Origin of the sequence: Aeromicrobium panaciterrae (assembly GCF_031457275.1) — a bacterium.
GTDB lineage: Bacteria > Actinomycetota > Actinomycetes > Propionibacteriales > Nocardioidaceae > Aeromicrobium > Aeromicrobium panaciterrae_A.
The window spans coordinates 2373928-2485475 of sequence record NZ_JAVDWH010000001.1 but is presented as its reverse complement, the minus strand read 5'-3'; the positions used below and the strand labels follow the sequence as shown (position 1 = coordinate 2485475).

Sequence of the window (111548 nt, the reverse complement as noted above, 5' to 3'; positions counted from 1 at the left end):
GGTCAGAACCTCCACCGCTACTTCTTCTACGCTGCCGCGCTCATCTCGGTCATCAATACGTATGACGCGGTCAAGGCGTTCCAGACCGCCGACCACGAGTTCGGTTTCGGTCTCGGCAACATCATCCTGATTGTCAACGTGATCGCCCTCTGGGCCTACACCGCGTCGTGCCACTCGTGCCGCAGCCTTATCGGCGGCCGTTTGAACCACTTCTCCAAGCACCCGATCCGCTACAAGCTCTGGGGCTGGGTTTCCAAGCTCAACGGTCGCCACATGGGACTCGCCTGGCTGACGCTCGGCACCCTCGCGCTGACCGACTTCTACATCATGGCCGTCTCTGCCGGCTGGATCGACGACCTTCGCTTCATCAACTGACGGACTGAAATTTCATGACTGCTGATATCGAGACACACACATACGACGTCGTCATCATCGGCGCCGGTGGCGCCGGTCTGCGCGCTGCGATCGAGGCCCGCGTGTCGGGCAAGAAGACCGCGATCATCTCCAAGTCGCTGTTCGGCAAGGCCCACACGGTCATGGCCGAGGGCGGCTGCGCGGCTGCGATGGGCAACGCCAACTCCAACGACAACTGGATGGTGCACTTCGGTGACACCATGCGAGGCGGCAAGTTCCTCAACAACTGGCGCATGGCCGAGTTGCACGCGAAGGAAGCTCCGGACCGTGTCTGGGAGCTCGAGACGTACGGCGCGCTCTTCGACCGCACGGCCGACGGCCGCATCAGCCAGCGCAACTTCGGTGGCCACAGCTACCCGCGCCTCGCCCACGTCGGCGACCGCACGGGCCTGGAGCTGATCCGCACGCTTCAGCAGAAGATCGTCTCGCTGCAGCAGGAAGACTTCCGCAACACCGGCGACTACGAAGCCAACATCAAGGTCTATGACGAGACCACGATCGTCGACCTGCTCAAGGACGGCGACAAGATCTCCGGCGCCGTTGCCTACCAGCGTGAGTCCGGACGCCACCTGCTGTTCGAGGCGCCCGCGATCGTCATGGCCACCGGCGGCATCGGCAAGTCCTACAAGGTCACCAGCAACTCCTGGGAGTACACCGGCGACGGTCACGCGCTCGCACTTCGCGCCGGCGCCTCGCTGATCAACATGGAGTTCTTGCAGTTCCACCCGACCGGCATGGTCTGGCCGCCTTCGGTCAAGGGCATCCTCGTCACCGAGTCTGTACGCGGTGACGGTGGAATCCTGACCAACTCCGAGGGCAAGCGCTTCATGTTCGACTACATCGCGGACGTGTTCAAGGATCTCTACGCCACGACGCCCGAAGAAGGCGACCGCTGGTACACCGACCCCGACAACAACCGGCGTCCCCCCGAGCTGCTGCCGCGCGATGAGGTGGCTCGGGCCATCAACTCCGAGGTCAAGGCTGGCCGAGGAACCCCGCACGGCGGGGTGTATCTGACCGTCGCCGGACGTACCGAGGTGGGCCTGACCACCGAAGCGATCCTCAAGAAGCTGCCGTCGATGCACCACCAGTTCAAGGAGCTCGCCGACGTCGACATCACGAAGGAAGCGATGGAAGTCGGCCCGACGTGTCACTACGTCATGGGCGGCATCGAGGTCGATCCTGACACCGGTGCGGCTTCGGTCCCCGGTCTTTTCGCCGCAGGCGAGTGCTCCGGCGGTATGCACGGCTCCAACCGCCTCGGCGGCAACTCGCTCTCGGACCTTCTGGTCTTCGGCAAGCGTGCCGGTGCTGGTGCTGCGGAGTACGTCGACAAGCTCGGCAAGGATCGCCCCGTGGTGTCTGACGCCGCCGTCAAGGAAGCCCGCGATCGTTCGGTTGCTCCGTTCGGTGATGGTGGCCAGGAAGGCGCCGAGAACCCGTACACGATCCACCAGGAACTCCAGCAGTCGATGAACGACCTGGTCGGCATCATCCGCAAGGCCGAAGAGGTCGAAGAGGCTCAGGGCAAGATCGACGAGCTCCGCGAGCGGGCCAAGCACATGGTCGTTGAGGGACACCGCCAGTTCAACCCGGGCTGGCACCTCGCTCTCGACCTGCGCAACATGCTCCTGGTCAGCGAGTGCGTCGCCAAGGCGGCACTCATCCGTACCGAGAGCCGCGGCGGTCACACCCGCGAAGACCACCCCGTCATGAATGCTGAGTGGCGTCACAAGCTGCTCGTCTGCAACATCAAGGACGACGGTTCGGTCGACGTTCAGGAGAAGGAGCAGATCCCGCTCCGCGAAGACCTGCTCGACCTGTTCGAGATGAGCGAACTGAAGAAGTACTTCACCGAAGCTGAGCTGGCCGGAAGGAATTCCTGATGAGCTACGAGCAGAACTTTCGTGTCTGGCGCGGCGACGCTGAGGGTGGCGACTTCGAGAACTACGACGTCGAGGTCAACGAGGGCGAAGTCGTCCTCGATGTGATCCACCGCCTGCAGGCCACGCAGACGCCCGACCTGGCCGTTCGCTGGAACTGCAAGGCCGGCAAGTGTGGCTCGTGCAGTGCCGAGATCAACGGTCGCCCGCGACTGCTCTGCATGACGCGTATGTCGACGCTGCCGCAGGAAAGCACCGTCACGATCACTCCGATGCGTACGTTCCCTGTCATCCGCGACCTCGTCACAGACGTCTCGTTCAACTACGAGAAGGCTCGCGAAGTTCGCGCGTTCGTACCGCCGGAGGGTCTCAAGCCGGGCGAGTACCGCATGCAGCAGGTCGACGTCGAGCGCTCGCAGGAGTTCCGCAAGTGCATCGAGTGCTTCCTGTGCCAGGACACGTGCCACGTGCTGCGTGACCACGAGGAGAACAAGCCGGCCTTCTCAGGCCCGCGTTTCCTCATGCGCGTTGCCGAGCTCGACATGCACCCGTTGGATGCCGCCGCAGAGCAGGGCGTCAACCGCAAGGCGGCTGCACAGGACGAGCACGGTCTCGGCTTCTGCAACATCACGAAGTGCTGCACCGAGGTCTGCCCCGAGCACATCAAGATCACGGACAACGCACTCATCCCGCTCAAGGAACGTGTCGTCGACCTGAAGTTCGACCCGATGATCCGTCGCAAGAAGAAGGCCAAGGCCTGACTCTCACCTCTTCGTGAGGACATGCCCGCACTCGTTTCGAGTTGCGGGCATGTTTGTGTTCCCTAGCGTGGAGACATGCATGTCGAGCGCACGTTTGTCGTGTCAACGCCGATCGAGGAGACCTTCGCGTACCTCAGCGACTTCGAGAACACCGAAGAGTGGGATCCCGGCACCATCTCCACACGACGCACGAGCGGCGACGGTGAGCTCGGCACGACGTACGAGAACACCTCGGAGTTCATGGGTCGCAAGACACAGCTGATGTACGAGACGATCGGCCACGACGATCCGACGTTCTTCTCGTGCCGGGGCCGCAACAAGACTGCTACCGCGACCGACACCATGACATTTACGCGGGACGGTAGCTGGACCCAGATCCATTACCGCGCGGACTTCGAGTTCCACGGCCTGGTGAGGTTCGTGGCCCCGTTGGTGGTCAAGCCCAAGCTCGACTCACTCGCGGACGAGACGATCGAGCAGATCCAGAAGGTGCTGGACGCGCGCTAGCCGCCAGCCTCAATCGCAGCCTTGAGCTTGGCGAGTTTGTCTGCGTCGATGCCGCCTTGCGCGTGCAACTCCTCGAGCACCTTGATCCGGTCAGCCGGTTCGGCGGGAGTTTCGGTGAGCTGACCGAGCTGACCGTTCATGATCTGCCGCAACGTGATCGAGCCGTCCGTTGGTGTTGTCGTCAGTGTCGCCGCGGAGATCGGTTTGTCGAGCACGAACCTGGACAGGCCGCCGAACAGTCCGCCGATCACGCGACCCAGGACGATGCGAGCGACGACTGAAAGCAGAAATCCGCCGATCGGTATGAGGACGGCAAGGATGCCGAATCCCTTGGCGCTGTCGAACAGATCGAGGATCGCGTCCATGGCGGGATGCTACTGCGCGTCTACGGGTTCTTGAGCGCCTCGGCGCGCGCCGCGGCGAGCTCCGCAGCACTGATCGTGCCCTTGGCGTGAAGTGCGTCGAGCTCTGCCAGGCGTTCCTCGAGCGACTTCTCCGGCGAGAGCGCCTTGCTTTTGATCAAGGTCGTCATCGCCTCGGTCTCCATCGTGAGGGGATTGATCCCCGCGTCAGCAGCCTTCTTCCAGTTCAAGATCAGGAGGATTCCGCCAACGATCAGAATGCCGACGAAGAACGCAATGAACTCGGTGGGAGCGCCGCTGAGAAGCGAGTCGTTGCCGTACGGATCATCCATGCAGGCACTCTAGGTCGAGACAGGGCCGGGCATCACCAGAAACAGCGATATCCTGAGCGGATGCGTCTTGCAGAATCACTTACCCGCTCGATTGAGGTCGTCACCCCCGACCTCATCGAACTGCGCCGTGATCTGCACGCTTTTCCGGAGCTGTCGTGGCACGAAGAACGTACGACCGACGTCGTCGCGTCGTGGATGGACAAGCTCGGAATTCCGTACGAACGATTCGATGGCACCGGACTGATGGCCGAGGTTGGGCCTGATGAAGGGCCGATTGTCGCCCTGCGCGCCGACCTTGATGCTCTGCCGGTTGAAGACACTTCGCAAGACCCCTGGAAGTCGAGTGTCCCCGGCGTCTCGCACTCGTGCGGTCATGACGTTCACGTCGCATCGCTGCTCGGCGCGGGTGTCGCGCTGTCCGAGGCCAACGCCATCCAGCCGCTGCCCGTACGCGTCCGACTGATCTTCCAGCCAGCTGAAGAAATCATGCCGGGCGGCGCTCTCAAGGTGCTGGCCGCTGGCGCACTCAAGGGCGTGAGTCGTGTCTTCGCCCTGCACTGCGATCCGTCGCTCGATGTCGGGCAGGTTGGCCTCCGCGAAGGTCCGATCACCGGAGCCTCCGACCGCATCCATGTGGTCCTGAGCGGCCGTGGCGGTCACACCTCGCGACCTCACCTCACCGAAGACCTCACCTACGCGCTCGGCAGCCTCGTCACCCAGCTCCCAGCCGTACTCTCGCGTCGTTTCGATCCTCGAGCTGGCGCCAGCATGGTGTGGGGCAGCATCCACTCTGGCAACGCCTCCAACGTCATCCCGTCGACGGGCGAGCTCAGCGGCACGCTGCGCATGCTCGACGCGGCCGCGTGGCATCAGGCTGAGCATCTCGTCCGCGGTCTGATCAGCGACATCATCGAACCGTTCGGCGTGAGCGCAGATGTCACCTACGTACGCGGCGTCCCGCCCGTCGTCAACGACTTCCGGGCTACCGAAGTACTGCGCCAGGCAGTGACCGAAGCCGTGGGTCCGAGTGCAGTCGCAACGACAACGCAGAGCCTTGGCGGCGAGGACTTCGCCTGGTATGTCGAGGCTGTGCCGGGTGCGATGGGACGGCTTGGCACGCGTACGCCCGACGGTCCGACGTACGACTTGCACCAGGGCAATCTTCGTGTCGACGAGAGAGCCATCGCGATCGGCGCCAAGGTTCTTGCCTGCGCTGCCGTCACCTGAGCACCAGCGGCAACATCGTCTCCTCTATTACAAATCGGTATCAGCCTGCGCAATATCGCTGAGCGACTCCCATGTGGCCAGATCGCGCACTAGGGTCGAACGGTGCCGGGGTCCCGGCTCTCGTACCAAGGAGGAATTTTGCGTCGATTGACGAAGGCCACCGCTATTGCCGGTGTCGCCGCGCTCGTGCTCGCAGGAGCCGGTTGCGGAAAGAACAGTGACGGCGACGATGACTCGTCGTCGAAGGGCGACTGCGTCAAGGTCGATCCCACCAAGAAGGTCGGACTCGCATTCGACATCGGTGGACGCGGCGACCAGTCGTTCAACGACTCCGCTGCCAAGGGCCTCGACAAGGCCGCTTGTGACCTCGGATTCTCCGCCAAGACGGCTGAAGCTCAGGACGGCGAGGCCGAGTCGGCTCGCGAAGGTCGCCTGCAGCAGCTCGTTGACGCTGGCTACAACCCCGTGATCGCCGTGGGCTTCGCCTACTCCGCATCCGTGGGCAAGGTCGCCAAGGCCAACCCGGACGTCAACTTCGCCATCGTCGATGACGGCGTAGAGGGCAAGAACATCGCCAACCTGCTGTTCGCAGAAGAGCAGGGCTCGTTCCTGGTCGGTGCAGCTGCAGCGCTCAAGTCCGAGTCGGGCACGATCGGCTTCATTGGTGGTGTCGAGGTACCGCTGATCCAGAAGTTTGAAGCGGGCTACGTCGCGGGCGCCAAGGCCGTGAACCCTGACATCGACGTCAAGTCGCGCTACCTCACTCAGCCGCCGGACTTCAGCGGCTTCGGTGACCCGGCGAAGGGCAAGACTGCTGCCGAGGGCATGTACGACGACGGCGCAGACATCGTCTACGCAGCTGCCGGTGGTTCAGGTGGCGGCGTGTTCGAGGCTGCTTCGGCCGCCAAGACCAAGGCGATCGGTGTTGACTCCGACCAGGCGCTCACCGCCGACCCGGCAGTCAAGGACGTCATCATGACGTCGATGCTCAAGAACGTCGATGTGGCCGTGTTCAACTTCCTGAAGGCAGTTGACGAAGGCAACGTCCCGACTGGTCCGACGACGTTCGACCTCAAGGTCGATGGCGTTGGCTACTCCACCACAGGTGGTCAGGTCGACGACATCAAGGAAAAGCTCGAGGAGTACAAGGCACAGATCATTGACGGAACCATCAAGGTTCCGACAGCACCCTGATCAACTGCTGACGTGGCCCGGGTCTCGCGATAGCGTGGGCCCGGGCCACACCCGTCCCCGACGAGAGGTGAACCGTGAACAGCACCACCACCGGCAATGACGTCGTGGTCCGGCTGCGCGACATCGGAAAAACGTTCCCTGGCGTGGTCGCCAACCACGACGTCAACATCGATGTGAAGCGCGGAACCGTGCACGCGATCGTCGGCGAGAACGGCGCGGGCAAATCCACGCTCATGAAGATCCTGTACGGCGTGCAAAAGCCTGACTCAGGCACGATCGAGGTCAACGGCAAGCACGTCGCCCTCTCGTCGCCAGCTGATGCGATCGCCGCCGGCGTCGGCATGGTGTTCCAACACTTCATGCTTGCCGACAACCTCAGTGTTCTTGAGAATGTCGTCCTGGGTGCGGAGAAGCTGCACGGCATCGGCGATGCGGCTCGCAAACGTATTGCCGAGATCTCGGACTCGTACGGTCTCGACATCGACCCCGAGGTGTTGGTCGAAGACCTCGGCGTCGGCGCCCGCCAACGCGTCGAGATCCTCAAGGTTCTCTACCGCGGCGCCAAAATCATCATTCTCGACGAGCCGACGTCGGTGCTGGTTCCGCAAGAGGTCGACGAGCTGTTCGACAACCTGCGCGAGCTCAAGGCCGAGGGGCTGGCCGTCATCTTCATTTCGCACAAGCTCGACGAGGTCCTGTCCGTAGCCGATGAGGTGACCGTCATTCGCCGCGGCGCGACAATCGACACGGTTGATGCCAAGTCGGTCAACTCTCGGCAGCTCGCCGAGATGATGGTTGGTTCTGAGCTGCCCAACCCGAGCACCGAGACGTCAACCGTCACGGATCGCGTCATCCTCGAGGTCAAGGACCTCAACCTTCCCGGCCCGAGTCGCGCTTTGCTGACCGACATCGACCTGGCAATTCATGCGGGCGAGATTCTCGGTATTGCCGGGGTCGAGGGCAACGGTCAGGCAGAGCTCGTCGAATCGATCATGGGCGTACGCCCGGGTTCCACCGGCGCGGTTGTGCTGGCGGGGCAGGACCTCACCCACGCATCAACCCGCGATCGTCGCGAGGCGGGCATCGGCTACATACCCGAAGACCGGCACCGCCACGCTCTTCTGCTCGACTCGCCGCTGTGGGAGAACCGCATCCTGGGTCACCAGACGCGCAAGCCCAACGTCAACGGCCCACTGATCGATCGCGCCGGGGCCCGCAAGGACACCCAGCGCATCGTCGAGGAGTACGACGTACGTACGCCCGGCATCGACGTCTTGGCCCGTGCGCTTTCAGGCGGCAACCAGCAGAAGCTCATTGTCGGCCGCGAGATGGCGGGCAACCCGGTGCTGCTGATCGCTTCCCACCCGACTCGCGGTGTCGACGTCGGCGCACAGGCCGCCATCTGGGACCACATCAAGCGAGCACGTCGCGAGGGACTCGCAGTCCTCCTCATCTCTGCAGACCTCGACGAGTTGATCGGCTTGTCTGACACGATCCGGGTGATCCTCCGTGGCAAGTTGGTCGGCAAGTTCGATCCGGCGACGGTGACCCCCGCCCAGCTGGGCGCGGCCATGACGGGAGCGGACGAATGACCCCCAGAATGACCAAGATCGCGCTTGCGATCGGCGCGCCGATCCTGGCGCTGTTCGCGGCGTTCCTGATCACCAGCCTCGTGTTGGTGCTGGCCGGTGACGATGTCGCGGGCGTGTGGGGTCAGATCCTGAGCTTCCCGACGCATCGCGGCTACGTCAACATCATCAACGCGGCCACGGTCTACTACCTGTCGGCGATCGCTGTGGCGATCGGCTTCCGGATGAACCTCTTCAACATCGGGGTCGACGGCCAATACCGTGTCGCGGCTTTCGCGGCAGCAGTCGTGGCCGGTGAAGGCTGGCTGCCGGGCTACTTCAACACGGCGCTCGCGATGGTTGCTGCCGTACTCGTCGGCGCGGCCTGGGCCGGGCTTGCTGGTCTGCTGCGCGTCACCCGTGGCGTCAGCGAGGTCATTTCGACGATCATGCTCAACGCGATTGCCACAGCCTTGGTCGCCTACCTGCTGCGCAAGGTCGCCGTCGACAACCCTGGCAGCAACATCACCGCGACCAAGGAAGTGCCCGAGGGCAGCCGCATTGGCGGCTTCACGCTGTTCGGCGACGTACCAGCCAAGGTCTTCGGCTTGCTGATCCTCGCGGTCCTCGTCGGCTTTGCCTATTGGTTCATCATCAACAAGACCCGCTTCGGCTTTGACCTCCGTGCGACCGGTGCATCCGAGACGGCGGCCGTCTCAAGCGGCATCAACGTCAAGAAGATGATCGTCATCTCGATGCTGCTCTCGGGTGGCGCAGCTGGCCTCGTCGGCATGCCGTTGCTGTTCGGCAACGATTACGCCTACGGCTCGACGTTCCAGTCGGGCCTTGGCTTCGCGGGCATCGCGATCGCATTGCTGGGGCGCAACCACCCAGTCGGCATTGCCATCGGCGCTTTGCTGTTCGCGTTCCTCGACGAGCAGTCCAACCCGTTGCAGATCCTGCTCGACGTCTCGCCTGACATCGTCAAGATCACTCAGGGCACCATCGTGCTCACCGTCGTGATTGCGTACGAGGTGGTGCGCCGCTACGGCATACGCATCGAGCAGAGCCGGGTGGCGAGTGCCTTAGATGACGAGCCCGCAACGGAAGGAGCCACGGCATGACTGTTGTAACTGACGCCATCGCTGCAGCTCCCGCAGCAGCCAGGAAGCTGAGCTACGGCTGGATCATGATCGGTCTCGCCGGCCTGCTGGTCCTGGTCTCAGCCCTCCGCATCATCACGGGTGCTGACGACCTCGACTCATCCGGCACCCTGCGCGCGACCCTCGTGGCCGCGATCCCCATCGGCCTTGCTGGTCTCGGTGGTCTGTGGTCAGAACGCGCGGGCATCGTCAACATCGGCCTCGAGGGCATGATGATCCTCGGTACGTTCGGTGCTGGCTATTTCGGCTACTTCTACGGTCCGTGGCAGGGCGTCCTCGGCGCGATCCTGCTCGGTGCCGCTGGCGGACTTCTTCACGCCATCGCAACGGTGACGTTCGGTGTCGACCACATCGTCTCGGGTGTTGCGATCAACATCATCGCTATCGGTGCCGTGCAATATCTTGCGGCGATCGCGTTCACGGGTGTCCAGGGTGGTGGTCAGACGCAGTCCCCGCGCATCGACGATCTACCGCGGATCACGATTTCGGCGATCTCCGACCCTCTCGGTGACCTTGAGGCGAAGCATTGGTTCTTGATCTCCGACGTCGCCGCAGTGCTTCGAGCGTTTGTCTCCAACCTGTCGATCCTCACGATCATCTGTCTGGGACTGTTCGTGCTGACCTACTACGTCCTGTGGCGCACCTCGTTCGGCCTGCGTCTGCGTTCCTGCGGTGAAAGTCCCGCGGCAGCAGAGTCGCTCGGCATCAACGTGATCCGCTACAAGTTCACGGCCGTGATGATCTCCGGAGGCTTCGCGGGTCTTGCTGGTGGCTTCCTGGCGTTGGTCGCCGCGAACGGTTTCCGTGACGGCCAGACGGGTGGTCGTGGCTACATCGGCCTTGCCGCGATGATCTTCGGCAACTGGCGTCCTGGCGGCTTGCTGGCAGGTGCCGGCCTCTTCGGCTACACCGACACGTTGCGCCTGCGGGGTGGCGGCGAGACAATCCATGGCCTGCTGTTGCTCGTCGCCGTGGGACTTGTCCTGCTCGCCGTCTGGCAGCTGCGCAAGGGCCGCAAAGTCGCTGGCTCGGTCACCCTCGGCATCGGCATCGTGATCGGTCTCTGGTACTTCTTCAGTGACTCGATCCCCGAGGACCTGACCGGTATGACGCCGTACGTCACGACGCTGATGGTTCTGGCGCTCGCATCACAACGGCTACGAATGCCCGCGGCCGACGGCAAGCCCTATCGCAAGGGCAGTGCCGGATAGTGGCTCTCGGAATCAGGGGCGCGGACGACCCGGTCGACTGGGACGCCCTCACGCGCTATGCCACCGAGGTGATGGGTCGGGCCTATGCGCCCTACTCCAACTTCAAGGTCGGTGTGGCGGGGCTCGTTGACGACGGTCGAGTCGTGCTGGGCTGCAACGTCGAGAATGCTGCTTACGGCGTCGCGCTGTGCGCTGAGTGCGGGATGGTTTCAGCGCTGCACGCCACAGGCGGCGGTCGCCTGATCGCGGTTGCATGTGTCGACTCCCACGGCAAGCCGTTGATGCCCTGCGGTCGCTGCCGTCAGCTCCTATGGGAGAACGGTGGCCCCGACATGCAGTTGCTGACCGCGAGCGGCGTCAAGACCATGACTGAAGTGCTCCCGGATGCCTTCGGTGCGGACGACCTGGCAAAGAATTGACGCGTTACGCAGTACAGCTGGACCCCGGGGAGCCGTCGTTCGTACGTGATCCCTATCCGGTGCTGGCCTCACTGAGAGCCAACGGTCCCGTGCTGTGGCACGAGCCGATGGGCATGTGGCTCGCGACGACGCACAAGTCCGTGAGGGCGGTGCTCCGCAGTCGCTCATTCGGGCGAATCTGGTCCGACTGGGAGCCGGTCGACGAGCTCGAGCCGTTCAACGCACTGCACCGCAACCAGATGATGGAGAACGAGCCGCCGGCACACACGCGACTTCGCAAGCTCGTGGCCGGCGCCTTCGGACGTGGCCACGTGGAGCGTATGCGTCCGCGTATCGAAGCGCTCGCCGCCGAGATGGTCGAGCAACTCGACAACCGGTTCGATGTACTTGCCGACTATGCCGAGCCGATGCCGGTCTACGTCATCGCGGATCTGCTGGGCGTACCTCGTGAGGACCACCAGCTCCTTCGAGCGTGGTCTCAGGCCATCGTGCACATGTACGAGCCCCGGCCCAGTGCGGAGGTCAAGGCCGCTGCCGTTGAGGCCAGCACCGCGTTTTCGGACTACGTACGCGCAATCGTCACTGATCGGCGCGAAAATCAAGGCGAAGACCTCATCAGCGATCTGATTCGTGAGGGTCGACGGGGTACGCCGCTCACCGATGACGAGCTCGTGGCCTCCGTTGTGCTGCTGCTCAATGCTGGACATGAGGCGTCGGTCAACGCCTTCGGCAACGGGATGTACGCACTGATGTCCCATCCCGATCAGCTCGCCCGCATTACGTCGGGGAAGGTGCCGATCGAGGTCGCTCTGGAAGAGCTGCTCCGCTTTGACGCACCGCTGCAGTTGTTCGAACGTACGGCCACCGCCGACGTCGACATCTCCGGCCAGACCATCAAGGCTGGCCAAAAGATCGCCTGCCTGATGGGGTCGGCCAACCGCGATTCTGATGCATTCGCCGACGCTGACGCCTTCGACGTTGGCCGTGATCCCAATCCGCATGTCGGCTTCGGTATGGGCCGGCACTTCTGCTTGGGAGCGCCACTGGCGCGGCTTGAGCTTCAGATTTCGATGACACACCTGCTCAGGCGCTTCCCCCGCCTCGAGCTCGTCGGAGAGGCGCCACGGCGACCGACCTGGGTCTTGAGGGGATTCGAGAGCATTCAAGTGGAGGGCTCATGACCGAACCATTCGACGCCGTGGAGGTCATTGCGACCAAGCGAGACAAGGCTGAGCTGAGCGATGCTCAGATCGACTGGGTTGTCGACGCCTACACGCGAGGGGTCGTCGCCAACGAGCAGATGTCATCCCTAGCCATGGCGATCCTGCTCAACGGAATGAACCGCCGGGAGATCAGCCGCTGGACCAACGCGATGATCGCCAGCGGCGAGCGCATGGATTTCTCCAGCCTGTCGTGGAAGACCGCGGACAAGCACTCGACCGGCGGCGTCGGCGACAAGATCACCCTGCCGCTTGCTCCGCTCGTTGCGGCCTGCGGCGTCGCCGTGCCGCAACTCTCGGGCCGGGGACTCGGCCATACGGGAGGCACGCTCGACAAGCTCGAGTCGATCCCGGGGTGGCGCGCTGAGCTCAGCAACGACGAGATGATGTCGCAGCTCGAGGACGTCGGGGCTGTGATCTGCGCTGCCGGCGCGGGTCTGGCTCCGGCCGACAAGAAGCTGTACGCGTTGCGCGACGTCACCGGAACGGTAGAGGCCATCCCGTTGATCGCCAGCTCGATCATGAGCAAGAAGATCGCCGAAGGCACCGGCGCATTGGTGCTCGACGTCAAAGTCGGCACGGGTGCCTTCATGAAGTCGCTCGACCAGGCCCGCGAGCTTGCCGAGACGATGGTGGCGCTCGGCACCGACGCAGGCGTGAAGACTGTGGCGCTGCTGACCGACATGTCGACACCACTCGGGCTGACCGCCGGCAACGCCGTCGAGGTCGCCGAATCCGTCGAGGTACTGGCCGGTGGGGGACCGGCCGACGTCGTCGAGCTCACAATCGCGCTTGCTCGCGAGATGCTCGCTGCGGCGGGCAAGGACGATGTCGATCCCGCCGAGAAGCTCGCCTCGGGTGAAGCGATGGACGTGTGGAAGCGGATGATCTCGGCGCAGGGCGGCGATCCTGATGCATCGCTGCCAACGCCCAAAGAGACTCATACGGTCAACGCCGACACGAGTGGCACGCTGACCAGACTCGACGCTCTTGCAGTCGGTGTTGCGGCATGGCGATTGGGCGCTGGACGTTCGCGTCCGGGCGAGCAGGTTCAGGCCGCTGCCGGCATCGTGTTGCACGCCAAGCCAGGAGACACCATCACCGCAGGTCAGCCGCTGTTGACCCTGCACACCGACACCGCCGAGCGGTTTGAACGTGCGATCGCTGCCCTTGAAGGCGGCTATGACATCGGCACCGGTAGCGCTGAGGTGCCCTCCGTTGTGATCGACCGGGTTGAGTAGGTTGGACTGATGCGCATCTTGAACAACCGCAAGGAGATCGCTGACGCCGCCGGCGAGGAGCTGGGCGTCAGCGAGTGGGTCGCCGTGACGCAGGAACGCATCGATCTCTTCGCCGATGCGTCGGGTGACCGCCAGTGGATCCACGTCGATGCCGAGCGTGCCGCGGATGGCCCATTCGGTGCCACCGTCGCGCACGGCTATCTCACGCTGTCGATGCTCCCGTTCCTCGGAGCGCAGGTCTACGCCTTCGCCGGTGACGTTGCCCGGGTCAACTACGGGCTCAACAAGGTGCGCTTCGTTGCACCGGTCAAGGTCAATTCCAAGATCCGCGATCGAGTCGAACTCCTCACTGTCGAGGACATCGACAAGGGACAGCGCGCGACCCTTCAGCACACAGTCGAGATCAAGGGCAGCGACAAGCCGGCGTGTGTCGCCGAGACCGTCGTTCTGCTGATGGGCACCTGATGACCGCCGCAACAGCAGAGCAGATTGCCAAGGCGCCGAAGGCTGCGCTGCACGAGCACCTGGATGGCGGCGTACGTCCTGCGACGATCGTCGAGATCGCCAAGGAGATCGGTCACGAGCTCCCGGCGCCTGATGCTGAATCGCTCGGTGCGTGGTTCGAGGAGTCCTCGAGCTCAGGATCCCTTCCGCGTTACCTCGAGACGTTCATCCATACGGTTGCCGTGATGCAGCGCCCGCAGGACCTCGCCCGGGTGGCACGCGAGTCAGTGATCGACCTGGCCGCAGACGGCGTCGTGTACGCCGAGCTCCGCTGGGCACCTGAACAGCACCTGTCGGCCGGTCTGACGCTGCAGGAGACTGTCGAGGCAGTCCAGGCGGGCATCGAAGAAGGGCGGGCTGAGGCGGCTGCCCAGGGCAACCCGATCGTCGTCGGCCAACTGCTTACTGCGATGCGTCACGCTCTGCGGGGTCTCGAGATCGCCGAGATCGTTGTCGAGTACCGCGACAAGGGCGTTGCCGGCTTCGACATTGCGGGCGCAGAGGACGGCTACCCGCCGATCCTGCACCTTGAGGCGTTCGACTTCCTGCGTCGCGAGAACGCTCACTTCACGATCCACGCCGGCGAGGCTTTCGGCCTGCCGTCGATCTGGCAGGCCATCCAGCGCTGTGGCACCGAGCGGCTGGGCCACGGCGTGCGCATCGTCGACGACATCGACTTCGATGCGCCCGGCGGACCCAAGCTCGGTCGACTCGCTGCGTACATCCGTGATCGCCGTATCCCGCTCGAGATGTGTCCGTCCTCCAACATGCAGACGAACGCAGTGCCCAACATGAAGTCGATCGCCGATCACCCGATCGGCAAGCTCAAAGAGCTCGGCTTCCGCGTCACGGTCAACTGCGACAACCGGCTGATGAGCAACACCTCGATGAGCAAAGAGATGCAGCTGCTCGTCGACGCGTTCGGCTACTCCACGGATGACCTGCGGTGGTTCACGATCAATGCGATGAAGAGCGCGTTCCTCCCGTTCGACGAGAGGCTCGCGATCATCAACGACATCATCAAGCCGGCTTACGCCGCGCTCTGACCCACCTGCTCGACCGGCTCCAGGGCCAGTGCGAGGATCTCGGCAACGTCCGCAACGGGGCGTACGTCCAGCTCAGCCAACACCTCTTCAGGTACGTCGACCAGGTCGACCTCGTTGCGAGCCGGGATGAAGATCGTCTTCAGTCCAGCGCGCTGAGCGGCCATCAGCTTCTGCTTCACGCCGCCGATCGGCAGCACGCGACCGTTCAGAGTGACCTCACCGGTCATGCCCACGTCGGCACGTACCTTGCGGCCAAGTGCCAGTGACGTGAGCGCGGTGACCATCGTGACGCCCGCGGACGGCCCGTCCTTCGGCACGGCCCCGGCAGGAACGTGCAGGTGGATTGAGCGCTCGAGCGTCTCCAGATCGATGCCGATCTCGGTAGCGTGCGAGCGTACGTATGACAGGGCAATCTGCGCCGACTCCTTCATCACGTCACCGAGCTGTCCGGTGATCGCGAGTCCGCGGTCACCGTCGTACGCGCTCGCCTCGATGAAGAGCACGTCGCCGCCGAGACCGGTGACTGCCAGTCCCGTTGCGACGCCCGGTACGGCGGTGCGCTCCTCGGACTCGGGGATGAAGCGTGGACGACCGATGTAGTCGACCAGCGTCTTCTCATCCACGACAACAGGTGACTCGACGTCCGGTTCGGTCAGCTTGGTCGTGACCTTGCGGAACACCTTGGCGAGCAGTCGCTCCATCTGACGTACGCCAGCCTCGCGGGTGTACGACGCTGCGATCTCACGCAACGCCTCATCGGTGATCTCGACCTCGTCGTCCGTCAGCGCCGCCCGCTCCAGTTGTCGCGGAGCGAGGTAGCGACGGGCGATCTGCACCTTGTCGTCTTCGGTGTAGCCGTCGAGCTGGACGAGCTCCATACGGTCAAGCAGCGGCTGCGGGATCGACTCAATGACATTGGCCGTCGCCAGGAACAGCACGTCGGACAGGTCGAGGTCGAGGTCGAGGTAGTGGTCGCGGAACGTGTGGTTCTGCGCCGGATCCAGTACCTCGAGCAGGGCTGCGGCCGGATCGCCACGGTAGTCAGCGCCCACCTTGTCGATCTCGTCGAGCAGGATGACGGGGTTCATCGATCCGGCTTCGCCGATCGCGCGCACGAGCCTTCCGGGCAGTGCGCCAACGTACGTACGACGGTGGCCACGGATCTCAGCCTCATCGCGCACGCCACCGAGAGCGACGCGTACGAAGTTGCGACCCAGTGCCCGAGCGACGCTCTCGCCGAGCGACGTCTTGCCGACGCCGGGAGGGCCCACGAGCGCCATCACAGCGCCGGAGCCTCGTCCGCCGACGACCTCGAGGCCGCGGTCCTTGCGCCGAGCACGTACGGCGAGGTACTCGACGATGCGGTCCTTCACGTCGTCCAGGCCGTGGTGATCGGCGTCCAACACCTCACGGGCGGCGCCGATGTCGGTCTTGTCGTCAGTCTTCACGTTCCACGGAAGCTCGAGAACTGTGTCGAGCCACGTACGGATGTAGCCCGCCTCGGGGTTCTGGTCGCTGCCGCGCTCGAGCTTGCCGACCTCGCGGAGGGCAGCCTTACGTACGTCGTCGGGCAGGTCAGCCTCTTCGACGCGCTCGCGGTAGTCCTTGGTGTCCTCGGGCTCGTCGTCGCCGAGCTCTTTACGGATCGCAGCGAGCTGCTGGCGCAGCACGAACTCGCGCTGGTTCTTGTCGATGCTCTCCTGGACCGACTCAGAGATCTTCTCGTTGACGTCAGCCTCGGCGAGGTATTCGCGCGCCCAGCCGATGAGGACGGTCAGGCGTTCCTCGACGTCGGAGGTCTCGAGGAGTTGGCGCTTCTGTTCCAGCTCAAGGTACGACGCGTAGCCCGCGGTGTCGGCGAGCTGGCCGGGGTTGGTGATGCGCTGGACGGAGTCGATGACCTGCCAGGCGTTGCGCTTCTGCAGGATCGTCACCAGCAGGCCCTTGTAGGTCTGCGCAAGGCCGCGCACGACCTCGGTGGGCTCCGGGTCCTCGACGAGCTCAGCCTCGACCCACAGGGCCGCACCGGGACCAGTGACTCCGCCCTGGATGTGTGCACGCTGCTCGGCCTGGATCACTGCGCCCGGCCCGCCACCGGGGAGGCGCCCAACCTGCTGGATGGTGGCAACGACGCCGTACATGGCGTAGCGGTCCTCGAGTCGCGGTGCGACGAGGAGGCGGTCGTCATTGCTCGTACGTGCAGCATCGACGGCGGCGCGAGCGGCATCGTCGAGCTCGATCGGGACGACCATTCCGGGCAGAACGACGACATCTTCGAGTGCCAGAACGGGGAACTTGTGCAGCGTGCTCATGCGATCTCCTGAAGTTGAGTCTGATGGGCTCAACTACAGATGCGAGTCGCTTGTTCCGGCTGGAGCCCCGTGTTCGCTGAGGGCGGACGAGTCAGATGGGGCCGGCTCATCGCTTGAGCCGGCCCCGCTCCATCAGACCGAGACGGCCTCGCGCAGGCCGTCGAGGAGCGGCGTTGTTGGGCGACCGATCAGGGCGCTGAGGTCACCGCTCGTGTCGCTGAGCAAGCCGTCGCGAGTGTTGCCATCGAGAGCAACCAGGAAGCCGGCCGTTGATTCATCGACACCGGCACTGACGAGAGCGCTGTGGTGCTCTTCAGGACTGACTTGTGCCACCGCGACATCGCTGCCGACTGCTGTGCTGATCGCCTCCGCAAGCTCCTGCTGGTTCCACGCGTAGTCACCGGAGAGCTCGTACACCCTGCCGGTAGTCGAGGCGTCGGTAAGCACGATAGCTGCGGCGTCGGCGTAGTCCCGTCGGCTCGCGCTGGAGACTCGACCTTCGCCCGCGCTGGTCAGGAGCGTGCCAGTCTCCCGGGCCTGCTCGACAGCCGGGACGTAGTTTTCGGAGTACCAACCGTTGCGCAGGATGGTTGCCGGCAGCCCGGAAGCCGCGATGAGCTCTTCGGTGGCCTTGTGCTCTGGAGCGACAACCAGTGCGGATGTCGATGCCTTCGGCGCGCTTGTGTAGACGATCCGCTGGACGCCTGCGGCCTTGGCGGCGTCGATGGCGTTGCCGTGCTGAGCGACTCGCTGGCCGATCTCGCTGCCCGAGATCAACAGAACGGTGTCCTCGGCGGAGAACAGTCCTTCAAGGCTTGACCGCTCGGATAGGTCGATCCGCTGGGTACGGATGCCACGCTCTGCGAATTTCGCGAGCTTCTCGGTGTTGCGGCCGGCGGCAACGACCTGATTTGGCGCGATACCGCGAGCGAGCAGTGAGTCGACCGTGAGCGAGCCGAGCTGACCGGTGGCGCCGATGACGATGTAGGACATGGATTTCCCTTTCATTGGAAGCTTTCACATGTCACAACGGGCCGCCGCACGGCATACTTCCCAATCCGCAGTACGCACTTTCAGGTAAGGTACTGGTATGAAGGTTAGTGAGCGCAAACGAATCGACATCCCGGGACTGGCGGATGGCGTCTTCCCGGCGCAGTGTCCGAGCCGGACGCTTCTGGATCACGTCACCAGCAAGTGGGGCGTGCTTGTGCTCCTGGCGCTCGGGATCGACACGATGCGCTGGAGCGAGCTACGCCGTTGCATCGAAGGCATCAGCGAAAAGATGTTGGCGCAGACCCTCAAGACGCTCGAGGCCGACGGACTTGTACGACGTGTCGCTCAGCCGGTCGTACCGCCTCACGTTGAGTACAACCTGACGGCCGAAGGCCGCGAACTCCATGACCGGCTTCGTCCGCTCATGGAATGGGTCGCCGCCAACGCCGACCGCATCATTGAGGGCTAGTCGCGCAGCTGTTTCCTCGCCTGACGCGGGGTCATCGGCATGCATCCGTGAGCCACGGCATCGGCGATGATGCGGGGTTCGTCCTTCATCAGGCGCCAACCTCGGCGCACGAGCACCAGCGGCGACTTGCGACCTTCGCGCAGATCGCGAGCAAGGCGTAGGGCGAACGTGACCATGCGGTTGCGGCGCAAGCAGATGGCGGCGTCGAGTATTCCCGCAGCCCGGCAGGCGTCGACGATCGCTGGAGCAAACAGGCCCTCGGCGATGAAGCGAGTGCCATCCAGCGTGAGTGAGTGCGCACCCGTACGTGCGCTGACCGCGATGTCGTAGACGGGTACGTCGGCGGAGCCGGTCTCGCAGAGCGACTTGATCGCGTCGACAGCAGCGGCAGCATTCCAAGACCCGACGTCGTCCCAGTCGACGATGCCGAGGCTTGATCGCGGCATGTCCGGCTCGTCAGCGTCGCGGTAGAAGTCGTCGAGTCGGAGCACTGTCCAGCCCAAACGCGCAGCAAGGTGCGACTTGCCGGACCCCGAAGGCCCAGCCAGGATCACAACGCCCATCAGACGCCGATGGGGTGCCAGACCGTCTTGGTCTCGATGAGCGCCTCGAGCCGGGCGAGGCTCGGCTCAGCGAGCCAATCGACCTCGGCAGCAGGTGCACGCAGCACCCGCTTGAGGTTCTCAGCAGACGCGACCTCGAGCTCAGCAGCGAGCTTGGCATCATCAACGCCGGCCAAGTCGAGGGCGTTGACGTCCATGTGCGACGCCAGCCACGGAGCGATCTCTGCGGCCGAGCCGGTGAGGATGTTCACGACTCCACCTGGAACGTCCGATGCTGCCATGACCTCAGACAGTGTCACCGCAGGTACGGGGTACTTTTCGCTCGCGATCACCACGACGGTGTTGCCGGTTGCGATTGCCGGAGCGATGACCGACACCAGACCGAGCAACGGTCCCGCGGGAGCGACGACTGCGACGACACCCGTCGGCTCTGGAGTCGAGAGGTTGAAGAACGGACCCGACACGGCGTTGGCGTTGCCGAGGACCTGGACGTACTTGTCGGCCCAGCCGGCGTACCAAACGACGCGGTCGATCGCGGCGTCGACGTACGTGGCCGCCTTCTTCTCCGTCACACCCTCGGATGCGCGGAGGTCGTCGATGAACTGCTCGCGGCGACCTTCCATGACTTCGGCGATGCGGTAGATCACCTGGCCACGGTTGTAGGGCGTACGGGTCGACCAGCCACCGAATGCCTTGCGGGCAGCGACGACCGCGTCGCGGGCGTCCTTGCGCGAAGCCTTGGCCATGTTGGCGAGGAACTCGCCCTTGGAATCGACAGCCTCGTACGTACGACCGGACTCCGAGCGGGGGAACGCGCCACCGATGTAGAGCTTGTGCGTCTTGCGCACTTCGACGCGTGCCATCAGACGGCTCCCTTGAGGTATGCAGCGAGACCGTGCTTGCCGCCTTCGCGGCCATAGCCCGACTCTTTGTAGCCACCGAACGGCGACGAAGGATCGAACTTGTTAAACGTGTTGGCCCAGACGACGCCAGCTCGCAGCTGGTTGGCCATCGACAGGATCCGCGAACCCTTCTCGGTCCAGACACCCGCAGAGAGTCCGTACGGCGTGTTGTTGGCCTTCTCGACTGCCTCGGACGGCGTTCGGAACGTCAACACCGAGAGCACCGGGCCGAAGATTTCCTCGCGAGCGATGCGATGCGCCTGGGTGACGCCGGTGAAGATCGTCGGCGGGAACCAGAAGCCGCTGTCCGGGATCTCGCACGGGGCGGACCAGCGCTCGGCACCTTCGGCGTCGCCGATGTCTGAGAGCTCCTTGATGCGGGCGAGCTGCTCAGCGGAGTTGATGGCACCGATGTCGGTGTTCTTGTCGAGAGGATCGCCGAGGCGCAGCGTCGACATACGACGCTTGAGCCGCTCAAGGACATCGTCGTAGATGTTCTCCTGCACCAGCAGGCGCGATCCTGCGCAGCAGACGTGGCCTTGATTGAAGAAGATGCCGCCAACGATGCCTTCGATGGCCTGGTCGAGTGGCGCATCGTCGAAGACGATGTTGGCGGCCTTGCCGCCGAGCTCGAGGGTGACCTTCTTGTTGGTGCCGGCGACAGAGCGGGCGATGGCCTTGCCGACGGCGGTCGAGCCGGTGAACGCAACCTTGTCGACATCGGGATGGGTGACGAGCGCTTCGCCCGTCGCTCCTGCTCCGGTGATGATGTTGACGACACCGGGCGGCAGGTCGGCTTGCTGGCACACCTCGGCGAACAGCAGCGCTGTCAGGGGAGTGGTCTCGGCCGGCTTGAGGACGACCGTGTTGCCGGCCGCGAGCGCCGGGGCGATCTTCCAGGCCAGCATCATGATCGGGAAGTTCCATGGGATGACCTGACCCGCGACGCCCAGCGCCTTCGGGTCGGGACCGAGTCCGGCGTAGCCGAGCTTGTCGGCCCAGCCCGCGTAGTAGAAGAACCACTGCGACACCAGCGGCAGGTCGACGTCGCGCGACTCCTTGATCGGCTTGCCATTGTCGAGCGACTCGAGCACCGCGAACTCGCGCGAACGCTCGGCCATGATGCGGGCGATCCGGTAGAGGTACTTGGCGCGCTCGCTGCCGGGCAGCTTGGACCAGACGGTCTCGTACGCCTTGCGGGCCGCCTTGACCGCGAGGTCGACGTCAGACGCAGTTGCCTCGGTGATCTCGGCGAGCACTTCCTCCGACGAGGGGCTGATCGACTTGAACGATCCGCCCTTGCCGTCGACGAACTCGCCATTGATGAACAGCCCGTACGAGCTCTTGATGTCGACGATCGCCCGCGACTCGAGGGCCGGTGCGTACTCGAAGGTCTTCTTCTTGGCAGCCATGATCAGTCCAGGGTGACGTAGTCGGGGCCGGAGTAGTGGCCGGTGGCCAGCTTCTGGCGTTGCATGAGCAGGTCGTTCAAAAGCGTGGAGGCGCCGAATCGGAACCAGTCAGGGTCGAGCCAGTCCTCACCGACGATCTCGTTGACCATGACGAGGTACTTGATCGCATCCTTCGACGTACGGATGCCGCCGGCAGGCTTCACACCGACCTGGCGGCCAGTCTCTGCACGGAAGTCGCGTACGGCTTCGAGCATCACCAGGGTGACGGGAAGGGTCGCGGCGGGCTGAACCTTGCCGGTGCTGGTCTTGATGAAATCGGCGCCGGCCTGCATCGCGAGCCATGAAGCCTTGCGGACGTTGTCGTATGTCTGAAGTTCGCCGGTTTCGAAGATCACCTTGAGGTGCGCGTGCGATCCGTCGGGGCGGGCACAGGCTTCGCGGGTGGCGACGATCTCGTCGTACACGAGGTCGTAGTTGCCGGCGAGGAACGCGCCACGGTCGATGACCATGTCAATCTCGTCAGCACCGGCCTCGACGGCGTCGCGGGTGTCGGCAAGCTTGATGTCGAGGGCAGCGCGGCCCGAAGGGAACGCGGTGGCGACGCTGGCGACGTTGAGTCCTGAGTCGCCGAGAGCTTCCTTGGCGATGGCGACCATGTCGGGATAGACGCACACCGCGGCGGCCGCGGGGCAGGTCGGATCGGTCGGATCGGGTCGCATCGCCTTGTTGGCCAGCGCCCGAACCTTGCCCGGAGTGTCAGATCCTTCGAGCGTTGTCAGATCGACCATCGAGATGGCGAGGTCGATCGCCCACGCCTTGGAGGTGGTCTTGATCGAGCGGGTACCGAGTCCGGCAGCGCGCGCTTCCACGCCGACCTGATCGACGCCGGGAAGGCCGTCGAGGGTCTTGCGCAGGGATGCAGTCGCAGTCACCCATCAAGGTTAGTTGCTATGGGCGTATGCGGGAAACGTCAGAGGCCGAGCGCTGCGGCCAGGTCCTTCTTGATCGCAGCCAGCGCGACATCAGCCTTCGTACGCGCCGCCTCGATCGAGTCATCGACCGGCACCACGATCTCGAGATAGCACTTGAGCTTGGGCTCGGTGCCCGACGGGCGACAGATGATGCGGGCGCCGCCGTCGAGCTGGAGCCGGATGCCGTCGGTGGGAGGAAGTCCTCGGTAGCCATCGGCGAGATCATCGACGGCCGTGACGTTCTGGCCGCCGAGAGTCGACGGAGGATTGGTCCTCAGTGTCTCCATCGCTCGCGTGATGATCGAAAGGTCCTCCACGCGCACGGACAGCTGCGTCGTCGCGTGCAGTCCGTGCTCCCGGTAGATGTCATCGAGCCGGTCGACGAGGCTCCTACCCTCGGCCTTGAGGCCAGCTGCCAGTTCGAGCACGGTGATGATCGCCGAGACGCCGTCCTTGTCGCGGGCGATGTCAGGGGCGACGGAGTAGCCGAGTGCTTCTTCGTAGCCGTACGCGAGATCCGGGATCTTGCCGATCCACTTGAAGCCGGTCAGCGTCTGCTGCCATGGCTGGTTGTAGGCGGCGGAGATGCGGCCCAGAAGGTCAGAAGACACGATCGACGACGCGTACGTGCCAGTGACACCCCGGCGCAGCAGGAAGTCGGCCAACAGAGCGCCGACCTGGTCGCCACTGAACATTCGGTAGGACTCGCCGTCGCGTACGCCAACCGCGCAGCGATCGGCATCGGGGTCGTTCGCCACGATGATGTCGGCAGCAACTTCCGAGGCGAGTTTGAGCGACAGGTCCATCGCGCCTGGCTCTTCGGGGTTCGGGAACGCGACGGTGGGGAAATCTGGATCGGGATCGCCCTGCTGACGTACGACGTGCAGCGCCGGGAAGCCCGCCCGCGCGACGGTCTCGACCAGCGTGTCCCGACCGACACCGTGCATCGGCGTGTAGACGGCGACGATGTCGCGGGCGCCCCCTTCCGGCAGCGCGACGACGGCTTCGATGTACGCCTCCGCGACCTCAGGTCCGAGCAACTCGTACGCATCGCTGCGGGGGAGCTCATCCACGCGGCCGACGCGATCGATGGCGTCGGAGATGTCGGTGTCTTCGGGTGGAACGATCTGGCTCGAGTCGGAGAGGTAGACCTTGTAGCCGTTGTCCTGCGGCGGATTGTGCGAAGCAGTAACCATCACGCCAGAGCTGCAGCCGAGGTGCCGGATCGCGAATGCCAGCACCGGAGTCGGCAGGTGAGTCGGCAACAGATGAGCGTGTACGCCTGCGCCTTCCATGATCTCCGCGGTGTCGCGGGCAAAGACATCGGAGTTGTGGCGGGCGTCGTAGCCGACCACGACGGACGGCTTCACCTCTCGCTCGACGAGGTACGCGGCCAGTCCTGCGGCGGCCTGGGCGACGATGACCCGGTTCATCCGGTTCGGACCGGCACCGAGCGCTCCGCGCAAGCCAGCGGTACCGAACTGAAGTCGACCGGCGAACCGGTCCTCCAGCTCAGCCGTGTCGTTCGCGTCTATCAGGGCCTGGAGCTCGTCGCGGGTGACGGGATCGGGATCCTGGCTCAGCCATTCGCGAGCCTGCTCGATGAGGCCCATCAGATCCTCGGCAGCACGTCAGCGAGCAACGTACCCATCCGTGATGCCGCGGCCTTGCCGGCTTCGAGCACCTCTTCATGGTTGAGAGGTTCGCCGGAGATGCCAGCAGCGAGGTTGGTGACGAGCGAGAGTCCGAGGACCTCCATACCGGCCTCGCGGGCAGCGATCGCCTCGAGCACGGTGGACATGCCGACGAGGTCGCCACCGATCGCGCGCACCATGTTGATCTCGGCAGGCGTCTCGTAGTGAGGCCCAGGGAACTGGACGTAGACGCCCTCTTCGAGTGTCGGATCGACTTCCTGGAACATCGCGCGGAGGCGAGGCGAGTAGAGGTCGGTCAGGTCGACGAAATTCGCGCCCTCGATCGGTGAGGTCGCGGTGAGGTTGATGTGGTCCTTGATGAGCACCGGCGTACCGGGCACCCAACTCGGGTTGAGTCCGCCGCAGCCGTTGGTCAGGACCATGGTCTTCACGCCAGCAGCAGCGGCCGTACGTACGCCATGCACGACAGATGCGACGCCGCGACCTTCGTAGAAGTGAGTGCGGCCCAGGAAGATCAGCAGGCGCTTGTCGCCGAGTGGGACCGAGCGGATCGTGCCGCCGTGGCCGACCACCGCAGGAGCACTGAATCCGGGCAGCTCGGCAACGGGGATCTCGAACTCGGGCGTGCCCAGTGCGTCAGCGGCCGGAAGCCAGCCGGATCCCATGACGAGTGCTGTGTCGTGGTGGGCTCCACCTGTTCGATCTTTGATCGCGTCGGCGGCCTGCTGGGCACTCTGTTGAACGGTGCTGGCTGAGGTGGTCACCTGCCGTACGTTATCCGCTCGCCTCTCTCAATGGGAGGATGGTGCCGTGACTCATGTGACGATCATTGGCGGGGGACCGGGTGGCTACGAGGCTGCTCTTGTTGCGTCGCGTCTTGGCGCTGACGTGACGCTGATCGAGCGCGATGGTGTGGGCGGCTCGACCGTGCTCACCGACTGTGTCCCCAGCAAAACTTTGATCGCGACGTCGGACCTGTTGACCGACGTCAGCGGTGCCGCAGAACTGGGCATCGAAGTACCCAACGCCGTACGCGCTGATCTCGCGGCAGTCGACAAGCGCGTGCTCGCTCTGGCACAGGCCCAGTCCGCCGATATCGCTGAGCGGCTCGTTGCGAGCGGAGTGAAGATCATCTCGGGCACCGCAACGATCGAGTCAGCCCAGCTGGTTGTCGTTGACGGCACTCAGCGCGTCGACACGGACGCGATCTTGCTTGCCACCGGTGCTCACCCGCGGGTCAGCCCAGACGCACAGCCAGATGGTGAGCGAATCCTGACCTGGGAGCAGATCTACGCGCTGCAGGTCCTTCCCGAGCACATGATCGTCGTCGGCTCAGGCGTGACAGGTGCCGAATTCGCCAGCGCCTACAACGGTCTCGGTGCAACAGTCACCCTTGTCTCGAGCCGCGATCGAGTGCTGCCCGGCGAAGACGCCGACGCTGCCACCGTCATCGAAGACGTCTTCAAGCGACGCGGAATGACGGTCCTCGGCAACTCCCGTATGGAGAAGGTCGAGCGCACGGATGACGGCGTACGCGTCACGCTGACTGACGGACGTACGGTCGACGGCTCACACTGCCTGCTCGCGTTGGGCTCAATCCCCAACACGGAGGGTCTCGGCCTCGACACGATCGGAGTCGAGCTCAACGAGGGCGGCTTCATCGAGGTCGACAAGGTCTCGCGGACGAACGTACGAGGTGTCTACGCGGCTGGCGACTGCACTGGCGTGCTGATGCTCGCCTCGGTGGCAGCGCAGCAGGGCCGCATCGCGATGTCGCACCTGCTGGGCGACGCCGTGCACCCGCTCGACCTCGGCAAGGTCTCGAGCAACGTCTTTACCTCGCCCGAGATCGCCACTGTTGGGCTGTCACAGAAGCAGGTTGACGAGTCAGACATGCAGGTGATCGCGGCGACTCTTCCTCTCGCATCCAACCCTCGCGCCAAGATGCAGGGCGTTCACGACGGTTTCGTGAAGATCTTCGCCCGCCGGGGGATGGGCATTGTCGTCGGTGGCGTGGTGGTCGGTCCCAAGGCCAGCGAGCTGATCCACGTCATCTCGTTGGCGGTGTCAGCGTCGCTCACGGTCGACCAGGTTGCCGACGCGTTCACCATCTATCCGTCGCTCTCCGGCTCGGTTGCCGAGGCTGCACGGCGCCTCCACGGCACGCCCTAGCGCGTTCCAGTCGCGAAAATCCCTGCAAAATCACACCGTTGTAGTTCGCCGCCAGTCGTGTCGTCCGTGGATTCTGGCGTGCAAGTGTGCGCATAATCGTTGGGCAACTCAACTGCAACTCTCGTAACACCAGCCACAGGAACGGACTTCCCCCATGCTTTCCTGGCGCTCGATTCGCCGACTCGTGACCGCATTTCTTGCGGTCGCTCTCGTGCTGTCTGGCCTGATGCTCAGTCGCGCCCAGGACCCGATCGCTGCCAATGCGCCGATTGCGGGTCTTGACGAGGCCGCGCCGACCCCTGCGCCGGAGGCCGAGGATGCGGCACCGGAGCCCAAGGGTCCCAAGCCTGTCGTGCGTACGAAGGAAACCGTCGTACCCAAGGTTCAGGCCGGTTCGCCGAAGAATGTGGTCGCCGAGCTGCCTCAGACGCGCACCACCTCGTACGGGATGGTCGGCGTCACCTGGAGTGCCAAGACCACGGACAAAGACATCAGTGTCGCGATCCGGTCGCTGACAAACGGCAAGTGGACGTCATGGGAGACCCTCGAGAACGATGATGATGCTCCCGGCGACGCGGGACGCCCGGGAACTGAACCGGTATGGGTCGGCAAGGCAGAAGGTGTCGCCGTACGCGTGTCGTCGAAGTCCGGCACGCGGCCCGATGACATCAAGGTGCTCACCATCGATCCGGGCGGCGTGGACGAAGCCGCCAAATCCACGGTGACCTCGGCCGCGTACACGCCGGGCGGTGTCATGAACGGCACTGCACGCGTGACGACGGCAGCAGAGGTGACACCGACCGATGGCAGCCCGACTTACACGCCGAAGCCGACGATCATCATGCGTTCGGCCTGGGGCGCTTCGGCCGGTGGCTCGTGCTCAGCCCCGCTGACCGGAAGCAGCACCCGCGGAATCGTCGTGCACCACACGGCAGGAAACAACTCGTACGCGAAGTCTGATTCAGCCAAGATCGTGCGCGGTATTCAGGCGTATCACGTCAAGGGCCACGACTGGTGCGACATTGGCTACAACTTCCTGGTCGACAAGTACGGCCAGATCTTCGAGGGTCGCAAGGGCGGCATCGACCGCCAGGTGCGTGCAGCCCACTCCGGCAACGGCGAGGTCAACACCTACGCCATGGGTGTCTCGATGATGGGCAACTACGACGAGGTCGTGCCCCCGGAAGCGCTCAAGGCAGCCATGGTCAAGCTGATCGGCTGGCGCATGGGCACGACGTACATGAAGGCCAAGGGCACCTGGAAGGTCAGCGAGAAGAACCTCACCCTCAACATGATTGCGGGGCATCGCAACGTCGTCGGTACGGCGTGCCCCGGGAAGTACGCGTACGCGTGGTTGTCCGCTGAGGGTGGTCTGCGCGATCGCGTCGAGAAGTACATCAGCGACTACAGCTCCGACATCAAGACCCGAGCTGCTGAGCTCGGCAAAACCGTGACCGGACCCGTGTTCATCGGAGAGGCGCCCGTGACCGATGGTCGCGCGACGCGCTTCGGCAAGGGCTACATGTATTCGACGCCGGACGTTGGCGCCAAGTTCGTGACCTTCGCGTCTGGCTTCTATGACAAGTACAAGGCTCTGGGTGCTCAGGGCTCCGCGCTCGGATTCCCGAAGGGCGACAGCCCGACGGTCAGCTCGAGCGGCACCTTCGCGCAGCGCTTCGAGCACGGCTCGATCTTTGCGGTGCGCACCAGCACCAAGACCACGAACTACGCCGTGTGGGGCGCGATCGCCGCGACGTACACAAAGCTGAAAGAGATGTCAGGCCAACTCGGCGCTCCGACGTCCTCGGTGATCACCGAGTCCACGGGTTCGCGCGCCAACTTTGCCAAGGGTTACATCCGCTACTTCTCCGAATCGAAGAAGACCGTCGCATACGACTCGTCCGGCAAGGTGATCTCCACCAGTACGGCGACAAGCACCAACAGTGTGACGATCCCGGAGAGTCGCACCATCACGGTCAAGGGTCACGGATTCGGGCACGGCATCGGCATGAGCCAGTACGGCGCGCAGGGCGCGGCAAAGGCCGGCGAGAAGTTCGACTCGATCCTGTCGACGTACTACCCCGGAACCGCGCTCGGGACGAAGACCGGCAACATCCGCGTACTGATCACCAAGGACACCACCGCCTCGGTCATCATCAAGGCGCGTTCCGCACTGACGTTCCGCAAGGGATCCGGTGGGACAGCCGTGACGTTGCCGGCCACGATCGCCGACGTGGCGGTCACGAAGTGGATGATCACTCCACTGTCGTCCGACAAGACGAAGTCGGTCCTCCAGTACGTGACCAACGGAGCCTGGACGACGTACGAAAACAAGATCTGGACGGGTGACGCGCAGTTCGAGGCGTCGGCGATCCGGCTCATCCTGCCCGGCGGCAGCGACGTCAAGTACCGCGGCATTCTGCGCTCGGCGCTTCCGAAGGCCGGCTCGACAGATCGCAACACCGTCAACGTGCTGTCGATCGAGTCGTACGTTCGCGGTGTTGTCGCCGCCGAGATGCCGTCTTCCTGGCACCCCGAGGCACTCAAGGCGCAGGCCGTCGCGGCTCGTACGTACGGTGTGCGCGGCATCGTGCCCTCGCACTACTACGACATGTGCGACACCACGAGCTGCCAGGTCTATCGCGGCTACTCGGCCGAGACCGAAGCCACGGACGCGGCAATAGCGGCGACGAAGTCGAAGATCCTCACGTACGAAGACAAGCCCGCGTTCACCCAGTTCTCGTCCTCGTCGGGCGGCTACACCGCACCGGGTAGCCAGCCGTACCTCAAGGCCGTTCCTGACCCGCATGACGACTGGTCCGGCAATGCCAACCACGAGTGGACCAAGTCGGTCTCTGCAGCCACTATCGAGAAGGCTCACAAGTCGCTCGGCACGCTCAAATCGATCACGATCACGAAGCGAAACGGGTACGGCGATTGGAATGGTCGCGTCATCTCGCTAAAGCTGGTGGGGACCAAGGAGACCATCACGATCACGGGCAATACCGCTCGTACGTCGTTCGGCCTCAAGTCCAACTGGTTCCGCTTCTAACTAGCCCGCTCCCGCCGTTCACGTACGATGGCGTCATGCATCTCGGGGGAAAGTTCGTTTTGGCGATCGTCCTGACAGGACTCTTCCTGTCTGGATGCACCTCAGTCTCCAAGTCACCCCAGGCAGCGCCTGAGCACTCGGCTCCCGCACCGAAGACCCCTGAGAGCGCGCCGGCTCCGGCCAAGAGTCGCTCGATCGCTGTGCCTGCACCGGTCCGAACGTCAGACGGTCTCGTCGCCGAGCTCGCACCGACCAAGACCGCGAACTTCGCCCTGCTCGGCGTGACATGGGACCGAACTGAGAACGACTTGGACGTCACAGTCGAGGTGCGCGTGCGTACGGACGCGGGTTGGTCCGACTGGGAGCCTCTCGAAGTCGATCACGACGGTGGCGAAGCCGGCCGTGGTGGCACCGAGCCCTGGTGGGTCGAGAGTGCTGACGAGGTTCGCGCACGAGTCACGACTGCCAGCGCCGCATCGCCCACTGGCGTCAAGGTGATCACGGTCGATCCGGGCGAGGTCGACGCACCTGCGGCCGCGAACGTACCGGCCTTCTATTCGTCAAACAGCTCGTCGTCGGTCGTGAGTGTCGCCGATGGCCAGCCAACCTTCACCCCGAAGCCCACGATCAAGTCGCGATCCTCTTGGAACGCTCGCGCGGCCGATGGCTGCGACGAAGACGGCTATGAGGCCTATGGCCTCACGACCTTGGGCGTCAACCTGCACCACACAGCAGGCTCCAACTCCTACTCCAAGAGCCAGTCCGCTTCGATCGTCAAGGGCATCCAGAAGTTCCACCAGTCCGGTCGTGGATGGTGCGACATCGCCTACAACTTCCTCGTGGACAAGTACGGTCAGATCTTCGAGGGCCGCGCCGGTGGTGTCGACAAGCCGGTGCGTGGATCGCATTCCGGCAACAACACCGTCAACGAGCGGACCATGGGTATCGCGTTGATGGGCAACCTCGACAAGGCCAGGCCGACGTCGGACATGAAGACCGCCACTGTGAAGCTCGCGGGCTGGCGTCTCGCGACCTACTACAAGCCGGCCACGGGTTCGGTGAGCATCGGCGGCAAGACGCTGCAGCGCATCTCCGGCCACCGCAATGTCGTGAGCACCGCGTGTCCGGGCAAGTACGGCTACGCGTGGCTCAAGGCTGATGGCGGCCTTCGTGACCGGGTGGCCTCCTACATCTCGAAGTACCAGTCGAAGATCAAGTCGGCCGCGCAGAGCCTCGATGGCCTCACCGGATCAGTGACCGGTCCGGTCAAGCAGGGCGAGCTCGGTGGGGACACTCGACGTCGCACGATGTTCGGCAACATGAACATCTTCTGGCTCGCTCCCAGCGCGAGCGCGTATGTCGTCTCCGGCGCTGCGAAGACGGTCCACGAGAAGCTCGGCATGCAGACCGGCGTGCTGGGATTCCCGACTGCCAACATGGCGGCTTCCTCGATCTCGGGTCTGAGCATTCAGCCCTTCGAGACCGGTGCGATCTACCAAACGTCGTCTGGCACGTACGGGATCTACGGCGACATCTACACGAAGTACGTGTCGCCGAGCGTGGGCGGACCGGGCGGCCAGCTTGGTGTTCCGAAGTCGAGCGTCGTGGTGAACGGCACGACCAAGACGGTCACTTTCGAGCACGGCACGATCACGCAAAATGGCACGGCCGAGCCAGTTGTCGCGCTCAGCGCACCGGCCGAAGATGCACCAAGTGAGCAGGCACCTGAGTCGACGGAGCCTGCGCCCAGCGCCAGCGAAGAGGGTGTAGAGCCCGTTTCGCAGGCCTTCCCAGTCCTGTGGTTACGCAGGTCTGGGATGATCTCTGCATGACAGCGCTTCTCAAGTCGATCGCGATCTCGCTGACCGTCAATGCTCTCTCGCTGGCCTTCGCAGCCTGGATCTTCCGCAGCTTCAACATTCGGTTCGGCTGGTTCGTCCTGGCCGTCGTATTGGTGACCCTGTTGACCGTGACATTGCGTGAGATCGTCATCGGCACCGTCAACCGTTTCGCACGTGGTTACACGATCGCGGGCGGCCTGGTGCTGACCGCCTTGGTGCTGTTGCTGACAGAGCTTGTCGTCCCGGAGACCGGGTTCTACATCGACGGCTGGGGCACCTGGATCGGTGTTGTCCTCATCGTCTGGGCAGCCGGCATCGCCTACGGCGAGGTCGACAAGAAGGCTCCCGCGCCCCGCAAGTGAGCTGGAAGCGTTACTCCGCGTCCTTGATCTCGGCGATGACCTGACCCGAAGTCACCGTTGCGCCAACCTCGATCGAGAGGCCGGTGACGACACCGTCGCGGTGTGCGTTGATCGGCTGCTCCATCTTCATGGCCTCGACGACGACGATCTGATCGCCAGCTGCGACGGTCTGACCTTCTTCGACGGCGATCTTGACGACGGTGCCCTGCATGGGCGCGGTGAGCGAGTCACCGCTGGCAGCAGCGCCGGCAGCCTTGCCACCCTTGCGCTTGGGCTTCTTGGGACCAGCGGCAGCAGCAGTTGCTCCGAGCCCGCCGGGCAGGACGACCTCGACACGCTTGCCGCCGACCTCGACGACAACGCGCTCGCGCTCAGCAGGCTCGTCGCCGTCAGCGGCGTCGCCACCGTACGGCTCGAGATCGTTGACGTAGTCGGTCTCGATCCAGGTCGTGTAGACCGTGAACTTGCCGTCGGGAGCGGCGAAGGCCGGATCGTTGACGACTGATCGGTGGAACGGGATCGCCGTCGGCATACCGTCGACTTCGAACTCGTCGAGGGCACGTCGAGAGCGCTCGAGCGCCTGGGTGCGGTCCGTGCCGCGAATGATCAGCTTGGCGATCAGGGAGTCGAATGCGCCGGGGACGGTCTCGCCGTTTTCGTAGCCACCGTCGACGCGGACGCCCGGGCCCTGCGGCGGGTTCCACTTGGTCAGCGTGCCGGGAGCCGGCATGAAGTTGTTGCCGCCGTCTTCGGCGTTGATCCGGTATTCGATCGCGTGACCGATGATTGCCGGGTCGCCGTAGCCGAGCTCTTCGCCCGCCGCGATGCGGAACATCTCGCGGACCAGGTCGATCCCGGTGACCTCTTCGGTGACGCAGTGTTCGACCTGCAGACGGGTATTGACCTCAAGGAAGGAGATGGTGCCGTCGGCGGCTACGAGGAACTCACACGTTCCGGCGCCGACGTAGCCGGCCTCCTTGAGGATGGCCTTCGAGGAGCTGTAGAGGCGGTCGATCTGGTCGTCAGTCAGGAACGGCGCGGGCGCCTCCTCGACCAGCTTCTGGTGGCGACGCTGCAGCGAGCAGTCGCGTGTCGACACGACGACGACGTTGCCGTGGCTGTCGGCGAGGCACTGGGTCTCGACGTGGCGCGGCTTGTCGAGGAACTTCTCGACCAGACACTCACCACGACCGAAGGCGCTGATCGCCTCGCGAGTTGCTGACTCAAACAGCTCGGGGATTTCTTCGATCGTGCGGGCGACCTTGAGGCCACGGCCACCGCCGCCGAACACGGCCTTGATGGCGACCGGGAGGCCGTGCTCCTGGGCGAAGGCGACGATCTCGTCGGGACCCTTGACCGCGTCCTTGAGGCCGGGCGCGAGCGGCGCTCCTGCGGCGAGGGCGATCTGCTTGGCCTTGGCCTTGTCGCCGAGACCCTCGATGGCGTCAGGGGAGGGGCCGATCCAGATCAGGTCGGCATCGATGACTGCCTGAGCGAAGAGGGCGTTCTCGGCGAGGAAGCCGTAGCCGGGGTGCACGCTGTCGGCGCCGGAGCGCTTCGCGACGTCGATGATCTTCTCGATCGAGAGGTATGAATCGGCGGGCGTCGAGCCCTCGAGGGAGTAGGCCTCGTCGGCGAGACGTACGAACAATGCGTCACGATCGGGCTCGGCGTAAACGGCGACGCTTCCGATGCCGGAGTCCTTGCAGGCGCGAATCACGCGAACGGCGATTTCGCCGCGGTTGGCAATCAGAACCTTGGACAGGGGCTTGCTCACGAAATGCTCTCCTCGACACGGGACAGGGCTGCCTCGTGAGTCTAGGGGTTCCGGGTTGTGCGCTGCGTATGAGGTTGGTTACCCAGACGTAGGGTTTCGGCGACTCGCAGCGAAGGCGTTCCGGTGAGATTGTGCAGTTTGGTTAACGGTTGTTAACATCGACGTATGAATTTCGCCTTGTCCAAAGAACACGAGACCTTCCGCGGGATCGTCCGTGAGTTCGCCGAGGCGGAGATCGCTCCGCACGTTGCGAAGTGGGACAAGGACCATCATTTCCCCGTCGACGTGATCCAGAAGATGGGCAATCTCGGGCTGTTCGGTCTGACGTCGCCCGAGGAGTACGGCGGTGCTGATGGTGACTTCACCAGCCTTTGCGTCGCGATCGAGGAGCTCGGCCGTGTCGACCAGTCGATCGGCATCACACTCGAAGGCGCTGTGGGTCTCGGCATCAACCCGATCTTGACGTTCGGCACGCCGGAGCAGAAGGAGAAGTGGCTCCCCGACCTCGTGACGGGGCAGGCGCTCGCAGGTTTCGGACTTACCGAGCCTGGAGCCGGCTCTGACGCTGGAGCGACCAAGACCAAGGCTGAGCTCGACGGCGACGAGTGGATCATCAACGGCGCCAAACAGTTCATCACCAACTCGGGGTCCGACATCACCTCGCTCGTCACCGTGACCGCGCGTACGGGCACTCGCGAGGACGGACGGCCTGAGCTCTCGACCATCATCGTCCCGTCTGGGACTCCAGGGTTCATCGTCGAGCCGGCGTACGACAAGCTCGGCTGGCACATCTCAGACACACATCCGCTGTCGTTCGTTGACGCGCGCGTTCCGGCTGATCACTTGCTGGGCCAGCGAGGTCGTGGCTACGCCCAGTTCCTCGCGACGCTGGACGACGGTCGCGTCGCGATCGCCGCCCTGGCCGTCGGCTGCATCGAAGCCTGCCTCGAGCTTTGCGTTCAGTACGCGGGGGAGCGCACCACATTCGGTGTGCCGATCGGTGCGAAGCAGGGTGTCGCATTCCAGATCGCAGACCTCGCTGTCATGGCTCAGGCCGGTCGCGCGCTCGTCTACCAGGCAGCAGCCATGAAGGACGCCGGCGCGGACGGCAAGGAGTTCCGTCGCGCCGCTTCGATCGCGAAGCTCTACACGTCGGAGTCAGCCGTCACGGCCACGCGCATCGCGACGCAGGTGTTCGGCGGCTACGGCTTCATGGAGGAGTACCCCGTCGCCCGCTTCTATCGCGACTCCAAGATCCTCGAGATCGGCGAAGGCACCTCAGAGGTCCAGCGCATGCTCATCGCACGCGGCCTCGGCCTGCCCGTCGAGTAGGCCTAGCTGGTCAGACGCCAGCCTGCGATGTCGATGAGGAAGTGCGACAGCACGAGCGCGCCGAGATAGAACGTGGATACCGCCAGGGCGGCGCCGATTCGGGTGACCACGGAGCTGTGCCGGACCTTGGCGAACGCCGTGGCAGCAGCCCAGCCGAGCGCCATCTCGGCGGGGATGACATAGACAGCCACGCCCAACCATCGCTGCGTGTCTCCAGTGGGCTCCCAGAGGCCGAGCGTCGGAGCGAGGAGCTCGGTGCCGAGGAAGATCAGCCCGGCGAGCACGGCTGCGTGTGCAGGCCTTCCGCTGCTGAGGGCCACCGCTGCGAACAGTGGAGCGACCCACATTGCGGCCATCGCCAGCGGGATGACGTCGTCCACGCGTGGTCCGCCGTTATCGGGGAACCGCAAGGTGCCGACGAGATCTGCCAGCACCCAGTCCGGGAGCACCTGGAAGATCGAGACAAATGTGAGGAAGCCCGCGAGCGCAAGCAGGTCCGTGCGACCTGTCGACCGGCACGCCCAGAGCAAAGCCGCGACGTACGCCACGGCTGTCGCGAGGACGCCCCAGCCCTGGGCGGGTGCATCGAGCGAGAGAGCGATGGCAGCGCCAACAAGCAGCACAGCGTGGGCACCGAGGATCGGGCCGAGGCCCTTGCGGGACGTGGAAAGGGTCGCGGTCACGCGTACAACGTAGCGACCCTGCGGCCGCTGCGGTCGCCGATGTCCGAGGTCGCGGGTTAACTGTTGGAATGAGCCCTTCCACCCTTGCCACAGGCCTCGACCAGGCCGTCTCTCTCGTCGCCAGCATCTCGGCCGACCAGCTCGATCTCCCGACACCATGCACCAAGTGGAACGTGGGGGAGTTGGCTGACCATCTCACCAACAGTGCTGCCCAGATGGCGGTCATGGCTCAAGGTGGCAAGCCCGACTGGAGCTCCTTGGCGGATCATCACGCCGATCCTGCACCGGTGTTGCGTCAGGCTGCCGACGACATCGTGGCGGCGTTCGAGGCGGGCACCGAGGCGCCTGAGGGCATGGTTGTCTCCGAGTTGGCCGTGCATACGTGGGATCTCGCCACAGCGCTCGGCCGCGACACCAACGAGCTCGAGCCAGCGGTCGCAGAAGCGGGCTATGCGTTCATGACGAAGTCGCTCACCGACGAGAATCGGGGCAACGCGTTCGACCCAGAGAAGGCAGCGCCTGAGGGTGCCAATGCCTACGAGCGCATTGCTGCGTTCGCGGGCCGATCAGTTCAGGACTGAACCGTCAGAGGTTGGTCATCTTGGCGCAGGGAAGCGGGATGTGCTTTGCGCCATCGCCGAAGTCGACCTGAACCGAGGTGGTGCCCTGCATGCTGACGATGCGGCCGAGACCGTAGGTGTCGTGTGAGACGCGAGCGCCTACTTCGTACACCTCCGCCACAACCTCCGGGCCTGCCTGGAAGGGACTGGATGCGTGGTAGCGGCGTCGCCGCGGTGAGGTTGCCATCGTTTGACCATTGTCCCACTTTTCAGTGAACAAATGCCAACTGGCTCAGGGAGCCGGACGCTGCCAGAGCTCGGGCCAGGCGATTCCGAGATCGCCCACGAGCTCACGGAGCAACGGCAGGGACAACCCGATGACGTTGTGGTGATCACCCTCAACGCCGGTCACGAACGCACCTCCGAGGCCGTCAATCGTGAACGCGCCGGCCACGTTCATCGGTTCGCCAGTCGCTACGTACGCATCGATCTCGGCATCGCTGATGTCGGCGAAGTGCACGATTGTGGACGCCGTCTCGACGAATTCCTCGTTGCCTCGGCGTACGCAATGGCCGGTATGGAGCACTCCACTCTTGCCGCGCATCCGACGCCAGCGACCGGCCGCTTCGACGGGGCCGGCGGGCTTGCCGAAGATCTCGCCCTCGAATGCCAAGACTGAGTCGCAGCCGATGACCAGCGCCTCCGGCTCGACCTGCGGAGCGACAGCCCGGCACTTCATCTGGGCCAACGCCGCTGCGAGATTGGCGGCATCGGTCGTGGTGATCTGGTCCTCGTTGACGCCCGACACGATGACGTCCGGATGGATGCCTGCCGAGCGCAGTAGCGCGAGGCGAGCCGGCGAAGCCGAGGCGAGGACAACTCTCATCAGAGGCTCGCCACGTCGTAGCGCTGTCGGACAGCCTCGAGTCGAGGGTCTGCCAAAAGTGTGGCGATGAGTTCATCGGAACCGCCGATGCCAGTCCACGTGTTGTCGATGTTGGTCATGGCGAACCAGGCACGGTCGGAAGGCCACATCAGGTTGGGGCTGTTGATCTTGCGTGGCACTCCTGGGCCGGGGGGAGTGGCGCCCCAGTGGCCTGCCTGGACGAGTGGGCCGCCGAACATGAAGTACTTGTGGTCCACCTCGAGAAGCGGTCCGTTCATAACCTGCGGAGGGAAGGCGGGCGGAACCGGCGGCGGTGGCTTGGGCTTGGAGAAGATCCGGCCCGGCCAGACAGGAGAGCCCGAGAACCTGGTCAGGAAATTCATGGCATCTCCGCCGTGTATGTCACCAAAGCCCTCCCAAAGGCCGAAGTAACAGTCGTCTGGCGTAGACGTATGTCGACCGAGCACGTCGACCAGTGCCGCGAGCAGGTCGTCGTCGAGATGTCCTTCCGACCTCTCGTCGTCTGTTCCCGTCTCGTCTAGACCCCAACCGTGAAGCACGCGCGCGTATGCAGCGAAATGCGATGGTCCGAGGCTGGCTCGAACCCTCATCGAGGCGTTGTCAGAAACAACCCAGTCTGCTGCCGAGAGGTCAAACAACGGGCGAAGCGGCATGGTTAGCCGCCGAGCGCCGAGCTGCGCCACTGGCCGGGGCCGAAGCGGTGCGGGGTGCGGGCCACGCGTGACGGGTGGCCCCACTGCGAGCGCGGAGCGACCTTCGTACGTGATGCAGCGTGAGCAGCAGCGGCATTGCGTGCCGCGATGACGGCGACCAGTGCAGCGAGCTCTTCGGGCGTCAGGTCACCCTTGACGACCCGAAGCACCGGCTTCGCAACCGGTGTCTCCTCAACCGACTCGTCCGTCACAGCGGGATGTTTCCGTGCTTCTTGGGCGGCAGCGTCTCGCGCTTGGTCTTGAGCAGGCGGAGTGCCTTGACGACCTCGGCGCGGGTCTGCGACGGCGCGATCACGGCGTCGATGTATCCGCGCTCAGCGGCGAGGTACGGGTTGCAGAGCGTGTCTTCGTACTCCGTCATCAGCTCGGCGCGCTTGGCTTCCGGATCGTCCGCCGCTGCGATTTCCTTGCGGTAGAGGATGCCGACGGCACCGGACGCGCCAACGACGGCGATCTGGGCGGAGGGCCAGGCGATGTTGACGTCAGCACCGAGGTGCTTGGAGCCCATGACGTCGTATGCGCCGCCGTAGGCCTTGCGGGTGATGACGGTGACGAGCGGGACGGTGGCCTCGGCGTACGCGTAGATGAGCTTGGCGCCGCGACGGATGATGCCGTTCCACTCCTGATCGGTGCCGGGCAGGAAGCCGGGCACGTCGACGAAGGTCAGGACGGGGATGTTGAACGCGTCGCACGTACGTACGAAGCGGGCAGCCTTCTCGGAGGCATCGATGTCGAGGCAGCCAGCGAACTGCATCGGCTGGTTGGCGACGATGCCGACGCTGCGACCTTCGACGCGGCCATAACCGATCAGCAGGTTGGGCGCGAACAGCGGCATGACCTCGAGGAAATCGCCGTCGTCAACGATCGACTCGATCACGGTGTGCATGTCGTACGGCTGGTTGGCCGAGTCGGGGATCAGGGTGTCGAGCGCGAGGTCAACATCGGTGAGCTCGAGGTCGGCGACCGTGTCGTACGGCTCGGGCTCTTCCATGTTGTTCTGCGGGAGGTAGGAGATGAGCGCCTTGACGTATTCGATGGCGTCTTCTTCATCGGCACCCATGTAGTGGGCGTTGCCGCTCTTGGTGTTGTGCGTACGAGCGCCGCCGAGGTCTTCCATCGTGACGTCTTCGCCGGTGACCGTCTTGATGATGTCGGGACCGGTGATGAACATGTTGGACGTCTTGTCGACCATCACGACGAAGTCGGTGACGGCGGGGGAGTAGACGTGGCCGCCGGCGTTGGTGCCCATGATCAGCGAGATCTGGGGGATGACGCCTGACGCGTGAACGTTGCGCTTGAAGATCTCGCCGTACAGGCCGAGCGAGACGACGCCCTCCTGGATACGAGCACCGGCACCTTCGTTGATGCCGATGATCGGGCAGCCGGACTTGATCGCGAGGTCCATGACCTTGGTGATCTTCTCGCCGTAGACCTGGCCGAGTGATCCACCGAAGATCGAGAAGTCCTGGCTGAAGACGCAGACCTGACGGCCGTCGATCGTGCCGTAGCCGGTGACGACGCCGTCGCCGAGCGGACGGTTCTTCTCGAGTCCGAACGATGTGCTGCGGTGGCGGGCAAAGGCATCGAGCTCGACGAACGATCCTTCGTCGAGAAGCTGGGCGATGCGCTCGCGGGCACTGCCGCGCCCCTTGGCGTGCTGCTTCTCGGCTGCACGGTCGGCGAGCTCGTTGAGGAGCTCGTCCTGACGGCGCTCGAAGTCGGCGAGCTTGCCTGCTGTGGTGTGCAGCTCGGGGTGCTCTTCGAGCACGTCGGGCGTGGGGTTATTTGCCTTGGTCACGGGCCACAGCGTAACGAGTCGACTCGTTGAGGGATATGTGAGTCTGTTCTCATGCCCTTTGACGACCTCGATCGACCGCCGCTCGATGCCGGTGCACTGCGCACAGCCCTGACGGGTCCGGGACGGTTCTGGACCGACATCGTGATCACTGAGCAGACCGGCAGCACGAACGCCGATGTCGCCGAAGCTGCCCGTGCCGGTGCACCCGAGGGGACCGTGCATGCGACCGATCTGCAGGTCGCTGGCCGCGGAAGGCTCGACCGTACGTGGGAGTCCCCGGCCGGATCTGGCATAGCCGTGTCCGTGCTGCTCCGCCCAGACGAGATTCCCGCCGCCAGATGGGTGTGGTTGCCGCTGCTGGTTGGACTGGCTGTCGATGCCACGGTGCGCGAGTTCGGTATTGACTGCGGACTCAAATGGCCCAATGACGTGCTCGTAGACGACCGCAAGCTCGCAGGCATCCTGCTTGAACGCGTCGACACCCCGCAGGGCGCTGCGGCGATCATCGGCGTCGGCCTCAACGTCACGCTGCGCGAGGACGAGCTGCCCGTCGAGACCGCGACCTCGCTGCTGCTTGAGGGCTCGACCGAGACCGACCGCACGATCGTTCTCCGTGCGCTGCTGCGCAACCTCGAGGCGCTCTACCGGGCGTGGAAGGAAGCCGACGGCAATCCGGCAGCTGGCATCCGCGACTCGTACGAACGTCGCTGCGTCACGATCGGAACCCGCGTACGTGTGGCGCTCCCGAACGACGCATCACTGGAGGGCGAGGCCACCGCGATCGACGAACTGGGGCGACTTGTGGTCGATGGCCAGGCCATCAGCGCAGGCGATATCACCCATGTCCGCCCAGCGACGTGACAAAATCCCCCCATGGCACTTCCCCGCAAGCTCATGGTCGACGGCGAACACACCGTGGCGACGACTCGTACGCACATCAAGGTGTTGTTCATCCCCTTCGTGATCCTGCTGCTGGTCGCGCTGCTTGAGGGATTCGTACAAGCCAAAGTCGACGGCGAAGCCAATGCCACGGTGCGCTGGATTCTCGTAGGTATCGCAGTCGTACTGGTCTTCTTCGGCACGCTGCTGCCGTTCTTCAAGTGGCTGGCGTGGACCTACACGCTGACCAACAAGCGCATCGTCGAGCAAAAGGGCCTGCTCACGCGAACGGGCCGGGTCATCCCGCTCAACCGCATCAACGACGTGGCCTTCGAGAAGAACCTCACGGACCGCATCCTCGGCTGCGGAACGCTGATCATCCACGACGCGAGCGATCAGGCGGGCCTCCCGCTGAAGGACATTCCGCGCATCGAGGCATTCCACCGCACCGTCACCAACCTCGTCTTCGAACAACAGAGCAGGACGGATGAATCGGTCTGAGCTGCGCGATCAGCTTGCCAGCCAGATCCTGGGTGGCGAGCTGGATCTGACGAGCGCTGAGGTCGTCGAAAAGGGTGGTCTGACCCTCGATGCCGGCGAGCGTCTCTGGCGCGCGCTCGGCTTCCCCGACACCGGCGACAGCGTCGCGTACGGCGATGCCGATGTGCGTGCGGTGAAGATCGTGGCTGCTTCCATCGAACACGGTGTGCTCGATGAGCTGACGGCCTTCCGTATGACGCGGGCGTTGGGCCACACCATGTCGCGACTCGCTGACTGGCAGGTCTCCACGCTCGTTGAGCAGGTCGAGCACGACGTCGAAGGCGGCAAGTCGGGAAGTCGCCTTGAGGCCGCAATCGAACTGGCCACCAACGCTGCCCCCGGTTTCGAGGAACTCATCCTCTACGTATGGAGACGCCACCTGGCCGCTGCAGCTTCGCGCATCGAAGCACTCGGAGCTGCCGATGAAGAGCTGCTCTCGACCGTGATGACGGTCGGATTCGCCGACCTCTCCCGCTTCACGTCGCTGGCCAACGGACTTGACGACGCCGCGCTCGCCACGTTGGTTGAGGACTTCGAGACGCGTTGCGCCGACATCGTCACCGCTCACGGCGGCCGTGTCATCAAGACGCTCGGCGATGCGGTCCTGTTTGTCTGCGACGACGCAGTCGAGGGCACGCGCACCTCGCTCGATCTCGTACGGCAGATCGGTACGCGCTCGGAGCTCCCCGACATCCGCGTCGGCCTCGCCACGGGATCGGTGATCAGCCGACTTGGCGATGTCTTCGGCCCGCCCGTCAACCTCGCTGCACGCCTCTCGCACGTCGCCCGCAGCAACCGCGTACTCATCGATGAAGGCACTGCGCTGTACCTCGACGACGAGTTCGACATGCGTACGTTGCCGCCCCGCCCGTTGCGCGGGTTCGGCAACCTCTCGCCCATCACGGTGAGTGAGCGCAGAGGCTTCTTCCGAACCGACTAGTCTTGACCCGTGACGCCCCCCGAGCTCGCGATCATCGGCGGAGGCCAGCTGGCACGCATGATGCAGCAGGCGGCCGTGGGACTCGGCATACACATTCGGCTCCTGGCCGAGGCGCCTGACGTGTCCGCGGCGCAGGTCATTCCCGATCACATCGTCGGCGACTACACCGACCTCGCCACGCTCCGCGAGGCTGTTGCCGACGCGCCTGTCGTGACGTTCGACCACGAACACGTACCTCCTGAGCACCTCAACGCCCTCGCCTCCGAGGGTCACGCGTGTCGTCCAGGTCCGCATGCGCTGCTGTTCGCGCAGGACAAAGGCTCCATGCGTGAGCGTCTCGGCGCGATGGGCGTCCCGTGCCCGCGCAACGCGTCCGTGACCACGCTCGATGACCTTGAGGCGTTCGGCTATCCGGCGGTCGTCAAGACGACTCGCGGCGGCTATGACGGCAAGGGTGTGTGGGTCGTACGCGCGGCTGCTGACGCCGACGAGGCATTCGCCTCGGGTCGTGACCTGCTGGCTGAGGAGCTTGTCGACTTCCGACGAGAACTATCCGCACTGGTCGCCCGGTCCCCGTCCGGCGAGGTGCGCTCCTATCCAGTCGTCGAGTCGCGGCAGGTTGACGGCGTGTGTTCTGAAGTCATCGCCCCTGCGCCTGACCTCGATCCGGCGCTGGACGCCGAGGCGCGAGCGATCGCTGAACGGATCGCAACCGAGCTCGATGTCACGGGCATCCTCGCGGTCGAGCTGTTCGAGACGACCGACGGGCGACTGCTCGTCAACGAGCTGGCGATGCGGCCGCACAACACTGGCCACTGGACGATCGACGGTGCGCACACGAGCCAGTTCGAGAACCACCTTCGCGCAGTTCTTGATCTGCCTCTCGGGCCGACTGAGTCGCGCGACACATGGTCCGTCATGGTCAACGTGCTGGGTGGATCGGTCGACGACCTGGTCGCTCAGCGCGCAGTTGTGGAAGCCGCGGAGCCTGGCGTCAAGATCCATCTCTACGGCAAGACCGTCAAGGCGGGCCGCAAGGTCGGCCACGTGACGGCGTACGGACCCCAACTCGACGAGGTGCTCTCCAGCGCTCGCCGAGCAGCGAAAATCTTCGGAGGGTAGCGCGCGGCTCGTCCCTCGCCTCGCCAGCGACTTCGTCGCTGCGGGCTTCGCCCGTGCTACTTGCCTCGCTCCGCTCGGCCCTTCGTCTGGCGTTAGTCTTGGGTCCATGACCGTACGCGTAGGCATCGTGATGGGCTCGGACTCCGATTGGCCGACGATGGAGGCCGCAGCGACCGCGCTCGGCGAGTTTGGCATCGCGTACGAGGCAGATGTCGTCTCCGCGCACCGCATGCCCGACGAGATGCTCGCTTACGGCCGCGACGCGCACAGCCGCGGTATCGAGGTCATCATCGCCGGCGCCGGGGGAGCAGCACACCTGCCCGGAATGCTCGCGGCCGTCACTCCGCTGCCGGTGATCGGCGTACCCGTCGCGCTCAAGCACCTCGACGGCATGGACTCGCTTCTGTCGATTGTGCAGATGCCTGCGGGAGTGCCCGTCGCGACCGTCTCGATTGGCAACGCCCGCAACGCAGGGCTGCTGGCCGTACGTATTCTCGCCACGGGCGACGACCTGCTGACGCAGAAGATGCTCGACTTCCAAGGTGATCTGGCCGACCAGGCACGCGCCAAGGGCGAGAAGATCCGCAAACCCGCCAAGAAGGCCGGCTTCCGCTAAGGACGCGCCCTAATTCTTGTAGAGCCCCTCGGCGTACTTGGCTGAGGAGTAGTAGGCCTCGAGCTCTTCCATCGAGTCCTCGGGTCGTTCGAGGCTCTTGGCGATGGCAGCACGGCTCGGCACCGCCTCTGGTGCCCACGTCTCGGGCTTCCACAGCGACGACCTCAGGAACGCCTTCGAGCAGTGGAAGAAGATCTGCTCGACATCGACTTCGAGGATCACGACCGGCTTGTGACCCTTCACGACCATCTGATCGGCGTACGGTGCATCGGCGAGCAGCTTCGCTCGCCCGTTGACGCGAAGCGTGTCTCCGCGACCGGGGATGAAGAAGATCAGGCCCACGTACGGGTTCTGCAGGATGTTGGCGAACCCGTCAGCGCGCTTGTTGCCGGGTCGCTCGGGGATCGCGAGGGTCGTGTCGTCGACGACCAGCCCGAACCCGGCCGGGTCACCCTTGGGCGACACATCGCAGCGGCCGCTGGCATCTGACGTGGCCACCAGGCAGAACGGTGACGCGGCGAGCCAGGCTCGATGCTCGGGGGAGAACGACGCGCGGTCCTTCTCGAGGACGCGCTGCATGGGCTCGCCGAGCAGTTCGCGGAGCTCGGCCTCGGTCGTGATCGTCATATTTCGCAGGCTACGCCTGGGCTTCGCCACCGAGTACAGGGTGTGTCTGATGCCACGTCTGCTCAGTTTGGTTGCGGGCGACTACGGAAATAGGATTACTAGGTCGTCCTACTAATTCTGGAGTCCCCGTGTCAGACATGTTTGTCCTCTCCGAAGAGCACCAGGCCATCCGCGAAGCCGTACGCGCTGTCGCTGAGGCCAAGATCGCGCCGTTCGCGGCAGAGGTCGACGAAGAGGCTCGCTGGCCCAAGGAGGCGGCTGCAGCCCTGCTCGCTGCCGACTTCCACGCGCCGCACGTGCCGGAGGAGTTCGGCGGAGCTGGTGCCGACGCGCTCGCGACCGTCCTGGTCATCGAGGAAATCGCCCGCGTCTGTGTCTCGAGCTCGCTGATTCCCGCGGTCAACAAGCTTGGATCGCTGCCCGTCATGATCTCGGGCGACGAGGACATCAAGAAGAAGTACCTCTCGCGACTCGCGGCCGGCGAAGGCTTCTCGTACTGCCTCTCCGAGCCGGATGCAGGCAGCGACGCGGCCAACCAGAAGACCAAGGCCGTGCGCGATGGTGACGACTGGATCCTCAACGGCGTGAAGCGCTGGATCTCCAACGCTGGAGAGTCCGAGTTCTACACCGTGCTCGCCGTGACCGACCCCGACAAGCGCACCAAGGGCATCTCGGCGTTCGTCGTCGAGAAGTCTGACGAAGGTGTGTCCTTCGGCGCTCCGGAGAAAAAGCTCGGCATCAAGGGCTCACCGACACTCGAGGTCTACCTCGACAACGTACGTATCCCCGGTGACCGCATGATCGGCGCCGAAGGCACCGGCTTCGCCACAGCGATGAAGACCCTCGACCACACCCGCGTGACGATTGCAGCTCAGGCTGTGGGCGTCGCACAGGGTGCTCTGGACTATGCGCTCGGCTACGTGCAGGAGCGCACTCAGTTCGGCAAGAAGATCTCGGAGTTCCAGGGCATCGAGTTCATGCTCGCTGACATGGGTATGAAGGTCGAAGCCGCTCGACAGCTCACCTACGCTGCCGCCGGTCGTTCGGAGCGCGGCGACAAGGACCTGACGTTCTTCGGCGCTGCCGCCAAGGCGTTCGCGTCAGACACCGCAATGCAGGTCACGACGGACGCGGTCCAGCTGCTCGGTGGCTACGGCTTCACCAAGGACTACCCGGTGGAGCGGATGATGCGCGACGCCAAGATCACCCAGATCTACGAAGGCACCAACCAGGTTCAGCGGATCGTGATGGCCCGCCAACTCCTCAGCGGGATTCAGTCCACTCTCTGAACTGAATCCCCGCCGAGGTCTGGTTAGAGCTTCTCCATCCCGTAAGCAACTTCTTCGCGGAGCGAAGCGATGATCGCCTTCGCGACCTCGGGCTCGATCTTCCTGCCGATGAACGGGATCGACACCTTGACGTCTCCGTCGAGGGTGAACTCCGTTCCTCCGCTCGAGCCCGTGAGCTTCGCGACGCCAACCATCTCTGCCGGCTGACCGATGATGCTGACCTTGACGTTGGCCGTACGGTTGCCGTCGCTGTCAGGACCACTCCACACCTCGGTCTGCTTGACCTTGACGGTGCTGCCGGTGAGCTTCTTCACGAAGTCAGGCATGTCGGCTTCCTGCGTACGGAGCAGCGTGACGGTGGCACCGTCGCCGTTTGCCTCAACTGACACGTCGTACTCGGTTGCCTCCTGGTTGGCACACGACTCCGTACGGAATGCCTGATCAGAGATCAGGGCATACACGCTCTCAACATCCGCGCCTTCATAGCTGAAGGACTCCTTGATCTTCACCGGATCACTCGCTCGGCGGCGAGATGGCTGCTGCGCCGCCGCTCTTGAGCTCGGACAGACGGGCTTCGATCTCGGCGCTGCTGCTGTCGCCCTCGAGCTCCTCGAACTGTGCGTCGAGGCTGGATGCGGCGAGCTCGGACTTGCCCGCGACCTTGGCCTCTTCGCGACGTACCTTCTCCTCGAAGCGCGAGACTTCGCTGGTCGGGTCGAGAACGTCGATCGACTTGATTGCGTCGTGGACGGTGTTCTGGGCCTCGGCAGTCTTGGAGCGAGCGACGAGCTGGTCACGCTTGGTCTGCAGCTCTTCGAGCTTGCCCTTCATGGTGATCAGGCCAGTCTTGAGCTTTTCCACGACCTCGTTCTGCGAGGCGATCTGGGGAGCGGCGGTCTTGGCCTCGTTCTCGTAGCCAATCTGCTTGCTCAGTGCGATCTTGGCGAGCGCATCGAACTTGTCGGCCTCGGCAGCGGTGCCGGAAGAACGCAGGGAGTCAGCCTTCTGCGAAGCAGCGAGGGCCTTGTTGCCCCATTCCTGAGCAGCGCTGATGTCCTCTGCGTGATCGGCCTCGGCAAGCCGGAGGTTGCCGATGGTCTGAGCGACGGCCTCTTCGGCTTCGGCGATCGAGCTCGTGTAGTCGCGTACGAGCTGGTCAAGCATCTTCTCGGGGTCTTCGGCCTTGTCGAGGAGCGAGTTGATGTTGGCGCGGGTCAGCTGGCCGATTCGGCCGAGGATGGACTGTTTCTTTGCCATGGTTTCGTCAACTTTCTGTAGGGATTGCCCGTGCTGTTGAACTGTGCTGATTCGGGTGCTGCTGCTGGTCTAGAACCTTCCACCTCCACCGCGACGTGCACGTGTCCCGCCGCCGCCGAAGCTGCCGGGGCCGCGTCCTCCGCCGCCACCGCCTGCGCCACTGCTGCCGCCGGTGAGGATGCCGCCGAGACCTCCGCCGCCACTTCCACCACGTCCGAGTGCGTCAATCAAGATGCCGCCGAGGACCATCGAGTTGAGCCCTCCGCCCGCGCCGCCTGAGCTCTGACGCTGGCTGCGTTCCCAGTTGCCCACATCGTTCTGCGCCAGTTGCTCGGCTTCGTTGACGAAGGCCTCCGCCTTCTGGAGTGCTTCGAGAGATGCCGCCGGGTCTGCCGTGAGGGCCTGTGAGGCGCGATCGAGGTGGCGCTCTGCTTCGGAGAGCCGCGTCCGCGCCTCGGCGCCAACAGCTCCTCGACGGGTCTCGATGAAGTCGCTGACTGCCTTGACCCGTGACGTGACCCGACCGAGCGACTCCGACAATGCGACGCGAGCCTTCTCGGCTTCTGCGGCAGCAGCGCGTACGGGTGCCAGGAGGTCGTCGAGCGTTGCCTCGGCGGTCTCGAGTCCCGCCGCTGCCGCGAGCGGATCGTGACCGGTCTGCTGGGAGTACGAGATGGCTGCTGTTGCGTCCGACGCTGCGCGGGAGATGTCGGGGTCGTTGGCGGCAAGGCGTGTGGCGTCATTGACGTCGAGCCGAAGGGACGCGAGCCGCTCAGCGATCTTGGCCGGTGCGGCTTTGAGGTCTGTGTCGGCGTCGGCCACAGCATCGAGCAGCTTCGAGGCCTGGCCCACGGCATCCTCGGCAGCACGAGCATGTGTCACCGCGGTGGCCCGATCGTCGGTCTGGAGGGCAGTGGTTCCATGCGCGATCTGTTCCCGGGCAGCCGTGATCAGCGCTTCAGCCTGGTCGGCGTTCTTGTCGACCGATGCGAGGGATGTGGCGGGGTAGGTCGCGGCGAGCTGGGTGATGACGGCGCGTGCTCCGGGGATGCGTTCGAGGATCTCGCCTGCGCGCTGCTCCATGTCCTCGAGAACCTGCGGCGCCTTGGCCTGCAGGTCGCGGAGCCCGTCGAACTTCTCGACCTGCTCATCGAGCGACTCGCTGACCGCGATGCAGAGCCGGATGATCTCGCTGGTCATGTGGCGCTTCTCCAGCTCGGTCTCCGGCTCGGAGTCGTCCAGCTTCTGGCGGAGCCCGAACGCCTCTTTGATCGTCACGTGCCCAGCTTTGACGACCTCGGCAAACTCGCGAGTCGCGTCCTTGCCGAACTGCGCCTCGGCGAACCCGAGCTCCTGCTCGGAAGTCTTGATGGCGTCATCGATGCCGACCAGTGCGGCGCTCGATTGCTTGTTGAGCTCATCGGTGGACAGCTGCGACAACGGATCGATCGGCTGGCCGTGCTCGTCGAGCACAACGTGCGTGTCGTCGTACTTGCGGCGCATGCGGCGTACGAGCAGCGCGCCGCCACCCGCTACGACCGCGCCACCGACGACGATCGCGCCCCACGGAACGCTGGAGCCGTCGTCGGCTTCGGTGTAGGCCTCGGCCGCCGCGATCGCGGCCCCATCCCAGTCGCCAGCCCTCAGGGCAGGTTCGATGTCTTCGCGCTGGATCCGGTCGAATTCCTCGTTGGACAGCGGGTGCTCAGGCGGAATGGAGGTGCCAAACCGTCGATCCTCGGTGGCAACGGCGAGGAGGATCTCGGTAGTACCAAGACCGGACTCCTCTTTCGTCGCGTCCGCCCAGTCGTCACCGCTCATACCGTCGAAACTCTTCACATAGACGACGAAGAGTTGGTAGCCGGTGTCCTTGTTGAACGTGTCGAGAGCCTTTTGGACCCGGCCCTCTTCGCCAGAACTGAGGACGCCGGCGTTGTCGGTGATCTCGCCAGCAAGGTCGAGCGGTGGATCAGCATGCGCTGCGACGCCACCGAAACCGAATATGGCCGATGCCAGCAGAACCAACACGGCCCATACACGTGTTTTGGTGATCACCCTTGTGATCTTGCTGCATCCCACCAAGCGAAACAACCAATTTCTGACTATCGCTTCCCGCCGTTCACCTGCCGTGATTCAGGCAGAGATCGGCATGCGCAAGGCGAACGTCGTATTGCCGGGCTCGCTTGTGACGCTCGCGGTGCCGCCGTGGCCGTGCATGATCGCCTCCACGAGAGACATCCCGAGTCCAGCTCCGCCAGATGCGCGCGTACGAGACGAGTCGCCGCGGGTGAACCGGTCGAACAGGGTGGGCAGCAAATCTGGTGCAATCCCGGGCCCGTTGTCGTGAATCTCGATGACGACTTCGGCGGCCTCGACCCGCATCCGTACGGTCACAACAGTCTTGGGCGGGGTGTGGCGGCTCGCGTTGGTCAGCAAGTTGGTCACAGCCTGATGGAGACGCTGCTCGTCGCCGGACACGATGATCGGCTCGTCCGGTACGTCGAAGGTCCACTTGCGTTTCGGATCCACCACTCGGGCGTCGTTGACTGCTTCGACGACGAGGCGCGTGAGATCGACGTCGTGGCGCTCCAGCTCGCGGCCGGCATCGAGGCGGGCGAGGAGCAACATGTCCTCGACCAGGCTCGACATACGGCCTGCCTCCGATTCGACCTTCGCGAGGATCTCGTCGGGGTCGGCGCGTCCCGTACGTCGGCTGAGCTCGGCGTACCCCTTGATGGTCGACAGAGGAGTGCGGAGCTCATGTGAGGCATCGGCGAGGAACGTACGTGCCTGCTGCTCGCTCTCGTGGCGTGCGTCGAGGGCGTGTTCCATGTGCTCGAGCAGTTTGTTGAGGGCTTCGCCGACCTGACCGACCTCGGTCGTCGGATCCGTCAGTTCTGCGGGCACGCGGACCGTGGTGCCGACGGCACCAGTCGACAGTGGCATGGCCGAGACCTCGTTGGCGGTGGTGGCGACCTTGCGCAGGGGCTCGAGCTGGCGACCTACAAGGATGCGCCCGGCGATCGCAGCAAGGAGTACGCCGAGCATGCCGAGACCGGCTTCCCACCAGATCAGGGTGCGAATCGTGTCGTCGACGTCTTTGGTCGGAATACCTTGCACGAGCACCCGGCCGGATGGTGTTTCCTCCGCAGCGACGCGGTACGAGCCAAGGCCGGAGACCGTGAGGGTGACGGGCTTTCGGTTGGGCGTGAGGTCGTCGAGTGCATCGAGCTGTGTGTCGGTCAGTTCCTTCAGGTCGCCGGACGCTGTGATGGTGGTGCCGAGTCCCACGTTCGTGTCGAAAACGGCAGTGATGCTGCCGACTCGGGTTCCGCGGGGGTCGGGAGGCGTCGGGCCATTCGTCTGCCCGCCTGGCGGCTGACCGTTCGTATCGAGCCGAACCTGGCCTTGGACGACCATGCCGCCTCGGTTGAGCGCCCCAGTGACCTGGCTGTCGAGCTGGTTGATCAAGTACGCGCGCATCACGATCGTGGCGACGGCCGCGACAAGAAGACTGATGACGGCGACGAGGGCGACCGTCGTGACGATGAGCCGGCTGGTCAGGGAGGTGGGGAACATGGGCTAGCCCACCGGCTTGAGGACATACCCAGCACCGCGCTTGGTGTGGATCATCGGTTCGCGACCTGCATCGACCTTCTTGCGGAGGTAGGAAATGTAGATCTCGACGACATTGGCCTGGCCGCCGAAGTCGTAGTCCCACACGCGGTCGAGGATCTGCGCCTTCGACAGCACGCGCTTGGGATTGCGCATCAGGAAGCGCAAGAGCTCGAATTCAGTGGCGGTGAGTTCGATCGGCTCGCCGGCGCGTTCGACGTCGCGGCTCTCTTCGTCGAGGCTCAGGTCGCCGACCGTGATGACGGCTTCGGGCCGAGCCTCTGTCGCGCCGCTTCGTCGCATGAGCCCGCGGAGGCGAGCCACGACCTCTTCGAGGCTGAACGGCTTGGTCACGTAGTCGTCGCCACCCGCGGTGAGTCCGGCAACGCGGTCCTCGACGGCATCGCGGGCGGTCAGGAAAAGCACGGGGACATCGGGGGAGTGTGCACGTACCTTGCGCAGCACCTCCATGCCATCGAAGTCGGGAAGCATCATGTCGAGCACGATCGCGTCGGGCGCGAAGTCCTTGGCCGCTGCGACGGCGGTACGACCGGTGTACGCAGCCTCGATGTCCCAGCCTTCGTATCGCAGCGCCATCTGCAGCAGTTCGGCGATGTTGACCTCGTCATCGACGACGAGCACGCGCAGGGGTGAGCCGTCAGCCCGGGTCAGTGCAGGAGTCATCTGCCCAGTTTCGCCCCGGTACCTGAGGCATGGGGTGTGAACAGCCTGTGAGGTTCCTGTGAGTTGCTCAGGGCGTATCTGCAATGCGAACGAGACCGCCGAGGGTGCCGACGTACGCTGCACCGTCCCGGCCGAGGCTGATCGGCGCATAGTTGTTGTTGAACGCCAATCCGCTGCCAACGAGCTGCGACCACACCTGCTTGCCAGTACGGATGTCGAACGCGGTGAAGAACCACGAGTCGGGTGCCAGCGCTTCGGGCAACGCCGCGACCTTCCATGGGAGTTCGGCCGACGATGGATGTGTGTAGCCGTAAATCAGCCCGGTCTTGAGATTGGCCTTGCTTACGCTGCTGGGGATGCGCGTGGTGGTGTTGCTCCACGCGATCTTGCAGCCGCCACTCTTGTAGTTGACGTTGACGCGCACGAGTCCGGGAGTTGTCGTGGGGGAGCGCAGCGTGGCGCCTGCAGGTAGCGGTCCGGTGTAGCCGTAGTTGTTCTCGGCGATGAGGCCGCCGGGCACGGAGATCAGGCTGTTCTCGTCGCTGCTCTGACCGGACTGGAAGATCGGCTGCTTGCACAGTGGCTTGGACCCAGGACCGGCTTTGCCGCGACGGAACACCACGATGTTCATCTTCGGATCGGCGTTGTCTGTGATGGCGATCGAGCCGCCGCCCTTGGACTTGGCTGAGTCGATCAAAGTCGGCGTCGTGCCGCTGCCCTGGCTGACCTGCCCGGGCTTCACCACACTGCCTCGGTCGTACGTCTTACGCCACGTCACCTTCGGCTTGCCCTTGGAAACGTCGAATCGGTAGAGCGCCTTGTCGGAGACGACAAATACGCCACCGGACTCGTCGATCGCGAAGCTGTTGGCGATGACCTCCCCGGGCAACTGATGAGGATGCACCTTGCCCTTGGAGTCGACCATGCCGACAAGGCCATCGGTCGTCACGAACCAGAGGCGTCCTGCCCAGTCAGGCAGCGCCGATTGGATGCCTGCCCCGGCTGTCACTGCGCTGACGCCGATGTCGCGAACCTTCGTCAGGGTGTCGCCCTTGACAGCGATCACGAAGATGTGGCCGGTCGATGTTGAGACGACCGCACGGTCGAGGTGATCAAGATAGAAGTAGCCGCCGCCGGAGAAGTTGGTGAACGAAAACGTTCCGGGCTTGCGTGGTGGCAGCGAGAAGGAGGCGATCTCTTTGAGGGTCGTCGGGTCCAGCACCTTGAGCGATGCGCCGGTCAGGCCGACGCACACCGTCACGATGCGCCCGGCGCGATCGAAGGTGACCGATGCGCACTCATTGGCGTACATCGTGCTCGCGATCTTCGGATTCTGGCCGAGCGGTCCGGGGCCGTAGTACGCGTCGCTTTGGTAGGCGTCGTTGTGGATGTTGTTGGCGCCGTTGCGTGCCATGTACGGGTGCTGGGGAAGCGTGAGCTTGGGCAGTGGCTTGGCGACGGCAGGCGTGCCGACGTATGGGTTAAGCAGCAGGTCACGCGGATCTGGCGGCGCTGGGACTGCCGAAGCGGACTGAGCTGCCCCAGGGAGAACCAGCACAGCGCCGATCAGGACGGCACCCGTACGTCGGAGGAGAGTCACAGCCCTTCAACGAGGCTCGTCAGCCCCGAGTCACGACATGGGTGGCGGCTAAACCCGTGCGGCGTACGTGTCCCAGACGTCCTGGCACTGCACGTAGTCCGGATCCCACGGCATCTGCGAGCCGGTCCAGGTGATGACCTTGGCGTCGTGCACGACTTCGACGTGCGGCAGCTGGTTCCACTGTGGGTCGAGGTGCGCCCGGTCGCCGCCCGCGTAGGCGTTGAGGACTTCCTGGACGTTGAGCTTGTATCGCTCCACCCAGGGCAGGAAGTGCCGGCAGAACTCGTCGCTGCGCATCCGGTCGAGGTCGAGGACCGCGACTGAGGTGTCGAAAGCCAGGAAGTCGTACGAGTGCAGCGTGTGGCTGCGGAGGATGAGCTCGCGAGCCAGGGCGTTCTCGTCCTTCATCCGCTTGGAGGCGTTGATGGCGTGCATGAAACCGCTGTCGATGTCTGGCGAAGTGCGCGCGGCGAGCGGGCTTCCGGCCAGGTCCGTCGCAAACAGCTCAGCGATGTCGCCGACGACCACGGAGTGGATGTCGAGGTGGACGATCTTGGACACGTCAGGCAGGAGTTCCGGCAGGAGCATCTGGTCGAGTGTGGCGATACGCGACGACGGGTTGGAGCCGTAGTCGACTCCGTCGGCAGGCAGCCAGGTGAACGTGACTGACGGGAAGGCGCCGGCAACCCGCTTGAAGTCGCTGTCGTCGAAGCCCCGAGTCAGGACGTACGCATGGATCGGCCGGCTCGCGTTGGAGACGATCGACCCGAGGACCACGGTGAGCTGGTGTTTGAGGTCGGCGTCGAGCGTGAGCTCGACTGCGACGGGGTCGCCGGCAGGCGCATCCGCGGTGCGCTCGATGGTCACCGAACGCTCCTGAATCGAGCGGCAGGCTGCAGCGATGTCGAACGACACCTCGCCAATGTCGTCGACGCTGTGCCGCAGGGCCTCAGCCGCTGCGACCTTCGGGGCGGTGAGTTCGCGCCACAGCGTGTAGACCTCGTCCTCGGACTTTCCGGCTCCGATCGCGCCAATGATGGGCTCGAGCAGGGCGAGCATTCCGTTGCGGATGTTCTCGTATGCCTCGTCGGTGATGTTGACCAGACCGTCGAAACGTACGTCCGAGGGGTTCTTGGCGCGGAACTCGACTTCGGCGCCGAGCGATCGAGCCGGAAGGTAGCAGTGCAGTCGTGACGTCACGACGTTCTTGTACTGAACCTGGTAACTCGTGAGCACCTTCATGGCGTCGTCGACGTTGTCGGCGAAGTCGGTACGACGTACCTCCGGGGCGGTTTGCTTCCAGGCCACCCCTGGACCTGTGGGGGCGGTGTCGACGTAGAACGTGCCGCTCGGCTCCGCTCCCGGGACGGCCGGGAAGACAGTGTCGACCGTCGTGGTGAGGCAGCCGGAGAAGAAGGCAGGGACGCCAGCGGCCTGGAGCAGATGCACGGAGTTCCAGTCGCGGCAGCCGATCGGTGCGTACTTCTTGAGGTAGTCGATGACGCCGTCGGTCAGGAACGCAGGTGCGTTGACGTGGAATGAGACGAAGATCGGACGCAGGCGCGGATTGAACGGCATGTCGAACTTGCCGCCGAACATGCGGTGCATGTACCAACCGAAGGCCAGCATCCAGGTGCCGTCGGGTACGAGGTCGTGGTTGGTCGCGTCGCGCTGCACGCGGTAGAGGGTGATCTCGGCGTCGTCGCCGTCGATGACCCGCTCGGGTTTGATCCGCTTCTGCAGCATGTGTGCCGAGCGGACTGCGTCGGCCTCGCCGCTGAATCGGAAGCCGCTGCGGCGTACGAGGTGACCCATCGACGCGATGGTCTGTACGTGGTCGCCGAGGTTCTTTGAAGCGAAGGCCTCGTCGGGCTGCTTGTAGTCGAGGATCGCGAACGGGATCGTGCCCGCAGGAACGCTGATCTCTTGCTTGGCCTTCTCGGCTGTGCCGTACCAGTCTTCAAGCCACCCGATCTTGGTGACGAGGCGGTCGTTGCCGTCGGCCTCCGCGCTGGCGCGGCCACGAGCCAGTGCCTCTCGCGACTCGGTCTCAAACTCGGCCTGGAAGCTCGTCGACGCGATGTCGAACCACTGCGCTGCCGTGGCCTTGATGGTCTCGTCGCGCAGCCCGTCAGCGAGTGCCTTGCCAGCGACGGCAGGCTCGATGGTGAAGCCGGCGCGGAAGTACTCCGCCGCGGCGAGGCGCAGCACCTGCGTACGGTCTCCGCCGGCCAGCAGTTCCCACGTCATCGTGGACAGGTGGTCGTGGGCCGCGACCAAGCCAGCAACGATGTCGCCGACGGCGGCGTGCTCAGGCTTGCTTCGCAGTACGTACGCCAGCGAACGGGCCTGGTCGACTGAACCGGTCTTGATCATGCGTCGCGCGGCGCGCACGAGTGCTCGGTCAGAGGGGTCGTCCTGGATCAGCTTCGTGTAGAAGGGATCGTCGGTGCTCGACTTCGGGGCTTCCACGGGACTGCTCGGCTGACGCTTGAGCAGTCGCTTGGCCCGCCGTGCTGCCTTGCCCAGGAAGTTCTGGGGGCTGCGTGAGGAGCCTGGTGCCGATGGAGTTGCCACTGATGATCACCTATCCGCCGACAGCCTGGTCCGGCCTCTTGAGCCGAGGGCGTTCAGCCTTCGCAGCAACCGTACAGAGGCCCGGGCCGAGGCCCCGAATCGCGTCTGCCGTAGCAGGGGATCAAGTGGACGCATGCGCGACGCGCCGGGTACGGTCTCCCTGTCAATGTACGTCGGGAGGGGCCGCTCAAACGGTCAGTCAGCCAGGCGTCGTCACGCCTTGCAACAACGCCTTCGACGGACATCCCCCATGTCATCGCGGCAGATTCGGACCTGTAGTGCTCGCCTTCATCACGACTCTGCGTCACCCCAGCAACTCCAATGACTACTACCGCGTTGAGCAGCTCCTGAAGGAGACGCTCCGCTCGGTCACGAACCAGACCTCCGATGACTTCGTCGTGATCGTCGTCGGCAACCAGCGGCCCGAATTCAAGCTGCCGAAGAACACCCACTTCGTACCGGTGAACTTCAAGGCTCCCGCTCCGGCTGCGGTTCGAGTCAGCCGCAAGCCGTTCATCCGTGACAAGGGCACCAAGCTCGGTATCGCACTCATCAAGGCTCGCGAGTTCAACCCGGACTACGTGATGATCTTTGACGCCGACGACTTCGTGCACCGCGACCTCACCGAGTTCGTCGGCCAGAACCCCGGCCACCCGGGATGGGTCATCGACGAGGGCTGGATGTACTCCCGAGCACGCCGCGCCTTCCGCGAGCAGCTGACCTTCAACCGCACCTGTGGAACCTCCTTCATCATTCCGTTCGAGGCGTACGAGGTGCCCGCAAACCTGGGTGTCGACGCCAGCTGGTCTGAGATACGCGATGCATACGGCGAGCGTCTCCCGAAGATCATCGGCGCGCACAAGCGAGCGGTGGAGTGGTACGCGGACCACGGCCGGATCGTCGAACCGCTGCCATTCAAGGGCGCCGTCTACCACGTCGACACTGGCGAGAACCACTCCTTCAACCAACTCGACGGCGACGCTCAGCCGCTCACTCGCCAGATGGCGAAGGAGTTCGGCATCCCCAAGGTCAACTACTTGCGGACCCTCTGGGCTTGCTACTGCTCCGAGACGATGTGGCGCTGGCTGAAGCCTCTGGACCCGGCCTTCGAGCAGTACCGCCGTGGCAAGCGCTTCTCGAAGCGCGCCTTCCGAGCGATCCGTCGCAGGATCCGCCGAGTGCTCTAGGCAGGACGATGTAGTCAACATTGCAACTCTGGGCGGGATCCTGTTGGAAGTATCGTCGAGTAGTTGTTAGCGTTTGAGACCATCCGACGGTAGATCTGTAGAGGTGGCCAGCATGAGCAAGTTGATCCCAGCGGATCAGGCTTGGTTCTGGTCCGAGCCTTGGCAGCGTGGCGAACGCGAGGCTTCAGACGACTTGGCCGCCGGTCGAGTGGAGTCGTTCAAGAACTCTGAGTCATTCTTGGATTCACTAAGCTGAAACCGCTAGCCGGGCTCGTGTTGGAGCTCGTCGCGGATCTTTGTTGCATATTGCTCGGCTTCGCCGTCGGTGTACTTCGTACGCGGCCAGAAGAAACCGCGCAGACCGTCGCCCTTGGTACGCGGGACAACATGCACGTGCAGGTGAGCGACGCTCTGCGAGACGACGTTGTTCATCGCGACGAACGTTCCTTGGGCGCCGATCCCTGAGGTGATGGCGTTGCCGACGCGCTTGGCCGCATCGAACAACGGCACCATCAGGTCCTCAGGCAGATCCGCGAGGGTGACGAGGTGCTGGCGGGGGACCAAAAGCACGTGACCCTTGAACACTGGTCGTACGTCTAGGAAGCCGACAACGCGCTCCTCTTCGAGCACGCGATGCGCGTCGACCGAGCCGGCGATGATGCCGCAGAACAGGCAGCCGTCTGTCATACGTCGATCAGACCACATAGTGTGGAGTCATGGCTTCCAAGAAGAACGCGAAGAAGAGTGCACCCGGCAAGAAGGCCGCTCCCGCGAGGAAGTCTGCTCCCAGCGCACAGGGCGGCGAGTCCGACCTGAAGGCGAAGTTCCGCGAGGCGTTGGAGAAGAAGAACGCCAGCAAGCACGCCTCAGCCGAGGGTGCCGAGCACGATGGCAGCGAGAAGTCACACGGAGCAACCGGGCCCACAATGGCGCCCGAGTTCCGCCGCAAGAGCATCTGACCTCTCCCTGTAACCTCGACGGGTGGCAACACCTGATTTCGCAGAACAGCTCAAGGCCCTCGACGCGACCCTGACGTCGATCGAGAAGGTCCTCGACCTCGACTCCATTCGGACGGAAATCGCGTCCCTGCAAGAAGAGGTCGGCGATCCCGGACTCTGGGACGACCAAGCCAACGCGCAGCGAGTCACGAGCCGACTCTCAGGCCTCCAGGCCGAGGTCGAGCGAGTCACAGGACTTCGCGGACGCCTCGACGATGTCGAGATCATGCAGGAGATGGCCGCCGAAGAAGGCGATGCCGCCGCGGAAGCTGAGGTCACCAGCGAGCTGGTCAAGATCCAGAAGGCGATCGATGCCCTCGAAGTACGCACGCTGCTGTCGGGGGAGTACGACATGCGCGACGCTCTCGTCTCCATCCGCTCCGGCGCCGGCGGCGTGGACGCTGCCGACTTCGCGCTGATGCTGCAGCGCATGTACATCCGCTGGGCCGAGCGCCACGGCTACACCGTCGAGGTCTACGACACCTCGTACGCCGAAGAAGCGGGCCTGAAGTCGACCACGTTCGCGATCAAGGCGCCGTACGCGTACGGGACGCTCTCGGTTGAGGCCGGCACACACCGCCTCGTACGCATCTCGCCGTTCGACAACCAGGGTCGACGCCAGACCTCGTTCGCAGCTGTCGAGGTCGTGCCCGTGCTCGAGCAGACCGACGAGATCGACATCCCTGACGAGGAGATCCGGGTCGATGTCTACCGGTCGTCCGGACCTGGCGGTCAGAGCGTCAACACGACTGACTCCGCCGTACGCCTGACCCACATCCCGACCGGCACGGTCGTCAGCTGCCAGAACGAGAAGAGCCAACTGCAGAACAAGGCCAGCGCGATGGTGATCCTCAAGGCCAAGCTGCTCGCCCTCAAGAAGGCCGAAGAGCGAGCGCAACTCGACGAGATGCGCGGGGACGTTCAAGCGTCCTGGGGTGACCAGATGCGCAACTACGTCCTCAACCCGTACCAAATGGTCAAGGACCTGCGGACCGAGCACGAGTCGGGCAACACGCAGGCTGTGCTCGACGGCGAGATCGACGACTTCATCGAAGCCGGCATTCGCTGGCGCCGCGGCCAGGCCGCTTAGCCAGCAATCACCTGATGCGTTGCCCCGTCTCCGGAGCTCGCTTCGATCGCGCCGAGGACCCGTTGAACGGCAAGACCGTCAGCGAATGATGGCGTCGGGTCCACCCCTCCGGCAATGGAGGTGAGCAGGTCGACGACCTGGTGGGTGAATCCGTGCTCGTATCCGAGGCCGTGCCCGGGCGGCCACCATGCGGAGATGTACGGATGGCTTTCCTGCGTGACATTGATGCGGCGGAAACCGGCGACCGCAGGGTCCTCGGTCGCATCGAAGTATTCGAGATAGTTCATGTCCTCGAAGTCGAACGCAAGCGATCCCTTGGTGCCATTGATCTCAAGGCGGAGGGCATTGCGTCGGCCGGTGGCCATTCGTGTTGCCTCGAATACGCCGAGCGATCCGTTGTCGAATCCAGCAGTGAAGGCGACGGCATCGTCGACCGTCACCGGCCCACGCTCGCTGCTTCCAGCGCTGAGGGGGCGGCTGTCCACGAAAGTCTTGAGTACCCCGCTGACGGACGTGATTGCAGATCCGGTGACGAACTGCGCCATGTCGAGTACGTGGGCGCCGATGTCTCCAAGCGCGCCAGATCCTGCTTTGGCTTTGTCCATGCGCCAGGTCAGCGGTGCGTCCTCGTCCGAGAGCCAGTCCTGAAGGTATTGGCCGCGTACGTGTCGGATCGTGCCGATCCTTCCGGCGTTGACGAGTTCACGCGCGAACGACACAGCGGGCGTACGTCGGTAGGTGAAGCCGACCATCGCGCGTACGCCATGCTTCGCAGCGTCGGCCGCTGCCGCCGCCATCCGCTCGGCCTCTTCCACCGTGTTGGCCAGCGGCTTCTCGCAGAGGACGTGCTTGCCTGCCTCGAGCGCAGCGATCGCGATCTCCGCGTGCGTGTCGCCGGGTGTGCAGATGTCGATGAGGTCGATGTCGTCACGCTCGATCAGCTTTTGCCAGTCGGTCTCGACCGATTCCCATCCGAACTTGTCCGCCACGGCGCTCGCAGCCTCATGATCGCGACCGCAAATGGCGGTGAGTCGTGGATGCAGCGAAAGATCGAAGAAAGTGGGGGCTGTGCGCCAGGCATGGGAGTGGGCCGCGCCCATGAACGCGTAGCCGACCATTCCCACGCCCAGCTGGTTGTTTGCCATCGGGCCATTGTGGTCTATGCGGTGTACGCGCGGCAGACGATCATGTCGCCCAGCGCATCGCCTGAGCCGGGCTCCACTGTCTGAGAGCGGCCTGCCCTGCGAGCCAGGAGAACAGCGCTGTACCGGTGTCATCGTTGAAGCCGCCCACCCCACTCAGCTCGGGATGCCACTGCACACCGAGTGCGGGCCAGTCGCTGCTGGCGGGCTCGATCGCTTCGATTGTGCCGTCGGACCAAGCTGTCGGCTGCCAGTACGAACTCGGGTCGTCGATTGCTTGAGCGTGTAGTGCTGTGGTCGTGGCAGCTGGACCGATCAAATCGGCGATCAGCGATCCCGGCTGCGTGCTGACCTCGTGCCCGGGGCCGGGTTGGATGTGATCGTCCACGGTTCGGAGAGTCCCGCCGAACGCGACAGCCAGAACCTGGAGGCCGCGGCAGCAGCCGAGAATCGGGACACCTTGTTCCGCAGCTGCGAGAACCAAGGAGATCTCTGCGTTGTCGCGGGCTCGGTCGATGTCGTGGGTTTCGTCAGGGATGACGCCAGACAGTTCAGCGTCCAAGTCGCCTCCGCCGGTGAGCACCAGCGCATCGACGACGTCGAGGAGGTCGATTGCGTGCTCGCCCGGGACCAGGAGGGGTCGCATCCCTACGCGGGATAGTTGGTCGACATATGGCTGAGGGGTTCCGGTGATCGGCAGGTCCCCGAACGGACGCCGCACAATGTGCCCGTGGCTGACCACGCCAACTACTGGTCTGCGCGCTCCGTGGGACATCCTCAAACAGTAGTAAAGTCACCTTACCAATGTCAATGGATCGCCTCGGCCAGGCGCAATCCGCGAGCCTTCCCAGCCTCGTGGGGCAGTCTGCCTAGACTCGATCGAGTGATTCGATTCGACAAGGTCACCAAGACCTACCCAGGCCAGAAGCGCCCTGCGCTCGACGCCCTCGATCTCGAGATCGAAAAGGGTGAGTTCGTCTTCCTGGTCGGCGCCTCGGGTTCGGGCAAGTCAACGTTCCTTCGCCTGATTCTTCGCGAGACGACGCCAACGACTGGCCGTGTGTACGTCGCCGGCAAGGAGATCAACAAGCTCTCCAGCTGGAAGGTCCCCAAGCTCCGCCGCCAGGTCGGCACTGTGTTCCAGGACTTCCGACTGCTGCCCAACAAGACGGTCTCGGAGAACGTTGCGTTCGCCCTTCAGGTCATCGGCAAGTCACGCAGCGAAATCGCCAAGGTCGTACCCGAGACGCTCGAGATGGTGGGCCTCGAAGGCAAGGGGCACCGTATGCCCGACGAGCTCTCCGGTGGTGAGCAGCAGCGAGTCGCCGTTGCCCGCGCGTTCGTCAACCGACCGATGATCCTGATCGCGGATGAGCCGACCGGAAACCTCGACCCCGCGACAAGCGTCGGCATCATGAAGTTGCTCGACCGGATCAACCGCACCGACACCACGGTCGTGATGGCAACCCACGACTCCACGATCGTTGACCAGATGCGCAAGCGCGTGATCGAGCTTGAAGGCGGGCTCATCGTCCGCGATGAGGCCCGCGGCATCTACGGCTACCAGAACTAGGAGGTGTCATGAGAGCCACACTGAGCGAACTCGGCGCGAGCCTGTCGCGCAACAAGTCCATGACCATCTCATTGGTCGTCACGATGACTGTGTCGTTGCTGCTGGCAGCGCTCGGTCTGTTGATCCAGGGTCAGGCCGACCGTACGGAGAAGTACTTCGGGGATCGCCTTCAGCTGCAGATCAACCTCTGTACCAAGAACTCCCCGAGCACCAACTGCATCGGCGGTGTCGCCACCGATGACCAGAAGGCAGCCGTTCAGGCAGCGCTTCGCGAGAACCCGCAGGTCAAGACCTTCGACATCCGCTCTCCGGCGGAGAACTACAGCCAGGCGCGTGAGCTCCTCGGCCAGACCGACACCGGCAAGGCGCAACTCGAGACTCTCGGTCCGGATGCCTTCCCGGAGTCGTACTTCGTGACGCTCAAGAACCCGCAGAAGTTCGACGGCGTGGTCAGTCAGGTCTCGGGCATGGATGGCGTCGGCAATGTCAACTCGCTCCGCGAACTGCTCGGCCCGCTCTTCGAGATCTTGTCCAAGATGCGTTGGGCCGCGCTGGCGACTTCGCTACTCCTGATCGTCGCGGCGATTCTGCAGGTGTCCAACACCATCCGGATGACGGCGTACGCGCGCCGGCGCGAGATCGGCATCATGCGACTCGTCGGTGCCTCGAGTTGGCACATCCAGTTGCCGTTCATTCTCGAGTCGATGCTGGCCGCATTGATCTCTGCCGCATTGGCTGCCGCAGGGCTCGCAGCGTTCATGTACTTCGTCGTCTACGGCTATCTGCGTGACACGCTCGGCGAGATCACGACGTGGGTCCGCTGGCAGGAAGCCGGAGTCGTCATGGGCTACACGACGGTGCTCGCGCTGCTCCTGGCGCTGGTTCCGACTCTCGTGATGACGCGCAAATACCTCGACGTGTGAGTTCGCATGACAACGGCCGATGGTTGGACCCGCTGTGGCCGAGGCCACCAGCACTGGGGACGTGTCGGTGCCGCAGGTCTACTGCTGATTCACACTGACGACGAGGGCACTGATCGCTACCTGCTTCAGCATCGATCTCGAATGGTGCAAAAGGGACTGACCTGGGGGATCCCTGGTGGCGCGTTGGGCCATGGCGAGACGCCGATCGAGGGGGCCAGCAGGGAGGCCGCCGAGGAGATGCGTCCCGTACCAACAGGGCTCGAGCACCGGTTCACGTTCACCGATGACCATGAGGGCTGGGCGTATCACACGGTCGCGATGAGCTCGCCCGAGATGCCGCAGCCCTCCGGTGGTTGGGAAACCGGAAATGACGGCTACCGGTGGGTCACGGCCTCGGAGATCGAGCAAGAGTTGAAGCTGCATCCGGGCTTCGCGGCTACGTGGCCCGACCTGCTCAGACTGATGTGAACGTACGCGGAGATGGCCACACGCGGAGGCGCGCAAATCCCTCGACATGCGAGCAGAATGGCCTAAAGTCGCTCCTGTCACTTCTTTCACAGGGGTAACACCACGACAGTCTCGTACGCGAGAAACTTCCCCAAGGTCGAGGTCATGATCAAGTCCAGGCGCAAATCCGTTCTAGCCATACTTCTGGCTGCCGCGATGACTTTTGCTGTCTCCAGTCCGTCTGTCGCGGACCGCAAGAGTGACCTGGAAGCACAGCAGAGGGCTGCCAAGAACGCCGCCAAGGACGCCAAGAAGGCGCTCGACGGTTCGACCAAGGAGTACGCCGCAGCCGTATCGGCGCTCCGTGGTGCTCAGGCCATGCTCGACACCGCCCAGAACCAGTTGGGCAAGACGCGCGGACAACTCGCCGTCGCCAAGCAGCGTGATGCGCAGATGCAAGCCAAGCTCCTCGTCAGCGAAGCCAATCTCGACACCGCCATGGCCAAGCTCAAGAAGGGCGAACTGGAGCTCGAGGAATCGGAAGCCATCGTCGAGCAGTTCACTGTCCAGAACCTCCAGCAGGGCAACCGTGGCCTCCGGGCGTTCGGTGATCTGCTCCGCGGTGAGGACCCTGCGGACTTCACCGACCAGATGAACCTCAACGACTCCGTTGGCGATGCCCAGCTCGCGACGATGCAGGGTCTCGCAGCGACGAAGGTCCTGCTCGAGGTCAAGCGCGACGAGGTTCAGAAGCTCCGCGACATCATCAAGAAGCAGCGAGCCGAGGCTGCCGCCAACCTCAAGCGCATGGCAAAGCTTGAGAAGAAGGCCGAGCAGCAGCGTGACTCGATCTCGGGTCTCGTCGACGCGCGCGAGGGCGCACGCCACACCGCTGCTGTATCCAAGGCGGAGGACGAAAAGCGCTACCGCGAGGAAGTCCAGGAGCGCAATCGACTTGAGGCCGAGCTTCAGGCGCTGATCAACAAGGGCGGCGGATCCAACCCAGGCGGCGACGGCGGCGGCGCCTTGTCCCGACCGGTCAATGGCCCGATCACTTCGCCGTACGGGATGCGCGTGCACCCGATCACTCACGTCTACAAGCTGCACGACGGCACCGACTTCGGCGCCAGCTGTGGCACCCCGATCAAGGCAGCAGCCAGCGGCACAATCATCAGCCAGTACTACAACGGCGCATACGGCAACCGCATCATCCTCAACAACGGCACGATGCGTGGCGTCAACGTCGTGACGACGTACAACCACCTGAGCCGATTCGCCAAGAGCTCCGGCTCGCACGTCAGTCGCGGCGAGGTCATCGGGTACGTCGGCTCGACCGGATACTCGACCGGCTGCCACCTGCACTTCATGGTGCTCGCCAACGGCAAGACGACCAACCCCGCCGGTTGGCTGTAAGTCCAGCTCACCCCTCGCGTGAGAGAATTGGACCGTGGCTAAAGAGGTTGGGCGCAAGGTTGTTGCGCAGAACAAGAAAGCGCGCCACGACTATCACATCGAAGACACCTTTGAGGCCGGTCTGGTCCTCACTGGAACCGAGGTGAAGTCGTTGCGTGCTGGTCGCGCATCCCTCGTGGACGGATTCGGCGAAGTCGAGCGTGGCGAGGCCTGGCTGCTGCACGTTCACATCCCCGAATACACGCAAGGCACGTGGACCAACCACGAGACGCGCCGCCGCCGCAAGATGCTGCTGCACCGTACGGAGATCGAGCGCATTGAGCGCCGTACGACCGAGAAGGGCCTGACGATCGTCCCGCTCTCGCTCTACTTCAAGGACGGCCGTGCCAAGGTAGAAATCGCTCTGGCGCGAGGCAAGAAGACGTACGACAAGCGCCACGCCATCGCCGAACGTACGGCCACCCGCGAGGCGGAGCGCGACCTCGGTCGCCGCCTCAAGGGCATCCACTAGTGCAGGACGACCAGCTCCCTGAGCTGGCGGCTGGGCTGGGGATTCCCGGCCTGTTCGACGTCCATGCGCATTTCATGCCTCCGGCGATCCTGGCGAAGGTCTGGGCCTATTTCGACTCGGCGGGACCTTTGCTCGGACGGACGTGGCCGATCACGTATCGCGGCACCGACGAAGAACGCGTCGAGCAGCTGCGCGCCATGGGCGTCAAGAAGTTCTCGTCGATGTCGTACGCGCACAAGCCGGGCATCGCGGGCTACATGAACGACTGGACACGTGGCTTCGCCGAGCGCACTCCCGACACGTTGTGGTCGGCGACCTTCTATCCCGAGCCTGAGGCTGCCTCGTACGTGACTCAGTTGATCGACGATGGAGTCGAGCTCTTCAAGGCGCACCTGCAGGTCGGAGACTTCGCCGCGAACGATCCGCTGCTCGAGCCTGTATGGGGTGCGATCGCCGACAGCAGCACGCCGCTTGTGCTGCATGCAGGCTCCGGCCCGGCTCCCGGCACTCACACCGGACCTGCGGGCATCGCTGACGTCCTGAGCCGCCACCCCTCACTGAAGGTGATCATCGCCCACATGGGTATGCCGGAGTACTCGGAATTCCTCGACCTGGCCGACCGTTACGACAACGTGCACCTCGACACCACGATGGCCTTCGTCGACTTCTGGGATGGCCCTTCACCTGCGGAGATAGCGCCACGGCTCGTTGATCTGCAGGACCGGATCCTGTTCGGAACGGACTTTCCCAACATCCCGTATGCGTACGCTCATCAGGTCGAGGCTCTACAACGGCTCGACCTGGGCGATGAATGGATGGCTGACGTGCTCTGGAACAACGGGGTCAAGCTGTTCGGTGCACCATGAGGCTCGCCAGCGCGCAGGGCAAATGGTTGCTCGCCGCGATGATCCTCGGGTCCGGGATGGCGTTCCTCGACGGCTCGATCGTCGGTCTCGCGCTGCCCGCAATGGGCCGCGACCTCGACGCCGGTGTCACTGGTCTGCAGTGGACAGTCAACGCCTACACGCTCACGCTGGCGGCACTGATCCTCGTCGGTGGATCACTGGGTGACCGGCTCGGTCGCCGGAGGGTGTACGTCGTCGGCGTCGCGTGGTTCGCGCTCGCCTCCGTGATGTGCGCGATTGCGCCGACGATCGAGGTGCTGGTCGCCGCTCGCGGCCTGCAGGGCATCGGCGCAGCGCTGCTCACACCCGGCAGCCTCGCGATCATCTCGGCGTCCTTCGTGGAGGAGGACCGCGGCAAGGCGATCGGCGCCTGGTCCGGCTTGGCCGGAGTCACGACCGCGATCGGACCGCTTGCCGGTGGGTGGATGGTCGACGCGATCGGTTGGCGTTCGATCTTCTGGCTCAACGTGCCACTCGCGGCCGTCGTCATCTGGCTCTCGGTCAGGCACGTACCGGAGACCAGGGGTGAGCAGGGCAAGCTCGACCTGACGGGTGCCGCCCTGGCTGCTGGCGGTCTCGCACTGCTGACCTACGGGCTCAGCGAGAAGTCGTGGATGTGGGCGATCGCTGGCATCGCGTCGATGATCGTGTTCGTCATCCACCAGAAGGTCACACCGCACGCGCTCGTACCCCTGAGCCTGTTCGCTGACCGCGTCTTCACGGCGGCCAACATCTGCACGTTCGCGATCTACGGTGCACTGAGCGGTTCGATGTTTCTTCTCGTGCTGCAGCTGCAGTACGTGAGCGGCTACAAGCCGCTCGAGGCTGGTCTCGCCACGATCGCGATCACGATCCTCATGCTGTTGTTCTCGTCGAAGGCCGGCGAGCTGGGCGCCAAAATCGGGCCGCGGTGGCCCATGACGATCGGACCGATCGTTGCTGCAGCTGGGCTCCTCTTGTTGCTGGGGGTCGGCGAGGATCCGAACTTCTGGGTCGATGTGCTGCCCGGCTCCATCGTGTTCGGCGCGGGCATCACTCTCTTGGTCGCACCGCTGACAACCGCGGTGCTCGCCGCAGCTCCGACGGAGCAGACCGGTATCGCCTCGGGCATCAACAACGCCGTTGCTCGTACGGCATCTCTCCTCGCTGTCGCCGCAATTCCGCCGATTGCCGGCATAGCTGGCGCCAATTTCTCCGACCCCGATGTCTTCGGTCCGGGCTATCGCACGGGCATGTGGATCTGTGCGGGAATGCTTGTAGTTGCGGGTATTTGTGCCATGACGCTCATCCGTGGCAACAAGGTGAGCCCGAAGGCGCTCCAGACCGACACGTGACGAATGGGGTCTGTCGGCCAGCAGGAGTAACATGGAGGTGTCGCTTCGGCGGCGTTTGAAAACTCAAGAGGGGCTGATCGGTTTCGACTAAGGTCGTTCGATTCAGGAGAAGCGGGTAGAGGATCCAGGGTTATCTCTTAAACGATCTCTGGAAACCAACAAGTGCCGATTCCAATCGCACTGACTTCGCCCTCGCTGCCTAAGCGATAGGTGAAGCGTTGGCCTGGGGGCGTTCCCGCCCCAGATCACCAACGTCATTTAGGGGACTTGCTGGTCACACCACGTCGCAGGGTGTGACCGGGACTTTTATGCGACTGAGCCTGTCGGAGACGCGTTTGTCCGAGCTCCGGGGCTGAGAAAAGCGTTAGACGAACTACACCCGTAGAAGCCCTGACTCAGCGCCATAGGACCCGGGTTCGATTCCCGGCAGCTCCACGAATAGAAGAAGGCCTCCGCCCCGGTTTTGGACGGAGGCCTTCTTCTATTCGTGAATCAAGCAGGGCGAATCGAGTGGGCCCCTCCTCGCAATGCTGCAATCGCGCGAAGCGCCTATCAGCGTTGCCAGGACTAGGGATCCCGGCAGCTCCACGACGAAGAGAGGACTTCGACCCAAATGGGTCGAGGTCCTTTTTCGTGCGCGTACCGTCAAAGGCATGAGCACTTTCACGGATGACGAGATCACCGCTGCGCTCTCGGATCTGCCCGGGTGGTCAGCCGATGGTGACGCGATCACCAAGACGTACGAGTTTGCCGACTTCAGGGCAGCGCTGGACTTCATGAACCGTGCGGCAGGTCCGATCGAAGAGATGGACCATCACCCGGAGTGGACGAACGTCTACAACCGCGTCGAAGTCAGACTCAGCAGCCACGACGTCGGGGAAGTGACCAGCCGCGACACCAGGTTGGCGACGGTTCTGGAGAGAGTCGCGGACGCGTCTTAGAGCGAACCGAGGATGCGTTCGCGCTGAGCGTTGTACTCGTCGTCGGTGACCTTGCCGGCTCGGTGCAACCGGTCCAGCTCCGCCAAACGTGCAGGCACGTCGACGGATTCCTCAGGACTGCCTTGCGCCGAGATCGGCTGATCCCAGTGGATCTCCATCGCCGTCGGCTCGTTCGGCCCCACCACGAGCGCGGCAAACCCGTCGCCAACTCGGAGGGATCCCAGAGCGGTGAACGGCACAGTGGCCAGCTTGGTGACCTCGTACGATGCCAGGCCCGAAGCAGCCTCCGGCTCCACCGTGAGCTCAAGCTCCAGTCGGGGTCGCTCGTTGATGAACGTGCCGGTCTCCTTGGAGGACCTGATCCGAATCGTGGCCGGGACCGTCGGTGGTGTGGAGGTGCCGGTGACCGCGCCAATGGCCGAACCCGTGGCGTACAGGAGTCCGCCCAGGCCGCCGATGCCGAGCGCCAGGACGCCGATGACGATCGGGAGCCAGCGCCAGTTTTCGTGCTCGGGCGAGATGCCCAGCTTGAGCAGGCCGACCAGTAGAGATGGCACACCCAGCGCGAGCCAGAGGAGCGTGCCCAACGCAAACGTGCGGCCACTGATGTCGGGTTGCCCTGTCGCGTCCTTCTTCGCCTCGAGCCGGCGGCCGTGCTGTCGCATGATCGGGCCGAGGACCACCCACAGCACCCCGACTGCGACGAGCCCGGACTCGGACAGGATGAGGCCGATGGCGGCGGTGACTAAGCCGAGGGCTGCAAGCTTCATGGGATCAGTCTGGCGTCTCCGCCGGCCTGAGGGCTAGTTAGGCCCAGAGCTTTTCACCGAACTTGAACCAGATCGCCGAAGCAACCGCGACGTACCAAAGCACGATGATCAACACGGACCAGTTGTTGACGAAGCGGGTCACACTCGCGCCGGGATGAAGCGATCGCAGGACCCAGGCGCTGACCAGCACGAAGATCGGGATCGTCACGGACCACACGACCATGCAGTACGGGCAGAGAGAGCCGATCTCGTAGATGCTCTGGAACTGTAGCCAGGTCACCAGGCCGATGCCGCACAGCGAGCCGAGCCAGAGGCCGGCTTGTACGAACGACGGGAGCTTCACGCCAGCAGTCATCAGAACACCCAGAGTGACAACAATGGCAAACCCCGCGACGCCGATCAGCGGGTTGGGGAAGCCGAACGCGCTCGCCTGATCGGTGTTGATGACATTGCCGCAGCTGACGAACGGGTTGATGTCACAGCTCAGCGCATCTGCGGGGTCCTTGAGGAGATTGATCTTCTCGATGATCAGGATGGCTGATGCCAGCAGGCCAATCGAACCGGCGAGTGCAAGGAAGGCGCCAAGACCTCGGGAGGTCTCAGTCGGCTCGGCGATGGTGTCCACGGTCTGCTCGGTCATATGCCTGATCCTAGGGTCAGGCCTCAAAGGAGACTGGCTCAGAGTCGTGGCCAGACGAGTACATCTGGGTTAGTGTTCGCATACCGAGGGTATGCGAAAGAGGAAGTCATGACGGTTCCACACAGTGATGTCATCATCGTCGGCGCAGGGCTGTCCGGCATTGGCGCGGCTTACCGCATCCAGACCGAATGCCCCGGCAAGACGTACGCAATCCTCGAGTCGCGGGACGCGATCGGCGGTACGTGGGATCTGTTCCGCTACCCAGGGATTCGCTCCGACTCCGACATGTACACGCTGAGCTGGCCCTTCCGCCCGTGGAAGAACCCCAAGTCGATCGCCGACGGCGATGACATCCGCAACTACGTGCGCGATGCGGCCGCCGACTACGGGATCGACAAGAACATCCAGTTCGGCCACCGCGTCACCTCTGCTGCCTGGTCGACGGACGACGCCAAATGGACCGTGACCTCGACGGCGAACGGCAAGACCGTCACGCAGACCGCGTCGTTCATCTATCTCTGCAGCGGCTACTACAGCTACGACAAGGGCTACACGCCTGAGTTCCCGGGCCTCGACTCATACGAGGGTCAGGTCATCCATCCGCAGTTCTGGCCGGAGGATCTCGACTACAGCGGCAAGGAAGTCGTCGTCATCGGCAGTGGAGCGACCGCGGTCACGCTCGTCCCGTCGATGGCCGACAAGGTCAAGCACATCACGATGCTGCAGCGCTCGCCGTCGTACGTGATGGCGCTTCCCGAAGAGGACAAGGTCGCCGACGTCATGCGCAAGGTGTTGCCCGATGGCTTCGCTCATCGCGCGATCCGACGCAAAAACGCCGCGTTCTCGGTCGGCATGTACCAGTTCTGCCAGCGCTTCCCGAAGCAGTCACGCAAGCTGCTGCTTCGGCTTGCGAAGCGGCGTCTCCCCGAGGGATACGACCTCGACCCTCACTTCACGCCTGTCTACGACCCGTGGGACCAGCGCCTCTGCATCGTGCCGAACGGTGACCTGTTCCGTACGATCCGCGGTGGCAAAGCCTCGATCGTCACCGACCACATCAAGACATTCGACGCCAAGGGCATCGAGCTGGAGTCCGGCAAGCGCCTCGACGCAGACATCGTCATCACCGCAACAGGTCTGCAGGTTGTGGCGTTCGGCCAGCTCAAGCTCAGTGTCGACGGCAAGGACATCGACCCGCACGAGCTGTACGTCTACAAGGGCCTGATGTTCAGCGGACTGCCCAACTTCGCCTGGTGCGTCGGCTACACCAACGCGTCGTGGACGCTGCGCGCCGACCTGTCGTCGCAGTACGTCTGCAAGCTCATCAACCTGCTCGACAAGAAGGGCTACGACTACGGCATGCCGGACCCCAAGGGCGCCGGCGATGCGCCGCGGCCGATCCTCGACCTGACGTCGGGATACGTGCAGCGCGTGGTCAACGAACTGCCGCAGCAGGGCGTCACGTCACCCTGGACGATTCGTCAGAACTGGTTCCTCGACTCACGCGACATGAAGCGTACGGATCTCGAGCAGGCCATGGTGTTCGGCAAAGCGAAGGTCGCTGAGGCGTCTCTGGCCAGCTGAATCCGGCCCTTTTCGACTCTTGGAACTTCGTAGCGTCGGCTGACCTGCGTCGTTAGGGTAGACACCACTCGGCGCGGCCGAGGCTTACACCAGGGGATGGTGAAGTGACCACACCGCAGACCAAGACCAAGCAGCGTGCCGGACTAACAGGCATCGCATTGGCCGCCGTCATAGGAATCGGATCCTTTGCCGGTTCAGACTCCGCAGCAGACGACCTCACTCCCAAGGCCTATGCGGCGCTCGTCCAGGCTGGGCTGAGCAATGTGAAGGTCGACTTCGACGGTCGCGAGGCAAAGCTCAGCAACGGCACGCCCGACGAGCTCGCCAAGGCCGAGAAGATCGTCGAAGGGGTCAATGGCGTCCGTTGGGCCAAGATCGACTCCAACCGCAGCACGAATCTCCCGGACCCGCCGACATTCTCGTTGACGCGCGTCGCTGATGGGGTGAACCTGAACGGCGTCGTTCCCAACGCCGCGGTCGCCCAGAAGCTCAAGGACGCGGCCCTTTCGCTCGGCAAGGTCACCGGCGACCTGAAGATCGACCCGAACGTAGGTACCGCCGACTGGCTCGGCACTCTTTCTGACGTGATCCCTTCGCTGAGCGAGGTGGATGACCTGGCGCTGAGCGTGGATGGTGACTCGCTGGCCATCGGCGGATCGCTCGAAAGCCAGGCAGGTGTCGACACTCTGGCCGACCTCATCGAGCCTTCGCTCGGGGACCTCAGCCTCGACAACACCCTCAAAGTCGACGCTGCACGGTTGAGCCCGTCTCAGGCCGAGGACATCAAGGCCGCCAATGTCTACTTCGCGCGAGGCTCGTCCACGTTGGACGCCAGGGGCAAAGCGGGACTCCTCACTCTGGTTGACGTGCTCAAGCGCAACACCGGGGTCGAGCTCGAGATCGGTGGCCATGCAGGTCCGACCGACCCAGTTCGCGGCAAGGCGTTGAGCGACGAACGTGTCGCAGCAGTCAAGGAATTCCTCGTGGCGTCCGGCATCGATGCCGCCCGCCTGTCAACCAAGAGCTACGGATCTGATCCGGAGGCCGACGGCGACGCATATGCGGAGCAGTACCGTCGCGTCGACTTCATCGTGAAGGGAAACTGAGCATGTCGGGTTACACCATTGGAGAGATCATCATCTGGCTGCTCCTCGCCGCGCTTCTCGGCGGCTTGCTCGGCTGGTTCCTTCGTCAGCTGAGGTGCGAGCGTGAGCACGGCGCCGGTGCGAGTTCGGCACCCGCACCCGCCAAAGCCGTCGCATTGAGCGGCGGTATTGAGTCGGCCGGACCTGTGAACGCCAGCAAGGGCGGCCGGGCCCCCACCGCCGAGTACACGATCAAGGGCAACACGGATTCGATGTACTTCCACACACCTGGCAGCCCGTCGTACGACCAGACGATTGCCGAGGTCTGGTTCAAGTCCGAGGCGGAGGCCCGTGCTGCCGGATACACGCCTCCGGGAACGGGTGGCGCCAAGAAGGCGGCAGCCAAGAAGGCGCCGGCCAAGAAAGCTCCTGCCAAGGCTGCTGCGAAGAAGGCTCCTGCGAAGGCTGTCGCGAAGAAAGCCCCGGTGAAGGTTGCTGCGAAGAAGGCCCCGGTGAAGGTTGCTGCGAAGAAGGCCCCGGTGAAGGTTGCTGCGAAGAAGGCCCCGGTGAAGGCTGTCGCGAAGAAGGCCCCCGCGAAGAAGGCCCCCGCGAAGAAGGCCGTCGCAGCGGGCAAGTTCCCCGGATCGGCCCGGCCGCTCTCGGGCGGACGCGCGCCATCGGCGGCGTACAAGATCAAGGGCAACGAAGACTCGATGATCTATCACACGCCGGACAGCCCGTTCTACGGCCAGACGATCGCCGAAACCTGGTTCAGGACAGAAGCCGCTGCAGTCGCAGCCGGTTTCCGCAAGCCGCGCAACGCCTGAACCGTCTGAACAAATACCCGAACCGCGTACCGCGCCACACTGGCCCGGTGCGCGCCTTCGCTCGGTCCATGCGGCATGCTGAGGCAATGCCTGTTTCGAAGACTTCTGCGCGCGCTGCCATCCTTTTCACCGCTGCGACTTTGGCCCTTGCGGGCTGCTCCGGCGGAGGCGACGACAAGACCACTCCCGACCCGGATGAGAGCACCGCCGAGAAGATTGTTGAGATCTCGCCGCTGAACGGCACGCCGATGCCTGACGGCCGCCCCGACAACCCGGTGTTCATCGTCAAGATCGAGAACACGTACGGCGGTGAGCCGCAGATCGGGCTCGACAACGCCGACCTCGTGATCGAGGAGCTCGTCGAAGGAGGCCTGACTCGTCTGGCCGCGTTCTTCTACAGCGACCTGCCGACGAAGGTCGGCCACGTCCGCTCGATGCGTACAACAGACATTGGTCTCGCTGCCCCGGTTGGCGGCCAGATCATCGCCTCAGGTGGCGCCAACAAGACGTACAAGGAAATCAAGAGGGCCGGAACGACGATCTTCTCTGAGGACTATGGCGCGCCGGGCTTCAGCAGCGACCCGAGCAAGGTTCGGCCGTACAACAGGTTGATCAACCTCCAGACAGTCGCCAGCAAGGCCAAGCCGACCTCGATTGTCGGCCCTTACTTCACGTGGACTCCAGAGGACGCCAAGACCGAGCCGGCACCGACCGAATCAGCCACGCCGGCGACGGAGCCCAAGACTGCGCGGGCCGCGACTGTGCGGTTCTCGCCTGGCACGTACACCGACTGGGCGCTCAAGGGTGGCAAGTGGATCCGCACCAACAGCCACGCACCGCGCGCCACTGACTTCAAGGCCGACACGATGATCGTGATGTTCGCCAAGATCGTCGACGCCGGATACACCGACATCGCCAACAACCCGGTGCCTGAGACAGTCGTCAAGGGGACCGGCCGTGCAGTGATCTTCAACGGCAAGACCGTCACCGAGGCGACTTGGTCCAAGCCGAATCTGGACTCAACGATCTCGTTCACGGGTGCCGATGGTCAGCCGATCACGATCGAGCCGGGCAAGGTGTTCGTCGAGCTGGCGCCCAAGGGCAACGGAACCGTCAGGCTCCGCTAGTCGCCGATCCGAGGGGAATATCGATCGTCGGCAGCAAGCGCATACCGGCGAGGATTGCTCCGATCGCGCCCTGAACTTCTTCACTGGCAGCGCTGGGGTCCTCGGCGTCGGCGACAAACTCGGACGACGACTTGATGGCACCGTAGAAGATCATGCCGAAGGCTTCGTTGAGGTCCTCGCCGCCGCCCAAGTCTTCGAGCAACGCGTCGACCGTACGCTGCACAATGCCGAGGGTGGAGGCCTTTTCGGCCTCGTGCCAACGCTCGTGACCCAGGGCAACCGGGCCTTCTTGAATACAGATGCGGCGGAACTGCGGCTCGCGGCAGACCTCGAGGAACTTCTCGAGGCCGATCTGTGCGCGCTCCCACGGGTCCTTGGAGCCTTCGATCGCCTTCTCGACCTGTGAGGTCGTGTTGCTCTGGACTCGGTCGAAGACCGCCTCGAAGAGCGCAAGCTTGCTGGGGAAGTGGTGGTAGAAGGCACCCTTGGTCACTCGCGCCGCGGCGACAACCTCGTCCAGCGACGTGCCCGCATAGCCGTGATCGGTGAACAGGCGCGCGGCGTTATCGAGCAGCGCTCGCTTGGTGCTGGAGGAGTAGTCCTGGCGTCGAGTTGTCTTGCGCGTGGCGCGTAGGACGCTCTTGTGAACCACTTTTGACGGGTGCGGCATCCCACCAGTCTATGACCTGCGTGTTCTGTGCCTCGGATCACATACCGAGGGTTTGTATTTATCGTCGGTATGCAACATACTGAGAGTACGTACCGAGGGTATGGAACTCTCGTACAGACGGAGACGAAAGGAGCACCCCATGACCTGGAATGCTTACAACCGTCGCAAGGAAGTACTCCGCGAGATTCTCGCCATCGCTGATCAGCGTCGCGACATCACGCTCACCGAACTGCTCGACACGGTCGACGGAGGCCGCGAGGCTTACGCGAACGAAACCGAGCTCCTGTTTGACATCCAGATGAACTGGTTCCAGCGCCTCAGTGGCCAGCTGGATCGCCTCCTCATCGAAGGTGTCGACACCCCCGAGATCATGGCCGTCAGTGCCTGGGTCAACGCCGCCGGCGAAATGCCTGGCGCGCGCACCCTGCTCGACGCCGAGATCAACAACCCCGCACTCGGCAAGGCCTTCGCGAAGGAGCTCACGCTTCTCGCCGCGTCGGCCGGAGTGCCTTGGAACCACCCGGACCTCAACGGTCACGGCAAGCGACTGCAGGACTCCGCACGTGAGTCGGTCGTTTACGCCGAGGTCACCGAGGTCGAAGCACCGCACAGCGGTTCGCTTCTCAGCAAGCTGCGCAGCCGCGCTGCTTGACCGGGTAAACGATCACCCCGCCTGGCGCCATCTCCCTCCCCCTCGGCGCCGGGCGGGGTTATCTCTTTTCTGAAGCCTTTTTGGTTGCTTCGCTCAATGCGCTGAGCTGCTGACCGACCTCGGTGTCGATCGCCTCGCGGAACTGACTGCGGAAGATTCCCAGAGTCACCTGGCTGGCAATCGGCAGCAGGCTCTCGATCGTTTGAAGGATGTTCGGCCACTCGTCCTCAGGGAGGCCAGCGTCGACAAACGGCTGGATGATCTCGGCCGACACCTCGCTCACGAACGCGTCGGCGATCTCGCGGAGTCGTGACTGCAGGATTGGGAACAGGGCGATGACTGTCTCAGGCGCCAGGCCGATCGCGACTGCCGCAGCGCCCGTACGTACGACGACCGGCTCGAGAAGTCGTACGACATCACGATCGCCGTCAACCCACTCGACGAGACCGAACTCCTCCATGGAGTTGATGAGGGCGTCGTTGCGTTCGACGCCCGCGAGCGCGGCAAGTCCGTCACGTGTCAGCACTTCTGCGCCGGCGACGTCGTTGGGCAGGTCGAGGATGTTGATCAGGTCGAGAGCGTGACCCGCAGCTGCGCTGGGCGCGCCCGAAACAGCCTTCTCGACGGCCGCCAACGTGTAGCCGCGATCGATGAGCTGTCGGATCAGCTGCAATCGCTGCAAATGCTCGAGCGTGTAGTAGCCCGTACGGCCTTCGAGCCGGGGTGCTGCGATGAGGCCGCGACCTGCGTAGGCCCGAACGTTCCTGACGGTCATCTGGGCTCGTGCCGCCAACTCATCGACGGTGAATTCTTCGACCGCCGACGCGTCACTGGGCATGGCTGCATCATAGAGGTATGGACACACTGCGAGGACGGCTGCTGGTCGCGACGCCCGCGATCGAGTCCGGCCCGTTCACACGCAGTGTCGTGTTCCTGCTGGACCATGACGGAGACGGCGCGCTGGGTGTCATTGTCAATCGACCACTCGAATCGGACGTCGATGATGTCCTGCCCGACTGGGCCAATCTGGTCAACGCTCCTGTGTGCCTGTTCGACGGGGGACCGGTGGCAATGGACTCGGCCCTGGCGCTCGGAGTCATTGCCGGTCCCAAAGACGAACAGAGTGCTCCGCCGATCGGATGGCGCCAGATGGCCGGCCGAGTTGGTCTCGTCGATCTCGAAGGGCCTGTGCCGAGTCGCGGCGAATTCACCGGACTACGGGTGTTTGCCGGCTATGCCGGATGGGGGCCCGGACAGCTCGAGGACGAGATCGATGAGGGCGCCTGGCTCGTCATCGATGCCCGCGACGAGGACCTGGTCTCACCTCAGCCGGAGACGTTGTGGCGTGAGGTGTTGCGACGACTCGACACTGACGCGAGATTCCTCACGACATTCCCTGACGACCCCTCCGCCAACTAGTCCCTCCTCGTTAGACTCAGGCCGTGGCTTTCTTCGGACGCGGTACAGAGACGGTGGTGGACGAGCGCACTGACATGCGCACGGAGGAGGGGGACCACGAGAAGTTCTCCCACTACGTCCCCAAGGACGAGCTGACCGAAGCCATGATCATGGGTCATCCCGTGATCGCGCTGTGCGGCAAGGTGTGGGTTCCCAGCCGCGATCCAGAACGTTTCCCGGTATGCCCGGAGTGCAAAGACATCTGGGAAAGCCTCAACGAAGGCGACGAGGGGGACCCGTCGGGTGACGCGTAGCCAGCACCTCCGGGTCTGGCAGCGAGACGCTCTCGAGCTCTACCAACGCACGCAACCTCGTGACTTCCTCACGGTTGCTACGCCTGGTGCGGGCAAGACCACGTTCGCGCTGACCATCGCCGCCGATCTGATGTCTCGTGGCATCGTCGAACGAATTGTCATCGTCACGCCGACCGACCATCTCAAGACCCAATGGGCACTCGCCGCTTCGGGCATTGGCATCACGCTCGACCCATCGCTGGCCGGACAGGGCCGGCTGGGTGCCGACTTCGACGGATTTGCGGTCACGTACGCGGGGCTTGCCGTCAACGCCAACAGCTATCGCACGCGTATCGAAACCCGCGCGACGATGGTGATCCTCGACGAGATCCACCACGCTGCTGACGCGCTGAGCTGGGGCGATGCTGTGCAGGAGGCCTGCGAACCAGCGATCCGCAGGCTCGCGCTGACCGGCACACCGTTCCGCTCCGACGACAACCCGATTCCGTTCGTCTCGTACGCACCGGCCGACGATGGCACGGTCTCGAGCGTCGCTGATTTCTCGTACGGATATGGCAACGCGCTGAAGGATGGCGTCGTACGGCCCGTGCTGTTCATGGCCTACTCGGGACAGATGCACTGGCGCACCCGCGCAGGTGATGAAGTGGCAGCTCGACTGGGGGAGCCTCTCGACCGAGCGGCGACTGCTCAAGCGCTTCGAACGGCACTCGACCCGCAGGGCTCGTGGATCCCGGCTGTCCTTCAGGCCGCGCACACCCGGCTGATGGAGGTGCGGCGCGACGTACCCGATGCGGGTGGTCTCGTGATCGCCAGCGACCAGGACACCGCGCGCCAATACGCCTCCGTACTTGCCGCCATCACCGGGACCGAGCCGACACTCGTGCTGTCCGACGAAACCGGCTCGAGCGCGCGTATCGCTGACTTCTCCGCGGGCATGACGCCGTGGATGGTTGCGGTGCGCATGGTCAGCGAGGGCGTCGACATCCCGCGACTCTCGGTCGGTGTGTACGCCACGACTACGGCGACACCTCTCTACTTCGCGCAGGCCGTCGGCCGCTTCGTACGTATGCGGCGCCGCGGCGAGACGGCGTCGATCTTCGTTCCAAGCGTTCCGGCGCTGCTGGCACTCGCCGCCGATCTTGAGGCTCAGCGCGATCACGTGATCGGCCGACCAGTGTCGGACGAAGCCGATCTGTTCGCCGCTGAGGCAGAACTGATGGCGCAGGCGCAGCAGGAGCAGTCGGCTTCAGACCAGCTCGGCGAATACCGGGCGCTTGGCAGCGACGCATCCTTCGATCGCCTCGTCTATGACGGTGGCGAGTTTGGCTACGACTCGCTGGCCGACGATGACGGCGAGCTCGATTTCCTCGGCATACCGGGCCTGCTGGATCCGGACCAGGTTGCGGAGCTGCTCCGCAAGTCGCGGAGCAAGCGAGCCAAGGCAGCCCCCAAGGGCACGCCAGCGGCTGACGTCGCGTTCGAACGTCGGGCTGCATTGCGTAAGGAGCTGCACGCTCTGGTTGGCGCGTGGCATCACCGCACCGGAACACCGCATGGCGTGACCCACAGCCGCCTCCGACAGGAATGCGGTGGCCCCGCGGCGACCGCGGCCTCTGCAGTCGAGCTGAAGGAACGCATCGACGCGTTGCGCGCCTGGGCGCTGAAGGCCTCGGGCTAGCCTGCTGCCATGAAAACCCTTCGGGCGTTCATCACGATGGTCGCGCTCGTGGTCGTGGGGTACTTGGCGTGGAACGGCTACATCGAGCCTGAGCCGGACGGTGACTCCACGGCAAAGCCGACGGCGACTGCAGCGCCACCGGTGAAGCCGGCCAAGGGGGTGACGGTCACGTCGTTTCGTCAGGCGTCCCGTCTCCTGAAGGTCATCCCGGAGGATAGGCAGGCGTATCTCCGGTCCTACTTCGGCAAGGGCTGGATCGATGCCGACAAGGACTGCCGGGATACCCGCCAAGAGGTGCTCGCCCGAGACTCGCTCGTACCTGTCAGCAAGGGCTGCCGGATCTACTTGGGCAAATGGCTCTCGTACTACGACAACAAGACCTGGACCAAGAGCTTCCAGGTGCAGATCGACCACCTTGTTCCGCTTGCTGAGGCGTGGGACTCGGGCGCTTACCAGTGGACCAAGGCGACCCGGATTCGCTTCGCCAATGACCTGAAGGAGAAGCGAGGCCTCGTTCCGACCACGACCTCGCTCAACTACGACAAGCTTGCCGACGATCCGCAGTGGTACATCCCCAAGGTCAACAAGTGCAAGTACATCGCCTCGTGGATCGCGGTGAAGGCACGTTGGAGCATGACGGTGGATCAGCGGGAGAAGGACGCGATCGATCGGGTGATGAAGGGCTGCCCTGACCGAAAGCTGACGATCACCCGGGCCAAGATCGGGTTGCTCCCGTTCGCTGCTGGTACGGGAACGAGCAACAGGAACGTCACGATCGACTCCATTGTCTACAGCGGCAGGTCCGAGAAGATCATCCTGCGCAATACGGGCAGCAGCCCGGCGAAGCTCATTGGCTGGGTCGTGCGGGACGAGATTGGCTACGGCCAGTATCGGATGCCCAAGACCGTGATCCCCGCCGGAGGTACGCTCACGATCCTGTCGTCGGAGGGCCGCAAGCGGCTGGACGCGGCCGGCAATCCTGTGCAGCACGCCAACTGGGGTGATGTGTGGAACAACTCGGGCGACACGGCCACGCTGATCGATGGCAAACGTAAGGTCGCAGACATCTGTCGCTACACGGGCGACAACTCCGGAAAGGCACGCTGTTGAGCTCGATGCCGATGCGTACGCGGATCTTCGCGGCTGCCCTGCGCCGTGTATCGACGCCGGTCGAGGAGGCGAAGGATTTCGCCAAGCTTCGTGCTGACCGGCGCAAGCTGCAGACCTCGGCCATCGGTCGCCGCGTGTTCGGATCGCTCGACAAGGGTGCCGAGGTCGAAGAGATCACCTGGGGCAAGGATCGCCGGGCACTCGTCTACCGACCGAAGAATTCGATCGCTCCGCTGCCGTGCGTCGTGAACTTCCACGGTGGTGGGTGGGTGCAGGGCAACCCCGAGCAGTCGGGTTGGCTGGCGAGTCGGGTTGCCGTACGAAACAACGTCGTCGTCATCTCGCCGGCGTATCGACTCGCGCCAGAAGATCGGTTCCCGGCGGGGGTCGAGGACGCCAGGGATGCGGTCGAATGGGTCGCTAAGAATGCCGACGACCTCGGTATCACCCCGGAGCGCATCGCAGTGATGGGCGACAGCGCGGGCGGGAATCTCGCGGCGGTCGTGTCGCTGCTCGCCCGTGATTCGGGCGGCCCACAGATCCGCGCGCAGGTGCTGATCTATCCCGGCGTCGAGATGTATGACAAATGGCCGTCTGAGTTCCGCAATGCGGAGGCTCCAGTGCTCACCTCTCGCAACATGAACGCGTTCGCCAGGCTCTACCTTGGCGAGCAGTACGGAACCGAGGACTTCCGGGCATCGCCGATACGCGCGGAGTCGCACGCGAACCTGCCGAAGACATTCATCCTGACCGCTGAGCTCGATCCGCTGCTCGACAACGGTGCGCACTATCGCGATGCGCTCGTCGCTGCTGGCGTACCAGTTCGTTATGCCGAGTACAAAGGTGCGATCCACGGGTTCATGAGTTTGCCGGGAGTGTCGCCTCCGGCGAAGCAGGCACTTGAGGATGTCGTGGACTTCCTCGCTCAGGCATTGTGACAGTGCCACTGTCTCGATAGTGTCGGTGGAATGAAGCGTGACCACTGGCAACGGAAGATCGCGGAGCTTGATCCGGAGACTGAATTTGAGGAGATCTCACGGATCGTCAGCTACTACGAGTTCCCATGGGACGTCCAGCAGTCACTGAGTTTCGCGCTGTTTCGTACGTACGCCGTCCCGTCGATCGGCAGGTTGCTGTTCGACACCGGTGAGTTCACCGAAGACACGCAGAAGCGCCACGACGACACAGCCCTGGTCCTCGAATCTGTGCTCGACGAGGGCATGGAGTCGCAGAAGGGGCGCGCAGCCGTACGCCGCATGAACCAGATGCACGGCAGCTACAACATCTCCAACGACGACATGCGCTATGTCCTCGCCACCTTCGTCGTGATCCCGCAGCGCTGGATCCGCGACTACGGATGGCGTCGCGGCACGGAGAACGAGCAGGTAGCGGCCGTCCGCTATTACCAGCGCATGGGCCGACTCATGGGCATCAAGGACATCCCGGCTGACTTCGCCGAGTTCGAAGAGCTGCTCGATACGTACGAGGACGCGCACTTCGCGTACGACGCCAAGTCCCGCGCGGTCGCGGACGCGACGCTCAACCTGCTCGTGTCGTTCTACCCGCGGATCTTGGCCAGGGGCACCAACATCTTCAGTCGCGCGCTGATGGACGACCACCTGCTCAAGGCCTTCGACTACAAGAAGCCATCGCGGCCCGTGGTGTGGCTGTCGCGCGCCAGTCTGCGGATGCGCGCCCGGATCGTCCGCTTCATGCCACCTCGTCGCAAGCCGTTGCACGCCATTGATCTCAAGCGGATCAAGTCCTATCCGGGCGGGTTCATCATCGAGCGCCTGGGCACGTTCCCCGAGTCGATGCCGGAAATGAGTGACGAATCAACCGTTGCTTGAGGTGTAACTCCACGTGACTTTTGTGTTGCGCGTCTCGTTGTGACAGCTGGGTAACTTCGAGAGGGAACCAATGTCACGAGTCATGCGGCACCGTCACTTCTGGCCAATTTCGATCGCTGTTGTGACGATCGCGCTGACAGTCGGCACGTTCCCGGCATATGCCGCGTGGACCGGCCAGTTCCATGGCGGCACGTCGACCACAGCGGGTCCGAAGGTTGTCGACGAGTCGAAGCCGCACTCGCACACGGACCCGGCGACCAAGAATGCGATCTCTCGCGCACCTGCGTCGGCCGAAACCGCCGACCCGACGACCGCCCTCGCAGCGGTGGCTGGTGTCTCCGGTGTCGAGGCTCAGCGCCTTGAGGCTGACCCCACTCTGGTCAAGACCGCGTCGCCTCCCGCCCGTACATCGGTGCCGCAGGATCGCTATGCGATGGCCGGCGGTTGCTACGCCCTCCAGTCCAAGAGCAATAGCAAGTGGGTCGCGCGAGCAGGTAGCGGCTACACGGCATCCGGAGAGACCATCTCCGCGGCCGAGCCCTTCCACTTCCAGGCCACAGATCTCGGTACGTACCTGCTGTTCGGCAAGCCTGCGAGCTTCCTCGGCTCAGGTGGCGCTGCCATCAAACCTTTGGCGAAGCCGTCGGCCGCCAGCGACTGGACTGTTCAGCGAGTCGGCACGGCGTTCACGTTCACGTTGCCCGCCAGCTCCAAGGCCGTCAGTGTCGGAGCAGATGGAAAGCTCCAGAACGGTGATGCGACGGCATTCGCGCTCAAGGTCACGACCGGCTGTGAGGCATGGCCAGAGGTTGACGTCAACGTCACTGGCAACCCGTTCGGTGGCAAGACCTCGTACCAAGAGGTACGAGGCTACGTCGACGCGCACACGCACGGCATGGCATTTGAGTTCCTCGGTGGCTCGCTGCACTGCGGTCGCCCCTGGCACCCGTACGGCGTTGCGGCCGCTTTGGTCGACTGCCCTGACCACTCGCTGACTGGTGGTTCCGGCGCAGTCGTCGAGAACTTCCTCAAGGGCGGCGTTCCCGTCGCACCCCACGACACCGTCGGCTGGCCGACGTTCAAGGACTGGCCGGCTCCCAACTCACTCACGCACGAAGGCACCTACTACAAGTGGCTCGAGCGTTCGTGGCGCGGAGGCCAGCGCATCCTGGTCAACCTGCTGGTCGAGAACAACCAGCTCTGCACGATCTACCCGCTCAAGCGCAACTCCTGTGACGACATGACGTCCATGCGCCTGCAGGCAGCAGACATGCGCAAGTTGGAGCGCTACATCGACGCTCAGAATGGCGGCCCGGGCAAGGGCTGGTACCGCATCGTCGGTGACCCGTTCGAGGCGCGCAAGGTCATCAACCAGGGCAAGCTCGCCGTCGTCATGGGTATGGAGACGAGCGTGCCGTTCGGCTGCTCGACCAAGCTCGGCGTACCCCAGTGCACCGCCGCGGAGATCGATCAGCAGCTCGACGACGTCTTCAAGATGGGCGTGCGACAGGTGGAGTTGGTCAACAAGTTCGACAACGCTCTGTCTGGTGTTGCCGGCGACGGCGGAACCATCGGCCCGTTGGTCAACGGCGCCAACTTCCTGGAGACCGGCTCGTTCTGGGACATGCGCAAGTGCACGGACCCTGACCCTGAGGTTTCAGACAACCCGCAGCCTGCGGCACCTGACGTCATCCCGGAGCAGGACGCACTTTTTGGTGCGGTCGCCAGCCTGGGCCTGCCGATCAAGCTGCCCCTCTACGGCAGCGGCCCGCACTGCAACGCTCTCGGACTCACGACGCTTGGCGACCACACGATCGCTGGAATGGCGAAGCGCCACATGCTGTTCGATCCGGACCACATGAGCGTCAATGCCCGCAAGCAATCCCTCGATGCGACGGAAAAGCTGAAGTACCCCGGTGTCGTCTCGAGCCACTCGTGGTCCACGCCTGACGCGTACCCCCGCATCTACAAGGCCGGCGGCATGATCACGCCGTACGCCGGAGATAGCGCTGGATTCGTCAACAAGTGGAAGAAGCACCTGACCTGGGCAGACTCGCGCTACTACTTCGGCATCGGCTACGGCGCTGACATCAACGGTCTCGGAGCTCAGGGCGATCCGCGCGGTGCTGACGCACCGAACAAGGTGACCTACCCCTTCAAGGGGCTCGGTGGCGTGACGATCGACAAGCAGGTCAGCGGCGAGCGCGTCTATGACATCAACGTTGATGGCGTCTCGCACTACGGTCTGTACCCGGACTGGATTGAGGACCTCCGCAAGCAGGGTGGCGCCGCGATTGCCGACGACATGGCTCGCGGTTCCGAGGCCTACCTCGATACGTGGGAGCGTGCGCAGGGTGTCACCAACGACGCCTGCCGTGATCCGAAGGCGCGGAAGTTCGAGTCCGTGTTCAACGCGATCAAGAAGGGCACATCGGTCAAGAGCGTGTTGCTCAAGGCCGGTCAGCCTCACTCGCGCCTGTCCACGAAGTTCACCTACTGCGCCAAGACCAAGTCAGGCAAGAAGGTCACGCGCGCGGTGTACTTCAGCTCGAAGGGCACGGTCACCAAGGTCACCTGAGGGCCGCTAGCCGCCGATCGATGACATCGGACGAGCCGACTGCAGGAAGGTCGGATCGTCGATGCCATGCCCAGGCAGCTTGGTCGCCATGGCGGCAACCCAGCGCTCGGCGATCTCGGCATCAGGTGCTCCGGCCCGCATGGCTGACCGAAGGTCAGACTCTTCACGCGCGAACAAGCAGTTGAGGATCTGACCGTCGGCGGTGAGTCGTACGCGGTTGCAGTCTCCGCAGAATGGGCGCGTCACCGATCCGATGATGCCGACCGTATGCGGGCCGTCGTCGATGCGGAACTTCTCGGCAGGGGCTGATCCACGCCCATCGAGGGGAGTGAGAGTGAAGTGCTCCTCCAGCAACGCCAGTGTTTCTGCTGCGGTGATCATCTCCGCGCGGTTCCAGCCGTGCTGGGCGTCGAGAGGCATTTGCTCAATGAAGCGCAGTTCGTAGTTGTGCTTGATGCACCATCGGAGGAGATCGGGCGCTTCGACATCGTTGATGCCACGCAGCAGCACCGCGTTGACCTTGACGGGTGCGAGCCCGGCGTCCGAAGCAGCCTGAAGGCCTTCGATGACATCGGACAGGCGATCACGCCGAGTGATTTTGTTGAAGGTCTCGGGATCAGTCGTGTCGAGACTGACGTTGACCCGGTCGAGTCCGGCCTCGGCGAGTGCCTTCGCGATGTGCTTGAGTCCAAGACCGTTGGATGTCATGGCCGTACGGGGTCCCGACGGCAGCGCCTTTGTGGCGGCCACGATCGCGGGGAGGCCGCGTCGAAGCAGCGGCTCGCCTCCGGTGAACCGTACGTCGCGTACGCCGAGCATCTCGACGCCGACACGAATCAGCCGGTTGAGCTCGTCATCCGTGAGCGTGTCCTCGGTGGGCATCCACTCGAGACCTTCGGCGGGCATGCAGTACTGGCACCGCAGATTGCACCGATCGGTCAACGACACCCGGAGGTCAGTGGCGACCCGGCCGTGAGTGTCGATGAGCTTCATGGCTCAACCTTACGGACAGCAGGCCGTACCGGCTGACTCAAACAACGATGAGGCCTGCGATCTGGGACACTCAGACGATGGACTTCACGCACCTCGACTCATCCGGTCATGCACGGATGGTGGACGTCACCGAGAAGACTCCGACGGTCCGGTCGGCAACTGCTCGAGGGTCAGTCACGTGCTCGCCCGAGGTCATCGAACTGCTTCGCTCGGGCGAAACCCCGAAGGGCGATGTGCTTGCCGTTGCGCGGATTGCGGGCATTCAGGCCGCCAAGTCGACGCCGGCCCTTCTGCCTCTGGCTCACGTGATTGGTATCCACGGCGCGACCGTTGACCTGGTCGTGACCGACTCTGGAGTCGACATCGAGGCAACTGTGCGGACTGCGGACCGTACGGGCGTGGAGATGGAAGCACTCACGGCGGTCTCTGTTGCTGGTCTTGCTGTGATCGACATGGTCAAGGGCATCGACCGAACAGCCAGCCTGCAGGACGTCAGGGTCATCGCGAAGTCAGGTGGCCGTTCAGGTGACTGGGTACGTCCCGAGGAAAAGGCGTGATCCAAGTCCGCTTCTTCGCCGGTGCCCGCGAAGCGGCCGGGGTCGCATCGGAGTCTCGGTCCGAGGCGTCGGTGGGGGAGTTGCGCGAGGGTCTCGTACGCGACCATCCGGCGTTGGGTCCGATCCTGGGCCACTGCGCCGTGCTCGTCGACGGCAGTCGGCGGCCCGACGACCACTCCCTGGCTGAGGCGGAACTGGCGGACGTGCTCCCGCCGTTCGCTGGCGGTTAGCTCGGCCCGATCCCCTTCCACGAGGCTTCGCCCGTGGTGTCCGTCTGCCGCTTCCAGATCGGCAGGTCCGCCTTGATGGTCTCGATCACGTCGCGGCAGACGTCGAAGGCGAGTGCTCGGTGGGGTGATGAGACGGCGACGACTACTGCAAGATCGCCGACCTCCAGCCGGCCGATGCGATGGCTGACGGCAAGCCGTACGGGGTGATCGCCCATGACCCGTTGTGCGATGTCGATGAGGAAGGTCTCGGCGTCGGGGTGTGCCTCGTACTCGAGGAACTGAACCACCCCATCAACCTCTGGATCGTGGTCGCGCACCTTTCCGATGAAGGTGGCGACGGCGCCGGCCGCTGAATCCTCGACGGCAGCGAGGTGAGCCGCCACGTCCAGGGGCATCTCGCTGATCTTCGCAAGGCTGAGCTCGGGTGCCATCAGTGATCTCCACCGTCGAGCTGGTCGATGACGTGACCTGCAACGGACAGGATGATCGGCACGGCTGATGCCACGGCCGCGCGCGAGCCGGGCACGTTGACGACCAGCGCTGTTCCCACGACGCCGGCGAGACCGCGCGAAAGCATTCCGCCGGGCTTCTCCAGGGCCGCTGCGCGGCGAATCTCCTCGACGATGCCGGGGAGATGTCGCGTGATGACGCGGTCCGTGCCCTCGGGGGTCTCGTCTCGCGGTGCAATGCCTGTGCCGCCGGTCGTGATCACGAGCCGTGCCCCGGATGCTATGGCTTGTCGGAGTGCTTGTTCGACCGAGTCAGCGCCATCGGGAATGACGATCGGGTCGTCACACGTGTAGCCGGCCTCGCGCAGGAGGTCCGCCACGGCGGGTCCGCTCGTGTCAGTGGACGTTCCAGCAGCCGCGCGGTCAGAGACGGTGATGACCGCTGCTTGACGGGAAGTCATGCCACCACCATGACATCGACTTCTTGGCCCGCTTCGACGACCTCGGTCTCAGCGGCGATCACGGCGTAGCCATCGGCGAGAGCCAATGACCCCACCAGATGCGAACCGGAGTGGCCCGAGGACGCCGGGCCGGCGGTCCATTGGCCGGCGTCGGAGGTGTCGAGCGCGACGGGCGTGTACTGGCGTCGGCCTGATGGTGACTTCCACCCGGTCGTCGTCCTGACGCGGATGACTCGACGATGGATCTCGGTACGTCCTTGCATCGCCAGCAGGGCTGGACGCACGAAAACCTCCCACGAGACCGCCGTGCTGACCGGATTGCCGGGGAGACCGAAAAGAACCAGCCCTGACGGCGCAACACCGAAGCCTTGGGGCTTGCCGGGCTGCATCCGTACCTGAGTGAACTGCATGAGGTCCTCGGCGCTCAGAGCCGACTTCACGACGTCATAGGCGCCGGCGCTGATCCCACCTGTGAACACCACCAGGTCTGCCTTGAGCTTCTCCAGCTCCTGGACGACAGCAAGGACCTCGGCGTCGTGATCCGAGACCGACGAGTGAAGGACGACTTCGGCGCCGGCTTCACGAGCCAGCTCGGCGAGCATCGGACTGTTCGAGTCGGGGATCTGACCACGAGCCAGCGGGGATCCGTCGGTGACGAGCTCGCTGCCGGTCGACACGATTGCGATGCGCGGTGTCCTGGCCACCTGGGCTTCGACGAGACCTGCGGCGAGCGCCGATGCCAGCTGCCGCGGACCGAGGTGCGTTCCAGCGTGGAGCAGTAGGTCCCCGACCGCTATGTCTTCGGCCGGGCGTCGTACGAAGACACCTTGCGTACGAGGTGCCTCGATCACCGTCACGCGGTCGAGCCGATCGGTGAGTCCTTCGACGGTGTGCTCGAACGGAACGATCGTGTCCGCGGAGCTCGGCATGACGGATCCGGTCATCAGGCGAGCCGCCTGACCTGAGGCGACGAGAGGGTCGAGATCTGTGCCGGCCGGGATGTCGGCCACGATCTCGAGGGACACAGGGTTCTCGGGAGAAGCGTTGGACACGTCGGCGTACAGCACGGCGAACCCGTCCATCGAGGAGTTCTCGAACGACGGGATGTCATGGGCGGCGATCAGGTCTCTGGCAAGGGTGCGTCCGCCGGCCTGGCGTAGCTGAATGGTCTCAGTCGGGAGAGGTGTGACGGACCGAAGGATGTTCGCCAAGTGGTCCTCGACCTCGATCACTTCGGATGGCATGAAGTGATCCTGTCACGATCCAAAACGCTCCGATCGGTGCAACCGCAGATACTGCCCTAGAGTTCTGTATGTGCCGCAGATACGGATCTCAGACGCAGCGAAGTTCCTCGGAGTCAGTGACGACACTGTTCGTCGCTGGATCAGCAGCAATGCGCTGGAATCAACTGAGGACGCTTCGGGGCGGATGGCCATCGACGGCCGTCGTCTCGCGGAGTTCGCCCGTGACCAGGCGAAGTCGCTGCCGGACTCCGGATCTCTGACCTCAGCACGCAATCGCTTCGTCGGGCTCGTCACCGCTGTGAAGACCGATGCCGTCATGGCGCAGGTCGACATGCAGTGCGGACCCTTCCGAGTCGTCTCGCTCATGAGCACTGAAGCCGTCGAGGAGCTCGAACTCGAACCGGGTTCCGTCGCAGTAGCCATCGTCAAGTCCACCAACGTCATCATCGAGAGTCTCGAATGAACCGATTCGTTGCCCTTGTTGCCTCACTCCTCCTTGTGACCGCTGGATGCGGATCCGAGTCCGCCGACCGGAACGGGCCCACCAAGAAGGTGACGTTGACGGTGTTTGCAGCCGCATCCCTCAAGGGTGCGTTCACTGAACTCGGCAAGCAGTTCGAGGCGGAGCACGAGGGCGTCACGGTGACCTTCAACTTCGCCGGATCCTCAGACCTCGTCGCCCAGATCCAGCAGGGAGCACCGGCAGATGTATTCGCCTCGGCTGACACCAAGAACATGGACGTGGCCATCACCGCAAACTTGCTCGAAGGGTCCGCGAGGAACTTCGCGACCAACACCCTCGAGATCGCCACGCCTGCGGACAACCCCGCGGAGGTCAACTCCCTCGACGATCTCGCGAAATCGGGAGTCAAGGTCGTGCTGTGCGCCGAACAAGTGCCGTGTGGCTCTGCTGCGGCAAAGGTCGAAGAAGCGTCAGGTATCGACATCAAGCCGGTCAGCGAGGAGCAGTCGGTCACCGACGTACTTGGCAAAGTCATCTCGGGTGAAGCCGATGCCGGCTTGGTCTATGTCACCGACGTCAAGGCAGCTGGTGACAAGGTCAACGGAATCGAATTCCCCGAGTCGGGAGACGTCGTGAACACCTACCCGATCGCTGCTATCAAGGGGAACGTCGGAGACGGGCTGGCTGAGGCGTTCATCAGCTTCATCACGGGCTCCGAAGGCCAGGCCGTTCTTGCCGCAGCAGGCTTCGGCAAGCCCTGATGCAATTGCCTCGCTGGGTGCTCGTTCCTGCAATAGCAGGAGCTGCCTTCATCGTGCTTCCGCTTGTCGCGATGGCCTCGCGGGTTGACTGGAACAGCTTCTTCTCGCTGATCAGCTCGGACTCGTCGCGTACGGCGCTGTGGTTGAGCCTTCGTACGTCGGCCGTGAGCACGGTGCTGTGCGTGCTTCTGGGAGTGCCCATGGCGTTGGTCCTCGCGCGTATGACGTTTCATGGGCAGACCTTGGTGCGTTCGCTCGTGCTGCTTCCGCTCGTCCTCCCGCCCGTGGTGGGCGGTATCGCGTTGCTCTACACGTTCGGGCGCAAAGGCCTGCTCGGCGAGACGGTCGACGTCCTTGGCCTGCAGGTCGCGTTCTCGACGACAGCTGTGGTGATCGCGCAGACCTTCGTCGCGCTGCCGTTCATGGTCGTGAGTCTTGAAGGCACGCTTCGTACGGCAGGGGAGCGGTATGAAGTCGTTGCAGCCACGCTCGGAGCCCGACCTACGACGATCCTTCGTCGGATCACGCTGCCCATGGTGCTGCCGGGCCTTGCCGCTGGTGCAGTGCTCTCGTTCGCGCGAGCACTCGGGGAGTTCGGTGCAACGATCACGTTCGCCGGAAGCCTCGAAGGTGTCACCCGCACGCTTCCGCTGGAGATCTACCTTCAGCGTGAGGTCGATCCGGATGCTGCCGTCGCGCTCTCACTGGTGCTGGTGGTCGTCGCCGTCCTGGTGATCGGCCTCGTACGTGGGACCAGGAGCACCGCCCTATGAGCTTGCATCTCGAAGCAACCATCGAGGACCGCGACGTGGACGTCAGCTTCGATGTTGCCGACGGCGAGACCCTGGCGATCCTCGGACCCAATGGCGCGGGCAAGTCGTCAGTGCTCGCGGCAATCGCTGGGATCCTGCGCCCGGACACGGGACGAGCAACACTCGGCGATGACGTGCTGTTCGGTGACGGGATCTGGAAGCAGCCGCACACCCGCGGAACTGCTCTGTTGTCGCAGGATGCGTTGCTGTTCCCGCATCTCGACGTGACCGACAATGTCGCGTTCGGGCCGAGGAGTGCCGGACACAGCCGATCGGAGTCGCGCGCAAGGGCGAAGCGCTGGTTGGCCGAGGTCGACGCATCCGAGCTCGCCGACCAGAAGCCTTCACAACTCTCGGGCGGTCAGGCGCAGCGGATCGGTGTGGCCCGCGCCCTCGCGGCCGAGCCTCGGCTGCTCCTGCTCGATGAGCCGATGGCAGCTCTCGACATCACGGTCGTCCCAGCGATGCGACACATGCTCAAGCGCGTGCTCGCCGAGCGCACCGCCGTCATCGTGACCCATGACGCCTTGGACGCGGCTCTGCTCGCGGACCGCGTGATTGTCATGGACCGCGGACGCATCGTGGAGGAGGGCGCGACCAAGGATGTACTCACCAGTCCTCGCAGCCAGTTCGGTGCTCGCATCGCTGGTCTCAACCTGCTGAGCGGGATCTCCGAGGGCGGAGGCGTGCGCACACCCGACGGATCGCTCGTCGGAGGTCTTTCGAGCGAACCCGTCGTTGATGGCGAGGCAGCCGTCGCGGTGTTCAGCCCCAGCGCCGTGAGCGTCTATCTTGAGCCTCCGGGTGGCAGCCCTCGCAACGTGTTTGCAGCCACCGTGACCGACCTCGAGCCGATCGGTGCTCAGGTTCGCGTGCGCACTGCTGAGGTGAGCGCAGACATCACGGTGGCTGCTGTTGCCGATCTCCAGCTGATGCCGGGCACCAAGGTCTATCTCTCGGTCAAAGCCAGCGAGGTCGCGATCTACGTCTAGGCCGTGTCGGGCTTGTTGTTGATGTAGAGCACGCCAGTAGCCAGGATCGAAAGGCCCAGCACGAATGCCTGCCACCAGCCGTATCCGCCAGCCCAGTTGAGGATCTGGACGAGTGCCGCCCAGGCTGCGACGCCGAACAACGCGATCCCTGCATTTTCAGTTGCGACGGCCTTCTTGGAGACTTCGTACGCTGCCCACGCCAACGCAAGCACCATGGCGAGCTGGAGGATGTCGAGAGCCTTCGAGTCGACTGCGGAACCCTCGTGGACCAAGATCCGCAAGAGGGCGTCCAGCAGAAACAGTCCGGACGTTGCGTACAGCGCAAGTTTTCCCGTTGTGCTTGCGCCCACCGCGCCATTGCTGCCGGTCTGGCCATATGCGACGAAGAAGAAGCCAAGTCCAACGATGGCGAGTGAGATCACTCCGAGCCAGGACGTGTCATAGGAGCCGTCCCTCTCCAGGATGTACGTGAGCGCGTAGAGAAATCCGCCGAGCGCGAGGCCACCGCCGCCAAACAGTCGCCAATTGGCTGTTGATTGGTTGACGTTGGTCATGAAACACGCTCCTGGGAGAGGGGGCTGAGTTGTGACTCGATGATCGATCATCTCAAATCGGAAGGTTTGTCTGTGTTCGTGGGTTGAACCAGTTGTGAGACTTTCCGTACTCGACCTTGTGCCCGTTCGATCCGACCAGGGGACCGGCGACGCCATCGCCGCCAGCGTCGCGCTGGCGCAAGCGGCCGATCGACTCGGTTTCACTCGGTTCTGGGTTGCTGAGCACCACAACATGCCGGCCGTGGCCGCGACTTCCCCGCCAGTGTTGATCGCGCACCTCGCTGCGCAGACCGAGTCGATCCGGCTCGGATCTGGTGGGGTCATGTTGCCCAATCACGCTCCGCTCGCGGTGGCCGAGCAGTTTGCGTTGCTCGAGGCCGCGCACCCCAACCGCATCGACCTCGGCATCGGTCGTGCGCCTGGCTCAGACCCGGTCACGTCGATGGCGCTGCGCGGAGCGGCAGGTCGCGATGACACCGACATCGAAAACTTCCCGCAGTACCTCGACGACGTCATGGCGCTGATGGGCACAGAAGGCGTACGCGTCGCGATCCCGCGCCAGAACACAGCGCTGAATTCAAAATACGTTCTCAAGGCCACTCCAGCCGCTTCGACGGAGCCGCGCATGTGGTTGCTCGGATCGTCGATGTACTCGGCGCACCTGGCCGCCGCGAAGGGTCTGCCGTACGTGTTCGCTCACCACTTCTCGGGTCAGGGCACGGCAGCAGCTCTTGCGACGTATCGGTCCGAGTTCCAGCCCAGTGAGCTGACCGCAGAACCGACCACGTTCCTGACGGTCAACGCTGCCGTCGCTGAGACCGCTGAGGAGGCGGCAGCGCTGATGCTGCCCAACCTGCAGCTCATGGCGAAGCTCCGCACCGGCCAGCCGCTCACGGCTCTCGACCTGGTCGAGGATGCGCAGGAGCAGACGCTCCACCCGCAGCAGGCCGCGCTCGTCGATGCGGGCCTCGCACGCGCCGTCGTTGGTACGCCCGGTGACGCGTCGGCCCAGATTCGCGAGCTGGCTGGTCAGTTCGGCGTTGACGAAGTCATGGTGAATCCTGTGGCGTCGGCACGTCGTGGCACCGATCCGCGGACGGCACCTGGTCGCGTACGGACTCTCGAGCTGCTCGCGAAAGAGCTGCTCTAGCCCGTCATGACGCCTGCGGCGTCGAACTCGGCGCGGACCTTCGGCAGGTTGTCGTTGGAGACCGCGGCGGTGAGATCTTCGAGAACGGTGACGGCGAACCCCTCGGCTGCCGCATCGAGGGCTGTCGCGCGTACGCAGTAGTCCGTCGCAATGCCGCACACGTCGACGGCATCGATGCCCCACGTGCGGAGCCAGTTGACGAGCGGCGCCCCGCTGGATGACTTGCCTTCGAAGCCCGAGTAGGCCGCGGTGTACTCGCCCTTGAAGAAGATCTCGTCGAACATCGGTGCCGCGAGTGGAGCGTGGAACTTCTCGCCGTCCGTCCCGACAACGCAGTGTCGTGGCCAGGAGTCGACGAAGTCGGGGTTGTCAGAGAAGTGTGTGCCGGGGTCGATGTGGTGATCGCGAGTTGCGACGACCGCGCCGTACGTACCCGAGTTGATGAGCGCTTCCACATCGATGGCGACCTGAGCGCCGCCGACGACCGCAAGCGACCCGCCCTCGCAGAAGTCGTTCTGCACGTCTACGACGATCAATGCTTTTCTCATGACAGATCCTCAAATGCTGTGTCGATGACGGGTTCGCCGCGTGAGAGCTGTTTGGCCGCTGGAGGCAGCTCGTCGAGCGCCAGTTTGAGGCGTTCGCGGGCAGCCTCGAGGGATTCGTGATGGATGCGTTTGCCACCTCGTACGAGTTCGACGAGCAGGAGGCGACCGGGACCCTCAGGTTCGCCGCCGATGCCGATGACCTCGGTCTTTGCCACGCCAGCCTTGGTCTGGCGGCGCAGTGCGTACTTGCGGCCGCCGACAGAGGTCTTGTCTTTGCTGGCCTTGGCGACGGACACCATCTCGCCGTCGTTACCGACGCGTGCCACCAGCTTGTAGACGAAGCTGCTCGTGGGTACGCCCGATCCGGTGACGAGCGCGGTGCCGACTCCGTAGCCGTCGACCGGCGCGGACGCCAGCGCCGCAATCGCGTGCTCGTCGAGGTCGCTGGTGACGGTGATCCTGGTCGAGGTGGCACCGAGCTCGTCGAGCTGCTTGCGGACGGACTTGGCCAGCGACACCAGGTCGCCGGAGTCGAGGCGTACGCCGCCGAGCTCCGGACCAGCAACGTCGACCGCCAGCGCAACTCCCTCGGGGATGTCGTACGTGTCGACCAACAGCGTCGTGCCGTTGCCGAGAGCCCGAACCTGCGCCTTGAAAGCATCGCGCTCGGTGTCGTGCAGAAGCGTGAACGAGTGCGCACTCGTACCCGTCGTCGGGATGCCGTACGTGCGCCCGGCCTCGAGGTTGGAGGTCGCGGCAAAGCCGGACACGTATGCGGCACGTGCCGCGGAGATCGCGGACTGCTCATGTGTACGGCGTGAGCCCATTTCGATGCACGGACGGTCGCCGGCGGCGCTGACCATGCGCGCGGCTGCTGAAGCGATCGCTGAGTCGTGATTGAGGATCGACAGGAACACGGTCTCGAGGATCACGCACTCGGCGAACGTGCCCTCGACGATCAACACGGGGGAGTAGGGGAAGTAGATCTCACCCTCGGGGTAGCCCCAGATCGAGCCGCTGAAGCGATAGTTGGCGAGCCACGTGATCGTGTCCTCGTCGACGACCTTTGCCTCCCGCAGCCACGCAAGCTCGGCTTCGCCGAACCGGAAGGTTTCGAGTGCATCGAGGAGTCGGCCGACCCCCGCGATCACGCCGTACCGGCGTCCGCCCGAGAGCCTGCGCGCGAAGAGCTCGAACACGCACGATCGGTGCGCAGTTCCGTCGCGCAGGGTTGCCTGCAGCATCGTGAGTTCGTAGCGATCGGTCAGAAGAGCTGAACTGGCAGTTGAGCGCTCTCTCATGCGAGCCAGACTATGCCTGCAGTGCCCAAGCATTTCGCGGCGACATACGACTGCGCCACAATGGGGGACGTGACCACGCCCACCCCCATCGAGATAGCCGAGTCTGACTTCGAGGCCATCGTGGAGCTCGAGGATCCGTGGGTCACCATCGTCTGGAACGACCCGGTCAACCTGATGTCCTACGTGGCTTACGTGTTCCGCAACTACTTCGGCTACACCGACGAGAAGGCGCACGAGCTGATGCTCGCCGTGCACCATGATGGCAAGGCCGTTGTGTCGAGCGGCAGCCGCGAACAGATGGAGCGTCACGTGCAGGCCATGCATGAGTACGGCCTGTGGGCCACGCTGGACCGAGCTGACGCGCAGTGAAGCCTTTCAAGCGTCGCCGTCGCGGGGGCCTCGTATCGACGTTCTCGTCTGCCGAGGCGCACCTACTGGCCAACCTCGCAGGTCAGGTCGTCGAGCTGCTGCGCGATCGCAATGGTGCGGCCGAGTCCGACGCCGACCCCTTGGCGGTCCAGCTCGGCATGGGTGCGTCCGCCGTGCCGCCAGAGGATCCGGTGCTCGCGCGACTGCTTCCCGACGCCTACCGCAGCAGCGAGGAGGACTCGGGAGAGTTCCGCCGCCTCACCGAACGCTCGCTGACATCGACCAAGGTGCATCACGCCGAAGTGCTGATCGAGTCGCTGATCGACGGCGGACTGACGTTCGCGACCCCGATCGAGGACGACGGTGTCGACATCGAGGTCGAGCTCAACGCCGACGCTGTGCAGTCATGGCTCAAGTCGCTGACCGACATCCGACTCTCGCTCGCCGTACGCCTTGGCATTGAGAACGAAGAGGACGCGATGCTGGTTGGCGAATCTTCCGATGAAGCGATCGTCGCGATGTCAGAGATTTACGACTGGCTCGGCTACGTGCAGGAGACCCTCATTGCTGCCCTGGACTGACGTCGTCGGCGACGCGCCTACCTACTTGCTCGAACCGATTGAGACGTTGCCTCCCGCTTACGAAGTGCTCGAACGCATTCGCGCAGGTGGCCACCCCAAGGTCGTCGCACTGGTGGGATACCGCGAGGACGCGGAGGCGAGCGAGGTGTCGCGGCACCTCCCATACGGCTACCGCGGCGAGGGCATTGAGGAGATCGTCTTCTCCCGCGAGACCCCCGCCGACATCCTCCAGTTCGAGGACGATGCATGGCCCGGTGAGGACCGTACGTTCGTCCAAGACGACGTCGATGCGGCGCTCGAACTGATCAACGAGTTCGCCGTCGAGTACGGCGCCCAGGGCTCCGTCGTCTTGGTCACCGGTCACGCTGAATTCGTTGCGGAGATAGCCGATAAACTCCGCGGGTGCTGACGATCGACCTGGCGACGCGTGACGCGATCATCGCGCATGCCCGACGTGACCACCCCGACGAGGCGTGCGGGGTCGTGGCCGGCGCCATTGGCTCAGATCTGCCGACCCGCTTCATCCCGATGCTGAATGCTGCAATGTCGCCGACGTTCTACGAGTTCGACTCCGGCGATCTGCTCAAGCTCTATCGCGAGATGGATGACAACGACGAAGAGCCCGTCATCGTCTATCACTCACACACCGCGACCGAGGCCTATCCGTCACGCACCGACATCAATCTCGCGGGGGAGCCGGGCGCGCATTATGTGCTCGTGTCGACCCGCGACGGCGCGCACGAGGACGGCCCTGTTGACTTCCGGTCATACCGGATCGTTGACGGCGAGGTCACCGAGGAAGAAGTCAGCGTCGTAGACCGTTATGTAGACGGCACAGATGTACCCACCGAACAGAAGGCAGAACACTGATGGCGATCGAGGTCCGCATCCCGACGATCCTGCGTCCCTATACCGGCGGCGAGCGTGCCGTGGACGGCGCGGGCACCACGGTCGCTGAGCTGATCGACCAGCTCGAAGTCGATCACGCCGGCATCAAGGAACGCCTCGTGGAGAACGATGAGGTCCGTCGATTCGTCAACATCTACGTGAACGACGAGGACATCCGCTTCACTGGTGGCCTGGCCACTCCTCTCGCTGACGGCAACACCGTGGTCATCCTGCCCGCGGTCGCCGGCGGCGCCCTCTCCTGATCGGTCCTGTATGCGTTTTGACTCGCTGATCGACTCCGTCGGCGGCACCCCGCTCGTCGGGCTCCCCAAGCTGTCGCCCAGCGCAGACGTACGTCTGTGGGCGAAGCTCGAGGACCAGAACCCGACCGGCTCGATCAAGGATCGCGCGGCTCTCGCCATGATCCTCAAGGCCGAGGCTGATGGTCTGCTCAAGCCCGGCGACACGATCCTCGAGCCCACCAGCGGCAACACCGGCATCTCGTTGGCGATGGTGGCCAGCCAGCGCGGCTACAAGCTCATCTGCGTGATGCCGGAGAACACCTCCATCGAGCGAACCCAGCTGCTGACGATGTGGGGCGCCGAGATCATCCCGTCGCCTGCTGCAGGCGGCTCGAACGAAGCCGTACGCGTCGCCAAGGGTCTTGCGGCTGAGAACCCTGACTGGGTGATGCTCTACCAGTACGGCAACCCCGCCAATGCTCAAGCGCATTACGACGGCACCGGGCCCGAGATCCTCGCCGACCTGCCTGAGGTCACCCACTTCGTCGGCGGACTTGGCACGACCGGAACGCTCATGGGCGTCGGCCGCTTCTTCCGCGACAACAAGCCCGACGTTCGCATCGTCGCCGCCGAGCCCCGCTATGGCGAGCTTGTCTACGGACTCCGTAACCTCGACGAGGGCTTTGTTCCCGAGTTGTACGACGAGTCGCTGATCGACTCACGCTTCTCCGTTGGTCCGCGCGACGCCGTACGTCGAGTGCGCGAGCTGATCGAAGCCGAAGGCATCTTCGCGGGAATCTCGACCGGCGCCATCCTTCACGCCGCGCTGGCGCAGGCCGCCAAGTGCGTTGCCGCAGGGGAGGCTGCCGACATCGTGTTTGTCGTCGCCGATGGTGGCTGGAAGTACCTGTCGACGGGCGCGTACGAAGGCACCCTCGACGAGGCAGAGGACAAGCTCGACGGTCAGCTCTGGGCTTGAGCCGGGTTCGTGGCCTTGCCGTCGAGCCACAACTCATCTGACGCGTCGCGATGGGCGCCCGTTGAACCGACGTGCTTGGAGCTGATCTTGGGTCCGTTCTTGATGACGTGGACCAATGCCATCGCGTGACCGCGACCGAGCTCGTAGTCGCCCTTGAGCCAGCCGACGATCTCTCCGGCCTTGGTGGCAGGAGTGTCGAGGCCCTTGGTCTGGGCAATCGTGACGAGCTGACGCGGAGTGAGGCCGGTCTTGTCCTCGATGGTGTCGAGATATGCCTGGAATGACATCTGAATTGTCCCTTCTGACGGTTGGTCTGGATCGTGCTCTCATGTGTACGTCGAACGGGTCGGCGCTATTTCGACACCAGATCGGAAGATTTCTCGCCACACCGTGAACACCCTGATCAAGTTGGTCGAATGGTTGGCATTCGTCGGCTAGCCTCAGTGCTGTGAGCGAGATCGTCGTCTTCTCAGGAAGCGCGCACCGGCCCCTTGCCGAGAAAATCTGCTCTGAGCTCGGTCAGCCACTCTCGGCATCCGACACCGTCAGGTTCAGCAACGACTGTCTGCAGGTCCAACTTCTGGCCAACTGCCGCAAGAAGGACGTCTACATCATCCAACCGTTGGTGCCGCCGACTCAGGATCACCTGATGGAGCTGCTGCTGATGATCGACGCAGCCCGCGGCGCGTCGGCTGCCTCGGTCACGGCGGTCATCCCGCACTACGCGTACGCGCGATCGGACAAGAAGGACGCTTCGCGCATCTCGATCGGCGGCCGCCTGGTGGCCGACATGCTGACCAGCGCAGGCGCAGATCGCGTCGTGACGATGACGCTGCATGCACCCCAAGTCCACGGCTTCTTCAGCGTTCCGGTCGACCACCTCACCGCGATCGGCGAGCTCGCTGACCACTACCGCGGCCGCGACCTCAGCAATGTTGTCGTCGTCTCGCCCGACCTCGGCAACGCCAAGACGGCGTCGCTGTTCGCCCGCTTGCTGGGCGTGCCCGTCGCCGCCGGCAGCAAGCAGCGTCAAGCCGACGACCAAGTGGTCATCGACGCCATCGTCGGCGATGTTGCTGGCAAGACCGCCATCGTGCTGGACGACGAGATCGCGACCGGCGGATCGATCATCGAGCTGATGAACAAGCTCGAAGAAGAAGGCTGCACCGAGGCGTCCGTCGCGTGCACCCACGGGCTGTTCACTGGCAAGGCCGTCGAGCGGCTTCGCAACCATCCCGGCATTACCGAGGTCGTCACGACCGACACGGTCCCGCCGCCGGCCGACTGGCCCGAGCTTCAGGTGCGTTCTGTCGCAGGTCTGTTCGCCGAGGCAATCGCCCGCATCCACGCTGGAGAATCAGTGTCGTCACTGTTCGACGGTGTTGATCCGGCGCACGCTCCACCGCAGCCCAAACTCCCGCTCTGACATACCCACGGGATGTGATCTTGGGCCCGTTCGCTTGGCCGTGTCAGTCAGCGCCCGTAGCCTTTTCGGTTGTGAGCAACGCACCCATCGGCATCTTCGACTCAGGCTTTGGTGGCCTGACGGTCGCGCGTGCCGTGCTCGATCAGCTGCCGCACGAGCCGGTGCTCTATCTGGGTGACACGGCTCGCCAGCCGTATGGACCCAAGCCGATCTCCGAAGTCCGCGAATTTGCCCTCGAATGCCTCGACCACCTCGTCGATCAGGGCGTCAAGGCACTCGTCATCGCCTGCAACTCCGCCAGCGCTGCAGTGCTCCGCGACGCGCGTGAGCGTTACGACGTGCCGGTCGTCGAGGTCATCGTGCCGGCAACCCGTCGCGCCGTCAGCGCCACCCGCAACGGCCAGATTGGCGTCATCTGCACCGAAGCCACCGCGACATCGCGCGCATACGACGACGCGTTTGCCGCGAACCCCGACATCACGCTGCACACCCAGGCCTGCCCGCGACTCGTCGAGTTCGTCGAAACCGGCGTCACCAGCGGGCCCGAACTGCTCGAGGTGACGCAGGCGTACCTCCAGCCGCTGATCGAGCTGGGCGTCGACACCCTCGTCCTCGGATGCACGCACTATCCGCTGCTCACAGGCGTGCTCTCGTACGTGATGGGTGACGGCGTGACCCTTGTGTCGAGTGCCGAAGAGACCGCCAAAGACGTCTACGCGCTGCTCGTACGCGAAGGGCTTGAGCGCGACATCACGCTGCCTGCGCCCAAGCATCGCTTCCTGACCACCGGCCGTCCCGAGGAGTTCCGCGAGCTCGGCCACCGCTTCCTCGGACCCGAGCTCGAGAGCGTCGATCAGTTTGCGTGGGTGACAGTGTGAAGCTCACCATCATCGGCTGTGCCGGTTCATTCCCGAGCGCGGAATCGCCCGCCAGCTGCTATCTGATCGAGGCGCCGTACGAGGGTCGTACGTACCGACTCGTCGTCGACCTGGGCAGCGGCGCACTCGGATCCCTGCAGCGTCACGTCGACCTCCGGGACGTTGATGCGATTGCTCTGTCGCACTTGCACCCCGATCACTGCTTTGACCTGTCGGGCTTCTACGTCGTCAGCAAGTACCACCCAGCGGGCGCTCTTGCCCGCATCCCGGTGCTTGCACCGAACGGTGCTGGGGAGCGACTGGCGATCGCCTACGGCATCGATGAGCCCATCGGCATGACCGAGCAGTTCGACTTCGTCGACCATGTCGACGGCGAGACGGTGCAACTTGGTCCGTTCGCGGTGACCTCGCGCCTCGTTGACCATCCGGTCACGGCGTTCGCGATGCGCATCGCGACCGACGACCACACACTCGTCTACTCGGGCGACACCGGACCCACTGAGGCACTCGTCGACATCGCCACCGGTGCCGACACGTTCTTGTGCGAGGCGTCGTTCGTGGAGTCGAGCGTCAACCCGCCCAACCTGCATCTCACGGGTGCCGAGGCCGGCGACCACGCGACCCGAGCTGGTGTCGGGCGGCTGCTGATCACCCATATCCCCACCTGGACCGACGCCGCCGAGGTCGAAGCGGACACCAAGAGCACCTGGGACGGCCCATGCGAGCTCGTATCACCCGGATCGGTCTACGAACTCGGCCGATAGTGTCGTCGGCATGACTCGTGAAGACGGCCGTACCGCCGATCAGCTCCGCCCCGTGACCATCACCCGCAACTGGCTCGACCACGCGCAGGGTTCCTGCCTGATCGAGTTCGGCAAGACCAAGGTGCTGTGCGCCGCGAGCGCCAGTGAAGGCGTGCCGCGTTGGCGCAAGGGATCTGGCCTCGGCTGGGTGACGGCTGAGTACGCGATGCTGCCGCAGGCCACGCACGACCGTTCGTCACGCGAGTCGGTCAAGGGCCGTATCGGTGGACGTACGCACGAGATCTCTCGCCTCGTTGGCCGCTCACTGCGTGCCGCGATCGACTACAAGGCGCTTGGCGAAAACACGATCACGATCGACTGTGATGTCCTGCAGGCTGACGGCGGCACCCGTACAGCTGCGATCACTGGCGCCTACATCGCTCTTGCCGATGCAGTTGAGCACCTGCGCTCGAAGGGTGCGCTCGTCGGCGAGCCGCTCATCGAGTCGGTCGCCGCGATCTCCGTCGGAATCATCGACGGCGTCCCGCTGCTCGACCTCCCGTACGTCGAGGACGTACGTGCCGAGACCGACATGAATGTCGTCATGACCGGTTCGGGCAAGTTCATCGAGGTTCAGGGCACTGCTGAAGGTGCGCCGTTCGACAAGGCAGAGCTTGATGCTCTGCTCGAGCTCGCCGGCAAAGGCTGCGCCGACCTGACCAAGCTGCAGAACGAGGCCCTCGGTCGATGACCCGGGTCGTCCTGGCTTCCAACAACGCGAAGAAGCTCACCGAGCTGCGTCGCATCCTGGAGCCGCTGATCCCGGGTATCGAGGTGCTGGGCCTGGCCGATGTCACCCCGTACGACGAACCGGCCGAGACTGAGCAGACTTTCGAGGGAAACGCGCTGCTCAAGGCTCGCGCGTGTCTCGAAGTGACTGGCCTGCCGTCGCTTGCTGACGATTCGGGGCTCTGTGTCGACGAGCTCAACGGGATGCCCGGCGTGCTCTCGGCGCGCTGGTCCGGTGTCAGCAAGTCCGATGGGGGAGACGCGGCCAACAATGCCCTGTTGCTCAGCCAACTCGGAGACGTTCCGGACGAGCGACGTACTGCGCAGTTCCGCTGCGCCATGGCGTTCTGCACCCCGGATGGCAACGAGATCGTCGAGCTCGGCGAGATGCCGGGTCGCATCCTGCGAGCTGAGCAGGGCGAAGGCGGCTTCGGCTACGACCCGTTGTTCGCGGCGGATGGCTATGACGTCTCGACCGCAGAGCTGCCGGCCGGCGAGAAAGATCGCATCAGCCATCGTGGCAAGGCGCTGACCGCGATCGCCCCGGCAGTCGCTGCCGCGCTGTCCTAGCCGAGAGTGCTGATCACACGATTGGCGATCGCGACGCTGCCTTCGCGGTTCGGATGTACGCCGTCCAACACGCGGGCCTCCGTCAGCGCGCCGGTCGTCGGTATGAACTCCAGACCGTGCCTCGACGCAGCCGCCTTGATGATCGCCGTCACGCGTTCGCCGTTCGCGGGGTCGAGCGGGCCCCACGGCGGGCCCATGACGATGATCCGAGTTGAGCGCGGCAGGAAGGCGCGCAGCGTGGAGAGGTACGTGTCGACCGCGTGCTCGATGGCACCATCAGTTGCGGTGACGAACTGATCACCGTCGCACTCGGCCCAGTCATTGCGCCCGCCCTCGATGATCAGCAGCGAAGGCGGCTCTCCTGCGAAGGCCTCCTGGCGGTCAATGAATCGATTGCCGGTGCACAACTTGCCTGGGCGCAGATAGCCCGAGCCTGACTGCGCATACGTCGTGACCTTGGCGTCGTAGTGCCGGCCGACGATGCTCCACCAGCCCTGCTTGTCGTCGCCGGGTGTGTCGTTGTAACGAGCCGTGATTGAGTCGCCGACCACGACGATGCCTCGCGGAGCGACGGTGGAGATGGCGCTTGGCTCGCCACCGATGGCGCTGCGAGCCAGGAATGGTCCAAGCAGGGCGGCCAGAACAAGCGCGATGAGGATCGGCGTTCGTACGGCCGTCCGCTGCTGGACCATTCGCTGTTACTTCCTCCCCGAGAGAGCGTCAGCGTAAGTCGCAGTCAGGTCCGTTGTTCACCGATTTGGCACCTAAACCGCAGAACATCCAAACAGTGTCATTCGGTCGGACTACTCGGCATGGCAAATCCGTGCTGGCGCCACGCCTCGTACACGGCGATCGAGGCCGAGTTCGCAAGGTTCATGGAGCGTCGCCCGGGGAGCATTGGCAGGCGTACGCGGGCGGTGATCCGAGGGTCGTTGAGCACGTCGTCAGGCAGGCCCGTGGGCTCGGGGCCGAACAACAACACGTCCCCGGGCTCGTACGCGATGTCGGTGTAGAGCTCCTCGCCCTTGCCTGTGAACGCGTAGACGCGGGCGGGCAGAAGTGCGTCGTACGCCGCCTCGAGGTTCGCGTGCACCGTCATCACCGCGAGGTCGTGATAGTCGAGACCAGCGCGCTTGAGCTTGGGTTCCTCGAGGTCGAAGCCGAGTGGCTCGACCAGGTGCAGCTCTGAACCGCTTACAGCGGCGAGCCGGATCGCACTGCCGGTATTGCCAGCGATGCGTGGTTCGAAGAACGCGATGCGAAACATTCAGCGACCACCTTTCGGTGACCATGACAGCACGGCGTACACGAACAGCCCGGCAAGGATCGCCCACGCGGCCGAACCGACACCCCAGGCTGTGATGCCAGAAGCGGCGACGAGGAAGGTCACCACGGCTGCCTCCCGACCCTTGGGCTGGGCCATCGAACTCTCGATGGCTAAAGCGAGCGTGCCCAGGAGGGCCAGGCCTGCGATCGTCGCGATCACACCGGAAGGTGCGACCTCGACCAGTGCCGCCACGGCGATCGATGCGGCAGCCAGCACGAGGTAGGTCCAACCGACTGCCTGTCCAGCGATCCAACGACGGCTCTTGTCAGGTCCGGCGTCCGGCCCAGCTACGAGTGCGGCACTGATCGCCGCGAGGTTGACCGAATGCGCACCACCCGTTGCGCCCGCGATGGTGGTGACGCCAGCGGTCACGATCGAGTCGCGCCATGGGACGTCGTACCCAATCGCCTTCATGATTGCGACGCCCGGAACGTTCTGCGATGCCATCGTGACGAGGTAGAGGGGGAGAGCGATGCTGACGACGGCCTCCCAGCTCAGCGTCGGTGACGTGAGTGCAAGGCTCGGCAGCAGGTCAGATCCGGCGATGCCCTCGCCGCGACGGATCATGTCGATCCCGATGACGATGCCGGCGGTCAGAAACGCCGCAGGCACAGCCCAGCGCGGCATGAGGCGTACTCCGACCAGCCAGACGAGCACGATCGGGACAATGGCGCCGGGGTTGTCGACCAGGCTTCGGACCGGTTCGACACAGAGCCCAAAGACCACGCCGGCGAGCATCCCCTGGGCAATCGGTGCCGGGATTTTCGCGATGAGTCTTCCGAGGGCGGGCCACAGACCCGTGATGACGTACGCAACGCCGACCAGGATGAATGCGCCGACCGCAGCCGACCATCCGCCGTCGACTGTGGCCATCCCGGCGAGGAGGGCGGCTCCCGGCGTCGACCACGCCAACATGATCGGCATGCGGTGACGGCGGCTCAGCCACAAAGTGCCGACTGCCTGCACGGCGCAGAGTGCGAGCAGTCCTGAAGCTGCCTGCGTGGGGGAGGCGCCGACTGCCGCGAGTCCGGTGAGCACCACCGCAAAAGAACTGGTGTAGCCGACGACGCACGCGATGATTCCTGCGCTGATCGGTTGCTGGAGCGATGGCGTCTCGCCGCTTGGGTTCGTACGCCGCTCCATATCGAATCAGCCTAGACTCACCCGTTATGGCTACTCCCCAGCGCGTCCACGTCACGCACACGTACAAGTCCGATCCGAAGACTGTTTTCGAGAAGCTCGCTGAGCACGAGAACCTGGGCCCCGTCTTCGGTGCCAAGATCTCGCGCGTCAAGGACGGCGACACGTCCCGCAACGGCGTCGGTTCGACCCGCAGTCTCAAGATCGGTCCGCTTCCGGCGTTCCACGAGACCACCACGGTCGCTGAGCCCAACACGCTGATCGAGTACAAGATCACCAAGGGCAGCCCGCTGCGCGGTCACTGGGGCAAGCAGGTCCTGACGCCCACCGCCGATGGTGGCACCAAGCTCGACTACACAATCGGCTTCAACGTCGCGCCCGGTCTGTCGGGACTCATCGGCAAGGTGCTCGCCACCAACATCGCCAAGGGTCTTCCCAAGCTCACTGACTAGTCAGGGGATAGGGGCCATTCCAACTAGGATGGACCCCGAGCCGGTGTGGTGGAATTGGTAGACACGCAGGTCTTAGGAACCTGTGTCTTCGGACGTGCAGGTTCAAGTCCTGTCACCGGCACTCAGATCAGGCGTCGAGCTTGAGGTCCTTGCGGAGCTTCGCAACATGGCCTGTGGCCTTGACGTTGTAGGCGGCATACGAAATCTTGCCGTCGCCATCGACCACGAAGGTCGACCGGATGACGCCGACGACGACCTTGCCGTAGAGCTTCTTCTCGCCGTACGCGCCCCAGGCCTCGAGCACTTCACGCTCGGGGTCCGACAACAGCGTGATCGTGAGCCCATCGCGCTCGCGGAACTTCGCGAGCTTCTCGGGCTTGTCCGGTGAAATGCCGAGAACCGTGTAGCCCTCGGCCTGCAGACGATCGATCGAATCGCTGAAGTCGCAGGCCTGCTTGCTGCAGCCGGGCGTCATGGCGGCGGGGTAGAAGTAGACGATCACGTTCTGGCCGCGCAGGCCCGACAGGGTCACTGACTCACCGGTGTCGTTGACGAGGGTGAAATCGGGTGCGGAGTCTCCGGGCTGCAGGCGTTCAGTCATACGCACTATCCTGACGTACGAGCGCAGGCCCGCCTCCGTGGCCTCGCCGTCCAGACGAGTGAGGCGCGACGTGGCAAAGGCCGATTCAGATGAGCTGGTCAGCGAGATCGAGCAGATCCGTGATCGGTTGGCCGACACTGTCGACGCCCTGATTGATCGCGCCCACCCGAGCACGATTGCTCGACGCAGCTTGGCCAGCATCAAGGGTCGCTTCGTCGAGCCGGATGGCACTCCCAAGGTTGCCGTGCTGGCACCCGTCCTCGGAGGCATTGCAGCCATCGTCGCGGTGATCGCGTTCCTGCGTCGCCTGCTTCGCTAGGCACGTCATGAGCCCGGCGCGCGACATACCGCTTCGCCGACTGCACCTGCGTCGGTCCGAAGGTACGTTCCGCGACCGCCTGCACATACTCAGGCGACGATGGCGACTCCTGCTTCGGCTGAGCCTTGCCACGGCCGCTGCCTACTACTTCGCGACGCATGTCTTGGACCACCAGCAGGCGTTTTTCGCCCCGATCTCCGCGATTATCGTGCTGATCGCGGGCGCGGGGTTGCGCGCGCGTACGTTGTTCGAGCTCGTATTGGGCGTTTCGACCGGCGTCCTCGTCGGAGAGCTCATCATCCTGGTGATCGGGCGCGGCACCTGGCAACTTGCGCTGGTGATCGTGCTGACGATGATCGTCGGCATCCTGGTCGGCCTGAAGGGCCTCGCACTCACTCAGGCAGCGACGTCTTCGGTCCTTCTCGCAACCGTCATTCCCGTGGCTGGTGCCGCAAACCCGGCGAGCACGCGGTTCATCGATGCGCTGATCGGCGGGGTGTTCGGGCTTGCAACGATCCTGCTCATTCCCCGCAATCCCGTACGAGACATCGACCGCGAAGTGCAGCAGTTCCTCACGCAGCTGGCCGGGATTCTCAGTCGTACGGCGCAGGCGCTCCGTACGGTCGACGCGTCGCTCGCCGATCTAGCGCTCGACGAAGCGCGGGCTATGCAGCCGCAGGTTGAGTCGATGACCTCGACGGCGGCCAATGTCACCGAGATTGCCCGCATGGCGCCGATGCGGTGGAAGCAACGCGGGCACGTCGAGACCTATGTCGCGACAGTGCGCGACCTCGACAACGCCGTGCGTGATGCGCGCGTCTTGGCCCGCAAGACGTCGGCACTGCTGCGTCACGGCGAGCACGTACCGCCGGACATGGACCTCGCGATCGATGCTCTCGCCAAGGCAATCGGCATCTTCGCCGACGATCTCTCGCAGCAAGACGCCTTCGATGAAGCCCGCCAGGAGCTCATCGAGGCTGCCCGCATGGCGTCCGCTGCCTTGCCCGACGCCATGACGATGAACAGCGCGTCGATCGCCGCTCAGGTGCGTTCGCTCGCGGCCGATCTGCTGTATGCCAGTGGTTTCACCCGAGACGAGATCGACGAGCGCCTCGAGTTTTAGGTTGCGTTAGGTGTTGATCGCACGAGGTTTCGACATTCCTGGCGGCTTCGCCGCGCGCAGCTCAACCTGGTTGCACGTTCGGCCGCAGGCGGCCTCAGCGCAACTCATTCCTCGAGACTTGATCTGGCGTTCGGCCGGAGTTCACCCCCATCCGTTGAGTTGGGGGACATGAATTCATTCACGAGGAAATCAAGCAAGCGCACCGTGGTGGGCGTTGCGATGGCGAGTGCCATCGTCGCGGCCACGGCGGTTGGCGCTGTCGGGGCGGGCGCGAATCTCTCGGTATTCGGGGGAGCGGCACGCAATTCAGGGGACCAGACCAAGGCAGTTCGCGCTGCCATTGATGGCGGTCGCGCTGACAATGTCATCTTGTTCATTGGCGATGGCATGGGCGACTCAGAGATCACGTCGGCCCGCAACTACGCGTACGGCGCCGGCGGTCGGCTGCCTGGCATCGACGCGTTGCCTTTGACGGGTCAGTACACGACCTACTCGCTGACCAAGGAGGGCAAGGTCGACTACGTGCCCGACTCGGCCGCGACCGGTTCAGCATGGGCGACCGGCACCAAGACGTACGACAACGCCGTCTCGGTCGACATCCACGGCACGGCGAAGGCGACCTTGCTCGAGCTGGCCAAGAAGAAGGGTTACAAGACCGGAAACGTCACCACATCAGAGCTGCAGGATGCGACGCCGGCAGTACAGGTCTCGCACATCTCGCAGCGCTCCTGCTACGGGCCGGTCAAGACCGCGGCCACGTGCCCCGAGGCGGCACTGGAGAACGGTGGCAAGGGTTCGATCACCGAGCAGCTCATCGGTACGCGACCGGACGTCAGTCTTGGTGGCGGCGCTACGACCTTCAATGAGAAGGCTGCCGCAGGCAAATACGCCGGACTGACGCTGCTCGAGCAGGCCAAGAACCGTGGCTACAACGTGGTCAACGATGCTGCAGCACTCGATGCCGTATCGAAGGCTGACCAGAAGAAGCCACTGCTCGGCCTGTTCGCGCCCGGCAACCTGCCGGTGAACCTGGTTGGACCCGCCGCAACGCCGACGGGTGGCACAACGCCAGCTGCGAAGTGCACACCGAACGAGTCCAAGCCGGCTGGGCAGCCGTCGCTCAAGGCGATGACGAAGAAGGCGATCTCGCTTCTCGACAAGGGCTCGAAGAAGGGCTTCTTCCTGCAGGTTGAGGGCGCCAGCATCGACAAGCAGGATCACGCAGCCAATGCGTGTGGCCAGATCGGTGAAGCGCTCGATATGGACGCCGCCCTCGAGGCTGCCTTGAAGTTCGCCAAGAAGGACAAGCACACGCTCGTCGTGGTGACGGCCGACCATGGCCACACCAGCCAGATCGTTGAGGCAGGCTCCAACACGCCTGGACTCACGGCAACGCTGTTGACGGTTGACGGCAGCCCGATGACGATCGCGTACGGCACGGCGCCAGCTGGCGGATCACAGCAGCACACCGGAACCCAGGTGCGCATCGCTGGCTATGGTCCGCAGGCCGCGAATGTGGTGGGTCTGACCGATCAGACTGACCTGTTCTTCACCATCGCCCGAGCCCTCAACCTCGGCTGATCCATCTCCAGGACGTGGAGCGGCCAGCAGGAATCGGACCTGTTGGCCGCGACACGGCTCGGTGGTTAGACAACTCCGCGGCGGCTGCGCTACGTTGGCACGACTGCTCCGAAAGAGCACGAAACTGATGAAGGAGGTGGACCCATGCAGAAGATTTTCACAATGACGAACGGCGTTGATAGCCGTCTTGCCGTCATGCCCTTTGCCGGTCCGACCTCCGAAGCAGTGCACCTGAAGTAGTCATCACTTCTTGGCACTTCTGCCGCTTCGGATCTCTGATCTGAAGCGGTTTTTTGTATGTCCGACCGCTATTCATCCATCCATCACCACTGAAAGGAGGCGCGCTATGACCACGAATCTCGAAACACGACTCATAACCGCTAAGAACTCAACCGACTACTCCTCACCGACGACCGGAACCGTTGGAGAGGGGGTGAAGTCAGTGGCAATATTCGAAGCCCGACGGGCCCGCGGCAAGCGCGCCTGGGATGAGTTGTCCGAGATCGACCGAGCAGTGCTCCTGGAGTCGGTGCGACAGCGTCGCAACCTCCAAAAGCGCAAAAGGTCAATCGAGTCAAGCGTCTACAGCCTGCGCAGCAGCCGGTAGAACCGCCCCTACAAAAGCAGAAGCGCCGTACGGATCAGATCCGTACGGCGCTTCTCTGTGCCTAGCGTGAGGCGATCGCCTCGGCGGAAGCGAGGATCCGGTGCGCATCGCGTACGTGGAGCTCCTCGATCATCTTGCCGTTGAACGTCACGACGCCCTGACCAGCGGCTTTGCCTTCTTCGAACGTCGCGATCATCGACTTGGCGTGCTCGATCTCGTCCTCGGATGGACCGAATGCAGCGTTGGCGGGTTCGACCTGGCTCGGGTGAATCAGGGTCTTGCCATCGAAGCCCATTTCGCGTCCCTGACGGGCCTCGGCCTCGAAGCCTTCGGCATTCTTGACGTCGTTGTAGACGCCATCGAGGATCACCTTGCCGGCCGCGCGAGCGGCGAGCAACGAGATGGAGATGGCCGTCAGTACGACCGGGTTGCGGCCCGGCACGTGCAGACCGTACGTCTCGTTGACCACATCGTTGGTGCCCATCACGATCACCGTCAGGCGCTCATGGGCAGCGGCGATCTCCTCGGCGTGAAGCAGGGCGATCGGCGTCTCGACCATGGCCCAGAGGGCGGTGTGAGCAGGCGCGCCGTTGGCTTCGAGCGCGGCGACGAGCTGCAGTACCTCAGCGGCCGAGTTGACCTTGGGAACCAGAACGGCGTCAGGTCCGGCAGCGGCCGCGGCGGCGATATCTGCCTCATGCCATTCGGTGCCGATGCCGTTGATGCGGATCGCGAGCTCGCGATGTCCGTACTCGCCTGAAGCGACTGCGGCACATACGCGATCGCGAGCCTCAACCTTGGCGTCAGGGGAGACGGCGTCCTCGAGGTCGAGAATCAGCGCGTCGGCGTCGATGCCCTTGGCCTTCTCAAGCGCGCGCTCATTGGCGCCCGGCATGTAGAGGACGGAACGGCGGGGGCGGAGATCAGTCATCTGAGGTCCTAGAGGTCGTAGGCGGCGGCGAGCTCGGGATCGCGCTCAGCGAGAGCCTTCGCGAGGTCGAGCATGACGATGCACTGCTTGCAGGAGGCGTCGTCCTCCATCTTGCCGTTGATCATCACGGCACCAGAGCCGTCGCCCATGGCTTCGACGACTTCCTTGGCATGTGCCACGTCGGCGGGATCAGGTGAGAAGACCTTGCGGGCGATGTCGATCTGCACGGGGTGCAGGCTCCACGCACCGACACAACCGAGCAGGAAGGCGTTGCGGAACTGGTCCTCGCACGCGACGACGTCCTTGATGTCACCGAACGGTCCGTAGAACGGGAGGATGTCGTTCGCGGCGCAGGCGTCGACCATACGAGCGATCGTGTAGTGCCAGAGATCCTGCTGGTACGTCGTGCGTCCCTCGGTCAGGTCGTCGCCGGTGGGGTCCTGGCGTACGAGGTAGCCGGGGTGACCGCCGCCGACGCGGGTCGTCTTCATACGACGGCTGGCGGCGAGGTCGGCCGGACCGAGCGAGATGCCCTGCATGCGGGGGCTGGCTGCAGCAATCTCCTCGACGTTCGTCATGCCTTCAGCGGTCTCGAGGATCGCGTGTACGAGGATCGGTCGCTTCAGGCCAGCGCGTGCTTCGAGCTGGGCGAGGATGCGGTCGATGTAGTGGATGTCCTGAGCGCCTTCGACCTTCGGGACCATGACGACGTCGAGCTTGTCGCCGATCTCGGTCACCAGGGTGATGAGGTCATCCAGGGCCCACGGCGAATCGAGGCTGTTGATGCGGGTCCAGAGTTGCGTCTGGCCGAAGTCGGTCTTCTTCGCGATGTCGACCAGGCCCTGACGCGCGGCTTCCTTGTTCTCGGTCTTGATGGCGTCCTCGAGGTTGCCGAGGATGATGTCGACCTTGGTCGCAATATCGGGAACCTTGTCGGCCATTTTGGGATTGCTCGGGTCGAAGAAGTGGATCATCCGGCTTGGGCGGAACGGGATGTCGGCGACCGGCGTCGGAGCTCCGACGGCGAGGGGGCGGAGGAACGCTCTGGGGTTGCGCACGCGGCTCACTTCTCCTTGAAGACAAAAGACCCCTCAGTATGTCGATTTGCCGAGGTTGCGCGGTAGGGCGGGGGTCACACGCCCCTGTCCACTCGTCTGAAAAGTTTCGGCTCGAACTGCATCAGGCATGGCCATTTGGTCGTGCTTCGAGGGGGTCTTTCGTGTCTGGGGAAGACACACCCCCTCGCCATACGGTGCTGATCAGGTGGGGTCACAGGTCGTGAGGGCGGCCAAAACTCACTTGACCACCGGGTGCACTGGCGGTCGTGAACAGGGATGCGTCGCAGTCTGACGGCGGCGTAGAGGGAGCAGTTTCATGAAGAGATTTGCCTTGGTGCTTGCGATGCTGGCTGGTTCGGTGTTCATTGCTGCGTCGCCCGGCTCAACGAACACGCTGCCCGACGGCTCGT

120 protein-coding genes, 1 tRNA gene and 1 other RNA gene (2 of these 122 only partly in view) are annotated in these 111548 nt (G+C 64.1%); 76 read left to right on the top strand and 46 right to left on the bottom strand.

What is annotated here, in order from left to right; all coding sequences use genetic code 11:
* From J2X11_RS12705 to J2X11_RS12690, 4 genes are all read left to right on the top strand, one after another.
* Positions 1–375: the final stretch of a hypothetical protein gene (locus J2X11_RS12705; protein WP_309971603.1), read on the top strand. The gene continues 459 nt to the left of window position 1, outside the view; 375 of the gene's 834 nt are visible here — the last part of the coding sequence; the start codon falls outside the window, past its left edge; its stop codon occupies positions 373–375.
* Between the two features lie 14 nt (positions 376–389).
* On the top strand, positions 390–2300 hold the full coding sequence (locus tag J2X11_RS12700) for a fumarate reductase/succinate dehydrogenase flavoprotein subunit (RefSeq protein ID WP_309971601.1): 1911 nt from the start codon (positions 390–392) through the stop codon (positions 2298–2300).
* Entirely contained in the window at positions 2300–3058 is a 759-nt protein-coding gene (locus J2X11_RS12695; RefSeq protein WP_309971599.1) for a succinate dehydrogenase/fumarate reductase iron-sulfur subunit, read from the top strand. The genes J2X11_RS12700 and J2X11_RS12695 overlap by 1 nt, the downstream gene beginning before the upstream one ends.
* Before the next feature lie 75 nt (positions 3059–3133).
* Entirely contained in the window at positions 3134–3565 is a 432-nt protein-coding gene (locus J2X11_RS12690; protein WP_309971597.1) for an SRPBCC family protein, read from the top strand.
* On the opposite strand, the gene J2X11_RS12685 is transcribed toward J2X11_RS12690, so the two are convergent.
* Both J2X11_RS12685 and J2X11_RS12680 read right to left on the bottom strand, forming a co-directional pair.
* Positions 3562–3930 (bottom strand): hypothetical protein, encoded by a 369-nt coding sequence (locus tag J2X11_RS12685; RefSeq protein WP_309971596.1) that lies wholly within the window; start codon positions 3928–3930, stop codon positions 3562–3564. The two genes, J2X11_RS12690 and J2X11_RS12685, sit on opposite strands and share 4 nt — an antisense overlap.
* Positions 3931–3950: 20 nt before the next feature.
* Positions 3951–4259, bottom strand: a complete 309-nt coding sequence (locus tag J2X11_RS12680) for a hypothetical protein (protein WP_309971594.1) — start codon at positions 4257–4259, stop codon at positions 3951–3953.
* Positions 4260–4319: 60 nt separating this feature from the next.
* Here J2X11_RS12680 and J2X11_RS12675 point away from each other — a divergent pair, with 60 nt between their 5' ends.
* The 10 genes from J2X11_RS12675 to J2X11_RS12630 all read left to right on the top strand — a co-directional run bounded on the left by J2X11_RS12675 (position 4320) and on the right by J2X11_RS12630 (position 15052).
* Positions 4320–5486 (top strand): amidohydrolase, encoded by a 1167-nt coding sequence (locus J2X11_RS12675; protein WP_309971593.1) that lies wholly within the window; start codon positions 4320–4322, stop codon positions 5484–5486.
* Positions 5487–5624: 138 nt separating this feature from the next.
* A complete protein-coding gene (locus J2X11_RS12670; protein WP_309971591.1) occupies positions 5625–6680 on the top strand; it encodes a BMP family lipoprotein in 1056 nt (351 codons plus the stop codon).
* Positions 6681–6754: 74 nt separating this feature from the next.
* Positions 6755–8272 carry an ABC transporter ATP-binding protein gene (locus J2X11_RS12665; protein WP_309971589.1) on the top strand — a complete coding sequence of 506 codons (1518 nt, stop codon included), beginning with the start codon at positions 6755–6757 and terminating at the stop codon, positions 8270–8272.
* An 8-nt stretch (positions 8273–8280) separates the two neighbouring features.
* On the top strand, positions 8281–9372 hold the full coding sequence (locus J2X11_RS12660) for an ABC transporter permease (RefSeq protein ID WP_309971587.1): 1092 nt from the start codon (positions 8281–8283) through the stop codon (positions 9370–9372).
* Positions 9369–10622 carry an ABC transporter permease gene (locus J2X11_RS12655; protein ID WP_309971585.1) on the top strand — a complete coding sequence of 418 codons (1254 nt, stop codon included), beginning with the start codon at positions 9369–9371 and terminating at the stop codon, positions 10620–10622. Before J2X11_RS12660 ends, J2X11_RS12655 begins: the two co-directional genes overlap by 4 nt.
* Positions 10622–11041, top strand: a complete 420-nt coding sequence (locus J2X11_RS12650; RefSeq protein WP_309971583.1) for a cytidine deaminase — start codon at positions 10622–10624, stop codon at positions 11039–11041. The genes J2X11_RS12655 and J2X11_RS12650 overlap by 1 nt, the downstream gene beginning before the upstream one ends.
* Complete coding sequence (locus J2X11_RS12645; RefSeq protein ID WP_309971581.1) at positions 11038–12222, top strand: cytochrome P450; 1185 nt, start codon at positions 11038–11040, stop codon at positions 12220–12222. Before J2X11_RS12650 ends, J2X11_RS12645 begins: the two co-directional genes overlap by 4 nt.
* The gene (locus J2X11_RS12640; protein WP_309971579.1) at positions 12219–13502 is read left to right on the top strand and encodes a thymidine phosphorylase; all 1284 of its coding nucleotides are present in this window, start codon (positions 12219–12221) and stop codon (positions 13500–13502) included. Before J2X11_RS12645 ends, J2X11_RS12640 begins: the two co-directional genes overlap by 4 nt.
* Positions 13503–13511: 9 nt before the next feature.
* Positions 13512–13967 (top strand): MaoC family dehydratase, encoded by a 456-nt coding sequence (locus J2X11_RS12635; RefSeq protein WP_309971576.1) that lies wholly within the window; start codon positions 13512–13514, stop codon positions 13965–13967.
* Complete coding sequence (locus J2X11_RS12630) at positions 13967–15052, top strand: adenosine deaminase (protein WP_309971574.1); 1086 nt, start codon at positions 13967–13969, stop codon at positions 15050–15052. The genes J2X11_RS12635 and J2X11_RS12630 overlap by 1 nt, the downstream gene beginning before the upstream one ends.
* Here the strand turns inward: J2X11_RS12630 and lon are convergent.
* Together lon and J2X11_RS12620 are read right to left on the bottom strand one after the other, a co-directional pair.
* Entirely contained in the window at positions 15037–17364 is a 2328-nt protein-coding gene (gene lon / locus J2X11_RS12625; protein WP_309971572.1) for an endopeptidase La, read from the bottom strand. The genes J2X11_RS12630 and lon overlap by 16 nt on opposite strands.
* A 132-nt stretch (positions 17365–17496) precedes the next feature.
* Positions 17497–18357, bottom strand: coding sequence for an SDR family oxidoreductase (locus J2X11_RS12620; RefSeq protein WP_309971570.1), 861 nt, complete (start codon positions 18355–18357; stop codon positions 17497–17499).
* Positions 18358–18454: 97 nt separating this feature from the next.
* Here J2X11_RS12620 and J2X11_RS12615 point away from each other — a divergent pair, with 97 nt between their 5' ends.
* Positions 18455–18826: a winged helix-turn-helix transcriptional regulator gene (locus tag J2X11_RS12615; RefSeq protein ID WP_309971569.1), complete on the top strand. Its 372-nt coding sequence runs from the start codon at positions 18455–18457 to the stop codon at positions 18824–18826.
* Here the strand turns inward: J2X11_RS12615 and J2X11_RS12610 are convergent.
* Genes J2X11_RS12610 through J2X11_RS12585 form a run of 6 tightly spaced genes read right to left on the bottom strand, consistent with a single transcriptional unit; the run spans position 18823 to position 25093 of the window.
* Positions 18823–19389 carry a uridine kinase family protein gene (locus J2X11_RS12610; protein ID WP_309971567.1) on the bottom strand — a complete coding sequence of 189 codons (567 nt, stop codon included), beginning with the start codon at positions 19387–19389 and terminating at the stop codon, positions 18823–18825. The two genes, J2X11_RS12615 and J2X11_RS12610, sit on opposite strands and share 4 nt — an antisense overlap.
* Positions 19389–20252 carry an aldehyde dehydrogenase family protein gene (locus J2X11_RS12605; RefSeq protein ID WP_309971565.1) on the bottom strand — a complete coding sequence of 288 codons (864 nt, stop codon included), beginning with the start codon at positions 20250–20252 and terminating at the stop codon, positions 19389–19391. The genes J2X11_RS12610 and J2X11_RS12605 overlap by 1 nt, the downstream gene beginning before the upstream one ends.
* Positions 20252–21703, bottom strand: coding sequence for an aldehyde dehydrogenase family protein (locus J2X11_RS12600; RefSeq protein WP_309971562.1), 1452 nt, complete (start codon positions 21701–21703; stop codon positions 20252–20254). Before J2X11_RS12600 ends, J2X11_RS12605 begins: the two co-directional genes overlap by 1 nt.
* 2 nt (positions 21704–21705) lie before the next feature.
* Positions 21706–22635 (bottom strand): deoxyribose-phosphate aldolase, encoded by a 930-nt coding sequence (deoC, locus tag J2X11_RS12595; protein ID WP_309971560.1) that lies wholly within the window; start codon positions 22633–22635, stop codon positions 21706–21708.
* 38 nt (positions 22636–22673) lie between these two features.
* Entirely contained in the window at positions 22674–24287 is a 1614-nt protein-coding gene (locus J2X11_RS12590; protein ID WP_309971558.1) for a phospho-sugar mutase, read from the bottom strand.
* Entirely contained in the window at positions 24287–25093 is an 807-nt protein-coding gene (locus tag J2X11_RS12585) for a purine-nucleoside phosphorylase (protein ID WP_309971556.1), read from the bottom strand. Before J2X11_RS12585 ends, J2X11_RS12590 begins: the two co-directional genes overlap by 1 nt.
* Positions 25094–25139: 46 nt before the next feature.
* On the opposite strand from J2X11_RS12585, the gene J2X11_RS12580 reads away from it, so the two are divergent.
* From J2X11_RS12580 to J2X11_RS12565, 4 genes are all read left to right on the top strand, one after another.
* The gene (locus tag J2X11_RS12580) at positions 25140–26501 is read left to right on the top strand and encodes an NAD(P)H-quinone dehydrogenase (RefSeq protein ID WP_309971554.1); all 1362 of its coding nucleotides are present in this window, start codon (positions 25140–25142) and stop codon (positions 26499–26501) included.
* Positions 26502–26655: 154 nt separating this feature from the next.
* Positions 26656–29553, top strand: coding sequence for a SpoIID/LytB domain-containing protein (locus J2X11_RS12575; protein ID WP_309971552.1), 2898 nt, complete (start codon positions 26656–26658; stop codon positions 29551–29553).
* A gap of 35 nt (positions 29554–29588) precedes the next feature.
* Positions 29589–31385 (top strand): N-acetylmuramoyl-L-alanine amidase, encoded by a 1797-nt coding sequence (locus J2X11_RS12570; RefSeq protein ID WP_309971550.1) that lies wholly within the window; start codon positions 29589–29591, stop codon positions 31383–31385.
* Complete coding sequence (locus tag J2X11_RS12565) at positions 31382–31756, top strand: phage holin family protein (protein WP_309971548.1); 375 nt, start codon at positions 31382–31384, stop codon at positions 31754–31756. Before J2X11_RS12570 ends, J2X11_RS12565 begins: the two co-directional genes overlap by 4 nt.
* Positions 31757–31766: 10 nt before the next feature.
* On the opposite strand, the gene J2X11_RS12560 is transcribed toward J2X11_RS12565, so the two are convergent.
* The gene (locus tag J2X11_RS12560; RefSeq protein ID WP_309971546.1) at positions 31767–33533 is read right to left on the bottom strand and encodes an acetyl/propionyl/methylcrotonyl-CoA carboxylase subunit alpha; all 1767 of its coding nucleotides are present in this window, start codon (positions 33531–33533) and stop codon (positions 31767–31769) included.
* A 165-nt stretch (positions 33534–33698) separates the two neighbouring features.
* On the opposite strand from J2X11_RS12560, the gene J2X11_RS12555 reads away from it, so the two are divergent.
* On the top strand, positions 33699–34865 hold the full coding sequence (locus tag J2X11_RS12555) for an acyl-CoA dehydrogenase family protein (protein WP_309971544.1): 1167 nt from the start codon (positions 33699–33701) through the stop codon (positions 34863–34865).
* Between the two features lie 2 nt (positions 34866–34867).
* On the opposite strand, the gene J2X11_RS12550 is transcribed toward J2X11_RS12555, so the two are convergent.
* Positions 34868–35548 carry a DUF6989 domain-containing protein gene (locus J2X11_RS12550; RefSeq protein ID WP_309971542.1) on the bottom strand — a complete coding sequence of 227 codons (681 nt, stop codon included), beginning with the start codon at positions 35546–35548 and terminating at the stop codon, positions 34868–34870.
* Positions 35549–35616: 68 nt separating this feature from the next.
* Here J2X11_RS12550 and J2X11_RS12545 point away from each other — a divergent pair, with 68 nt between their 5' ends.
* On the top strand, positions 35617–36129 hold the full coding sequence (locus J2X11_RS12545; protein WP_309971540.1) for a TIGR03086 family metal-binding protein: 513 nt from the start codon (positions 35617–35619) through the stop codon (positions 36127–36129).
* Between the two features lie 4 nt (positions 36130–36133).
* On the opposite strand, the gene J2X11_RS12540 is transcribed toward J2X11_RS12545, so the two are convergent.
* From J2X11_RS12540 to J2X11_RS12520, 5 genes are all read right to left on the bottom strand, one after another.
* Entirely contained in the window at positions 36134–36355 is a 222-nt protein-coding gene (locus J2X11_RS12540) for a hypothetical protein (protein ID WP_309971539.1), read from the bottom strand.
* Positions 36356–36400: 45 nt separating this feature from the next.
* Positions 36401–36994, bottom strand: coding sequence for a Maf family protein (locus J2X11_RS12535; protein WP_309971537.1), 594 nt, complete (start codon positions 36992–36994; stop codon positions 36401–36403).
* Complete coding sequence (locus J2X11_RS12530) at positions 36994–37605, bottom strand: hypothetical protein (protein WP_309971535.1); 612 nt, start codon at positions 37603–37605, stop codon at positions 36994–36996. Before J2X11_RS12530 ends, J2X11_RS12535 begins: the two co-directional genes overlap by 1 nt.
* A gap of 65 nt (positions 37606–37670) precedes the next feature.
* A complete protein-coding gene (locus J2X11_RS12525; protein ID WP_309971533.1) occupies positions 37671–37919 on the bottom strand; it encodes an acyl-CoA carboxylase subunit epsilon in 249 nt (82 codons plus the stop codon).
* A complete protein-coding gene (locus tag J2X11_RS12520; RefSeq protein WP_463675080.1) occupies positions 37916–39496 on the bottom strand; it encodes an acyl-CoA carboxylase subunit beta in 1581 nt (526 codons plus the stop codon). The genes J2X11_RS12525 and J2X11_RS12520 overlap by 4 nt, the downstream gene beginning before the upstream one ends.
* An 81-nt stretch (positions 39497–39577) precedes the next feature.
* On the opposite strand from J2X11_RS12520, the gene J2X11_RS12515 reads away from it, so the two are divergent.
* The 5 genes from J2X11_RS12515 (at position 39578) to purE (ending at position 43623) form a co-directional block, all read left to right on the top strand.
* On the top strand, positions 39578–40387 hold the full coding sequence (locus J2X11_RS12515) for a biotin--[acetyl-CoA-carboxylase] ligase (RefSeq protein ID WP_309971528.1): 810 nt from the start codon (positions 39578–39580) through the stop codon (positions 40385–40387).
* A gap of 12 nt (positions 40388–40399) precedes the next feature.
* Positions 40400–40906 carry a PH domain-containing protein gene (locus tag J2X11_RS12510; protein WP_309971524.1) on the top strand — a complete coding sequence of 169 codons (507 nt, stop codon included), beginning with the start codon at positions 40400–40402 and terminating at the stop codon, positions 40904–40906.
* Positions 40893–41885, top strand: coding sequence for an adenylate/guanylate cyclase domain-containing protein (locus J2X11_RS12505; RefSeq protein ID WP_309971522.1), 993 nt, complete (start codon positions 40893–40895; stop codon positions 41883–41885). The genes J2X11_RS12510 and J2X11_RS12505 overlap by 14 nt, the downstream gene beginning before the upstream one ends.
* Before the next feature lie 9 nt (positions 41886–41894).
* Positions 41895–43007 carry a 5-(carboxyamino)imidazole ribonucleotide synthase gene (locus J2X11_RS12500; RefSeq protein ID WP_309971520.1) on the top strand — a complete coding sequence of 371 codons (1113 nt, stop codon included), beginning with the start codon at positions 41895–41897 and terminating at the stop codon, positions 43005–43007.
* Between the two features lie 106 nt (positions 43008–43113).
* A complete protein-coding gene (gene purE / locus J2X11_RS12495; protein WP_309971518.1) occupies positions 43114–43623 on the top strand; it encodes a 5-(carboxyamino)imidazole ribonucleotide mutase in 510 nt (169 codons plus the stop codon).
* A 9-nt stretch (positions 43624–43632) separates the two neighbouring features.
* On the opposite strand, the gene J2X11_RS12490 is transcribed toward purE, so the two are convergent.
* A complete protein-coding gene (locus tag J2X11_RS12490; protein ID WP_309971516.1) occupies positions 43633–44250 on the bottom strand; it encodes a pyridoxamine 5'-phosphate oxidase family protein in 618 nt (205 codons plus the stop codon).
* 137 nt (positions 44251–44387) lie between these two features.
* Between J2X11_RS12490 and J2X11_RS12485 the strand changes: the two genes are divergently transcribed.
* Entirely contained in the window at positions 44388–45539 is a 1152-nt protein-coding gene (locus tag J2X11_RS12485) for an acyl-CoA dehydrogenase family protein (RefSeq protein ID WP_309972370.1), read from the top strand.
* A 23-nt stretch (positions 45540–45562) separates the two neighbouring features.
* Here the strand turns inward: J2X11_RS12485 and J2X11_RS12480 are convergent, their stop codons facing one another.
* From J2X11_RS12480 to J2X11_RS12450, 7 genes are all read right to left on the bottom strand, one after another.
* Positions 45563–46048, bottom strand: coding sequence for a DUF2505 domain-containing protein (locus J2X11_RS12480; RefSeq protein ID WP_309971514.1), 486 nt, complete (start codon positions 46046–46048; stop codon positions 45563–45565).
* Between the two features lie 4 nt (positions 46049–46052).
* Complete coding sequence (locus J2X11_RS12475) at positions 46053–46796, bottom strand: PspA/IM30 family protein (protein WP_309971512.1); 744 nt, start codon at positions 46794–46796, stop codon at positions 46053–46055.
* A 69-nt stretch (positions 46797–46865) separates the two neighbouring features.
* A complete protein-coding gene (locus J2X11_RS12470; protein WP_309971510.1) occupies positions 46866–48851 on the bottom strand; it encodes a TPM domain-containing protein in 1986 nt (661 codons plus the stop codon).
* 78 nt (positions 48852–48929) lie between these two features.
* A complete protein-coding gene (locus tag J2X11_RS12465; protein WP_309971508.1) occupies positions 48930–50375 on the bottom strand; it encodes a sensor histidine kinase in 1446 nt (481 codons plus the stop codon).
* A gap of 3 nt (positions 50376–50378) precedes the next feature.
* A complete protein-coding gene (locus J2X11_RS12460) occupies positions 50379–51095 on the bottom strand; it encodes a response regulator transcription factor (protein WP_309971506.1) in 717 nt (238 codons plus the stop codon).
* Between the two features lie 67 nt (positions 51096–51162).
* Positions 51163–52695 (bottom strand): hypothetical protein, encoded by a 1533-nt coding sequence (locus J2X11_RS12455; protein ID WP_309971504.1) that lies wholly within the window; start codon positions 52693–52695, stop codon positions 51163–51165.
* 48 nt (positions 52696–52743) lie between these two features.
* Positions 52744–55272, bottom strand: coding sequence for a glycosyltransferase (locus J2X11_RS12450; protein WP_309971502.1), 2529 nt, complete (start codon positions 55270–55272; stop codon positions 52744–52746).
* A 278-nt stretch (positions 55273–55550) separates the two neighbouring features.
* On the opposite strand from J2X11_RS12450, the gene J2X11_RS12445 reads away from it, so the two are divergent.
* The gene (locus J2X11_RS12445) at positions 55551–56459 is read left to right on the top strand and encodes a glycosyltransferase family A protein (protein WP_309971500.1); all 909 of its coding nucleotides are present in this window, start codon (positions 55551–55553) and stop codon (positions 56457–56459) included.
* Positions 56460–56571: 112 nt separating this feature from the next.
* Positions 56572–56715: a hypothetical protein gene (locus J2X11_RS12440; protein ID WP_309971498.1), complete on the top strand. Its 144-nt coding sequence runs from the start codon at positions 56572–56574 to the stop codon at positions 56713–56715.
* Between the two features lie 5 nt (positions 56716–56720).
* Here the strand turns inward: J2X11_RS12440 and J2X11_RS12435 are convergent, their stop codons facing one another.
* Positions 56721–57146 (bottom strand): HIT family protein, encoded by a 426-nt coding sequence (locus J2X11_RS12435; RefSeq protein ID WP_309971496.1) that lies wholly within the window; start codon positions 57144–57146, stop codon positions 56721–56723.
* A 29-nt stretch (positions 57147–57175) separates the two neighbouring features.
* On the opposite strand from J2X11_RS12435, the gene J2X11_RS12430 reads away from it, so the two are divergent.
* Together J2X11_RS12430 and prfB are read left to right on the top strand one after the other, a co-directional pair.
* Positions 57176–57418 carry a DUF5302 domain-containing protein gene (locus J2X11_RS12430; protein WP_309971494.1) on the top strand — a complete coding sequence of 81 codons (243 nt, stop codon included), beginning with the start codon at positions 57176–57178 and terminating at the stop codon, positions 57416–57418.
* Positions 57419–57440: 22 nt separating this feature from the next.
* Positions 57441–58547, top strand: coding sequence for a peptide chain release factor 2 (gene prfB, locus J2X11_RS12425; RefSeq protein ID WP_309971492.1), 1107 nt, complete (start codon positions 57441–57443; stop codon positions 58545–58547).
* Here the strand turns inward: prfB and J2X11_RS12420 are convergent.
* Together J2X11_RS12420 and J2X11_RS12415 are read right to left on the bottom strand one after the other, a co-directional pair.
* Positions 58544–59692, bottom strand: a complete 1149-nt coding sequence (locus tag J2X11_RS12420; RefSeq protein WP_309971490.1) for a Gfo/Idh/MocA family protein — start codon at positions 59690–59692, stop codon at positions 58544–58546. The two genes, prfB and J2X11_RS12420, sit on opposite strands and share 4 nt — an antisense overlap.
* A 40-nt stretch (positions 59693–59732) precedes the next feature.
* Complete coding sequence (locus tag J2X11_RS12415; protein ID WP_309971488.1) at positions 59733–60464, bottom strand: gamma-glutamyl-gamma-aminobutyrate hydrolase family protein; 732 nt, start codon at positions 60462–60464, stop codon at positions 59733–59735.
* A 108-nt stretch (positions 60465–60572) separates the two neighbouring features.
* Here J2X11_RS12415 and ftsE point away from each other — a divergent pair, with 108 nt between their 5' ends.
* The 9 genes from ftsE to J2X11_RS12370 all read left to right on the top strand — a co-directional run bounded on the left by ftsE (position 60573) and on the right by J2X11_RS12370 (position 67736).
* Complete coding sequence (ftsE, locus tag J2X11_RS12410; protein ID WP_309971486.1) at positions 60573–61262, top strand: cell division ATP-binding protein FtsE; 690 nt, start codon at positions 60573–60575, stop codon at positions 61260–61262.
* Positions 61263–61270: 8 nt separating this feature from the next.
* Entirely contained in the window at positions 61271–62185 is a 915-nt protein-coding gene (gene ftsX, locus J2X11_RS12405) for a permease-like cell division protein FtsX (RefSeq protein WP_309971484.1), read from the top strand.
* 6 nt (positions 62186–62191) lie between these two features.
* Positions 62192–62653, top strand: a complete 462-nt coding sequence (locus J2X11_RS12400) for an NUDIX hydrolase (RefSeq protein WP_309971482.1) — start codon at positions 62192–62194, stop codon at positions 62651–62653.
* 144 nt (positions 62654–62797) lie between these two features.
* Positions 62798–64045: a M23 family metallopeptidase gene (locus tag J2X11_RS12395; RefSeq protein ID WP_309971480.1), complete on the top strand. Its 1248-nt coding sequence runs from the start codon at positions 62798–62800 to the stop codon at positions 64043–64045.
* A gap of 34 nt (positions 64046–64079) precedes the next feature.
* Positions 64080–64556, top strand: coding sequence for an SsrA-binding protein SmpB (gene smpB / locus J2X11_RS12390; RefSeq protein ID WP_309971478.1), 477 nt, complete (start codon positions 64080–64082; stop codon positions 64554–64556).
* Positions 64556–65422, top strand: coding sequence for an amidohydrolase family protein (locus tag J2X11_RS12385; protein ID WP_309971476.1), 867 nt, complete (start codon positions 64556–64558; stop codon positions 65420–65422). Before smpB ends, J2X11_RS12385 begins: the two co-directional genes overlap by 1 nt.
* Entirely contained in the window at positions 65419–66795 is a 1377-nt protein-coding gene (locus J2X11_RS12380; protein WP_309971474.1) for an MFS transporter, read from the top strand. Before J2X11_RS12385 ends, J2X11_RS12380 begins: the two co-directional genes overlap by 4 nt.
* 69 nt (positions 66796–66864) lie before the next feature.
* Positions 66865–67233, top strand: a transfer-messenger RNA (tmRNA) gene (gene ssrA, locus J2X11_RS12375).
* A gap of 215 nt (positions 67234–67448) precedes the next feature.
* Entirely contained in the window at positions 67449–67736 is a 288-nt protein-coding gene (locus tag J2X11_RS12370; RefSeq protein ID WP_309971472.1) for a 4a-hydroxytetrahydrobiopterin dehydratase, read from the top strand.
* Here J2X11_RS12370 and J2X11_RS12365 read toward each other — a convergent pair.
* Both J2X11_RS12365 and J2X11_RS12360 read right to left on the bottom strand, forming a co-directional pair.
* Positions 67733–68506 carry an SHOCT domain-containing protein gene (locus tag J2X11_RS12365; protein ID WP_309971470.1) on the bottom strand — a complete coding sequence of 258 codons (774 nt, stop codon included), beginning with the start codon at positions 68504–68506 and terminating at the stop codon, positions 67733–67735. The two genes, J2X11_RS12370 and J2X11_RS12365, sit on opposite strands and share 4 nt — an antisense overlap.
* A gap of 37 nt (positions 68507–68543) precedes the next feature.
* Complete coding sequence (locus J2X11_RS12360; protein ID WP_309971468.1) at positions 68544–69146, bottom strand: vitamin K epoxide reductase family protein; 603 nt, start codon at positions 69144–69146, stop codon at positions 68544–68546.
* A 108-nt stretch (positions 69147–69254) separates the two neighbouring features.
* Here J2X11_RS12360 and J2X11_RS12355 point away from each other — a divergent pair, with 108 nt between their 5' ends.
* The 4 genes from J2X11_RS12355 (at position 69255) to J2X11_RS12340 (ending at position 73769) form a co-directional block, all read left to right on the top strand.
* Positions 69255–70730, top strand: coding sequence for a flavin-containing monooxygenase (locus tag J2X11_RS12355; RefSeq protein ID WP_309971466.1), 1476 nt, complete (start codon positions 69255–69257; stop codon positions 70728–70730).
* 104 nt (positions 70731–70834) lie between these two features.
* Entirely contained in the window at positions 70835–71836 is a 1002-nt protein-coding gene (locus tag J2X11_RS12350) for an OmpA family protein (RefSeq protein ID WP_309971464.1), read from the top strand.
* Positions 71837–71838: 2 nt separating this feature from the next.
* A complete protein-coding gene (locus tag J2X11_RS12345; protein WP_309971462.1) occupies positions 71839–72642 on the top strand; it encodes a sunset domain-containing protein in 804 nt (267 codons plus the stop codon).
* 86 nt (positions 72643–72728) lie between these two features.
* Entirely contained in the window at positions 72729–73769 is a 1041-nt protein-coding gene (locus J2X11_RS12340; RefSeq protein ID WP_309971459.1) for a DUF3048 domain-containing protein, read from the top strand.
* Here J2X11_RS12340 and J2X11_RS12335 read toward each other — a convergent pair.
* On the bottom strand, positions 73756–74439 hold the full coding sequence (locus tag J2X11_RS12335) for a TetR/AcrR family transcriptional regulator (protein ID WP_309971457.1): 684 nt from the start codon (positions 74437–74439) through the stop codon (positions 73756–73758). The two genes, J2X11_RS12340 and J2X11_RS12335, sit on opposite strands and share 14 nt — an antisense overlap.
* A gap of 139 nt (positions 74440–74578) precedes the next feature.
* Here J2X11_RS12335 and J2X11_RS12330 point away from each other — a divergent pair, with 139 nt between their 5' ends.
* Positions 74579–75091 (top strand): hypothetical protein, encoded by a 513-nt coding sequence (locus tag J2X11_RS12330; protein WP_309971455.1) that lies wholly within the window; start codon positions 74579–74581, stop codon positions 75089–75091.
* A 58-nt stretch (positions 75092–75149) separates the two neighbouring features.
* Here J2X11_RS12330 and J2X11_RS12325 read toward each other — a convergent pair whose 3' ends face one another.
* Entirely contained in the window at positions 75150–75929 is a 780-nt protein-coding gene (locus J2X11_RS12325) for a MerR family transcriptional regulator (RefSeq protein WP_309971453.1), read from the bottom strand.
* 17 nt (positions 75930–75946) lie between these two features.
* On the opposite strand from J2X11_RS12325, the gene J2X11_RS12320 reads away from it, so the two are divergent.
* The 7 genes from J2X11_RS12320 to J2X11_RS12290 all read left to right on the top strand — a co-directional run bounded on the left by J2X11_RS12320 (position 75947) and on the right by J2X11_RS12290 (position 84019).
* Positions 75947–76510, top strand: coding sequence for a YqgE/AlgH family protein (locus J2X11_RS12320; protein ID WP_309971451.1), 564 nt, complete (start codon positions 75947–75949; stop codon positions 76508–76510).
* Positions 76511–76533: 23 nt separating this feature from the next.
* Positions 76534–76803 carry a DUF3039 domain-containing protein gene (locus J2X11_RS12315; protein ID WP_396127861.1) on the top strand — a complete coding sequence of 90 codons (270 nt, stop codon included), beginning with the start codon at positions 76534–76536 and terminating at the stop codon, positions 76801–76803.
* Positions 76793–78481: a DEAD/DEAH box helicase gene (locus J2X11_RS12310; protein WP_309971448.1), complete on the top strand. Its 1689-nt coding sequence runs from the start codon at positions 76793–76795 to the stop codon at positions 78479–78481. Before J2X11_RS12315 ends, J2X11_RS12310 begins: the two co-directional genes overlap by 11 nt.
* A gap of 9 nt (positions 78482–78490) precedes the next feature.
* Positions 78491–79591, top strand: coding sequence for a lamin tail domain-containing protein (locus J2X11_RS12305; RefSeq protein WP_309971447.1), 1101 nt, complete (start codon positions 78491–78493; stop codon positions 79589–79591).
* Positions 79592–79596: 5 nt separating this feature from the next.
* Positions 79597–80529, top strand: a complete 933-nt coding sequence (locus tag J2X11_RS12300; protein WP_309972365.1) for an alpha/beta hydrolase — start codon at positions 79597–79599, stop codon at positions 80527–80529.
* A gap of 30 nt (positions 80530–80559) precedes the next feature.
* Positions 80560–81441, top strand: coding sequence for an oxygenase MpaB family protein (locus J2X11_RS12295; RefSeq protein WP_309971445.1), 882 nt, complete (start codon positions 80560–80562; stop codon positions 81439–81441).
* 70 nt (positions 81442–81511) lie between these two features.
* The gene (locus J2X11_RS12290) at positions 81512–84019 is read left to right on the top strand and encodes a hypothetical protein (RefSeq protein WP_309971443.1); all 2508 of its coding nucleotides are present in this window, start codon (positions 81512–81514) and stop codon (positions 84017–84019) included.
* Between the two features lie 6 nt (positions 84020–84025).
* Here J2X11_RS12290 and moaA read toward each other — a convergent pair whose 3' ends face one another.
* Entirely contained in the window at positions 84026–85012 is a 987-nt protein-coding gene (moaA, locus tag J2X11_RS12285; protein WP_309971440.1) for a GTP 3',8-cyclase MoaA, read from the bottom strand.
* A gap of 77 nt (positions 85013–85089) precedes the next feature.
* Between moaA and moaC the strand changes: the two genes are divergently transcribed.
* Both moaC and J2X11_RS12275 read left to right on the top strand, forming a co-directional pair.
* The gene (moaC, locus tag J2X11_RS12280; protein ID WP_309971438.1) at positions 85090–85569 is read left to right on the top strand and encodes a cyclic pyranopterin monophosphate synthase MoaC; all 480 of its coding nucleotides are present in this window, start codon (positions 85090–85092) and stop codon (positions 85567–85569) included.
* The gene (locus J2X11_RS12275) at positions 85566–85799 is read left to right on the top strand and encodes a MoaD/ThiS family protein (protein ID WP_309971436.1); all 234 of its coding nucleotides are present in this window, start codon (positions 85566–85568) and stop codon (positions 85797–85799) included. Before moaC ends, J2X11_RS12275 begins: the two co-directional genes overlap by 4 nt.
* Here J2X11_RS12275 and J2X11_RS12270 read toward each other — a convergent pair.
* Genes J2X11_RS12270 through J2X11_RS12260 form a run of 3 tightly spaced genes read right to left on the bottom strand, consistent with a single transcriptional unit; the run spans position 85796 to position 87953 of the window.
* A complete protein-coding gene (locus tag J2X11_RS12270) occupies positions 85796–86230 on the bottom strand; it encodes a molybdenum cofactor biosynthesis protein MoaE (protein ID WP_309971434.1) in 435 nt (144 codons plus the stop codon). The two genes, J2X11_RS12275 and J2X11_RS12270, sit on opposite strands and share 4 nt — an antisense overlap.
* Positions 86230–86709: a MogA/MoaB family molybdenum cofactor biosynthesis protein gene (locus J2X11_RS12265; protein ID WP_309971433.1), complete on the bottom strand. Its 480-nt coding sequence runs from the start codon at positions 86707–86709 to the stop codon at positions 86230–86232. The genes J2X11_RS12270 and J2X11_RS12265 overlap by 1 nt, the downstream gene beginning before the upstream one ends.
* A complete protein-coding gene (locus J2X11_RS12260) occupies positions 86706–87953 on the bottom strand; it encodes a molybdopterin molybdotransferase MoeA (RefSeq protein ID WP_309971431.1) in 1248 nt (415 codons plus the stop codon). Before J2X11_RS12260 ends, J2X11_RS12265 begins: the two co-directional genes overlap by 4 nt.
* Positions 87954–88023: 70 nt before the next feature.
* Between J2X11_RS12260 and J2X11_RS12255 the strand changes: the two genes are divergently transcribed.
* Genes J2X11_RS12255 through J2X11_RS12240 form a run of 4 tightly spaced genes read left to right on the top strand, consistent with a single transcriptional unit; the run spans position 88024 to position 90981 of the window.
* A complete protein-coding gene (locus J2X11_RS12255; RefSeq protein ID WP_309971429.1) occupies positions 88024–88416 on the top strand; it encodes a TOBE domain-containing protein in 393 nt (130 codons plus the stop codon).
* Complete coding sequence (gene modA / locus J2X11_RS12250) at positions 88413–89177, top strand: molybdate ABC transporter substrate-binding protein (RefSeq protein WP_309971427.1); 765 nt, start codon at positions 88413–88415, stop codon at positions 89175–89177. Before J2X11_RS12255 ends, modA begins: the two co-directional genes overlap by 4 nt.
* 53 nt (positions 89178–89230) lie before the next feature.
* On the top strand, positions 89231–89950 hold the full coding sequence (locus J2X11_RS12245; RefSeq protein ID WP_309971425.1) for an ABC transporter permease: 720 nt from the start codon (positions 89231–89233) through the stop codon (positions 89948–89950).
* Entirely contained in the window at positions 89947–90981 is a 1035-nt protein-coding gene (locus J2X11_RS12240; protein ID WP_309971424.1) for a sulfate/molybdate ABC transporter ATP-binding protein, read from the top strand. The genes J2X11_RS12245 and J2X11_RS12240 overlap by 4 nt, the downstream gene beginning before the upstream one ends.
* On the opposite strand, the gene J2X11_RS12235 is transcribed toward J2X11_RS12240, so the two are convergent.
* On the bottom strand, positions 90978–91535 hold the full coding sequence (locus J2X11_RS12235; RefSeq protein WP_309971422.1) for a hypothetical protein: 558 nt from the start codon (positions 91533–91535) through the stop codon (positions 90978–90980). The two genes, J2X11_RS12240 and J2X11_RS12235, sit on opposite strands and share 4 nt — an antisense overlap.
* Positions 91536–91629: 94 nt before the next feature.
* Here J2X11_RS12235 and J2X11_RS12230 point away from each other — a divergent pair, with 94 nt between their 5' ends.
* Positions 91630–92685, top strand: coding sequence for an LLM class flavin-dependent oxidoreductase (locus tag J2X11_RS12230; protein ID WP_309971420.1), 1056 nt, complete (start codon positions 91630–91632; stop codon positions 92683–92685).
* On the opposite strand, the gene J2X11_RS12225 is transcribed toward J2X11_RS12230, so the two are convergent.
* A complete protein-coding gene (locus tag J2X11_RS12225) occupies positions 92682–93233 on the bottom strand; it encodes an isochorismatase family protein (RefSeq protein ID WP_309971417.1) in 552 nt (183 codons plus the stop codon). The genes J2X11_RS12230 and J2X11_RS12225 overlap by 4 nt on opposite strands.
* Positions 93230–94534: a nicotinate phosphoribosyltransferase gene (locus tag J2X11_RS12220; RefSeq protein WP_309971414.1), complete on the bottom strand. Its 1305-nt coding sequence runs from the start codon at positions 94532–94534 to the stop codon at positions 93230–93232. Before J2X11_RS12220 ends, J2X11_RS12225 begins: the two co-directional genes overlap by 4 nt.
* 60 nt (positions 94535–94594) lie before the next feature.
* Here J2X11_RS12220 and clpS point away from each other — a divergent pair, with 60 nt between their 5' ends.
* Genes clpS through J2X11_RS12190 form a run of 6 tightly spaced genes read left to right on the top strand, consistent with a single transcriptional unit; the run spans position 94595 to position 97593 of the window.
* A complete protein-coding gene (clpS, locus tag J2X11_RS12215) occupies positions 94595–94903 on the top strand; it encodes an ATP-dependent Clp protease adapter ClpS (RefSeq protein ID WP_396127880.1) in 309 nt (102 codons plus the stop codon).
* The gene (locus J2X11_RS12210; protein WP_309971408.1) at positions 94900–95484 is read left to right on the top strand and encodes a DUF2017 domain-containing protein; all 585 of its coding nucleotides are present in this window, start codon (positions 94900–94902) and stop codon (positions 95482–95484) included. Before clpS ends, J2X11_RS12210 begins: the two co-directional genes overlap by 4 nt.
* Positions 95468–95893, top strand: a complete 426-nt coding sequence (locus J2X11_RS12205) for a hypothetical protein (RefSeq protein ID WP_309971405.1) — start codon at positions 95468–95470, stop codon at positions 95891–95893. Before J2X11_RS12210 ends, J2X11_RS12205 begins: the two co-directional genes overlap by 17 nt.
* Positions 95887–96354 carry a M67 family metallopeptidase gene (locus J2X11_RS12200; protein WP_309971401.1) on the top strand — a complete coding sequence of 156 codons (468 nt, stop codon included), beginning with the start codon at positions 95887–95889 and terminating at the stop codon, positions 96352–96354. Before J2X11_RS12205 ends, J2X11_RS12200 begins: the two co-directional genes overlap by 7 nt.
* The gene (locus J2X11_RS12195; protein WP_309971398.1) at positions 96354–96635 is read left to right on the top strand and encodes a MoaD/ThiS family protein; all 282 of its coding nucleotides are present in this window, start codon (positions 96354–96356) and stop codon (positions 96633–96635) included. The genes J2X11_RS12200 and J2X11_RS12195 overlap by 1 nt, the downstream gene beginning before the upstream one ends.
* Before the next feature lie 10 nt (positions 96636–96645).
* Positions 96646–97593, top strand: a complete 948-nt coding sequence (locus J2X11_RS12190) for a PLP-dependent cysteine synthase family protein (RefSeq protein WP_309971395.1) — start codon at positions 96646–96648, stop codon at positions 97591–97593.
* Here J2X11_RS12190 and J2X11_RS12185 read toward each other — a convergent pair.
* Positions 97578–97880 (bottom strand): DUF4287 domain-containing protein, encoded by a 303-nt coding sequence (locus tag J2X11_RS12185; protein WP_309971393.1) that lies wholly within the window; start codon positions 97878–97880, stop codon positions 97578–97580. The two genes, J2X11_RS12190 and J2X11_RS12185, sit on opposite strands and share 16 nt — an antisense overlap.
* Before the next feature lie 161 nt (positions 97881–98041).
* On the opposite strand from J2X11_RS12185, the gene J2X11_RS12180 reads away from it, so the two are divergent.
* The 5 genes from J2X11_RS12180 to rdgB all read left to right on the top strand — a co-directional run bounded on the left by J2X11_RS12180 (position 98042) and on the right by rdgB (position 101999).
* Positions 98042–99019, top strand: a complete 978-nt coding sequence (locus tag J2X11_RS12180) for a ribose-phosphate diphosphokinase (RefSeq protein WP_309971391.1) — start codon at positions 98042–98044, stop codon at positions 99017–99019.
* Positions 99020–99090: 71 nt separating this feature from the next.
* Positions 99091–99897: a glutamate racemase gene (murI, locus tag J2X11_RS12175; protein WP_309971388.1), complete on the top strand. Its 807-nt coding sequence runs from the start codon at positions 99091–99093 to the stop codon at positions 99895–99897.
* Complete coding sequence (locus tag J2X11_RS12170) at positions 99894–100661, top strand: MBL fold metallo-hydrolase (RefSeq protein WP_309971385.1); 768 nt, start codon at positions 99894–99896, stop codon at positions 100659–100661. The genes murI and J2X11_RS12170 overlap by 4 nt, the downstream gene beginning before the upstream one ends.
* Positions 100662–100671: 10 nt before the next feature.
* Complete coding sequence (gene rph / locus J2X11_RS12165) at positions 100672–101391, top strand: ribonuclease PH (protein WP_309971383.1); 720 nt, start codon at positions 100672–100674, stop codon at positions 101389–101391.
* Positions 101388–101999, top strand: coding sequence for an RdgB/HAM1 family non-canonical purine NTP pyrophosphatase (gene rdgB / locus J2X11_RS12160; RefSeq protein ID WP_309971379.1), 612 nt, complete (start codon positions 101388–101390; stop codon positions 101997–101999). The genes rph and rdgB overlap by 4 nt, the downstream gene beginning before the upstream one ends.
* Here rdgB and J2X11_RS12155 read toward each other — a convergent pair.
* The 3 genes from J2X11_RS12155 to J2X11_RS12145 form a co-directional block, all read right to left on the bottom strand.
* Positions 101996–102691, bottom strand: a complete 696-nt coding sequence (locus J2X11_RS12155) for an SGNH/GDSL hydrolase family protein (RefSeq protein ID WP_309971376.1) — start codon at positions 102689–102691, stop codon at positions 101996–101998. The two genes, rdgB and J2X11_RS12155, sit on opposite strands and share 4 nt — an antisense overlap.
* 98 nt (positions 102692–102789) lie before the next feature.
* A complete protein-coding gene (locus tag J2X11_RS12150) occupies positions 102790–103266 on the bottom strand; it encodes a tRNA (cytidine(34)-2'-O)-methyltransferase (protein ID WP_309971373.1) in 477 nt (158 codons plus the stop codon).
* Entirely contained in the window at positions 103267–104469 is a 1203-nt protein-coding gene (locus tag J2X11_RS12145) for a benzoate/H(+) symporter BenE family transporter (RefSeq protein WP_309971371.1), read from the bottom strand.
* Positions 104470–104495: 26 nt separating this feature from the next.
* Between J2X11_RS12145 and J2X11_RS12140 the strand changes: the two genes are divergently transcribed.
* Positions 104496–104918 carry an SRPBCC family protein gene (locus J2X11_RS12140; protein ID WP_309971366.1) on the top strand — a complete coding sequence of 141 codons (423 nt, stop codon included), beginning with the start codon at positions 104496–104498 and terminating at the stop codon, positions 104916–104918.
* Positions 104919–104957: 39 nt separating this feature from the next.
* Positions 104958–105039 (top strand) — tRNA-Leu (locus J2X11_RS12135).
* Between the two features lie 6 nt (positions 105040–105045).
* On the opposite strand, the gene bcp is transcribed toward J2X11_RS12135, so the two are convergent.
* Positions 105046–105519 (bottom strand): thioredoxin-dependent thiol peroxidase, encoded by a 474-nt coding sequence (gene bcp, locus J2X11_RS12130; protein ID WP_309971363.1) that lies wholly within the window; start codon positions 105517–105519, stop codon positions 105046–105048.
* Positions 105520–105589: 70 nt separating this feature from the next.
* Here bcp and J2X11_RS12125 point away from each other — a divergent pair, with 70 nt between their 5' ends.
* From J2X11_RS12125 to phoA, 3 genes are all read left to right on the top strand, one after another.
* On the top strand, positions 105590–105838 hold the full coding sequence (locus tag J2X11_RS12125; protein WP_309971361.1) for a DUF3618 domain-containing protein: 249 nt from the start codon (positions 105590–105592) through the stop codon (positions 105836–105838).
* 7 nt (positions 105839–105845) lie between these two features.
* Positions 105846–106961, top strand: coding sequence for an FUSC family protein (locus tag J2X11_RS12120; RefSeq protein ID WP_309971358.1), 1116 nt, complete (start codon positions 105846–105848; stop codon positions 106959–106961).
* Between the two features lie 168 nt (positions 106962–107129).
* Positions 107130–108542, top strand: coding sequence for an alkaline phosphatase (gene phoA / locus J2X11_RS12115; RefSeq protein WP_309971355.1), 1413 nt, complete (start codon positions 107130–107132; stop codon positions 108540–108542).
* Between the two features lie 668 nt (positions 108543–109210).
* On the opposite strand, the gene J2X11_RS12110 is transcribed toward phoA, so the two are convergent.
* Both J2X11_RS12110 and J2X11_RS12105 read right to left on the bottom strand, forming a co-directional pair.
* On the bottom strand, positions 109211–110080 hold the full coding sequence (locus tag J2X11_RS12110) for an HpcH/HpaI aldolase/citrate lyase family protein (RefSeq protein ID WP_309971352.1): 870 nt from the start codon (positions 110078–110080) through the stop codon (positions 109211–109213).
* A gap of 8 nt (positions 110081–110088) precedes the next feature.
* A complete protein-coding gene (locus J2X11_RS12105) occupies positions 110089–111138 on the bottom strand; it encodes an HpcH/HpaI aldolase/citrate lyase family protein (protein WP_309971349.1) in 1050 nt (349 codons plus the stop codon).
* A 316-nt stretch (positions 111139–111454) separates the two neighbouring features.
* Between J2X11_RS12105 and J2X11_RS12100 the strand changes: the two genes are divergently transcribed.
* Positions 111455–111548: the start of a hypothetical protein gene (locus tag J2X11_RS12100; protein ID WP_309971347.1), read on the top strand. Its footprint extends 1886 nt past the window's final position; 94 of the gene's 1980 nt are visible here — the first part of the coding sequence; the start codon lies at positions 111455–111457; the stop codon falls past the right edge of the window.

Coding starts and splice junctions, on each gene's coding strand:
- J2X11_RS12700 (WP_309971601.1), top strand. CDS start 390: ATGACTGCTGATATCGAGACACACACATACGACGTCGTCATCATCGGC.
- J2X11_RS12695 (WP_309971599.1), top strand. CDS start 2,300: ATGAGCTACGAGCAGAACTTTCGTGTCTGGCGCGGCGACGCTGAGGGT.
- J2X11_RS12690 (WP_309971597.1), top strand. CDS start 3,134: ATGCATGTCGAGCGCACGTTTGTCGTGTCAACGCCGATCGAGGAGACC.
- J2X11_RS12685 (WP_309971596.1), bottom strand. CDS start 3,930: ATGGACGCGATCCTCGATCTGTTCGACAGCGCCAAGGGATTCGGCATC.
- J2X11_RS12680 (WP_309971594.1), bottom strand. CDS start 4,259: ATGGATGATCCGTACGGCAACGACTCGCTTCTCAGCGGCGCTCCCACC.
- J2X11_RS12675 (WP_309971593.1), top strand. CDS start 4,320: ATGCGTCTTGCAGAATCACTTACCCGCTCGATTGAGGTCGTCACCCCC.
- J2X11_RS12660 (WP_309971587.1), top strand. CDS start 8,281: ATGACCAAGATCGCGCTTGCGATCGGCGCGCCGATCCTGGCGCTGTTC.
- J2X11_RS12655 (WP_309971585.1), top strand. CDS start 9,369: ATGACTGTTGTAACTGACGCCATCGCTGCAGCTCCCGCAGCAGCCAGG.
- J2X11_RS12640 (WP_309971579.1), top strand. CDS start 12,219: ATGACCGAACCATTCGACGCCGTGGAGGTCATTGCGACCAAGCGAGAC.
- J2X11_RS12635 (WP_309971576.1), top strand. CDS start 13,512: ATGCGCATCTTGAACAACCGCAAGGAGATCGCTGACGCCGCCGGCGAG.
- J2X11_RS12630 (WP_309971574.1), top strand. CDS start 13,967: ATGACCGCCGCAACAGCAGAGCAGATTGCCAAGGCGCCGAAGGCTGCG.
- lon (WP_309971572.1), bottom strand. CDS start 17,364: ATGAGCACGCTGCACAAGTTCCCCGTTCTGGCACTCGAAGATGTCGTC.
- J2X11_RS12620 (WP_309971570.1), bottom strand. CDS start 18,357: ATGTCCTACATCGTCATCGGCGCCACCGGTCAGCTCGGCTCGCTCACG.
- J2X11_RS12615 (WP_309971569.1), top strand. CDS start 18,455: ATGAAGGTTAGTGAGCGCAAACGAATCGACATCCCGGGACTGGCGGAT.
- J2X11_RS12610 (WP_309971567.1), bottom strand. CDS start 19,389: ATGGGCGTTGTGATCCTGGCTGGGCCTTCGGGGTCCGGCAAGTCGCAC.
- J2X11_RS12605 (WP_309971565.1), bottom strand. CDS start 20,252: ATGGCACGCGTCGAAGTGCGCAAGACGCACAAGCTCTACATCGGTGGC.
- J2X11_RS12600 (WP_309971562.1), bottom strand. CDS start 21,703: ATGGCTGCCAAGAAGAAGACCTTCGAGTACGCACCGGCCCTCGAGTCG.
- J2X11_RS12590 (WP_309971558.1), bottom strand. CDS start 24,287: ATGGGCCTCATCGAGCAGGCTCGCGAATGGCTGAGCCAGGATCCCGAT.
- J2X11_RS12575 (WP_309971552.1), top strand. CDS start 26,656: ATGCTTTCCTGGCGCTCGATTCGCCGACTCGTGACCGCATTTCTTGCG.
- J2X11_RS12570 (WP_309971550.1), top strand. CDS start 29,589: ATGCATCTCGGGGGAAAGTTCGTTTTGGCGATCGTCCTGACAGGACTC.
- J2X11_RS12565 (WP_309971548.1), top strand. CDS start 31,382: ATGACAGCGCTTCTCAAGTCGATCGCGATCTCGCTGACCGTCAATGCT.
- J2X11_RS12555 (WP_309971544.1), top strand. CDS start 33,699: ATGAATTTCGCCTTGTCCAAAGAACACGAGACCTTCCGCGGGATCGTC.
- J2X11_RS12545 (WP_309971540.1), top strand. CDS start 35,617: ATGAGCCCTTCCACCCTTGCCACAGGCCTCGACCAGGCCGTCTCTCTC.
- J2X11_RS12540 (WP_309971539.1), bottom strand. CDS start 36,355: ATGGCAACCTCACCGCGGCGACGCCGCTACCACGCATCCAGTCCCTTC.
- J2X11_RS12535 (WP_309971537.1), bottom strand. CDS start 36,994: ATGAGAGTTGTCCTCGCCTCGGCTTCGCCGGCTCGCCTCGCGCTACTG.
- J2X11_RS12530 (WP_309971535.1), bottom strand. CDS start 37,605: ATGAGGGTTCGAGCCAGCCTCGGACCATCGCATTTCGCTGCATACGCG.
- J2X11_RS12515 (WP_309971528.1), top strand. CDS start 39,578: ATGCCCTTTGACGACCTCGATCGACCGCCGCTCGATGCCGGTGCACTG.
- J2X11_RS12510 (WP_309971524.1), top strand. CDS start 40,400: ATGGCACTTCCCCGCAAGCTCATGGTCGACGGCGAACACACCGTGGCG.
- J2X11_RS12505 (WP_309971522.1), top strand. CDS start 40,893: ATGAATCGGTCTGAGCTGCGCGATCAGCTTGCCAGCCAGATCCTGGGT.
- purE (WP_309971518.1), top strand. CDS start 43,114: ATGACCGTACGCGTAGGCATCGTGATGGGCTCGGACTCCGATTGGCCG.
- J2X11_RS12490 (WP_309971516.1), bottom strand. CDS start 44,250: ATGACGATCACGACCGAGGCCGAGCTCCGCGAACTGCTCGGCGAGCCC.
- J2X11_RS12485 (WP_309972370.1), top strand. CDS start 44,388: ATGTTTGTCCTCTCCGAAGAGCACCAGGCCATCCGCGAAGCCGTACGC.
- J2X11_RS12475 (WP_309971512.1), bottom strand. CDS start 46,796: ATGGCAAAGAAACAGTCCATCCTCGGCCGAATCGGCCAGCTGACCCGC.
- J2X11_RS12465 (WP_309971508.1), bottom strand. CDS start 50,375: ATGTTCCCCACCTCCCTGACCAGCCGGCTCATCGTCACGACGGTCGCC.
- J2X11_RS12460 (WP_309971506.1), bottom strand. CDS start 51,095: ATGACTCCTGCACTGACCCGGGCTGACGGCTCACCCCTGCGCGTGCTC.
- J2X11_RS12440 (WP_309971498.1), top strand. CDS start 56,572: ATGAGCAAGTTGATCCCAGCGGATCAGGCTTGGTTCTGGTCCGAGCCT.
- J2X11_RS12435 (WP_309971496.1), bottom strand. CDS start 57,146: ATGACAGACGGCTGCCTGTTCTGCGGCATCATCGCCGGCTCGGTCGAC.
- J2X11_RS12430 (WP_309971494.1), top strand. CDS start 57,176: ATGGCTTCCAAGAAGAACGCGAAGAAGAGTGCACCCGGCAAGAAGGCC.
- J2X11_RS12420 (WP_309971490.1), bottom strand. CDS start 59,692: ATGGCAAACAACCAGCTGGGCGTGGGAATGGTCGGCTACGCGTTCATG.
- J2X11_RS12415 (WP_309971488.1), bottom strand. CDS start 60,464: ATGTCCCACGGAGCGCGCAGACCAGTAGTTGGCGTGGTCAGCCACGGG.
- ftsX (WP_309971484.1), top strand. CDS start 61,271: ATGAGAGCCACACTGAGCGAACTCGGCGCGAGCCTGTCGCGCAACAAG.
- J2X11_RS12400 (WP_309971482.1), top strand. CDS start 62,192: ATGACAACGGCCGATGGTTGGACCCGCTGTGGCCGAGGCCACCAGCAC.
- J2X11_RS12395 (WP_309971480.1), top strand. CDS start 62,798: ATGATCAAGTCCAGGCGCAAATCCGTTCTAGCCATACTTCTGGCTGCC.
- J2X11_RS12380 (WP_309971474.1), top strand. CDS start 65,419: ATGAGGCTCGCCAGCGCGCAGGGCAAATGGTTGCTCGCCGCGATGATC.
- J2X11_RS12370 (WP_309971472.1), top strand. CDS start 67,449: ATGAGCACTTTCACGGATGACGAGATCACCGCTGCGCTCTCGGATCTG.
- J2X11_RS12365 (WP_309971470.1), bottom strand. CDS start 68,506: ATGAAGCTTGCAGCCCTCGGCTTAGTCACCGCCGCCATCGGCCTCATC.
- J2X11_RS12360 (WP_309971468.1), bottom strand. CDS start 69,146: ATGACCGAGCAGACCGTGGACACCATCGCCGAGCCGACTGAGACCTCC.
- J2X11_RS12355 (WP_309971466.1), top strand. CDS start 69,255: ATGACGGTTCCACACAGTGATGTCATCATCGTCGGCGCAGGGCTGTCC.
- J2X11_RS12345 (WP_309971462.1), top strand. CDS start 71,839: ATGTCGGGTTACACCATTGGAGAGATCATCATCTGGCTGCTCCTCGCC.
- J2X11_RS12340 (WP_309971459.1), top strand. CDS start 72,729: ATGCCTGTTTCGAAGACTTCTGCGCGCGCTGCCATCCTTTTCACCGCT.
- J2X11_RS12335 (WP_309971457.1), bottom strand. CDS start 74,439: ATGCCGCACCCGTCAAAAGTGGTTCACAAGAGCGTCCTACGCGCCACG.
- J2X11_RS12330 (WP_309971455.1), top strand. CDS start 74,579: ATGACCTGGAATGCTTACAACCGTCGCAAGGAAGTACTCCGCGAGATT.
- J2X11_RS12325 (WP_309971453.1), bottom strand. CDS start 75,929: ATGCCCAGTGACGCGTCGGCGGTCGAAGAATTCACCGTCGATGAGTTG.
- J2X11_RS12320 (WP_309971451.1), top strand. CDS start 75,947: ATGGACACACTGCGAGGACGGCTGCTGGTCGCGACGCCCGCGATCGAG.
- J2X11_RS12305 (WP_309971447.1), top strand. CDS start 78,491: ATGAAAACCCTTCGGGCGTTCATCACGATGGTCGCGCTCGTGGTCGTG.
- J2X11_RS12300 (WP_309972365.1), top strand. CDS start 79,597: ATGCCGATGCGTACGCGGATCTTCGCGGCTGCCCTGCGCCGTGTATCG.
- J2X11_RS12295 (WP_309971445.1), top strand. CDS start 80,560: ATGAAGCGTGACCACTGGCAACGGAAGATCGCGGAGCTTGATCCGGAG.
- J2X11_RS12290 (WP_309971443.1), top strand. CDS start 81,512: ATGTCACGAGTCATGCGGCACCGTCACTTCTGGCCAATTTCGATCGCT.
- moaA (WP_309971440.1), bottom strand. CDS start 85,012: ATGAAGCTCATCGACACTCACGGCCGGGTCGCCACTGACCTCCGGGTG.
- moaC (WP_309971438.1), top strand. CDS start 85,090: ATGGACTTCACGCACCTCGACTCATCCGGTCATGCACGGATGGTGGAC.
- J2X11_RS12270 (WP_309971434.1), bottom strand. CDS start 86,230: ATGGCACCCGAGCTCAGCCTTGCGAAGATCAGCGAGATGCCCCTGGAC.
- J2X11_RS12265 (WP_309971433.1), bottom strand. CDS start 86,709: ATGACTTCCCGTCAAGCAGCGGTCATCACCGTCTCTGACCGCGCGGCT.
- J2X11_RS12260 (WP_309971431.1), bottom strand. CDS start 87,953: ATGCCATCCGAAGTGATCGAGGTCGAGGACCACTTGGCGAACATCCTT.
- modA (WP_309971427.1), top strand. CDS start 88,413: ATGAACCGATTCGTTGCCCTTGTTGCCTCACTCCTCCTTGTGACCGCT.
- J2X11_RS12240 (WP_309971424.1), top strand. CDS start 89,947: ATGAGCTTGCATCTCGAAGCAACCATCGAGGACCGCGACGTGGACGTC.
- J2X11_RS12235 (WP_309971422.1), bottom strand. CDS start 91,535: ATGACCAACGTCAACCAATCAACAGCCAATTGGCGACTGTTTGGCGGC.
- J2X11_RS12225 (WP_309971417.1), bottom strand. CDS start 93,233: ATGAGAAAAGCATTGATCGTCGTAGACGTGCAGAACGACTTCTGCGAG.
- J2X11_RS12220 (WP_309971414.1), bottom strand. CDS start 94,534: ATGAGAGAGCGCTCAACTGCCAGTTCAGCTCTTCTGACCGATCGCTAC.
- clpS (WP_396127880.1), top strand. CDS start 94,595: ATGGGGGACGTGACCACGCCCACCCCCATCGAGATAGCCGAGTCTGAC.
- J2X11_RS12195 (WP_309971398.1), top strand. CDS start 96,354: ATGGCGATCGAGGTCCGCATCCCGACGATCCTGCGTCCCTATACCGGC.
- J2X11_RS12190 (WP_309971395.1), top strand. CDS start 96,646: ATGCGTTTTGACTCGCTGATCGACTCCGTCGGCGGCACCCCGCTCGTC.
- J2X11_RS12185 (WP_309971393.1), bottom strand. CDS start 97,880: ATGTCATTCCAGGCATATCTCGACACCATCGAGGACAAGACCGGCCTC.
- rph (WP_309971383.1), top strand. CDS start 100,672: ATGACTCGTGAAGACGGCCGTACCGCCGATCAGCTCCGCCCCGTGACC.
- rdgB (WP_309971379.1), top strand. CDS start 101,388: ATGACCCGGGTCGTCCTGGCTTCCAACAACGCGAAGAAGCTCACCGAG.
- J2X11_RS12155 (WP_309971376.1), bottom strand. CDS start 102,691: ATGGTCCAGCAGCGGACGGCCGTACGAACGCCGATCCTCATCGCGCTT.
- J2X11_RS12150 (WP_309971373.1), bottom strand. CDS start 103,266: ATGTTTCGCATCGCGTTCTTCGAACCACGCATCGCTGGCAATACCGGC.
- J2X11_RS12145 (WP_309971371.1), bottom strand. CDS start 104,469: ATGGAGCGGCGTACGAACCCAAGCGGCGAGACGCCATCGCTCCAGCAA.
- J2X11_RS12140 (WP_309971366.1), top strand. CDS start 104,496: ATGGCTACTCCCCAGCGCGTCCACGTCACGCACACGTACAAGTCCGAT.
- bcp (WP_309971363.1), bottom strand. CDS start 105,519: ATGACTGAACGCCTGCAGCCCGGAGACTCCGCACCCGATTTCACCCTC.
- J2X11_RS12120 (WP_309971358.1), top strand. CDS start 105,846: ATGAGCCCGGCGCGCGACATACCGCTTCGCCGACTGCACCTGCGTCGG.
- phoA (WP_309971355.1), top strand. CDS start 107,130: ATGAATTCATTCACGAGGAAATCAAGCAAGCGCACCGTGGTGGGCGTT.
- J2X11_RS12110 (WP_309971352.1), bottom strand. CDS start 110,080: ATGACTGATCTCCGCCCCCGCCGTTCCGTCCTCTACATGCCGGGCGCC.